Raw genomic sequence first — 115,343 nt, 5'->3', positions numbered from 1 at the left:
CGACGGCCTCGCCTACGGGATCTCGGAATCCGATCCGGATGTCGTGGTGGATGTCGCCACGCTGACCGGGGCGATGAAGGTCGCGCTGGGAATGCGCACGGGAGCCGTGATGGCAACGGATGACGACCTCGCCGAGCGCATCGCCGACGCCGGCGCGGGGGCGGGGGAGCGGTGGTGGCGGCTGCCGCTGCCGGACGATCTGCGCCCGGCGGTCCGCTCGGAGATCGCCGACCGTCGCCAGGCGCCCAGGGGGCCGGGCGCGATCACCGCGGCGCTGTTCCTCGAGGGATTCGTGGACGGGCGACCCTGGGTGCACCTGGACATCGCCGGCCCCGCGCGGTCCCCGGAGGAGATCGACGAGGTCGGGCCGGTCGCGACGGGGTTCGCCACCCGGACGTTGATCGGCTTCCTGCGGGATCTCGCGGACCGGCCACGCGCGTGAGCCCGGCGTCTCGGGCGCTCCGGCGAGCGATCCCGCTGTTGCGGTGCCCGCTGTGCGGGGAGCCGCTCACGGCGGTCGAGGTTGAGTCGGCCGGTCCCGGGACGCCCGGCCCGGTCACCGGGGTGCGCTGCGATTCCGGGCATGCGTTCGATCGGGCCCGCCAGGGCCAGCTCACGCTCTTCGGCCTCCGCGGAAGACGGTTCGTCGGGGACACCGCCGATCAGGTCCTGTCCCGCGAGCGGGTGCTGGTTTCCGGTGTCCTCGATCCGCTGGCCACGCTGCTCGGCCGGGTCGCAGGCGAGGCGATCGGCCGGGCGGATCGAGAGGACCGCGGCGCCGGGCCCGTGGTCCTCGAGGCCGGCGCGGGGACCGGCTTCTACCTCGAGCGGGTCCTGTCGACGCTCCGCGGCGATCGCGGTGGCGATGACAGCGGGGGCGATCACAGCGGTGGCGCTGGCCGTGGCGGGGAGGGCGACGCCGCCGCACCATTGGGCATCGGCACCGAGATCTCCGTCGCCGCCGCGCGACGGCTCGCCAGAGCCGACGCGGACATCGCCGCCCTGGTCGCGGACACATGGGACGGGCTGCCCGTGGCCGACGATTCCGTGGACGTGGTGCAGGTCGTGTTCGCGCCGAGGAACGCCGCGGAGTTCGCGCGGGTGCTCGCCCCCGGCGGGGTCCTGGTCGTGGCGGGCCCCGGCCCGGGGCACCTGGAGCCGCTTCGTTCGCACGCCGGGATGCTCACGCCGGAGGCGGGCAAGGCGGACCGGCTCGAAGCCGGACTGGCCGGCTATTTCGCACCCGGTGCGGCTCATGTCGTGGACTTCACCGCGCAGGTGCCCGGCTCCGTGGCCGTGGATCTCGCGCTCATGGGGCCCAGCGGCGTGCACCTGGACCGCGGCGGACTCGAGCAACGCCTCGGCGGTGGCGACCGCGAGGTGCGTGTGCACGTCGAGGTCAGGACCTTCCACCCGGTGCGATCAGCGCAGTAGAGACGCGTAGAGCTGGTGCGTCTGTTCCGCGATCGCCTGCCAGGAGAATCTGGTGCGGGCGCGCTCCTGCCCCGCCAGTCCGAAGCGGGTCGCCTTGTCCCGGTCCGCTATCAGGTCGTTGACGGCTGCGGCGAACCCGGCTTCGAACGCCTCGGGCTCGGTGTCGTCGTAGTGCACGAGGGTGCCGGTCTCACCGTCCACCACGACCTCGGGGATCCCGCCGACGTCGGACGCCACGACCGCGGCCCGGCAGGCCATCGCCTCCAGGTTGACGATGCCCAGCGGTTCGTACACGGACGGGCAGGCGAAGACCGTCGCCGCCGAGAGGATCTCGATCACCTCGTTCCGCGGCAGCATGTCCCGCAGCCAGAAGATCCCGTCGCGGCCGGACTGGAGCTCGGCGACCAGACTTTCCATCTCGGCGGCGATCTCCGGGGTGTCCGGCGCGCCGGCGCACAGCACCAACTGGGCATCCGGGTGGAAGTCCCGGGCGGCCCGCACCAGGTGGGGCACGCCCTTCTGGCGGGTGATGCGGCCGACGAACGCGACGATCGGGCGGTCCGGGTCCACCCCATGGCGGCGCAGCACCGAATCGGGGCCGGTGAAGGGCTCGACCGGGGCCCATTCCGTGGTGTCGATGCCGTTGAGGATCACGTGGATACGATCCGGGTCGATCTCAGGGTAGACGCGGAGGATCTCGTCCTTCATCCGGGCGCTCACGGCCACCACCGCGTCCGCGCCTGCGAAGGCGGTGCGCTCGGACCACGACGACACCCGGTATCCGCCACCCAGCTGCTCCGCCTTCCAGGGGCGGCTGGGCTCGAGCGAATGTGCCGAGACCACGTGGGGGATCCCGTACAGCTCACCGGCCAGGTGCCCGGCCAGGCCGGTGTACCACGTGTGGGAGTGCACGATGTCCGCGCCCTCGGCGCCGACGCACATCCGCAGTCCCGCGGACAGGGTCCGGATCGCGGGGTTGGCGTCCGGACCGAGCTCGGGGTCCGGCCGGAACGCGCGCGCCGTGGCCCGGTCCGCGCCCATGCACAGCACGTCGACCTCGCAGAGAGGCCGCAGCGTGGACACCAGCTCGGTCACATGGACGCCGGCTCCACCGTAGACCTCCGGCGGATATTCCCTCGTCATCATCGCTACTCGCACAGACGCCAACCTAGCCGCTGGGGAGCCTTCCCGTCCCGGCCCCGGTGAACACCGTCCGACACCGCGGTGGCCAGCCGGTGCGAGGAGGGGGCAATGCCCTCGATGCCCCGCGTTGATCCGCCCGACACGGTTACGGTAGAGGCGTGAGGAACCAGCCGCACGTCCTAGCAATCGTCCTCGCCGGCGGCGAGGGCAAGCGCCTCTTCCCGCTCACCGCGGACCGGGCGAAGCCAGCCGTGCCGTTCGGTGGGTCGTACCGACTGATCGATTTCGTGCTGAGCAACCTCGTCAACGCCGGATTCATGCGGATCTGCGTGCTGACCCAGTACAAGTCGCATTCACTCGATCGCCACATCTCGCAGGTGTGGCACATGAGCGGTATGGGTGGCGAGTACATCACCCCGGTCCCCGCGCAGCAGCGACTCGGGCCCCGGTGGTACACGGGCTCGGCCGACGCGATCCTGCAGTCCCTGAACCTCGTGTATGACGAGCGGCCGGATCACATCATGGTTTTCGGCGCCGATCACGTGTACCGGATGGACCCACGCCAGATGCTCGATCAGCACGTCGCCACCGGCGCCGCGGTGACCGTGGCGGGGATCCGGGTACCGCGCAGCGAGGCCTTCGCGTTCGGCTGCATCGACGCGGGCGAGGACGACCTGATCCGGGGCTGGGTGGAGAAGCCCGCCGATCCGCCGGGGACCCCGGACGACCCGGACGCGACGTTCGCGTCGATGGGCAACTACATCTTCACCACCGAGGCGCTCATCGAGGCGCTCAGGGCGGACGCGGAGAAGCCGGATTCCTCGCACGACATGGGCGGCGACATCATCCCCGCGCTCGTCGAGCAGGAGCGGGCCTACGTGTACGACTTCGCCAGGAACCGGGTCCCGGGGGAGACCGACAGGGACCGCGGCTACTGGCGGGACGTGGGAACGATCGACGCGTTCTACGACGCGCACAGGGACCTGGTGTCCGTCCATCCGGTCTTCAATCTCTACAACTACCTGTGGCCCATCCGTACCCAGCAGGACAATCTCCCGCCGGCGAAGTTCGTCAACGGGGGGATGTCCCAGGAATCGATGGTGGGTTCGGGCACCATCATCTCGGCCGCGACGGTGCGGAACTCGGTGGTGTCGAACAACGTCATCGTCGAGGACGGCGCGGTGGTCGAGGGGAGCGTCCTGCTGCCGGGGGCGAGGATCGGCCGCGGCGCCGTGGTCCGCAAGGCGATCGTCGACAAGAACTGTCACATCGGTGACGGCGACCTCATCGGTGTGGACCGCGAGCGCGATCGTCGCCGCTTCCCGGTCAGCGCGGGCGGCGTCGTGAGCGTCGCCAAGAACACCACCACGTCGCTGGAGGACTAGCTGTACCGGCCATGGGCGCTGTGCCGCCCCGCGGGTCGGATCAGAGAGTGACGACGGTCAGCCCGGTGCCCACCGGCAGGACCGTCACGTGGGCGTGCTCCGGCAGCTCGGCGTCCTCGGGAAGTGGCGCGTGCTCACCGATCAACACCAGCGCCCCGCCCGCGCGTAGGAGCTGATGGGAGCGCGAGACCACGCGCGACACCGAGTGCTGGGGGACATCCGCGACGACCAGGTCGTAGGCGCCGTCGGCCAGTTTGTCGGCGACCTCGAGCGGGCGGGCCGCGATATACCTCGCCGCGGACGACGGGTGGCCCGCCGAACGTACCGCCGACCGGGCGGCGTCGAGGTGATGGGGGTCGTCGGTGATGCACGTGACCACCGTGCCGCCGCGGGGGCCCGCCGCGGCGAGGATCGCCAGTGCGGGTACGCCGGGCGCGGGGGAGAGGCACACCGCGGCGCGGGCGCCGGTCAGACGGGCCACGAGCCGGATGGCCTCCGCCGTCAACGCGTCCGGTGACACGGCGCCCAGCTCGTCCGCCTCGGCGCGGGCGGGGGCGTAGAGGGAGTCGTCGACGAGATCGGCGCCGCGGCGCGCGATTCCGTCGAGTCCGGAACGGTCGGCGGCGGGGACATCAGCTGAATCGGACACGTGAGCAGCGTATCCGGCGAGCAGTGACGAGCGGCGTGCAACGCGCGGTGATCGGATCGGTATGAGACTCTCAGCCACATCTCAGTGCGGGTATACCGTCAGGACAGCTCTATGAGGGAGGGTGGGCACCGTCGCACCACGAGGGTGCGTCGAACACCGCGCAGGATGCACCGGGTCTGCGCCGGAAGGTGGCCGAATGTACTCACGAACCGTCCACGGGACAGCGATCGCCCCCGAGGCGGATCGAGACGCGATCGTGGGTACGGCACGGTTCGACAGCACCGGCGACGCGGCAGATATGCCGTCCTGGTCCGAGCTCGTGGCGCAGCACGGTGACCGCGTGTACCGCCTCGCCTTCCGTCTGTGTGGCAACGCGCACGACGCCGAGGACATCACCCAGGAGGCGTTCATCCGGGTCTTCCGGTCGCTGGACAAGTACAAGCCCGGCACGTTCGAGGGCTGGATGCACCGGATCGTCACCAACCTGTTCCTGGACCTCGCGCGGCGGCGCGGTCGGATCCGTTTCGAGGCGCTGCCCGAGGACGCGGAGCGGGTGCCGGGCCGGGAACGCAGTCCGGAGCAGGTCCTGTCGGAGGAGTCGTTCGATCCGGTCCTGCAGACGGCGTTGGCGAATCTGTCGCCCGAGTTCCGCGCCGCGGTCGTCCTCAGCGACATCGAGGATCTCAGCTACGAGGAGGTCGGCAGGATCCTCGGCGTGAAGATGGGGACCGTGCGCAGCCGGATCCACCGTGGTCGAGCCGCGCTCCGCGCCGAACTCGAGGCGGCCGGGGTCACCGGAGTACACAGCCGGATCGACTGAGGTCGCGGCCGCGGCCGGGACGCCGGCGAAGCGGGCTGTCCGGGGAACCCCGAGGGGACCCCGGACGTTGGTCTTTCCGACGGGGTCACGGCGGCCCCGGAGTGACCACGTGGCAGGAGGGTGACCGGTGGACGAACGGCATTCCGGACGCAAGCCCGCTCCCGAGTTCACGCTCTCCCAGGAGGCAGCCCGGCGGGTGGCCGACCGCACCGGCCCGCCGCGGCCCCGCCGGACCTTCCTGTCCACCGACCATCTGTCCACGGAAGCCGCCGCCGCGTACGTCGACGGCCGGCTGCCGCAGGCCGGCCAGAACCGTGCCGACGCCCACCTCGCGTTGTGTGACCAGTGCCGTCGCGAGGTCGACGATCAGCGCGAGGCCCGTCGCGCCCTACGCGGATCCGGGCCCATCCGCATGCCCAGCGACCTCCGTGACCGCCTGAGGTCCCTGGAGGACGAGGGCCGCCGGGCGGAGGCCGACCGCCGGGGCGAGATGACACCGCAGCGGGCGCCGGGGCACCCGGCGGCGTCAGTCGAGCCCGATCGCGGCGGGCCGTGGTCGAGGCTGCTGCGCCGACTCCGCCGCCCCGGCCACTAGGGTGGGCCGGGTGGAGGATCTGACTGGCGTGCCCGCGAGCGCGGGACGAGGCGAGGACCCCGACCGTCCCCTGCGCGAGCCCGCCCCTATCGATCGTCCGAGAGTCGACGAGGACGTCGCCGCGCGTTTCTCCCGCCCCGTCGGCGTCACCGGGGGGTTCGCCCCCGGACGCCCGGGCGGCGGGGCGACCGGATCCGGCGGTGGTTCCGGCGCGGAGGTGCCGACAGAGGCCGCCGCACCGCGCGTGGAGGACCCGGCGCTGGCCCAGGCTTTCGGTCCGACGCCCGGGGCCGGGCGGGGCATCGAGCGCCACCCGTCCTGGCAGGACGAGGTCGCCACGCCGCCGCCCCCGCAGCCGGACCCGTGGAGGGATCCGAACGCACCGGTGGGCTTCGGCGCGTCGGCCGTGCAGGAGGAACGGGACCCCGCGCCCGTGGACCTCACGCGCACGGATACCGCCCCGGCTCCCCGTCTCACCCTGTCCGAGGCGCTTTTCGAACGTCGACTGAGCCGGCAGGCACTGGCCGGTGCGGCTGCCCTCGTCGCCGTCGTCGCCCTTGTCGGCGGTGCCATCGGCGCCGTCGTCGCGGATTCCGCGCGCGTCCTCACCACCTCGACGGTGCGCATCGCCGACGCCCCGGACACCGTGGCGGGGCCCGGCAACACCGTCGGCGAGGTGGCCCAGCGGGTTCAGCCGGCGGTGGTGAACATCCAGGTCTCCTCCCCGTCCGCGCGCGGCGAGGGGTCCGGCATCGTGATCGACCCGCAGGGCTACATCGTCACCAACAACCACGTCGTCACCATGGACGGGGCGACCGACCGCGCGGACATCGACGTCGTGTTCTCCGACGGCTCCCGCGCCCCCGCCGAGATGGTGGGACGCGACCCCGCCACCGACCTGGCCGTTCTCAAGGTCGAGGGGGTGGAGAACCTCACCGTCGCCGCACTGGGCGACTCGGACAGCGTCGAGGTGGGCGAACAGGTGATCGCGATCGGCTCCCCGCTCGGATTGGTGCGGACGGTCACCGAGGGCATCGTCTCGGCCACCCAGCGACCGATCGCTCTCGGCGAGTCCACCTCGGACGGCGACGTGGTGATCGACGCCATCCAGACCGACGCGGCCATCAACCCGGGCAACTCCGGCGGTCCGCTCATCGACGGCACCGGCGCCGTCATCGGCATCAACACCTCGATCTTCACGCAATCGGGCGGATCCATCGGGCTCGGCTTCGCCATTCCCGTCAACGACGTCCGTGACATCGCGACCTCCTTGATGACGGAGGGCGCCGTCCAGCACGCCACGATCGGGGTCAACGCGCGTAAGGCCGACAACGGATCGGTCGAGGGCGCCGAGATCGTGAACGTCCGCGACGGCTCGGCCGCCCAGGAGGGCGGACTCAGGGAGGGCGACGTGGTGACCAAGGTCGGTGACCGCCCGGTGCGATCGTCCGACGAGCTGGTGGTCGCGGTGCGGCGCGCCGGGGCGGACGACGACGTCCCGGTCGAGGTCGTCCGTGACGGGAGCCGCGTCGAACTGACCGTCCGTCCGGTGCTGGGCTGACCGCCGCCCCCGTGGGCGACGTCTCACTCCCGTGGACGCGCCGGACGACGTATCCTCGACAGCGATATGTTCACGAACGTGGGGTGGTCCGAGCTACTGGTGCTCGGCGTTGTCGCGCTGGTGGTCCTGGGGCCTGAACGGTTGCCGGAGGCCGCCCGGTGGCTCGCCTCCGCGATCCGCAAGGTCAAGGAGTTCGCGGGAAATGCCCAGCAGCAGCTCAAGGACGACTACGGAGCGGATTTCGACGAGTTCAAGGAGCCACTCCAGCAGCTCAACGAACTGCGTGGACTGAGCCCGCGGGCGATGGTCACCAAGCATCTGCTCGATGGCGACGATTCGTTGTTCTCCGGCAACTTCGACGCCGCGGCGCCCGCCGGGGGCGCGGTGGCGGCCGGCCCCGCGGTCACCGGCCCGGCCACCACCGGCCCTTCGGCCACCGGCTCGACCTCGGGAACCGCGCCGCGGCCCACCAAGCCGCAGTCGGCTTCCGGTACGAGTTCCACGGCGGCACCCGCTCCGTCATCGCCGAGCGGCGCGACGAACTGGGACGACGCGACCTGAACCCAGGTGTCGCACTGACTCTGCTGCGGTCCGCCCGGGGCGGGCCGCTCTCGGCGGCCCGCCCCGGCCTCGGATGTCAGAGGTGGCGGGTGGTGTCGATCCCGAGGTTCATGCCGGCGAGGCCGCGGGGGCGCACCGCGAGGCCGTCGGCGATCTCCAGGTAGGCCTTGCCGGCGGGGGAGTCCGGCGCGGCGAGAACGATCGGGGTGCCCTCGTCGCCGTGCTCGCGCACGGCCTGTTCCAGGGGGACCTGGCCGAGCAGCTTGACCGTCGCGCCGACGGAGCGGGACAGATTGGCCGCCACCTCCGCTCCGCCACCACTGCCGAAGACGTCCATCCGGGTCCCGTCCGGGAGTTCGAGCCAGGACATGTTCTCGATGACGCCGGCGATTCGCTGACGGGTCTGCAGCGCGATCGACCCGGCCCGCTCGGCGACCTCGGCGGCCGCCTGCTGCGGGGTCGTCACGACGAGGATCTCCGCGGACGGGATGAGCTGCGCGATTGAGATCGCCACGTCACCGGTGCCGGGCGGCAGGTCCATGAGCAGGACGTCCAGGTCTCCCCAGTAGACGTCGGCCAGGAACTGCTGGAGCGCGCGGTGGAGCATGGGGCCGCGCCAGACCACCGGGGTGTTGCCCTTGGTGAACTGGGCGATCGAGATCACCTTCACGTCGTGCGCGACCGGCGGCAGGATCATCTGCTCGACCTGGGTCGGGCGGGCGTCCGTCCCCAGCATCCGGGGGATCGAGTGGCCGTAGATGTCCGCGTCGAGGACGCCGACCGACAGTCCACGCTCGGCGAGGGCCGTGGCGAGGTTGACCGTCGCGGTGGACTTGCCCACGCCGCCCTTGCCGGAGGCGACCGCGTAGACGCGGGTGAGGTTGCCGGGCTGGGCGAACGGGATGACGGGCTCGGCGGCGTCACCGCGAAGGTGCTTACGCAGCTCCGTTCGCTGTTCGTCGCTCATCACGTCGAGCTCGACGCCCACTTCGCCCACACCGGGGACGTCGGACACCGCGGCCCGGACGCGGTCGGTGATGGTGTCCCGCATGGGACACGTCGCGACGGTCAGGTAGATCCCGACGTCGACTCTGCCGGTGGCGGGATCCACCTCCACGCCCTTGACCATGCCGAGCTCGGTGAGCGGCTTACGGATCTCCGGATCATCGACCTTGGCCAGCGCGGCGCGGATCGATTCTTCGCTGGGTGCACTCATGATGACCCGAGTCTAGGCGTCATGGCACGCCGTGACGATTCAGGCCGGGGGAGGAGGGCAGAACGGTGCGATACAGGGCAACTCGATCTCGGGAAGTGCGAACGGCGCGGGCGGTGCCGGGGGAGCCGGCACCTCGACGACGGGCGGAGCAGACGGCTCCGGGGTCGACGGCGGCGGCTCCGGCGGCGGAGGAGTGGACGACCCCGGCACCTCGGTGCATCCGGGGACCGGACCCTCCGGCTGGCCCGGCTCGGCCGGCTCGGGGGCTGCGGTCGGGGTGCCTTCCCAGCCCTCGGGGCACTTCTCCGGGGGTTTGGGCTCCTCGTGCGTCGGCTTGGGCTGGTGGATCGGCGGTAGGTCGGACGGGAGCGGGTACGCGTTGACGGCGTAGCCGTGGGCCCAGGCGTTGACGTTGGCGACGTAGGCCAGCGAGTTGTTGTAGGCCAGGATGGCCCGGGTCCGTGCTGCCGGGTCCGCCATGGAGCCGCCCTGATTGCACAGCAGGGTGGCCGCGGCCAGGGCCCCGTCATAGATGTTGTTGGGGTCGGCCACCCCGTCGTTGTTCCCATCTCGGCCCAGGAGCGCCCAGGTCGACGGGATGAACTGCACCGGACCGACAGCCCGATCGAAGTCGGCGTCGCCGTCGAAACGGCCGCCGTCGGTGTCCGTGATGACGGCGGTGCCCGGAATGGAACCGTCGAGGCGGGGCCCGACGATGCGGCCGATCGTGTTCCCGTGAACGTCGAACTTTCCGCGGCCCTGGTTGGACTCGACCTGGCCGATGCCGGCGAGGACCGTCCAGTCCATCTCGCACGCGGGCTGCTCGGCGTTCAGCCGGTCGGTTGCGCGGTGGTAGGCGTCGAGCGCGATCCCCGGGATGCCGAGAGGACCGTCCGGAATCGTTGCCGGCTCGATGTGGGCGGCGCCCGGGTCCTCCGGGGCGGGAGTTGGCTCTCCGGTCGGGTCGGGCTCGCTCTCCGCGGTGACAGGGCCGTCGGTGACGGTGGGGGTGTGCGGGGCGGACTCCGCGAGGGGGGTGATGTCCGGGGCCTCCGGTGGGCTGTTGTCCATCGACAGTCCGACGGACGCCAGGACCGCGATCGCCGTCGCGGTCACCGCGGCACTGGTCAGTACCTTGCGATCAGCGTTCTGCGCGACTTTGCGCAAGACTTCCCCCTACTGCTCAGCGGATGCGGCAAGCGACTTGTACGCCCCACGATTCTCGCCCCCTCGGGCGCATCCGGCCGGGCCGACGTTACTCCCGGCCCCTGGTGTCAGGATCGTTTTTACCGTCAACAGTGTTACCTGCGCCACTGTTTAGTCCGGCGAGCAGAGTCTCGATCCTCTCGACCGAATCGCGCAGATCGTCGAGTTCGCGGCGGAGATAGTCGCGGGTCACGTTCTCGCCGACCGACAATCGGACCGACGCCAGCTCGCGGGCGAGGAATTCCGTATCGGCCTTCGTCTGGGTGGCCCGGAGCCGGTCCTCCTTGAGTGCCGACTTGTCCCGGTCCTCCTGACGGTTCTGCGCGAGCAGGATGAGCGGGGCGGCGTACGCGGCCTGCGTCGAGAACGCCAGGTTGAGCAGGATGAACGGGTAGGGGTCGAAACGAAGCGCCACCACGGCGACGTTGATGATGATCCACACGATCACCACCACGGTCTGGATGAGCAGGTACGTGCCGGTGCCGAAGAACCGGGCGACGGCCTCGCTGTAGCGCCCCACCGCATCGGAATCGAAGCTGATGCGGGGGCGGCGGGAGGTGACCGGCGTGGACAGCGGAGAGCGCGATGATGGTTCGGTCACTTCTGATCCTTCTCCCCGTCGTCGTGGAGGTCCATATCGCGCCAGTCCTCGGGCAGGAGGTGATCCAGCAGGTCGTCCACTGCCACGGCGCCGAGGAGATGCCCCTCGTCGTCCACGACGGGCCCGCACACGAGGTTGTAGGTGGCGAAGAAGCGGGTCACCGCGTCCACCGAATCCGTGGGGCGCAGCGAGGACAGGCTCGTGTCGACGGTTTCCGCGACCATCGTCGACGGCAGTTCCCGCAGCAGCGCCTGGATGTGCACACAGCCCAGGTACTTTCCCGTCGGCGTGGCGGTGGGTGGTCGGACGACAAAGACGAGACTGGCCACCGCCGGACTGAGATCGGGATTGCGGCAGTGTGCGAGTGCCTCGGCCACGGTCGTTTGCGGCGTGAGGACGATCGGCTCCGGCGTCATCAGGCCACCGGCCGTGTCGGCGTCGTACGTCAACAGCATCCGGACCGGTGCGGAGTCCTCGGGGTTCATCCGTTCGAGGAAGGATTCCGCGTCCTTCTCGGGGAGCTCGCCGAGGAGGTCCGCGGCGTCCTCCGGATCCATGGCCTCGAGAACGTCCGCCGCGCGCTCGAGTTCGAGACGGGTCACGATCTCGGTCTGCTCGTCGTGGGGCAGCTCCTGGAGGATGTCGGCCAGCCGCTCGTCATCGAGTGTGCGGGCGACCTCGAGCCGTCGGACCTCCGGCAGTTCGCGTAGTGCGTTGGCCACGTCGGCCGGACGCATGTCGGCGAACTGCTCGACCAGGCTCTCGGCGCCATGGCCGGGAGCACCGATTGCCGTGTCGTCCATCCCGCTGATCCGGTTCCACGGATAGATCGACACGGGGCCCCGACGGCTCAGTGGTGTGCGACCTCGGCGGACCCGGGCGGCCACCCGGGAGACCAGCCAGTCCCTCGAGCGTTGACGCTCGATCTCCACATCGACGACCTGGTGCCGTACGGACCCTGCGGAACCGTCGGCCGACCCCGGACCCGCCTGGTCGGTCTCCACGTTGATGATCGAGTCGACGAGGGAACCCAGTACGACGTTCTCGCCCGGGCGGGACTGGAAGCGGTGCAGGTTGATGGTTCCGGACACCAGCGACACGGACCGGGGATCGATGGAGGCGACCCGGAGCATGGGGACGAAGATCCTGCGCCGGGTCGGCAGCTCGACCACGAGTCCGATGACCCTGGGAGGTCTGGGCCCGGATCGCATCGTCACCACGACGTCACGAATGCGTCCGATGTCATCCCCGTCAGGTCCGATCACCGGAAGCCCGGCTAGCCTGGCGACGAAGGCCTTGTTGAGGTTCGCCATGCGGACCAGGCTAGTCATCGAACGGCGGCAGCCGTACGCCGAACCTGACCTGAGGGAGAGCCACCCACGATGAGAGACGCCTCGCACAGGACGCCAGTTCCCTCTGATCCGGCGGCCGAGATCGCCGACCTCCGCTCGCGGCCGCGACGGACCGTCCTGGCCGTCCCGGGTAGCAGCGTCAAGATGATCGGCAAGGCCAGGGGTCTGCAGGTGGACGAGGTGTTCTTGGATCTCGAGGACGCCGTCGCCGGGCCAGCCAAGGAGGAGGCCCGCGGCAACGTCGTGGAGGCGCTGCTGGCGGGAGGGTTCGCGGCACCCACCGTCGTGGTCCGGGTGAACGCCTGGGACACCGAGTACACGGTGCGCGATGTCACCGAGGTGGTGGGGCGGGCCGGCGCGCACGTCGATGCGCTCCTGCTGCCGAAGGTCCGTACCGCGTCAGAGGTGGTCGCCCTCGACCTGGTGCTCTCGCAGGTGGAGAAGGCGGCGGGCCTGCCGGTCGGTCACATCGGGATCGAGCCCCAGATCGAGGACGCACTGGGTCTGACCAACATCAACGAGATCGCCACGGCCAGCCCTCGGGTGCTGACGTTGGTGTTCGGCCCGGCGGACTTCATGGCGTCGGTCGGGATGCGGACCCTGACGGTCGGCGAGCAGCCGGACGGCTATGCCCCGGGCGACGCCTACCACCATGTATTGATGTCGATTCTCGTCGCGGCGCGGGCACACGGGCTGCAGGCGATCGACGGCCCGTTCCTCAAGGTGCGCGACGAGGAGGGATTCCGTCGCGCGGCCGCCCGGACCGCGGCCCTGGGTTTCGACGGCAAGTGGGTGCTCCACCCGGCACAGGTGGACGCGGGCAACGAGGTCTTCAGCCCGCGCCAGGCGGAGTTCGACAAGGCCGAGGGGATCCTCGCGGCCTATGCGCATTCGACGTCCGAAGAGGGGGGCGCCCGCGGCGCGGTGATGTTCGGCGACGAGATGCTCGATGAGGCCAGCCGTAAGATGGCACTGGTGGTCTCCGCGCGCGGCCGCGCGGCCGGGATGACCGTCTCGGACGAGGCCACCTCGAACGGGCGACCCCCGGAAGGACAGATTCCATGACCTCTCGCGTGAACATGACGACCGGCGGTACGCGGGGCGGGCGGACCCCGGGGCTGCCCACCCCGCCGACCGGCTGGGTTGTCGCCTCGTACTCGACCTACGAGCAGGCCCAGGCCGCCGTCGACCATCTGGCGGACGAGGAGTTCCCGGTCCACGAGGTCACCATCGTCGGTGTCGATCTGATGCAGGTCGAGCGGGTGACCGGTCGTCTGACGTGGCCCAAGGTCCTGCTGGGCGGCCTGGCCACCGGTGCCTGGCTCGGACTCTTCGTGGGCCTGCTGCTCGGGATATTCACCCAGCCGATGTGGGGGGTCGTGCTGACCGGTCTCGTGGGCGGGTCGGTGTTCGGTGTCGTCTCGGCCTCCCTGTCGTATGCGGCGACCAGGGGTAAGCGGGATTTCGCGTCGACGCAGCAACTGGTCGCCGGCCGGTACGACGTCCTGTGTGAACCCGCCAACGCGGAGCGGGTGCGCGATGAACTCGCGCGGTTCGGGATGAAGTGATGACGGGTGGTTTCCCGCCCGGTTCCCCGGGCGTACTGGAGTCGGTCCGCGCGCATCTCGAGAAGCACTACGGCCCACAGCCGCAGGAGGCGTCGGTGACGTTCCTCGGCGCGCCCCCGATCCGCGTCCTGCGGTTCGTGGAGGTGGAGACCGGGCTGGTCCGCTACGTCTCGCTCGGGTGCTCCGCCGAGCCGATGGGTGACCCCTCGGCGCTGGTGCCGGACCCGACCGCGCCCCGCGCGGAACTGAGTCTGGTCCTGCAGGGCGGCGTCGACGGGCTGGTCCGGGCGCTGTCCGTGCTCGCAGCGGCGCCCGCGGTCGAGGGGCTGGTGCTGTCGGAGGGCGCGCTCATCGATCTCGGGGAGCCCCTCTGGCCGGGAGCCGCATTCACGGCGGTGATCCTCCGTGCCCCCGAGATCCCGGATGTCGAGCTGCCCGGTGAGACGGCGTCGGTCTCCGTGTTCCGCGCGGTCCCCGTCACCCATACGGAGGCTGCCTGGGTCCGGATGAAGGGCGCGGCCGAACTGGAGGAGGCCTGGGCGGAGGCCGGGATCGACGTCACCGATCCGGCACGCGCGGCGGTGAACCCGGGGATGTCCCGCTGACCCTCCGGCGCGGGATCAGAGCCAGTCGTTCTTCCGGAATATCCAGAACAGTCCGACGCAAATCCCGGCCATGATCGCCAGGACCAGGAAATAGGCGTAGCTGATGTTCAGCTCCGGCATGTTCTCGAAGTTCATGCCATAGACGCCGGCGATCATGGTGGGCACGGCGGCGATCGCCACCCACGCCGAGATCCGGCGCATATCGGTGTTCTGGCGTACCCCGACCATGGCCACCGCGGCACCCACCAGCGAGGTCATCTGCTCGTCGAGGACCGCCACCTCGGCCACCGCCCGTGCGTGGTGGTCCTGCACATCGCGGAAGTAGTGCCGGATGTCCCGCGGGACGAGGTCCAGATGATCCAGCGAGAGCCTCTGCAGCGGGCGCGTCAGCGGGGAGATGTTGTGCTTGAGCTCCAGTAGCTCGCGTTTGAGTAGATAGATCTGTTCGATGTCGACGTCGGCCCGGGGTTGGAAGAGCGCGGTCTCGAGCTCGTCGACATCCTGTCGGATCTCGTCCGCGACCTCGAGGTAGCTGTCGATCATCCGGTCGGCGACGGCATGCATGACGCTCGCGGGTCCCTGGGCGAGCCTGTCCGGCGACTTCTCCAGTTCGCTCCGGATCCCGGCCAGCTCCGCGAACTCGCCGTGTCGGACGGTCACCACGAAATCGCGGCCCAGGATCACCATCGCCTCGCCGGTGGAGACGATGGCACTGACGTCGTTCAGCGTGTCGTGCGCCAGGTACTTCACAGCCGCGAGATTGAGGACGAGAGTGTCCTCGTAGGCCTCCAGTTTCGGGCGTTGCGCACCGTTGGTGGCGTCTTCGGTGATGAGCTCGTGAATTCCGAACTCGCTCGCCAGGGAGGCCATCTGGTGGGCGTCCGGCGCGAGCAGACCGAGCCAGACGAACCCCCGGCCCTCGGACCGGACCCGGCGGATCGCATCCAGGTAGGTGACCTCGCCGGGAGTGCGGGCCCCGTCCACGTAGACCCCGCAGTCGACAACGGCGTGATCGGTGCGAGTGTGGAGCTGTGATGACGCCACGCGGGAAACGGACGCGCGACGGCGACGACGGGGGAGTGCGGGCACCGGCCCTCCTTCTGCTGGTCGACCTCGACATTATCGGCACGCCGGGGACTCGGCGTGACGTGGCCGAGTTTGGGCTGGGAGACTGGACTGTCGAAGGCGCCCCGCACCGACGCGGGGGCGGCGCGAGGAAGGGCGTGGTCGGATGCGGCGGACGTGGGGACGAGCCGGGTGGCGGACGGCTGCGCTGGCGGTTGTCGCGGGTGTCGCGGTGTCCGGATGCCAGGCGCAGTCGTCGATCGTCCCGGCGCACGAGGACGCCCCGGTGGTGGTGATCGAGACCGCGTCGTTCGCCGAGGCCGAGGTCATCGGATACATCTACGGCAACGCGCTCATTCGCGAGGGCTGGCGTGTGCAGCCCCGCCCGCAATCCGGCACCGGGGCTGAGGTCGTGGAGTCCGTGGCGAACGGCGAGGCCACGTTCACGGTGGGGTTCACCGGGAGTCTGCTGCGTCAGTTCGCCCCCGGCTCGCCGGCGGTGGCGGCCGATGAGGTCTACCCGGCGATGATGGCGGCCCTCCCGGAGGGCGTCACCGCGGGCGATCCGGCGCCGGCGGAGGACAAGCCCGCTCTGGTGGTCTCGCGCAACACCTCCGAGACGCACGGGCTCAGCACGATGTCGGATCTGGCGGGGCGGTGCGGTGAGTTCACGATGGGGGCCCGGGCGGAGATGCTCGCCGACCGCGAGCTGTTCACGGAGATCTCGCAGATCTACGATTGCGTGTTCGCCCGCCAGGTGGCGCTCGGTCCGAACCCGCGGGTCGTGCTCGATGCCCTGCGCTCCGGTCAGATCGGGGTCGGTGGGATGCGCTCGTCGGATCCGGTCCTCCACGAGGGGGACATGGTGATGTTGGACGACGACGACAACGCCATCACCGCGCAACATCTGGTTCCGGTGTTCCGCAAGGGCTCGCTCACGGAGGACCAACTCGCTCTGGTGAACCGGATCAGCGGTGAGCTGACGACAGACGATGTGCGTGAACTCCTACTGGGGATCGAGTTCGGGTCGGCTTCGGCGGTCGCGCTGGCCGACTTCTGGCTGAACGAACACGGCTACTGACCCGGGTCGATTCCGGGTGAGCCGGCCGGGGCCGGCTCCGCCGTCCCGCTCACCCCGCGAGACCACAAAGGGCCCGTCCGCACCGGACGGGCCCTTCGTGGTGTTCAGCGACGGGTCACTCGAATGCTTCGTCGACCAGAGCCTTCTGCTCGACGGCGTGGACCTTGCTCAGTCCGGTCGAGGTGGCGGCCATGGGTCGACGCGAGACCCGCTTGAGGCGCGGGAAGTTCTCGATCCGCTCCGGCAGCTCGAGGGCGAGGAAGCTCCAGGCACCCTGGTTGGCCGGCTCCTCTTGGACCCACCGGACCTCGGAGAGGTTCGGGTAGCGGTCCAGAGCCTCCCGCAGGCGACGGTGCGGGATCGGGTGGAGCTGCTCGAGGCGAACGATCGCGACGTCGTCACGCTCGTCCTTGTCGCGACGCGCGGCCAGCTCGTAGTAGAGCTTTCCGGACACCAGCAGCATCGTGGTGACCTTGCTCGCGTCGGCGTTGCCGTCGATGAACGCGGGGTCGTCCAGCACCGAGCGGAACTTGCCCGTGGTGAAGTCCTCGACCGCGCTGACGGCCTTCTTGTTGCGCAGCATCGACTTGGGCGTGAACACGACCTGCGGGCGCTTGATGCCGGTGGCATGGCGGCGCATGAGGTGGAAGTAGTTCGCCGGGGTCGAGGGCTGTGCCACCGTCATGGAGCCCTCAGCACACAGCTGCAGGAACCGCTCGATGCGTCCGGACGTGTGGTCCGGGCCCATGCCCTCGTGGCCGTGCGGCAGCAGCAGCGTGACCGAGGACTTCTGGCCCCACTTGGCCTCGCCCGAGGAGATGTACTCGTCGATGATGGTCTGGGCGCCGTTGACGAAGTCGCCGAACTGGGCCTCCCACATGACGAGCGCCTCGGGGTCACCCACCGAGTAGCCGTACTCGAATCCGAGACCCGCGTACTCGGTGAGGGCGGAGTTCCACACCTCGAAGCGGCCCTCGGCCCCGTCCAGATGCTGGAGGGGGGAGTACGTCTCGGCGGTCGTCTTGTCGACGATCATGACGTGCCGCTGGGTGAAGGTACCGCGCTGCGAGTCCTGGCCGGCGAGACGGACCGTGCGGCCCTCCAGCGTGAGGGAGCCGATGGCGAGCAGCTCCGCGAACGCCCAGTCGATGTTGCCGTTGTAGGCCATCTTCTGGCGGGCTTCGTAGACGGGCTTGACGCGCGGATGGATGTGGAAGCCCTCCGGCAGGTTGCCGAAGGAGTCACCGATGGCGTGCACGACGGACTCGTCGATCGCGGTGACCACGCGCGGGAGCGGCTGGTCGGGCTCGATGGACTGCGACGCCGTCACGGGGTGCTTCTCGAGCTCGCGGACCTCGTTGAAGACCCGCTCGAGCTGTCCCTGGAAGTCGCGGAGAGCGTTCTCCGCCTCCTTCTCGGTGATGTCACCACGTCCGACGAGATCCTCGGTGTACGACTGACGGACGCTCTTCTTGCCGTCGATCACCTCGTACATCCGCGGCTGCGTCATCGACGGGTCGTCGGCCTCGTTGTGGCCGCGACGGCGGTAGCAGACGAGGTCGATGACGACGTCCTTCTTGAACTCCTGACGGAAGTCCATCGCCAGGCGGGCGACGCGGACACACGCCTCCGGATCGTCACCGTTGACGTGGAAGATCGGCGCGCCGACCATCTTGGCCACGTCGGTGCAGTACTGGCTGGAGCGACCGGCCCCGGGGGCGGTCGTGAAGCCGATTTGGTTGTTCACCACGATGTGGATCGTGCCGCCGGTCCGGTACCCCTCGATGAGCGAGAGGTTGAGGGTCTCGGCGACCACACCCTGGCCGGCGAACGCGGCATCGCCGTGCAGCATCAGCGGCACGACGGGGTACTCGGCACGCCACTCGGCGTCCTCGATGAGGTCGTGCTTGGCGCGGACGATGCCCTCGAGGACCGGGTCGACGGCCTCGAGATGGGACGGGTTGGCGGTCAGCGAGACCTTGATCTCGTTGTCGCCGAACATCTGGTACTGGATGCCCTCGGCGCCGAGGTGGTACTTCACGTCGCCCGAGCCGTGGGCGGCCGAGGGGTCCATGTTGCCCTCGAACTCGGTGAAGATCTGCCGGTACGGCTTGCCCACGATGTTGGCCAGCACGTTGAGACGACCGCGGTGCGGCATGCCGACGACGACCTCGTCCAGACCGAACTCGGCGGCCTCGTCGATGACCGCGTCCATCATCGGGATGACGGACTCGGCGCCCTCGAGGGAGAAGCGCTTCTGGCCGACGTACTTGGTCTGCAGGAAGGTCTCGAACGCCTCGGCGGCGTTGACCTTGGACAGGATGTACTTCTGCTCGGCGACCGTCGGCTTGTCGTCGACACCCTCGATGCGGTCCTGGAGCCAGCCGCGCTGTTCGTTCTCCAGGATGTGGGTGTACTCGATACCGATCTTGCGGCAGTAGGCGGCCCGGAGCGCGGACAGCACGTCGCGCAGCCGCATCCGGTCCTTGCCGACGAACCCGCCGACCGAGAACTTGCGGTCCAGGTCCCACAGGGTGAGCTCGTGCGAGTTCACGTCCAGGTCGGGGTGGAACGTGCGACGACGCTGGGCGTGCATGCCGTCCAGCGGGTCGATGTCCGCCATGAGGTGACCGCGGTTGCGGTAGGCGGCGATCAGCTCGAGGACGCGGGCGTCCTTGTCCACGCGCGGATCGGTGATGTCCTTGCGCCAGCGGACCGGCTCGTAGGGGATGCCGAGGGCGCCGAAGATCTCGTCGTAGAAACCGTCGTCGATGAGCAGGCGGTGGATCTCACGGAGGAACTCGCCCGATTCGGCGCCCTGGATGACGCGGTGGTCGTAGGTCGAGGTGAGCGTGGTGATCTTGCCGATCGCGGAGTTCGCGAGCTGCTCCTCGCTGGCGCCCTGGAACTCGGCCGGGTACTCCATCGCACCCACGCCGAGGATGGCGCCCTGACCGACGGTCAGACGCGGCACCGAGTGCACGGTGCCGATGCCTCCCGGGTTGGTCAGCGAGATGGTGACACCGGAGAAGTCGTCCATCGTCAGCTTGCCGACGCGGGCCCGCGAGACGATGTCCTCGTAGGCGTCGAGGAATTCACGGAAGTCGAGCTTCTCGCAGTTCTTGATCGCGGCCACGACGAGGCTGCGGCCGTTCTTGGTCTTCATGTCGATCGCCAGACCGAGGTTGATCCCGGTCGGGGTGACGGTGTTCGGCTTACCGTCGATCTCCTCGAAATGGTTGTTCATGTTCGGGTAGGCCTTGATGGCCTGCACCATGGCGTACCCGATGAGGTGGGTGAAGGAGATCTTGCCGCCGCGGGTTCGCTTGAGGTGGTTGTTGATGACCACCCGGTTGTCGATCATCAGCTTGGCCGGCACGGCGCGGACAGATGTCGCCGTGGGCAGCGTCAGCGAGGCGTTCATGTTCTTGACGATCGCGCCCGCCGGACCGCGCAGCACCTTGGTCTCGGGCTCCTCCGGCGGCGAATACTCGGGGGTCATCGACTTGGTGGGGGCCGGGACGTCGGGCTTGTTCCGTGTCTCCGGGGTGCGTACCGGCGCCGGTACGCCCTCGCCGCGGGCCTTGCGGGCCGGAGCGGCGTCGGAATCGGGCTTGGCGGCCACGTCCCTGGCGGAGGCGGTCGGGGTGACATCGTCGACTGTCAGGTCCGAGCTCTTCTCAGCCGCCTTCTTGGCGTCGCCCCCGGGGGGCGACGCGGCGGTGCCGTTGGACGAGTTCCTGCCGGAGGCGGAGGCGGCCTGCGGGTTGGCCTTGAAGAACTCGTGCCAGGACTCATCCACAGAGGAGGGGTCCTTGGCGAAGCGCTCGTACATCTCGTCTACGAGCCACTGATTCTGTCCGAATTGTGAGACGGTGTTGCTCACGATCTTGTGGTGCCTCTCTGGTTCTGTGGTGGGTTTCACACGTCGATGACACCCAGGCTAGACGTTCTGCCCGCAGGGGGCCTTCCGATCTCACCTGACAGGGGGATGCCACGCCTCGGTCACGCGGGGTTCACCCGGCCGACCAGGAAAGCGGGGGAGCTCCGAACGTGGCGTCGGCGGTGTCCACCACGGTCCGTCCGAGCTTGCGGTTGCCCCAGCCGCCGATGGCCGCGCCCAGGCCGGCCGGGGCGAGTTTGCCCAATGCCAACCCCGCCCGCTTCACCGCGAACTTGCGGACGAAACGATGCATCATCCTCGAGTTGATCTCCTTGAGGCCGGGTACGCGCAGCACCCTGCTCGCCAGCGACGCCCGGGAGGCCGAGCCCGCCCCGGAGCCGACGGCGTTGGCCAGGACGGCGGTGCCGGAGGCGCCGAGCATGACGGTCATGACCAGCAGTTCCTCGTGCTCGCCTTCGCGGACGTCCACGCCATGCACCTCGGCGACGGCAAGGGTGTAGAACGCGGCCGCCTCGAGGAAGACGAGCGATTCGGCACCGATCGCGCCGAAGGCGATGATGGTGCCGATCCCGGGGACGGCGGCGGTTCCGCCCACGGCCGCGCCCGAGGCGGTGACGGCGCCGAGGAACAACGAATCAAGCCGCGAACGGATCTGTGCCGGACTCTCGTCCGGGTGGTCCTGGCGTAGCTTGTGCACGTACCGGCGTGCGGCGCCGGACTGGAGTCTGATCGCTCGTCGGAGCGCTGCGGTGACCACCCCCGCGGCGGGGCCGGAGACGTCGGGCCGGGAAGTGTCGTCGTCGGACACGGGCTCACCTTCTTCTCTCGAGGTGCGAGCTGGCGAGTGGCGCCGCGGGTCCCGGGTTCGGGTCCCGCTACGGAAACCAGGCTACGTACCCGCACGATAATCGTGCGGGCAGGTGGTCAGGGCAGGACGCGCTCGGTGTAGGTGTTGCCGAACACGCGGTCCGGGTCGAGGCGGTCACGCACGGCGACGAAATCGTCGAAGTGTTCGACCATCGAGGAGAGGTCGTCGGCGCCGCGGGTGTGCATCTTCCCCCAGTGCGGGCGGCCGTCCGCGGCGAGGAAGATCTCCTCGGCGAGCCGGAACAGTTCCGTGTGGTCCATCCGGTGGTACTGATGCACCGCGATGTAGCAGACCTCGCGGCCGTGGGCAGTCGAGAGCCACACGTCGTCGGCGGCGGCGAAGCGCACCTCCATCGGGAACGGGGTCAGCACGCCCGAGCGGTCGATCATGTCGCGGATGTCGCCGAGCACCGCGCCGGCCGCGGCGATCGGCACCGCGTACTCCATCTCGCGGAAGCGCACGCGACGCGGCGAGGTGAACACACGGTAGCTGCGATCCGTGTAGGTGCGTGCGGAGAGTGCGCGCGCGGTGAAGCGGTTCAGTCGCGGGGTGATCGAGGGACGCCGCGTCGCCGCCCGGCAGACCGCCTCGAAACCCTCGTTGGAGAGGAACTCGTCGCTGATCGCCGACTGCAGCCGGCCCACCGGTCTGAGGTCCGCGTCCCCCGGCAGGCGGGTGTTGCGTTTGACGTTGATCGCGTCGGTGTGGGGGAACCAGTAGAACTCGGCGTGGTCGGCCGAGCGTGCGAACCCCTCCATGTCCTGCAGGACGGCGGAGAGCGTCCACGGACGTTCGTCGGCGTGCAGGGCAAACGCCGGCACACACCGGATCGTCATCTTGGTGATGATCCCCAGGGCGCCGATCCCGAGCCGGGCCGCCGCGAACACGTCGGGGTGGGAATCGCGCGAGCAGGACATCACGGTCCCGTCGGCGGTGACGAGTTGGAGCCCCACCACGGTGGCCGGGAGGCCGGGGGCCCGGCACCCGGTGCCGTGGGTCCCGGTCGAGACCGCGCCCGCGAGGGACTGCTCGGCGAAGTCTCCGAGATTGGGCTGTGCGAGCCCGAGGTCCCACAGCAGCGGGCCGAGGCGATGCAGCCGCGTCCCGGCCCAGACGGTGACGTCCGCGCCGTTCACCCGGCCGTCGGCGCCCCGGGTGGGGACGATGGACTCGATCCCGGTGAGGTCGTCGAGGGAGATGAGGACCCCGTCCGTCGCCGCGGCCGGGGTGAACGAGTGTCCGGCTCCGACACACTTGACGCGGGTTCCCGATTCCGCCGCGGAGATCACCGCGGCGGTGACCTCGGCGACGGTCGTGGGGGCGGTGCGCCGAATCGGGTCGGCCACCACGTTGCCGGTCCAGTTCGTCCAAGGGGCTGCCGGGGTCGTCATGGATGCTGAGGTTACCCGCCGGTGGGCGGCCGTAGGTGATACCGAACGTCGGACCTGACCCGCGGCTATACGGTGGTGACGGAAAGGTCCGACGTCCCGGTTAACACTGTCAGCGTCGTCGTCGGCGTCGTACGATGAACGGGTGACCAGACGACTTCCTGCCGATCAGCGCCGTGCGCAACTTCTCCGGGCCGCCCTGGAGATCGCCGAACACGACGGGCTGGGGGCTGTGACCGTCCGGGGCGTCGCCGAGCGCGCAGGCGTGTCGCTCGGCGTGGTCCACTACTGCTACACCGATAAGGAAGAACTTCTCCGCGAACTGATCGGGGCGGTGAACTCCGAAGTCCACCAGGCGGCCACCGCGTTCGTCAGCGTGGACTTCGATTCCGGGGTCAGCGGCGTGAACGGGCTGCGGCAGCGTCTGTACGAGGCCATCGACCTGGTCTGGGCGGTCATCACCGCCTCGCCGGACCGGCAGCTCCTCACCTACGAGATCGTGTCCTATTCCCTGCGTACCTACGGGTTGCCCGAGGTGGGGCTGGCGCGTGATCAGCAGGAATCCAACGAGGCGATCGTCCGTTCGGTGCTCGAACGCACTGCCGCCTCCGCGGGCATGCGGTGGGGGATGGGCCTGGACGAGATCACCCGGGTGGTGCTGGCGATCGTCGTCGGTATCGGTCAGAGGTGGCAGATCTATCGCGACGACGACGAGGCGAACACCCTCCTGCACCATGCCGTCGACCTGGTCGTGCGCGACGCGCAGGCCCTGGACGCCGCGTGATCCGGGGATGACGCCGGTGTCGGACGTGACGGTCGCGCTCGAGGCGGCCACCTCGGAGCTCGACGCGCCGCTGGCGGCACTACATCTGCCGAGCCTGCGGGCGAACCTCGAGGATCTCCGTCGACGGGCCGCAGGGACCCGAATCCGGATCGCGAGCAAGTCGGTGCGGTCGCGGGGGGTGTTGCGAGAGGCGCTCGGACAGGGCCTCCGGGGCGACGGCGCGGTGAGCGGGATCATGGCCTATTCGCTGTCCGAGGCGTTGTGGCTGGTCGAATCCGGCTGTGACGACGTCCTTCTGGGCTATCCGACGGTGGACCGCGCGGCGCTCACCGCGTTGGCGGGCGACGAGGGGGCGCTGGCGGCGGTCACGCTGATGGTGGACGACGTCCGACAACTCGATATCGCCCGTGACGCCGGCGCGACCGGTGCTCGCGTGTGCGTTGACGTGGACTGTTCGCTCCGCCTGGGCCCCGTCCACCTCGGCGTGCGCCGGTCGCCGTTGCGGGACTCCACGGAAGTAGAGTCATTGGTCCGGCAGGCTGTGGGCATGGGCTTCCGCGTCGTGGGCGCGATGTTCTACGAGGCGCAGGTCGCCGGGGTGCCGGACAACGTTCGTGGGATCGGCCCGGTCAAGCGGCTGTCGATGCGCCGCCTGGTGGCGATCCGCGAGGCCGTGGCGGAGACGATCGAGAGACTCACCGGCTCGACGCCCGAGATCATCAACTCCGGGGGCTCCGGTTCCGTCGCGCAGAGCGCCGCGGCCCCCGCGGTCACCGAGGTCACGGCGGGTTCCGGTCTGTACGTCCCGGGTCTGTTCGACCACTACCGGACCTTCACGCCCCGCCCCTCGCTGTTCTTCGCGCTGCCGGCGGTGCGGACCCCGGCGCGGGGGCTCACCACCTTCCTCTACGGCGGATACGTGGCCTCCGGGGTGCCCGGGTGGGATCGACTCCCGGTGCCCGCGGCGCCGACCGGGCTCCGTTTCCTCGGTCGCGAGGGGGCCGGCGAGGTCCAGACCCCGATGCGGGGCGAGGTGGCCATCGGCGAGCGGGCGTGGTGGCGGCACGCGAAGGCGGGTGAACTGTGCGAGCGGTTCGACACACTGCACGTCGTGGACGACACTGCTGAGGGGCCAGCCGTGGTGGAGAGCTGGCCCACCTACCGTGGCGAAGGGAAGTGTTTCGGATGAGCGTCGGCCAGTCGATGTCCGAGGAGGCCCGCGAGCGGCTGTACTCCGAGGCGGTGTCCATCACCGCGGACCTGGTCTCGATCGATTCGACGAACACCGGCGATCCCGCCACGATCGGCGACGGTGAGACGCGCGTGTGCCGTCGGATCGCCGAATACCTCGACGAGGTCGGGATCACCAGTGAGCTGGTGGAATCCGTGCCCGGCCGCGGAAGTCTGTTCGCACGGGTCGAGGGCTCCGACCCGGAAGCCGGGGGCCTGGTCGTGCACGGACACGTCGACGTCGTTCCCGCGGTCGCCGAGGACTGGACCGTACCGCCGTTCGCCGGTGAGATCCGGGACGGCTGGCTCTACGGCCGGGGGACCGTCGACATGAAGAACATGCTCGGTATGACCCTCGCCGTGATCCGGCACTACCGTCGTGAGGGCATAGTCCCCCGACGGACGTTGCTGCTGGCCTTCTTCGCCGACGAGGAGGCCGCCGGGATCATGGGGGCCAAATGGGTCGTCCGGGAACGTCCGGAGATCTTCGACGGCATGACCGAGGCCCTGAGTGAGGTCGGCGGTTGGTCTGTTCCGGTCCAGGGGCGCCGGCTGTACCCGATCGCCGTCGCCGAGAAGGGCGTCGCGTGGGCCAGGGTCACCGCACACGGGACCGCCGCACATGCCTCCCGTCCGACGGCCGATAACGCCGTCGCCGCGGTCGCCGGCGCGGTGAGCCGCGTCGCCTCCCGCGAGTTCCCGGTCGAGCCGACCGAAGCCAATACCGCGCTCGCCGCGGCCGTCGGACAGTTGGCCGGAGGCAGCGGAGAGGTCGCGGAGCTCCCGGAGCGGCTCGACGTACTCGGGCACTTCGGTCCCCTCGTCGCGGCCTCGCTCGCGCACACCGCGTCGCCGACGGTGTTGTCCGCGGGCTACAAGACCAACGTCATCCCCACCGAGGCGTATGCGGAGATCGACTGCCGCGTGTTGCCGGGTGGCGAGGACACGTTCCGCGACGAGATCGAGACCGAACTCGGGCCGGACGTCGAGGTCGAGTGGATCTGGGAGCCGCCGATCGCCGCGCCCGCGGACGCCGGGATCGTCGAGGTGATCCGTGAGGCAGTCCGCGGGGCGGATCCGGAGGCCCTGGTGGTGCCGTATCTCCTGCCGGCGAGTACGGACAACAAGCATCTCGCGCGGCTGGGAATCTCCGGGTACGGCTTCGTCCCGTTGCGCGTACCGGACGATTTCGACGTGTTCGGACACTTCCACGCCGTCGACGAGCGGGTGCCGGTCGACGCGTTGCACTTCGGGGCGGATGTGCTGGCCACCGTCCTCCGATCGGCGTGAGGGGCACTCCCGGCAGCGATTCGGACCAGGCTCAGCGCACGAGGCTGCCGGCGGACGTCTGGGTCCTCGTGGCCGCCGCGTTCGCGGTGGCACTCGGATACGGCCTCGTCGCTCCGGTTCTCCCGCAGTTCGCGACGAGCTTCAACGTCTCGGTGACCGCCGCGTCGGTCGTGGTGAGCGCCTTCGCCTTCTTCCGTCTCGTCTTCGCCCCCGCCGGCGGCCTCCTCGTGGACCGGCTGGGGGAACGCCGCGTGTACATGACGGGCCTGCTCATCGTGGCGGTATCGACCCTCGCTACCGGGCTCGCCCAGTCGTACGTGCAGCTCCTGGTGTTCCGCGGCCTGGGCGGGCTCGGTTCGACGATGTTCACGATCTCGGCCATGGCGCTGCTGACCCGTCTCGCCCCGCCGGGCGCACGGGGCCGGATCATGGGGCTCTACGCCACCGCCTTCCTGATCGGCAATATCGGCGGCCCCGTCCTCGGTGGTCTGCTGGCGGAGTTCGGCATGCGCGTCCCGTTCTTCGTCTACGCCGCCTCTCTGCTCGTGGCCACGGGCGTGGTGGCGGTCTTCCTCCGGGGTGGGCGGCGGCGTTCCGCTGACGACCAGACCCCGGAACAGAAGCCGTTGCCGGTCAGGGAAGCTCTGACGGACGCTCGCTACCGTGCCGCGCTCATCTCGAGCTTCGTGAACGGATGGGCGTCGTTCGGTGTGCGCGTCGCGATCGTCCCGCTGTTCGCGGCGGCGAACTTCGACGCGGGCCCGGGCATCGCGGGAACCGCACTGGCGTCGTTCGCCGTCGGCACCGCGTCGGTGATCTCCGTGGCGGGCTGGCTGTCGGACCGCTACGGCCGTCGGCCGCTGGTGATCGCCGGCCTGGTGATCTCCGGCGGCTCGACCGCGGTGATGGGGTGGTGCGACACGGTGCCCCTCCTGGTGGCGGCGTCGGTGATCGCCGGGATCGGCGCGGGCATCCTCAACCCCTCGCAGCAGGCCTCTGTCGCCGACGTGATCGGCTCGGACCGGGCAGGCGGCAAGGTTCTGGCCACGTTCCAGATGGCCAGCGACTCCGGAGCGATCCTCGGACCGATCGTGGTGGGGCTCGTGGTCGACGCTCTGGGGTACACGACCGGTTTCGCCGTATCAGGCGCCCTGTTGTTGGCCGCGGTCATACCCTGGCTGTTCGCGAGAGGGGCGCCCCGAGCCCCGGCCACTGCCGCGACGGGGGAGTGACCTGCGCTGTCGTCTCGCTTATCGGACCACCGACGCCGTAGCATGGAAGGCCTCATGAACAACAACGACGAGGACCGTACCGCCACTGCCGGCGACGAGGTCGACACCGACGCCAGCACGCCCGAATCTTCCGAGTCAGCCCCGGCCGGGTCCCCCGAGGCCGAGTCTACCGAAGCAAGCCCAGCCGGTGGCGACGACGCCCCCGGCGTCACCTTCGCCGACATGGGCCTCGCGCCCGCCGTGGCCAAGGCTGTCCAGGATGTGGGGTACGAGGTTCCCTCGGCCATCCAGGAAGCGACGATTCCACTGGTCCTCGAGGGGCGGGACGTCGTCGGACTGGCCCAGACCGGCACGGGCAAGACCGCGGCCTTCGCGCTGCCGATCCTCTCGCTCATCGACCCGGCGGTGAAGAGCCCGCAGGCACTCGTCCTCGCCCCGACGCGTGAGCTGGCCCTGCAGGTCGCCGAGGCCTGTGTCACCTATTCGGCGAACATGCCGCAGGTCAACGTGCTGCCGATCTACGGTGGGCAGGCGTACGGCATCCAGCTCTCGGGGCTGCGGCGAGGCGCGCAGATCATCGTCGGCACCCCCGGCCGTGTCATCGATCACCTCAAGAAGGGCACGCTCGATCTGTCGGGCCTGCGTCACCTCGTCCTGGACGAGGCGGACGAGATGCTCGCGATGGGCTTCCAGGAGGACGTCGAGCGGATCCTCTCCGATACGCCTGAGTCGACGCAGGTCGCGCTCTTCTCCGCCACCATGCCGGCCGCGATCCGACGGATCTCGCAGCGCTACCTCACCAACCCGGCCGAGGTGAAGGTCGCGTCCAAGACCTCGACCGCGCCGAACATCCAGCAGCGCTATGTGCTGGTCCACCACCGCGACAAGCTCGATGCGCTGACCCGGATCCTCGAGGTCGAGGACTTCGACGCGATGATCATGTTCGTGCGCACCAAGTCCGCCACCGAGGAGCTCGCCGAGCGACTGCGGGCGCGTGGCTTCTCCGCCGCCCCGATCAACGGCGACATCCCCCAGAACCTGCGTGAGCGGACGATCGAGGCGCTCAAGGACGGCCGCACGGACATCCTCGTGGCCACCGACGTCGCCGCTCGCGGCCTCGACGTGCCGCGGATCAGCCACGTCGTCAACTACGACATCCCGCACGACACCGAGTCGTACGTCCACCGGATCGGCCGGACCGGCCGCGCGGGCCGCAGCGGTCACGCGTTGCTGTTCGTCACCCCGCGCGAACGGCGTCTGCTCTCGCAGATCGAGCGCGCGACCCGCCAGCCGTTGACCGAGATCCAGCTGCCGAGCGTGGACGACGTCAACGAGATGCGGATGGCCAAGTTCGCCCAGTCGATCACCGAGAGCCTGGACGACTCCAATCTCGCGCTCTTCCGTCGACTCGTCGAGGACTACGCGTCCGAGCATTCGGTGTCGATGGCGGATATCGCGGCGGCGCTCGCCACCCAGTCCCGCAACTCCGACGAGTTCCTCATGCGTGAGCCCGAGCGGCCGCAGCGCCGTGAGCGTCACGATGATCACCGGGACGGACGTCGCGATGATCGTCGGGATCGTCCGGCGCGGGACTTCTCCGACGGCCCGCGTCCGTCGCGGTCGGGCAAGGACATGGCGCAGTACCGGATCGCCGTGGGCAAGCGGAACAACGTCAAGCCCGGTTCGATCATGGGTGCGCTCGCGAACGAGGCGGGACTCCGCGGCGGTGACATCGGTCGCATCTCCATCCGTTTCGATCACTCCGTCGTCGAACTCCCGGCGGATCTGCCGGCCGATCAGATCGAGTCGATGAAGGGGATCGTCGTCGGCGGTGCCGAGATCGACATCCGTCCGGACTCCGGTCCGCCGTCGGGCCGACCGGGCTCGTACCGGGATGACCGGGGCGGTAAGCCGCGTGGTGGTGGCGGATACCGCGGCCAGCGTGGGGACCGCGACGACCGGGGCGGTGACCGCCGTGGCGGCAGGTTCGATGACCGACGCGACGACCGTGGTGGATACCGGGGTGGCGATGACCGCCGCGGGGGCGGTCCGCGCCGGGACGACGACCGCCGTGGTGGTGGCGGCGGATTCCGCGGCCGCTCTGGTGGCAGCCGCGACCGCTACTGACAGCTCCGACCCCCGGTGACGCCCCGGCCCGTTCACGGGCCGGGGCGTCGGCGTTACCCCGGGCATCTGCTGACCGCGCGCGAGAGCGCGTCATGGTCTGCATCGGTCACGGGCAGCTCGTAGGCGATCGCGGCCGTGAGGTAGCGGGCGGCGTAGAAGCAATGTCGCGCGGGATCGGGTGGCAGCCAGTCGGCGGGGGTGGAGTCGCTCTTGCGGGTGTTGACGTCCCCGGTGACGGCCACGAGGTTGTGGTCGATGTCGTTCGCGAACTCCGCGCGGCGTCGTGCGGTCCATTCCCACGCGCCGAGGTCCCAGGCGGCCGATAGCGGGAAGACGTGGTCGATATGGATTCCCCTCACGCCTGACCCGCCCACGTCGACCGTGCGACCGGTGTACGGGTCGACCAACACCCCGGAGGGGGCCGCGCACGCGCCCGTCGTGGCGCCGGCGCCGGTGTGGATGTCACGGGCGAGGACGTCCTGCCTGGTGGGACACCCGTTGCCGCCGCCGGGCGCCCCGGTCACGTCGCTCCAGGCGGGCCCGAACACGCAGGCGGAGTCGCCGGAACAGTCCCGTTCGTACCCGGGTATCGCGGGACGTTCAGGGACCACGGAGACCGCATCGAGGAGCGGGGCGACACGGTCCCGCGCCGGGCTCCCGGGAGCGGATCCGCGGGGCTGACCGAGCACCACGACGAGCGCGAGCACAGCTGCCGTGAGCACGAACAACGCCAGTGCTCGTCGGGGGATCGGAGGGAGCTTTCCTGCCACGGGATGAGTATCCGTGCGCGGTCGCGCCCGACCTGCGCGTCGAGGGGCGGAGAGGGCGGGACCTGTGGAGGTGGCCGGGCCTGTGGAAAGGAGGACTACGAGGGGTCGCCGGGGTCCTCGCCGACCCGATGTCGGACCTGCGTGCTTACATGTGGGCGTGACCCAGACACCCGAACCGCGCCTGCACGCCGTATGGCAGTCGGGGGCCGTCGGTCTGTGGTGTGAGACGGGATTGCGGCGGCCGGGGTCCGTTGCGCCGGCCGGATCGGTGACGGCGGTGGGACGGGCCGGGGCGCCCGCGGCGGTCGTCGAGTTCCTCGAGCGGTATTCGCTCACCCACAAGCTCGCCGTGCGCGTTCCCGTCGAGGGCAGGGTCCGCGAGGCGCGGGTCCCGGGCATCCGCATCTCGGTCGGCGCCGCCATCGATCTGTGTCGGCTCCTCGAGGCCGGTGAACCCCCCGTGGGCGCCGGGCGTCCCGGTGGTGCCGGGGTCGGAGAGGGCGGAGCGCTCTGGGCGGGCGCGGCGCTACGGGCCCTGGCCGCGTTGTCGGCCGGTGTCGGCGCCTTCGTCCGGTCGGGGCATCTCGTTCCGGAACTCAGTCGTTTCGAGGGGGGCTGGGTGGCCGGGTGGTCTCTGGCGGCGTCACCGGTCGTGAGTGCGTGGGCCGCGGAGAGCCTGTCCCGGTGTCATGGACTGGTCACGAGCCGCGAAGAGCTGGATCGTCTGCTCGACGCGCTCACGGACCAGCATGCGCGCACGGCGCTCGCGCCACTTGCCAGGGATCGCCGCAGTGCGCTGGGCACGGCACTGATTATCGGAGCGGATGTGCCCTCCGGCGGCCAGGCGCTGGCCGGCGCCGTGGCGGAGTTCGGTCGGGCGGCCGCGGCCCGGGACGTGGAAGTGGTGTTCCGCATCGTCGAGCCCCAGTTCGGCGACGATGCGGGGGAGACCTCCGACGATTCGTCCACGGGCGAGGGCGGGGGTGAGGTCCTGTGGCGCCTCGAGGTCCTCGTGCGGACCGGCACCGATTCGCTCCGCCCCTACGCCGAGCTGCCGGATCCCTCGGTGGTCACGGATGCGGTGGGCGACGTCGCCGAGAGGGCCGTCCGGTCGTGGCCCCCGCTGGGACGGGCGATCCCCGCGCGGGGCGGACCGGATCTGCTCCTTCCCACCGAGCTCGTGGTGGAGCTGGTCGACGAGGGGGTGGAGGCCCTGCGAGGCCGGGGCGTCGAGGTTCTGCTCCCGCGGGCATGGACGCGGGTCCGCACCGCGGTGCGTGTCGTGGTGTCGGAGCCGGGGACGGAGACCGTCGACTCGGGTAGGCGGCTCGGTGTGGACCAGCTCAGCGATGTCAACTGGGAGATGATCGTCGACGACGAGCCGCTGGACGCCACCGAGGTGCAGATGCTCCTGGACAACGCGTCGGATCTGGTCAGACTTCGCGGGCAGTGGGTCCGGGCGGATTCCGGAGCACTGCGTCGTGCGGCCCGTTTCCTCGCCGCGCGCAGGGGCGGCCGGGTGACCGCCCCCGCGCTCGCGGCGGCGCTGATGTCCGAGGAGGCCGAGGGCGTCGAGGTGAACGCGCCCCCGACCCTGGACTGGATCCCCTCGTCGTCGTCGATCGTGGTCGATCTTCCCGACTGGTTCCGGGCGACTCTACGCCCGTACCAACTCGAGGGGTTGCGCTGGCTCACCGCGCTCTCGCGCGCCGATACCGGCGCGGTCCTCGCGGACGACATGGGGTTGGGCAAGACGATGCAGGTGCTCGCCCTCACCGCCTCCGAGGTCGGCGCCGTGGGCCCGACCGGCGAGCCGATCGGTCGGGTCGGCCCGACCCTGGTCGTCGCGCCACTGACCCTGCTGTCCACCTGGGCCAGAGAGGCGTCGACGTTCGCGCCGGAGTTGTCGGTGATGACCCATCACGGACCCGAGCGGGATCGTGACGAGGGGGCGGCCGAGCGGCTCGCAGCAGCCGATCTGGTGCTGACCTCGTACGGCACCGCTGCCCGGGATGTCGACATGCTGTCCGAGGTACCGTGGCGCCGACTCGTGGCGGACGAGGCGCAGACCATCAAGAATCCGTCGACCGGCGTGTCACGGGCGCTCATGGCGATCCCCGCCGAGCACCGGATCGCGCTCACCGGCACGCCGGTCGAGAACCGACTCGATGAGCTCCGCGCGGTCCTGGAGTTCGCCAACCCCGGGGCCCTGGTATCGGCGAGTACCTTCCGCGCGCGGTTCGCGGTGCCGATCGAGTCCCATCGCGACGAGGCCGCGGCGTCCCGGCTCCGGGCGCTCGCGGGGCCGTTCGTCCTACGCAGGCTCAAATCGGATCCGCGGGTGGTCTCCGATCTGCCGGAGAAGCAGCACATCCGGGTGGACGCTCCTCTGACGCGCGAGCAGGCGACCCTGTACCGCGCGGTGGTCGAGGACATGCTGGAACAGGTCAAGGAGTCGGAGGGCGCCGCTCGGAAGGGTGCCATCCTGTCCGGGCTCACGGCACTCAAGCAGGTCTGCAATCACCCCGCCCACTATCTCGGCGACGGTTCGGCCCTCCTTCGCGGAGGGCGCCACAGGTCGGGCAAACTCGCCGCGCTCGACGAGGTGCTGACCGAGATCCTCGCCAGCGACGAGAAGGTCCTGCTCTTCACCCAGTACCGGGCTTTCGGGGACCTCATCCTCCCGATGCTGGAGCGTCGGGCCGCCGCGGCGGTGCCGTTTCTGCACGGCGGCGTCACCGCCGCGGCCCGGACCGAGATGGTCCGCGGGTTCCAGAGTCCTGGTGGCCCCCCGGTGATGCTCGCGTCCCTGCGCGCCGGCGGCACAGGTCTGACCCTGACCGAGGCCAACCACGTCGTGCACCTGGACCGGTGGTGGAACCCGGCGGTGGAGAACCAGGCCACGGACCGGGTCCACCGCATCGGCCAGTCCCGGGTGGTCCAGGTACGGACGTTGGTCGCCCCCGGCACGGTGGAGGATCGCATCGACGAACTCCTGGAGGCCAAGCGGGATCTGGCGGAGCTGACCCTGGGGCCGATGGCCGGAGCGTTGACCGAGCTGGACGACGCGGAGCTGGGCGCGCTGGTCGCCCTGACCGATGAGGGGGTGGAAGAACCGTGAAGAGCGGACGGGGAATCGAGGCACGCTCCCGTGCCGGGCCGTTCGGCGCGCACATGTGGGCCAGGCGGTGGGTCAGCGATCTCGAATCCGGGGTCTCCCGCGGGGCAGCGCACCTGGCCCGGACCGACGCGCGCAATGACAAGGTCCTGTCCCTGGGACACTCGGGCCGGACGGTCCGCTGCGACGTCGAGAGCACCAGACCCCGGCCCTTCACGGTCGAGTTCACGTTCGCGCCACTGGACGAGACGGACTCGGACGCACTCCGCACGGCCCTTCGGCAGGAGGAGAACGGGGTGCTCGGCGCGTTGGCCGGGGATTTCTCGGACACGATCGGCTTCCTGCTGCTGCCCGCGGTCCACGGCGCGACCTCCTACTCGTGCCACTGCCCTGTGCAGACCGGGCCCTGTCGTCACGTCCTGGCGGCGGCGTACGTCATGGTCGAGTGGTGGGATGCCTCGCCTCAGGTGATGTTCGAGTTGCGTGGCCTGGGCGCCGACCAGTTGGGCGCTGTACTGAGGGGCCCCGGCGGCGAGGGCGACACGGTGGGTGTCGATGTGGAGGAGAGTCTGTGGGGCAGTGACCCGCTACTGCCGACGGTGCCCTCGCCCGCACCGGCCGGGCTCGAGGATCTGCTGGACGCCCCGGTCACCAGAAGGATGGCGGCCGCCGCGACCAACGACCCGCTCGAGCAGTTGCGCGTGGTCGCCGATCTCGAGGACTTCCTCGACGCGTTCGGCGACTACCGATCGCGCTGACGGCAGAGCCGTCCGGGACCGCTGTCGTACCCGCGACCTACGATGCGACCATGACCACCCCACGGGACGGCGACACCGTTCGATTCCTCCACTCGGCCGACTGGCAGCTCGGCATGACCAGGAGGTTCCTGGGTGACGAGTCGCAGGCCGTCTACACCGCGGACCGGCTGGCCGCGGTGGAATCGCTCGGTGATCTCGCCACGGAGCACGGTGCGCAGTTCATCGTCGTGGCCGGTGACGCGTTCGAGGACAACGCGGTCCCCAGGTCCGTGGTGCTCCGCGCGGCCGAGGTGTTGGCGTCGTTCCCCGTCCCCGTCCTCGTGCTGCCGGGTAATCACGACCCGCTGGATGTGTCGTCGGTTCTGCGGTGTCGGGACTTCTCGTCGGCGGTCGAGAGCGGCGCCGTCGTCGTTCTCGACGGATCCGGCCCGGTCGAGGTTCTCCCCGGAGTCGAGGTGGTCGGCATCCCGTGGACCTCCAAGCGGCCTGACCCCTCCCGCCTGCCCACGTTGCTGGAATCCCTCGAGCCGTCCGCGGCGCTGCGCGTCCTGGTGGCACACGGTGGAACCGACGAGGTCTTCGGCGGGCACTCGCCCTCGGTGGAGGCGATCGCCGTCTCCGCGCTCGAGCAGGCCGTCGACTCCGGGCGGCTCGACTATGTGGCTCTCGGTGATCGCCATTCGGTCACCCGCGTGGGCTCGGGGGAGCGGGTCTGGTTCTCGGGAAGCCCCGAGACGACGGACTTCGACGATGTGGAGAAGGATTCCGGTCACGCCCTGCTCGTCGAGCTCGAGCGCGCGCTCCCCGGTGGCCGGCGCGGGGGATCCACGGTGACACCCCTGCGGACCGGTCGTTGGTCATTCCTCGCGCTCAATGCACAGATCGACACGGACGCGGACCTGGATGCGCTCGCCACGCGGATCGAGGCGATCGAGGACAAGCCCCGCACGGTGTTGAAGCTGGGGCTGACCGGAACCGTCGGGGTCGCCCTGCGTGCGCGGATCGACGAGGAGGTGGACCGGTGGTCGGCGCTGTTCGCGTGCGCCTATCTGCGCGAGACGCGCACCCATCTGGTCGTGCGTGCGGACGACACCGATCTCACCGACCTCGTCGACGGGTACGCGGGGCGGGCGGTGGCGGACCTGATGGAGATGGCCTCGGCCGGTGGTCCGGAGGCCGAGGACGCCGGACATGCACTCAGTCTGCTGTACCGATTCGTGGACGGGGGGACACGATGATCCTGCACCGATTGATGCTCGAGGACTTCCGGGGCGTGACCCGTGAGGAGGTCGAGGTCCCGCACCGTGGGGTCCTCGTGGTCGAGGGGCCCAACGAGTCGGGCAAGACCAGCCTCATGGATGCGCTCGACATGCTCCTCGAGCACAAAGCGTCGTCCGGTCGCGCGGACGTCAAGGCGTCCAGTCCGGTGGGCAGGGATGTCCCGGTGGTGGTCGAGGCCGAGTTCACGATCGACGACCAACGGATGCTGTACCGCAAGGAGTTCGTCCGGGGTAAGCGGACGTCCCTGGAGTTCCCCGGGTCGGCCCGGCAGGCGATGTCCGGGGACGACGCGCACGATCACGTACGTGACCTGCTGGAACGACGAGTCGACCGCTCGCTCTGGCGGGCGCTGCGCATCGCTCAGGACGAGCCGATCGGGCAGGTCGACGCGGCCAAGGGAATGGACTCCTTGCGTCGGGCTCTCGATGCGGCGGCCGGTGGTGAGGACCCGACGGGGGACGACAACCTGATCTCGCGGGTCGCGGAGGAACGCAATCGCTATCTCACCACGCGGCGAGGCGAGCCGACCGGCGAGCTGGCCAGGTCGGAGGCCCGGCTGGTTGAGGCACGCACAGCGCTGTCCGCCGCCCGGGCCGGCCATGCCGAGCTGGACGCCGCTGTTGACGATCATGCCGCGCAGGCGGCGGTGCACCGGGCCCACACCGAGTCCTTGAGGACCGTGGAGGCGGAGGTGGCACGGCTGGAGGCAGCCGGGCTGGTGGTGGCCGATCGGAGGCAGATCAGTTCCGCCGCGGACACCGAGGTCGATCGGGCGGCCGCCGAACACGATGCGGCCGTGCGCGGCACCCGGGAACGAGCGACGCTTGTGGAGGATGTCGAGCGGGAACGCCGCAGGGCCGCAGATGCTCGCGCCGCCGTCGACACCGAGGGCGAGCGCCTGGCACCGGCCGAGGAGCGTGCCAAGGCGGCACGGTCGGCATTGGAGGCGGCCGAGGCGGATCTCACACGAGCGCGGGCGCACCTCGACGAGGCCCGCGAGGCCCGGGACCGCGAGCACCGCCGTAGCGAGCTCACGCGACTCGAGCAGCTCATCGAGACCGCCACGTCCGTCGGCGACGACCTGGCGGTCACCGGGACGCAGCTTTCCGAGGTGGAGATCTCGACCGACGCGGTCGACGAGATCCGGTCTGCTGATGAGACGCTGCGAGAAGCCGTCGTGCGCAGCAATGCAAGTGCTCCGACTGTCGAAGTCGCGGGCAGTGGCGAGGTCGTCGTCTCCGGCGAGGCGCGGGACGCCGATCCCGGATGGTCCCAACGCATCGTCGAGGACACCGTGTTCGAGGTGGGAGATGTCTCGCTGACCGTGGTGCCGGCCGGCGATACGGACACCGTGCGCCGCGACGAGACCTCGGCGCGAGCGCGTCTGGCCGCGCTACTCGGGAAGCTCGGGGTGGCGGATCGGGAGGAGGCGGAGGACCGCGCTCGACGCGCCAACGCACTCCGCGCCCAGGTCGAGGCACTGCGCCGGAGGCGGGCGGACCTGCTCAGCGGGGAGACTCTCGACGATCTCTGTGCCCGCAGGGACGCTCTACGAGAACGGCTCGGCGCGGACGAGGCCGCGGAAGACCCCGAAGGGGTGGAGGACCGGGCGGCGGAGGGGACGTCGCCGGACATCGGATCCGGCGCGTCTGCGGACGAAGGCCCGGAGTCCGACCCCGTGGTCGTGGCGGCTCAGGCGGAAGAGACCCTGTCCTCGCGGCGGGCGGAGGATCGCGCAGCGGCGACCGAGGCGGAGACCATCCGCACGGTGTACGCCACGCGAACCGCGCTGGCCGAGGAGGGGGAGTCGCGGCTCGAGGAACGGGCCCGGGTCCTCGACGCGGCCCGCGCGGTCACGGCGGACGCGGAGCTAGCCGGAGCCGAGGAGCTGACCCGCGCCAGGCTCGAGGAGGCCCGGGAATCCGCGCGGGCGGCTCGCGCATCTCTCGATGAGGCGCTGTCCGACGCTCCTCCGGAGTTGCTGGAGAACGCCCGGGCGTCGCTTGCGACACTGCGGAACGAGGAGCGCGAGTCCGCCGGCGCGGTGGCCACCGCGCTGGGGCGGGTGAACGCGATCGGTGATCAGGGACGTCTGGGCGATGTGTCGGCCGCCGAGAGGGAGCTGGACGAGGCGGAGCGGGAGAATGGCGCCCTGTGGCGTCGCGCCCGCGCAGCAGATCTGCTGCACCGCACCCTGACCGCGCGCCGTTCCGAGGCGTTGCGCGCCTACCAGGATCCCTTTCATCGAGCGGTCGTAGAGCTCGGTGCTCTGGTGTACGGCCGGGAGTTCGACGTGCGGCTCGGCGACGATCTGACGATCCTCTCGCGCAGGATCGGCGGCGTCACCGTGAACTACGACTCGCTGTCCGGCGGCGCCAGGGAACAGTTGGCGGTCATCGTCCGGATCGCCTGTGCCCGCCTCGTCGGCACGGACGGGGTTCCGGTGTTCCTGGACGACACGATGGGTTACACCGACCCCACACGCAGGCTGACCATGGGGGCCGTCATCGCCGCGGCTGCGACGACCTCCCAGGTCATCGTGCTCACCTGTGACCGGGCGAGGTTCGCAGGGATCGGTGGCGCGCGTACCCATGTGATGCGTCGATCCGGTCAGAGTACGGAGTGAACACCGCTATCTGACCCCGTCCGCGCGGCGGTGCCTGACGCCGGTACCGGCCCCTGCCCGTGCTTGAATGGTCGTATGAGCGAGACACGCTGGTTGAACGATGAAGAGCAGCGCATGTGGCGTAGGTACCGAGACATGAATCAGCTGCTCGACCTCGCAGTCGAGCGCCAGCTACAGCGGGATGCTGCGATGTCGCAGTCGGATTACGCCGTGCTGGTGAGCCTCAGCGAGTCCGAACGCGGTGGACTCCGCGCCCGTGACCTGGGCGCGGCCCTCGGCTGGGACCGTAGCCGCGTGTCCCATCAGGTCCGGCGCATGGAGGGTCGCGGACTGGTCGCCAAGAACGAGTGCGCCGAGGACGGGCGCGGAACCATCGTCACGCTGACCGAACAGGGGGCCGAGGCGATCGGTTCCGTCGCGCCCAAGCACGTGGAGAAGGTCCGGGAACTGTTCGTCGACGTGATCAGCGACGACGAGGTGCGGATGCTGACCGACATCTATGAGCGGGTCGTCGCGCGTATCGACCAGGTCGACGGGATCACGCTGCCCGGCTGATACCACCCGAGTGGACCCGATGGGCCCGGCGGTGGACAGCGGAAGGGCCCGGGCATCTGCCCGGGCCCTTCCGCTATTTCGGTTGTGCCCCCGAAGGGAATCGAACCCCTGACCTTTGGTACCGGAAACCAACGCTCTATCCCCTGAGCTACGAGGGCGGGATACCGGCCGTGGAGACCGGAGGCGGCTCTCGGGCCCACCGCGTGGGTGGCACCTCTCGAACAGCGAGACTGATCGTAGCACCGGTCCCGGAGAGCGGCCGCATCGGGCCCGCCCGGCAGGACCCGGGAGCGGTGACCGTGACGCCGATTCCCCCGACGACGTGCTGACACCTAGGATATGAAGACGTGACTCCCGCTGATCTCGCCGCCGTCATCCGTGCCGCCCTCATCACCGTCCTCACCGATCGCGGGGCCGATATCTCGCTCGTTCCGGAGACGGTGACGGTCGAGCGACCGCGCAATCCGGAACACGGTGACTACGCGACCAACATCGCGCTGCAGCTGGGCAAGAAGGTCGGCGTCGCGCCGCGTGACCTCGCAGGTGATCTCGCGACCGCGCTGGTCGCGGACGCGGGAATCGAATCGGCTGAGATCGCCGGGCCGGGTTTCCTCAATATCCGCCTCGACTCCGGTGCGCAGGGATCCCTGGTGTCCACCGTGCTCGCCAAGGGCGTCGACTACGGGGCGGGGGATGCGCTGTCCGGCCGCCGGGTGAACCTCGAGTTCGTCTCGGCCAACCCGACCGGGCCCATCCACCTCGGCGGAACCCGGTGGGCTGCTGTCGGTGACGCGCTGGGCCGGGTCCTCGAGGCATCCGGTGCCGAGGTCACCCGCGAGTACTACTTCAACGACCACGGCGCCCAGATCGATCGGTTCAGCACGTCGCTCGCCGCGGCGGCCAAGGGGGAGCCCACCCCCGAGGACGGCTACGCCGGTGCCTACATCGAGGACATCGCGGCCCGGATCGTCGCCGAGCACCCGGACGTGCTGGACAAGCCCGAAGCGGAGTCGTTGGAGATCTTCCGTTCCGTGGGGGTCGACATGATGTTCAGCCACATCAAGTCCTCGCTCGCGGACTTCGGCACGGTGTTCGATGTCTACACGCACGAGAACTCGATGTTCACCTCCGGCGCGGTCGATCGCGCCGTCGAGACCCTCAAGGGAAACGGCAACCTCTACGAGTCGGACGGGGCCTGGTGGCTGCGGTCCACCTCGTTCGGGGACGACAAGGACCGGGTGGTCCTGAAGTCCGACGGGAATGCCGCGTACATCGCCGGTGACATCGCGTACTTCCTCGACAAGCGGGAGCGCGGCTTCGACCTCTGCATCTACATGCTGGGGGCGGACCACCACGGCTACATCGCCCGCCTCAAGGCCGCCGCCGCCGCCCTCGGCGACGATCCGGCCACGATCGAGGTCCTCATCGGACAGATGGTCAACCTCGTCCGTGACGGCGCCCCGGTCAAGATGAGCAAGCGTGCCGGCACCGTCATCACCCTGGACGATCTCGTCGACGCCATCGGTGTGGACGCCGCCCGATACGCGCTCATCCGGTCCTCGGTCGACCAGACGATGGACATCGACCTGCAGCTGTGGGCCTCGGCCACGAACGACAACCCGGTGTTCTACGTCCAGTACGCGCACGCGCGCCTGTGCTCGCTGGCCCGTAACGCCGCCGACCTCGGCGTCACCGTCGAGGGTGCCGACATGGCGTTGCTGGTCGAGGACCGCGAGGGCGCGCTCATCCGCACCATCGGCGAGTTCCCGCGCGTGGTGGCCAGTGCCGCGGACCTCCGCGAGCCCCACCGTGTGGCGCGGTACCTCGAGGAGTTGGCAGCCGCCTACCACCGGTTCTACGACACCTGCCGGGTGCTGCCGATGGGGGACGAGGAACCCGGACCGTTGCACGCCGCCCGCCTGGCCCTGAGTGCGGCCACACGACAGACGTTGGCCAACGGCCTGCGCCTGATCGGTGTCAACGCACCGGAGAAGATGTGAGCGCGCACCCCGCGGGCTCGCGGCACGAGTACCCGCACGCACCGGCCATCGGCGAGCGGCCCGGCGACGCCGACGCGCTCATGAACCTCGCCCCGGCGGTCTGGCCCCGGGGCGCCCGGCGTCGCGAGGACGGGGTCGTGGAGTTCGCCGGAGTCGCGGCATCGGAGCTCGCGGCCGAGTACGGCTCACCGCTGTTCGTGATCGATGAGGACGATTTCCGGTCCCGCTGTCGGGAGATGGCCGCGGCGTTCGGGGGAGCGGACCGCGTGCACTACGCCTCCAAGGCGTTCCTGTGCACCGAGGTCGCCCGCTGGGTCGCCGAGGAGGGCCTGAGTCTGGACGTGGCCTCGGGCGGCGAGCTCGCCATCGCACTTCGCGCCGGCTTCCCGGCCGAGCGGATCACGGTCCACGGCAACAACAAATCCGGTGACGAACTCCGCATGTCCGTGCGCAACGGTGTCGGCCATGTCGTGATCGATGCGATGTCAGAGATCGCGCTCCTCGACCGTATCGCGGCCGAGGAGGGGATCGTCCAGGATGTCTTCATCCGCGTGACCGTCGGAGTCGAGGCACACACCCACGAGTTCATCGCGACCGCCCACGAGGATCAGAAGTTCGGCTTCTCCCTCTCCGGCGGCGCCGCGATGGAGGCCGTCCGGGCCGTGTTCGCGGCACAGAACATCCGGTTGACCGGGCTGCACAGCCACATCGGCTCGCAGATCTTCGAGATCGACGGATTCGAACTCGCCGCCCGCCGCGTGATCGGGCTGCTCCGGGACATCGTCGACGAGTTCGGCGCCGAGCGGACCAGGCAGCTCGATCACCTCGATCTCGGAGGCGGCCTGGGGATCAGCTATGTCCCGTCGGACGATCCTCCGCCCGTCGCCCAGCTGGCCGCGTCGCTGACCGAGATCGTCGAGTCGTTCGCCCGGGAGGCAGACCTGACCCCGCCGACGCTGGTCGTCGAGCCGGGGCGAGCGATCGCCGGCCCGGGCACGGTCACGCTGTACGAGGTCGGCGTGACCAAGGACGTCCAACTCGCCGGCGGCGAGAGTCGGCGCTACGTCAGCGTCGACGGGGGGATGAGCGACAACATCCGCACCGCCCTGTACGACGCCGAGTACGACGCCCGGCTCGTGGGTCGGAAGTCGACCGCGACACCGGTGGTCTCCCGCCTGGTGGGCAAGCACTGCGAGAGCGGTGACGTGGTGGTTCGCGACCTGTGGATGCCCGAGGACGTCGGGGCCGGCGACCTCGTCGCCGTCGCGGCGACCGGGGCCTATTGCTATTCCATGTCGAGCCGGTACAACCTCATCGGACGCCCCGCGGTGGTGGCGGTTCGCGACGGGCGGGCACGACTCGTGCTGCGCCGTGAGACCCTTGACGATCTGACGAGCCTGGAGGTGGGACAGTGAGCGACGCAACAGCGTCAGGCGTGCGACCCGTAGGAGTGGCGGTGCTCGGGATGGGCACCGTCGGCAGCGAGGTCATCCGCTTCATGACCGAGAACGCGGAGGCACTCGCCGCGCGGATCGGTGCGCCGCTGGAGCTTCGGGGGGTCGCTGTCCGTGACCTGACGAAGGATCGCGGGGTGGACCCCGAGCTGCTCACCGCGGACCCGTCCACGCTCGTGTCGAGGGGCGACGTCGACGTCGTCGTCGAACTCATGGGTGGCATCGACGTCCCACGTCCACTCCTCCTCGAGGCATTGCGCCACGGCAAGTCCGTCGTCACCGCCAACAAGGCGCTGCTCGCCGAGTACACCGACGAGCTGGCCGAGGTGGTCGACGCCACCGGCACCGACCTGTACTTCGAGGCGGCCGTGGCCGGCGCGATCCCCGTGATCGGCCCGCTCCGCCGTTCGATGGCGGGTGACCAGGTCGAGCGCGTCGTCGGCATCGTCAACGGGACGACGAACTACATCCTGTCCGAGATGGGCTCCACCGGCGCCGACTACTCCGAGACGCTGGCCGAGGCCTCGCGCCTGGGATACGCCGAGGCCGACCCCACCGCGGACGTCGAGGGCTACGACGCGGCCGCCAAGGCGGCCATCCTCGCCTCGATCGCCTTCCACAGCCGGGTGACCGCCGGGGACGTCTACCGCGAGGGGATCTCCCGGATCTCCCCGGACGACTTCGAGTCGGCCCGCGACATGGACTGCACCATCAAGCTGCTCGCCATCTGTGAGAAGCTGCGCCGCGCCGACGGCACCGAGGCGGTCTCCGCTCGCGTCTATCCCGCCCTGCTGCCCAACAGCCACCCGCTCGCCGCGGTGAACGGCGCGTTCAACGCCGTCGTCGTCGAGGCGGAGGCGGCTGGTCGGCTCATGTTCTACGGCCAGGGTGCCGGTGGCGCGCCGACCGCGTCGGCGGTGCTCGGCGACATGGTCGCGGCCGCGCGTAACAAGGTCGGCGCGGGCCGTGCCCCCGGCGAGTCCACGTACGCCGCCCTCCCGGTGGCCTCGATGGACGAGATCCTCACGCGCTACCACGTGCGCATGCGTGTGGCGGACAAGCCCGGTGTGCTCGCGCTCGTGGCCGCGGAGTTCTCGAACCACGGGGTCTCGATCGCCCAGTGCCGCCAGACCGAGGTCCAGGCCGCCGTGGGAGAAGGCGACGACGCGCCGGCCAGCGCCGAACTGACGGTGCTGACTCATCGCGCCTCCGAGCGCGCGCTCGCCGACACGGTGGCCGCGCTCTCCGACCAGGACGCCGTCACGGACATCACCAGCGTCATCCGTCTCGAGGGAGTGGACACCGAATGAGCAACACCCACCAGCCCGTGCACAGCCGCTGGCCCGGCCTGATCGAGGCCTACCGAGACCGCCTCCCTATCGGTGAGAACTGGGAGCCGGTGACTCTCTACGAGGGCGGCACGCCGCTCATCCGGGCGACTCATCTCTCGGCGGTCACCGGGTGTGAGGTCTACCTCAAGGTGGAGGGCCTCAACCCCACCGGGTCGTTCAAGGACCGCGGTATGACGATGGCCGTCACCGACGCGAAGGCCCGCGGCCAGCGCGCCGTGTTGTGCGCGTCCACCGGCAACACCTCGGCCTCGGCAGCCGCGTACGCCACGCGCGCCGGTATGGAGTGCGCGGTTCTCATCCCGCAGGGCAAGATCGCCGCAGGCAAGCTCGCGCAGGCCGTGATGATGGGTGCGACCATCATCCAGGTCGACGGCAACTTCGACGACTGCCTCGAGCTGGCACGCAAGACCACGGCGACCTACGCGGAGATCGGTCTGGTCAACTCGGTCAACCCGGTCCGCATCGAGGGTCAGAAGACCGCCGCGTTCGAGATCGTGGATGTTCTCGGGCGTGCCCCGGACCTCCACTTCCTGCCCGTCGGCAACGCGGGCAACATCACCGCGTACTGGCGTGGCTACTCCGAGTACCACACGGACGGGATCATCTCGAACCGTCCGCGCATGATGGGTGTTCAGGCCGCCGGCGCAGCCCCGCTCGTCGACGGCGCGCCGGTGAAGAACCCGGAGACCATCGCCACCGCGATCCGCATCGGCGCCCCGGCGTCGTGGGATGGCGCGGTGAACGCCCGCGAAGAGTCCGGCGGCACCTTCCGCAAGCGCACCGACGAGCAGATCCTCGAGGCGTACCGCATGGTTGCGGGCAAGGACGGCGTCTACGTCGAGCCCGCCTCGGCGGCGTCGGTGGCCGGTCTGCTCGACGCCCACGCGGGCGGCGAGCTCGAGGCCGGTCAGACGATCGTGTGCACGGTCACCGGCAACGGGCTCAAGGACCCGGATACGGCACTGCTGGGCATGCCCGAGGTCGAGCCGGTCCCGGTCGACCCCTCGGCGGTCGCCGGCGCTCTCGGTCTGGAATGAGCGACATGAACGGTCCGGGCCCGGAGGTCTTCGGCAGCTCGGGCGGTCGCATCCTGCCGGTCGGCCGGTCCGTCACCGTCGAGGTGCCGGCGTCGAGTGCCAATCTCGGCCCCGGCTTCGACGCGCTCGGTGTGGCCCTGGGGCTCTACGACACGATCACGGTCACCACGATCGAGTCGGGCCTGGAGCTCGAGGTCACCGGCGAGGGGGCCGGGGAGGTTCCCGAGGACGCGTCTCATCTGGTCGCCAAGGCGGTCGAGGCGGGACTGCGGGCCGGGGGCGTGGGGGTGCCGGGCGTGCGGATCTCGTGCCACAACGCCATCCCGCATTCCCGGGGGCTGGGGTCGTCGGCGTCCGCCGCGGTCGGTGGCCTGGTCGCCGCCAACGGCCTCATGGACGGCGCCCTCACGGCCGAGCACCTGGTCCAGTTGTCCAGCGAGTTCGAGGGACATCCGGACAACGCCGCGGCCAGCGTGCTCGGCGGCGTCGTGGTCTCGTGGACCGAGCGTTCGGCCACCGCGGTGACCTATCGTGCGGTTCGCATGGAGGTCGATCCGTCGATCGTCGCGACGGTGCTGGTGCCGTCAGAGACGTCGTCGACCGCCCAGACCCGGGGACTGCTCCCGGCGACGGTGCCGCACGAGGACGCGGCGTTCAACGCCAGCCGCGCCGCGCTGATGTCCGTGGCGCTCGCGTCCCACCCCGAGTTCCTCGTGGCGGCGACCGAGGACCGACTTCACCAGTCGTACCGCGCGCCGGCACTGGTCGCGACCATGGAGTGGGTGACGCGGCTTCGCGAACGGGGATTCGCCGCGACGGTGTCCGGCGCAGGCCCTACCGTGCTGATTCTCGGCACGTCCGGCCTCCCTTCGGATCTACGCGACCTCGCCGAGGCGCAGGGGTGGCGGGTACTCGATCTGCGGATCGCCGACGGCGCCCGGGTGGTCGCCGCCGAGTGAGAGCGCCGGGTCGGAACGACGAGACGGCCCGGGTGCTTCGGCACCGAGGACAGTGATGGGCGTACGTCCCGCCGGGTGATCCCGGCCGGGCGTCGTCCTCACTGCGTGGACCCGGGCGTGATCCTGGTGATCTCGTAATTGCCGGACGCGTGCCGCGCGCGGATCCGGATCTTGTCGTATTTTCCGACCGTGGTCCTGGGGATGTCGTCGACGAACGCCCACCGATCCGGCCGCTTCCACATCTCGAGCACGCCCTCGAGCCCCTCCCAGAGCGAGCGCGCGCGAGCCGTCACCCCGGGTTTGAGACGCACTAGAACTAGGGGCCGGCTGCCCCAGCGTTCGTCGGGCACACCGATCACCGCGGCGTCCGCCACCCGTTCGTCTCGGAGCACCGCGTGCTCGAGTTCGATGCTGGAGATCAGCTCCCCGCCCGAGGCGATCGTGTCGTCGACCCTGTCCACCACGGCGAGGTACCCCTTGGGCGAGATGCTGGCCATGTCGCCGGTCCGCAGCCACCCGTCGACGAAGCGCTCCGGGGCCGCGTCCCCGAGATAACAGGCGGTCACCCACGGGCCGCGGAGTTGGAGTTCGCCGACGGACCACCCGTCGTTGGGTTGTACCCGGCCGCCGTCGACCACGCGGGCCTGCACTCCCGCGGAGAAGCGGCCCTGCCCGAGAATCTGGGCGCGCCGGTGGGTGGCGGAGGAGTGGGGGTCGGGCCGGGCGAAGGCGGCGATGGGGCTGGTCTCGGTGAGCCCGTAGGCCTGGATCAGGGGGACACCGTGACGCTCGACGAAGGCATCGATCAACGCCTCCGGTACGCCGGATCCGCCCACGACGATCTCGGTCAGGTGGGAGAGCGATTGCGGATGAGTCTCCAGCCTGCCGAGAAGTTGCTGGAGCGCGGCCGGGGTGGTGACGACCTTGTTGGGGCGATGCGTGCCCAGGAGGTTGGCGAGGTCGGCACCCGTGTGCAGCGCCTCGCCGGGTCGCGGGCGAGCGGTGATCAGGCTGGCACCGGACATGAATGCGGCGTACGGCATCCCCCATGACATGACGTGATGCATGGGGACCGTGCTCAGCACGGTGTCGCCGCTGCGGAGCGCGGCGCTCTCGGCCATGCAGATCTGCATGGAGTGGAGCCAGATCGACCGGTGCGTGTACGCGACACCCTTGGAGCTGCCGGTGGTGCCGGAGGTGTACGCGATGGCCGCCGCGGTTCGCTCGTCGAGATCAGGCCACGGGTAGGCCGTGGGTCGCCCGTCGAGGAGGGCTTCGAGTGCGTGTACCTCGAGGTGCGTGCCGGGAAGTTCGGAAGGCACGTGACTGTCCATGACGACGACGTGGCGCAGGCTCGCCACACCCGACACGATCTCGAGGACAGGGGAGAGGATCTCCGGGTCCACGAGGATCACCGACACCCTGTTCTCCCCGAGCGCGGAGATCTTGAAGTCCGCCGAGCGGAGGGTGTTGACCGGCATCGCCACCGCGCCCATCGCGGGGAGCGCGAAGACGGCTTCGACGTACTCCGTACGGCTCTCCGAGAGGATCCCCACCACGTCACCGATCCCGACCCCGAGGGCGGACAGTGCGTGTGCGGTGGCGGCGGCGCGGGCAGCCACCACATCGAACCTGACAGGGTGGGGTTCCAGCCGGCTCCCGAACCCCGTGATGGTGGAGCCGCCGTGGCGTTCCGCCGCGTGCTCGAGGATCCGTGAGACGAGAAGTGGGGTGTCGAGCATCGTTCCGAACACGGGCCACCTCCTGCTGATCGGTTCCTGCCGGACGCGTTATCGGTGTGCTGTACGTTACCGCCCGGCTCCGACTCGAGGGGGTGACGGTCGTGACGCGCGGAGGGGGACATGTACGTGTGTGCCCGCAGGTAGTATGCTTCCTGTCAGCCACGGACGCTCGGTCGTTCCCGCGTCCCGGGATCCTGCACAGTCGCCCGTCTTCGCTCGGGTGTCACAGGGTGGCTCCCGGTAGGCAACGGCCGAATGGCGATATGGCGATCAGGGATCCTCCCGCGTGGGCGGCTCGTCCCCCACGAGGATCCCCCTCAGACGAACACTCCGTATGTGGCTCTGCCGCAAGTGCGGAGAGGCCCACGCGGCCACCCGGGACGCCGACTCCGGATCCCGGACACCTGCTCGATGCGAGGCGGTCCACACCGCCCCGGCTCCGGGCCCAGAAAGGATCCCCGTGACCTCGACGGAAACCACCTCCACACCGCCTCAGGGCGCCTCGCTGTCCGCAATGCGCCTCGCTGACCTCAAGGGACTCGCGCAGCAGATGGGCCTCAAGGGCCTGTCGGGCAAGCGCAAGGGCGAACTCGTCGCCATGATCGAGGGCGCACGTAGGCCCGGCCCGGCCAAGGCTCAGGCCGCGGCCCCCGCCAAGGCGTCGACCGGGACGTCCGGCACAGCCGAATCCTCCGGTGGCGGCGCCGACTCCCGCGGCGGGGACACGACCGAGGCGACCCGGCCCGCCGCGTCGTCGCTGACGTCAGACCCGCAGCAGCAGCGGTCCGCTGAAGGCGACGGGGACCGCCGGTCGGCCGAGGCGTCGACCCACGGCGACTCGGGACAGGACTCCGATCGTTCGCGCAGCGAGGACGGTAACCACGGCGGCCATCGCCAGGGGCGCGACCAGGGCGGACGTCAGCGTCGCGGCGGTCAGGGCCGTGACGACCAGGATCCGGGCCAGCAGAATCGCGATCAGCAGGGCGGTCGCAACCGGGATCAGCAGGGCGGCGACCAGCAGGGCGGCCGCAACCGTGACCAGCAGGGCGGCGACCAGCAGGGTGGCCGCAACCGGGATCAGCAGGGCGGTCGCAACCGGGATCAGCAGGGCGGCGACCATCAGGGCGGCCGCAACCGTGACCAGCAGGGCGGCCGTAACCGGGACAACGACGACCGCGAGCAGCAGGGTTCGAACAGCCAGGGCTCGGGTAACCAGGGCGACGGCAACGGCCCCCGGGGAGACGGCAACAACCGCGACGACGACGGTGGTGGCCGCGGGCGTCGTAGCCGGCGCCGGCGCGAGCGAAACCGCGGCGGGAACCGGCAGAACGACGGCGACACCGAGGTGCGGGAGGACGACGTCCTCCAGCCGGTCGCGGGCATCCTGGACGTGCTGGACAACTACGCGTTCGTCCGCACGTCCGGTTACCTCGCCGGAACGAACGACGTCTACGTCTCCATGAACATGATCCGTCGGCACGGTCTGCGCCGTGGCGATGCGATCACCGGCGCGGTCAAGATGCCGCGCGACGGCCAGAACGACGGCCAGGGTGGAAACCAGGGAGGCGGGCAGGGAGGCGGCAAGAACCGCCAGAAGTTCAATCCGTTGGTCCGGATCGACACCGTCAACGGTGGTCCGATCGATCAGGCCCGCAACCGCGTGGACTTCTCCAAGCTCACGCCGCTGTACCCCAACCAGCGGCTGCGCCTGGAGACCGAGAAGAACATCATCTCCACCCGCGTGATCGACCTGATCATGCCGATCGGTAAGGGGCAGCGCGCACTGATCGTGTCCCCGCCGAAGGCCGGCAAGACCACGATCCTGCAGAACATCGCGAACGCCATCGCGACCAACAACCCGGAATGCCACCTCATGGTGGTGCTCGTCGACGAGCGTCCGGAGGAGGTCACCGACATGCAGCGTTCGGTGAAGGGTGAGGTCATCGCCTCGACCTTCGACCGCCCGCCGTCGGACCACACGCAGGTCGCCGAGTTGGCGATCGAACGCGCCAAGCGTCTGGTCGAGCTGGGGCAGGACGTCGTCGTCCTCCTCGACTCCATCACGCGCCTCGGCCGCGCCTACAACAACTCCTCGCCCGCCTCGGGCCGGATCCTGTCCGGTGGTGTCGACTCCACCGCGCTGTACCCGCCCAAGCGGTTCCTCGGCGCGGCCCGGAACATCGAGAACGGTGGCTCGCTCACGATCATCGCCACCGCGATGGTCGAGACCGGCTCCGCCGGCGACACGGTGATCTTCGAGGAGTTCAAGGGCACCGGTAACGCCGAGCTCAAGCTCGACCGTCGGATCGCCGAGCGGCGCGTCTTCCCGGCCGTCGACGTGGGCCCCTCGGGCACCCGCAAGGAGGAGCTGCTGATGAGCCCGGAGGAAGCGGGCATCATGCACAAGCTCCGCCGCGTCCTGTCGGGGTTGGACACGCACCAGGCCATCGACCTGCTCATGTCGCAGCTGCGTAAGACCAACACGAACTACGAGTTCCTCCTCCAGGTGGCCAAGACCACGCCGACGTTGCCCCAGGACGAGGAGTGAGCGATGGCGCGGGACGTGCGCCGTCATCGATCGACGACGTCCTCTCCGAGTACGGCGGCCTCGAGGCGCAGCTGTCGGATCCGACACTGCACGAGGACGCCGCGGCCGCCCGCCGTGTCGGTAAGCGGTTCGCCGAGCTGACCCCTGTCGTCCAGTGCTACCGGGCGTTGGTCTCGACGCGCGACGACGCCGCCGCGGCCCGGGAGCTGGCCGACGACGACTCCTCGTTCGCCGACGAGGCCGACCGGCTGGACGCAGAGGCCTCGGAACTGGAGATCCGGCTCGCGGATCTGCTGGCGCCGCGCGACCCCCACGACGCCGACGACGTGCTCATGGAGATCAAGTCGGGGGAGGGCGGCGAGGAGTCCGCGCTGTTCGCCGCGGACCTGGCCCGCATGTACACGCGCTACGCGGAGAAGCACGGGTGGACCGTTCAGGTGCTGGGCGTGACCGAGTCCGATCTCGGGGGCTACAAGGATGCCTCGTTCTCCATCCGCGCCAAGCAGCCGTCACGTGACGGCGTGTGGTCGCGGATGAAGTTCGAGGGTGGCGTGCACCGTGTCCAACGTGTTCCGGTGACCGAGTCCCAGGGGCGGGTCCACACGTCGGCCGCCGGCGTGCTGGTGTTCCCCGAGCCGGAGGATGTAGGTCCGGTCGAGATCGACGAGTCGGAACTGCGGATCGACGTCTACCGTTCGTCCGGCAAGGGCGGGCAGGGCGTCAACACGACCGACTCGGCGGTTCGCATCACGCACCTGCCCACCGGCACCGTCGTCACGTGTCAGAACGAACGCAGCCAGTTGCAGAACAAGCAGCGCGCCATGCAGGTGTTGGCCGCGCGGCTCCAGGCCGCTGCCGAGGAGGCCGCCGAGGCCGAGGCCGCCGAAGGGCGCGCGACGCAGGTGCGCACCGTCGACCGCTCCGAGCGCATCCGCACCTACAACTTCCCGGAGAACCGGATCGCCGACCATCGGGTCGGATTCAAGGCGCACAACCTCGATTCGGTCCTCGACGGGGACATGGACGCGGTGCTCGACGCGCTCGCCGACGAAGAGCGTCGACGTCGGATGGACGAGGCCTGACCACCGTGGACCCGCGGCCGGTCCCCGTGGCCGGTGTCGTGCGCGGCGCGGCGGCGGCGCTGGCCGGAGCGGGAATCGACTCCGCCGGGGTGGAGGCCCGCCTCATCTGTGCACACGTACTCGGCGTCGACAGGTCGCGGCTCATGCTCGCTGATGGGCTCGACGAGGCCGCCATCGCAGAAGTCGATCGGATCGTCGCCGCGCGCGCGGGCCGGGGCGTCCCGCTCCAGTATCTGCTCGGCACCGCCCCGTCGGGACGCCTCGAGCTTTCCGTCGGGCCGGGTGTGTTCATCCCGCGCCCGGAAACCGAACTCCTCGTGGAATGGATCCTCGCCCGCCTCCCGGCGCCGACCGGGGGAGTGGGGCCGGTGGTCGTGGATCTGTGCGCGGGTAGCGGCACGATCGCCCTCGAGATCGCCCACGCCCGCCCCGACGCCCGGGTGCACGCGGTGGAGTTGCACGAGGCGGCGCTGGACTGGCTACGCCGCAACGCCGCCGCCCGCGCGGACGCGGGCGACACCCCGATCGAGATCCATCACGGCGACGCCACGGATCCCCACCTGCTGCCACGGCTTCGCGGCCGCGTGGCCGCCGTGGTCTCCAATCCGCCGTACATCCCGCTGACCGACGACCTGCCCGCCGAGGTCCTGGGCCACGAGCCGGCGACGGCGCTGTTCGGGGGGACGGACGGCCTCGTCGTCGTCGTGCCTCTCGTGGACCTCGCGGCGAGCCTGCTCGCCCCGGGCGGCCACCTGGCCGTCGAGCACGACGACACGACCGGCGCCGAGGTCGCGGCGGTCGTCGGGCGCCGGGGCGGCTTCGGTACCGTGGAACAGCACACCGACCTCGCCGGACGGCCGCGGTTCGTCACCGCGACGCGCCACGACGGAGCCGACGACGACGACCCGACAGCCCAGAAGGGGATCACCCGGTGACCATCACCTACGACTGCACCGAGGAGACCGGCCGAGAGGTCGGCCTGAGCTCCGCGTCCGGGGCCCTGCGGGCGGGCCGGCTCGTCGTGACCCCCACGGACACGCTCTACGGTATCGCCGCCGACGCCTTCGACCCGGACGCGGTCAACCTGCTGCTGTCGGCCAAGCGCCGCGGGCCGGACATGCCGGTGCCGGTGTTGGTCGGATCATGGGAGACCATCGACGGGCTCGTGGTGAGCACCCCGGCCGCCGCGCGTGATCTCATCCGTGCGTTCTGGCCCGGAGGGCTGAGCCTCATCGTCCACCAGGCCCCGTCTCTGGGTTGGAACCTCGGGCACACCCAGGGCACCGTCATGCTGCGGATGCCCCTGCACCCCGTGGCGATCGAATTGTTGCGTGAGGTCGGACCGCTGGCGGTGTCCAGCGCCAACGTCTCCGGGCAGCCTCCCGCCACCACCGTCGTCGAGGCACGCGAGCAGCTCGGCGACTCGGTCGCGGTGTACCTCGACGGCGGGCCGTGCTCGATCGGCCGGCCGTCGACCATCGTCGACCTGACCGGACCCGGCCCCAGGATCGTGCGTGAGGGCGCCGTGACCGCCGAGCGCGTCGGCGAGGTCCTCGACATCGACCCGGCGCAGCTGCGCGGCTAGCCGTGGGCGTCGGGATCCCGTTCCGGGAGCTCCTGCTCATCGGGGTCACCGCCGGCCTCGTCACCTTCGTCGTCACCGGCCTGGTGCGGGGGGTGGCGCCCGCGATCGGTGGGCTCGCCTACCCGCGTGAGCGCGATGTGCACCTGGTGCCCACACCGCGGCTCGGTGGCGTGGGGATCTTCACCGGAATGCTGGTCGCGGTCTATCTCGCCGCGCAGTTACCCGCCCTCAACCGCGCGTTCCCGCCGTTCGCGCCGGACGTGGAGGCGACCATCCTCGCCGGCGGGGTGATCGTCCTGCTCGGCATCGTCGACGACATCCTCGGCCTCGGCGCGGTCACCAAACTCGCCGGGCAGGCTGCTGCCGCCGGGGTGCTCGTGGCGATGGGCGTGTCGTGGACGCTGGTGTATCTGCCCTTCGGAGACGGCAACATCCTCGTGCTCGACCAGCTCCAGGCCGGGCTGCTCACGGTCGTGTTCACGCTGGCGATCGTCAACGCGATGAACTTCGTCGACGGCCTCGACGGTCTCGCCGCCGGACTCGGCACGATCGCCGCGCTCGCGATCTGCGTGTTCTCGGTCGGGATCATGCTCGACCAGGGCGGCACCGTCGGCGCGTATCCGCCCGCTCTCGTCACCGCCGTCCTGGCCGGTGCCCTGCTGGGCTTCCTGCCGCACAATTTCCAGCCCGCCCGGATCTTCATGGGGGACTCGGGCTCGATGCTCATCGGGCTCGTGCTGGCCGCCGCGTCCACGAGCGCCTCGGGCAAGATCTCACAGAGCCTGTACGGGCCGCAGGAGATGATCGTGCTGCTCTCTCCGATGATCGTCGTGGCCGCCGCGATGTTCGTGCCGATGCTCGATCTCGTGATGGCGATCATCCGCCGGGTCGGAGCGGGGCGTAGCCCGTTCGCGCCCGACAAGATGCACCTGCACCACCGGCTGTTGGCGCTGGGCCACTCGCACCGCCGGGTCGCGCTCGTCATCTACGCCTGGGTCTCCCTGATCGCCTTCGGCGCGGTCGGCGCGACCATGCTCCCGACGGAGGTGATCGTGCCGCTCGTGGCGGCCGGCCTCCTCATGGTGCTCGTCGCCACGCTCGTGCCGCGGCTGCGGAGTGCGCGGGTCGAGGACAACTCGGGTGGTGACGGGGCGTCCCGCTAGGCTGCTCGTCATGAGCGACACTCTTGCGACGCCCGATCAGCCCGGACCCGGCCCCCAGAACGCCGGCCTACGCACCGCCGTCCGACTCGGCGGGCTCGCACTCGTCGTACTCACGGTGATCAGCGTCATCGCGTGGACCCTGGTCGACGGTGTACCGGGCCTGTGGGGCGCGGTGATGGGTGCGGGCATCGGTGGGGCCTTCGTTCTCACCACCGCGGTGGTGGTCATGGCCACCGCGCGGACGGCACCGCAGACCACCGCGGCTATTCTTCTCGGCACCTGGCTGCTCAAGCTCGTCGTCGCCATCGGTGTGGTGGCGGTGATCGAGCGGTTCGATTTCTACTCACGCCCGGCGTTCGCGGTCACCATCATCGCCGCTCTGGTCGTCGTCCTGGCGGCCGAGACGTGGGGCATCCTCAAGACCCGGACGCCCTACATCGAGCCCGCCGACCCGACCGTCACCTGACCGGGTCCCCCTGACATGCGGCTTTCGAGACCGGGATGTTATTCTCTTCGACGGTGAGACGAGCACGTCGCCGGGCCACTTCACGGCCGGCAGACGTTCGCGCGCTGACCCGAATCGGCCGCGAGCACCGGGCCGCTCGTACTGCACGCGCTCGGGCGCCAGCCGCCCTACACGACCAGGGGAGAACACACTGAGTACCACGCTTCTGGCCTTCAAGGGCGAGTTCCACGCCCCTGACATCGACAAAGAGTTCTTCCCTGTCGACCAGTGGTTCACTGGCTTCGCCGCGGACGCCTTCGTCATGGACCGCCTGATGTTCGTCCGTATCCTCATGGCAGTCGTTCTCATGGCGTTCTTCATGTTCGCCATGCGCAATCCGCGGCTCATCCCGAGCGGTGTGCAGAACTTCGCCGAGATCTGCCTGGACTTCGTCCGCGTCCACGTGGCCGAGGAGATCCTGGGCAAGGAGCAGGGACGTCGCTTCCTGCCGGTCATCGCCACCATCTTCTTCGCGGTGCTCGCGATGAACCTTCCGACGGTGCTGCCAGGACTCAACGTCTCGCCGAACGCTCGTATCGGCTTCCCGATGGTTCTGGCGGCTCTGGGCTATATCACCTTCATCTACGCCGGTGCCAAGAAGTACGGGTTCCTCCGTTACATCAAGGCCAGCGTGGTCATCCCCAACGTGCCGCCGGCGCTGCACATCCTGCTGATCCCGATCGAGATCCTCTCGACGTTCATCCTGCGTCCGGTCACGCTGACCATCCGTCTCATGGCCAACATGCTGGCGGGTCACCTCATCATCGTGCTGCTCTTCAGCGCTACGAACTTCTTCTTCTGGCAGCTCAACGGCTGGACCCTCCTGTCCGCCGGTATCTCGGTGCTGTCCGTCGCGTTCACGCTGTTCGAGCTCCTCGTGATCTTCCTTCAGGCGTACATCTTCGCCCTGCTGGTCGCGGTCTACATCGACAGCTCGCTGCACGCTGATAACCACTAGAACCCGGGCCGCGAGGCCTGACACGACCACCTGTCAACCCGACACATCACGTCCGACCGGTTCGGAACACCCCGGACCGGCCATCTGAAAGGGAAACCCCATGGACATCGTCACTCTCGCCCAGGCCGCCGAGCAGACCGTCACCAACCAGGGCTACGGCGCCATCGGCTACGGCCTCGCCGCGATCGGCCCCGGCATCGGCATCGGCATCCTCGTCGGCAAGACCGTCGAGGGCATGGCCCGCCAGCCGGAGATGGCCGGCACCCTCCGCACCACGATGTTCCTCGGCATCGCCTTCACCGAGGCGCTCGCCCTGATCGGTATCGTCGCCGGCTTCCTGTTCTGATCGACGACACACCGACCTCTAGGGACGCACCATGAACAACGTCATCGCCATCTTGGCGGCCGAAGGGGAGACTCTCCCCCTGGAGGAGAGCGTCAACCCGCTCATTCCTCCGCTGTATGACATCGTCTGGTCGCTCATCCCGCTCGCGGTCATCCTCTGGCTCTTCTGGAAGTTCATCCTCCCGAAGTTCCAGCAGGTAATGGACGAGCGTGAGGAGCGCATCGAGGGCGGTCTGCGTCGTGCCGAGCAGACCCAGGCCGAGGCCAAGGAAGAGCTGGCCAAGTACAAGGCCCAGCTCGCGGAGGCGCGCAGCGAAGCGGCCAAGATCCGCGACGACGCGCGTGCGCAGGGCCAGCAGATCCTCTCGGATATGAAGACAGAGGCCGAGGCCGAGCGCGAGCGCATCGTCGCCGCGGGTGAGCAGCAGCTCACTGCCCAGCGCCAGCAGATCATCACCGAGTTGCGCTCTGACCTCGGGCGTCAGTCCGTCGACCTCGCTGAGCGACTCATGGGTGAGCAGCTGTCTGATTCGGTCCGCCGCTCCGGCACCATCGACCGCTTTCTGGCAGACCTCGACCGGGTCCCCGGCGCGGGCAAGAACTAAGGGAAGTGGAGTCCATGCACGCAGCGAGCCGTGAGGCGCTCGACAGCACGCGCGACGCCCTGAAATCCGCTCTGGCCGCCAACCCGGCCGGGGGTGTGACGGGCGCCAAGGTGGGCCAGGAACTCTTCCAGGTCGTCGACGTCCTCGAGGACAACCGGTCCCTGCGGGTCGCGGTGGCCGACACCTCGGCGTCGGTCGAGGCCCGGCAGGACCTCGTTCGCGGGGTCTTCGGGTGGAAGATCGACCAGGCCACGCTCGATCTGCTGCTCGCTGCGGTCTCTCAGGACTGGTCCAACCCGCGCGAGTTGCGGGAAGGCCTGATCACGCTCGGCCGCGAGGCGCTCATGCGCTCCGCTGACGAGCAGGGCCAGCTCCAGACGGTCGAGGACGAGCTGTTCCGGCTCGGCCGCATCGTCGCGGGCGACGCCGAGTTCGAACAGGCACTTGCCGATCGCACCGCCGAGGCCTCCGCCAAGCGAGCCCTGCTCGCGCAGGTGCTGTACGGCAAGGTCACCGCGGTGACCGAGGCCCTGGCGTCCCAGGCCATTGCCCGGCCCACGGGAATGCCGGCGGACGATCTCATGGAGATCTCCGGTCAGGCCGCGGAACTCCGTGGCCGCACCGTTGCCGTGGTCACCAGTGCCGAGGCACTCTCGGAACAGCAGACGACAGACCTCGGTGGTCGGCTCCGGTCGATCTACGGTCGCGAGATCGCGGTCCACAATGAGATCGACCCGACCCTGATGGGTGGAGTGGTCGTCCGGGTGGGTGACGAGATCATCGACGGCAGCGTGGCGGGCCGGCTCGACGCACTCCGGCGAAGCCTCCGCTGACCGGCTCGCCGGTCACACGACGAGCTGCGACTCGGCCGTGATCCCGCGGTAAGTGGCTCACGCACAACCTATAAAGCACATCCCGACTTTGAGAGCAGGAATGACATGGCGGAGTTGACGATCTCCTCCGACGAGATCCGCAGCGCGATTGCGAACTACACCTCAACTGTTTCGACCGACGCGACCAAGGAAGAGGTCGGCATTGTCGTCGATACCAGTGACGGTATCGCGCACATCAGCGGCCTTCCCTCGGCGATGGCCAACGAGCTGCTGGAGTTCCCCGGCGGGATCCTCGGCGTCGCGCTGAACCTGGAGGACCGCGAGATCGGTGCGGTCATCCTCGGTAACTTCGACGAGATCGCCCAGGGCCAGGAGGTTCGTCGTACCGGAGACGTTCTCTCCGTGCCCGTCGGGGACGGCTTCCTCGGCCGTGTCGTCAACCCGCTCGGTCAGCCGATCGACGGCCTGGGCGAGATCGAGGCCGAGGGCACCCGCGCCCTCGAGCTCCAGGCGCCCTCGGTGCTCGAGCGTCAGCCCGTCGAGGAGCCGATGCAGACCGGCATCAAGGCCATCGACGCCATGACCCCCATCGGCCGCGGCCAGCGTCAGCTGATCATCGGCGACCGCAAGACCGGGAAGACCGCGGTCTGCATCGACGCCATCCTCAACCAGAAGGCCAACTGGGAGTCCGGCGACAAGACCAAGCAGCTGCGGTGCATCTACGTGGCGATCGGTCAGAAGGGCTCCACCATCGCGGGCGTCAAGGCGACCCTCGAGGAGCACGGCGCGATGGACTACACCACCATCGTGGCCGCCCCGGCCTCCGATTCCGCTGGTTTCAAGTGGCTCGCCCCCTTCACCGGCTCCGCGATCGGGCAGCACTGGATGTACGGCGGCGCCCACGTTCTGGTGGTGTTCGACGACCTGTCCAAGCAGGCCGACGCCTACCGCGCGATCTCGCTGCTGCTGCGCCGCCCGCCGGGTCGTGAGGCCTACCCGGGTGACGTCTTCTACCTGCACTCCCGGCTGCTGGAGCGGTGCGCCAAGCTGTCCGACGAGATGGGTGGCGGGTCGATGACCGGTCTGCCGATCATCGAGACCAAGGCGAACGACGTCTCGGCGTTCATCCCGACCAACGTCATCTCGATCACGGACGGTCAGGTCTTCCTCGAGTCGGATCTGTTCAACCGCGGTGTCCGCCCCGCGGTCAACGTCGGTATCTCCGTCTCGCGAGTCGGTGGCGCCGCGCAGACCAAGGGTATGAAGAAGGTCTCCGGCTCGCTGCGTCTCGACCTCGCCGCGTTCCGTGACCTCGAGTCCTTCGCGACCTTCGCGTCCGATCTCGACGCGGCCTCCAAGGCCCAGCTCGAGCGCGGTCAGCGTCTGGTCGAGATCCTGAAGCAGGACCAGAACTCCCCGGTCTCCGTCGAGGACCAGATCGTCTCGATCTACCTCGCCGGCGAGGGCTTCTACGACAGCGTCCCGGTCGCCGACATCCGTCGCTTCGAGGCCGAGCTGCTGGAGCAGCTGCACCACGGAGCTGCCGACGTGTTCACCCAGATCGACGGCGGGGCGGCTCTGTCCGACGAGTCCAAGGCGACGCTCGAGGCCAAGACGAATGAGTTCAAGGAGGGCTTCGTGGCCTCCGACGGCTCCCGCGTGGTCAACGAGCCCGAGGCCGAGGCACTCTCCGAGGACGAGATCGACCGCGAGACCCTCACGGTCACCAAGAAGAAGGCCTGAGGCCTCGAGATGACAGCCATCCGATTCAAGGGCGAGAGGAGTGTGATCTGAAACCATGGCGAATATGCGTGAACTGCGCGACCGGATCAAGTCCGTCAACTCGACCAAGAAGATCACCAAGGCCCAGGAGCTGATCGCCACGTCGCAGATCTCCAAGGCCCAGGCCCGGGTCGCCGAGGCCCAGCCGTTCGCGGATCAGATCACCGCGATCCTGACCGACCTCGCCAGCGCGTCGTCGGTGCAGCACCGGATGCTCAACGAGCCCGAGGACGCCAAGCGTTCCGCGATCCTCGTCGTGACCTCCGACCGCGGTATGTGCGGTGGTTACAACCACAACGTGCTCAAGGAGGCCTCCGAGCTCATCGCCTTCCTGGAGGGCGAGGGCCGCGAGGTCGATATCTACGTCCTGGGTAACAAGGGCATCGTGTACTACACGTTCCGTGAGATCGCGATCGCGGGCGCGTGGCACGGCCACTCGCAGAAGCCCGACTACCAGGAGGCCCGGCCGGCCTTCCAGCTGCTGTCGACCGCGTTCGCGGCCGGTGGCGAGGGCACCTTCGACGCGTCGGAGTTCCTCGGCGAGGACTACACGGGCGACACCACCCGCAAGGGCGTCGACGAGGTCCATATCGTCTACACCCAGTTCAAGTCGATGCTCACCCAGACGCCGAGGGCTCGTCGTCTGGCCCCGATCGAGACCCAGGTCGAGATCGAGGAGTTGGATCTCGGCGATGACATGCTGGATACGTCCAGGACCGAGTTCAAGCCCGAGGTCACCTTCGAGCCCGACGCCGACACCCTGCTTGACAACATCCTCCCGAGGTATATGTCGACCCGGGCGTTCGCGTCGCTGCTGGAGTCGGCGGCGTCGGAGTCGGCGGCTCGTCGTACCGCGATGAAGTCCGCCACGGACAACGCGACAGAACTGGTCGAGGGCCTCAGCCGTGAGGCGAACCAGGCCCGCCAGGCACAGATCACCCAGGAAATCAGCGAGATTGTCGGTGGCGCTGGCGCGCTCGCCGCGAGCGCAGGAAGTGACTAAGTAATGACCACAGCTGTTACCGATCAGAGCACGACGGGCACGGCCGGTCTCACCGGCCGGGTCGCCCGCGTCCTGGGTGCGGTCGTCGACGTGGAGTTCCCGCGCGGCGCCCTCCCGGCCCTCTTCAACGCCCTCACCGCGGAGATCACGCTCGAGGCCGTCGCCAAGACCGTCACGTTCGAGGTCGCCCAGCACCTCGGCGACAACATGGTTCGCTGCATCTCGATGCAGTCCACCGATGGTCTCGTCCGTGGCGCCGAGGTCGTGGACTCCGGCAAGCCGATCTCCGTGCCCGTCGGAGACGTCGTCAAGGGCCATGTCTTCAATGCCCTCGGCGACTGCCTCGACGCTCCCGGCACCGGCCGGGACGGCGAGCAGTGGGGCATCCACCGTGAGCCGCCGGCCTTCGACCAGCTCGAGGGTAAGACCGAAATCCTCGAGACCGGTGTGAAGGTCATCGACCTGCTGACCCCGTACGTCAAGGGCGGCAAGATCGGTCTGTTCGGTGGCGCCGGCGTCGGCAAGACCGTTCTGATCCAGGAGATGATCACCCGTATCGCGCGTGAGTTCTCCGGCACGTCGGTGTTCGCCGGCGTCGGTGAGCGTACTCGTGAGGGCACCGATCTCTTCCTCGAGATGGAAGAGATGGGCGTGCTCCAGGACACGGCCCTGGTGTTCGGCCAGATGGACGAGCCGCCGGGGACCCGTATGCGCGTCGCCCTCTCGGCCCTGACGATGGCCGAGTACTTCCGTGACGTGCAGGGCCAGGACGTTCTGCTCTTCGTCGACAACATCTTCCGCTTCACGCAGGCCGGTTCCGAGGTCTCGACCCTTCTCGGTCGCATGCCGTCGGCTGTCGGTTACCAGCCGACCCTGGCGGACGAGATGGGCCAGCTGCAGGAGCGGATCACCTCGACCCGTGGTCGTTCGATCACGTCGCTGCAGGCGATCTACGTCCCCGCGGACGACTACACCGACCCGGCGCCGGCGACCACGTTCGCCCACCTCGACGCGACCACGGAGCTCTCCCGCTCCATCGCCTCGAAGGGCATCTACCCGGCCGTGGATCCGCTGACCTCGACGTCGCGGATCCTGGAGCCCGGCATCGTGGGTGAGAACCACTACCGCGTCGCGCAGGAAGTCATCCGGATCCTCCAGAAGTACAAGGAGCTCCAGGACATCATCGCGATCCTCGGTATGGACGAGCTCTCCGAGGAGGACAAGGTCACCGTCCAGCGTGCCCGCCGCCTCGAGCGCTTCCTGGGTCAGAACTTCCTCGTCGCCGAGAAGTTCACCGGTCAGGTCGGCTCCGTCGTTCCGCTGTCCGAGACCATCGAGGCCTTTGACAAGCTGTGCAAGGGCGAGCTCGATCACCTGCCCGAGCAGGCGTTCAACGGCATCGGCGGTCTCGACGACGTCGAGGCCGCCGCGAAGAAGCTCGCGGGGAAGTGACCGTAGAACATGGCTGCTGACATCGAAGTCGAGTTCGTCACTGTCGAGCGTCGTTTCTGGTCGGGGACCGCGAGCATGGTGGTCGCCAAGACCACCGAGGGCGAGATCGGTATCCAGGCCGGTCACGAGCCGCTGCTCGGCGAGCTGGACACCGGTGGCACCGTGACCGTGTACACCGACGAGGGCAAGAAGGTCGCCGCCGTCGAGGGTGGGTTCCTCTCGGTGACCGCCAACAAGGTGAGTATCCTCGGAGAAGCAGCGGCCTGGTCGGAGTCGATCGACCGTTCGGCCGCGGAGCAGGCGCTTGCGGATGCGGGCGACGACGCCGCCGCCGCAGCCGCTGCTCGGGGCCGTCTTCGCGCCATCGAGAAGGCGGGCGCCTAGCCCCACCAGGTCTCGACCGTCACAACGGCCGCGACCACCGGAAGGAGTTGAACAGATTGACGGCTCCCATCGAGGTTGTCCTCGGTGTCGTCGTCCTGCTCATACTCGCGCCGGTGGTCGCGGCCGTCGTGTATCGGCTGGTGTTCATCCGGCACAACTCCACTTCGGTGCTGACCCGGCAGACGGGTGAGGACACGTGGACCTACGGAGCCGTGCGGTACACGGACGCCGACGTGGCTTTCTATCGCCTGTTCAGCATCCGCTTCACACCGGATGTCCGACTGGACAGGCGCACGCTCGTTCTCGGGCGGCGCCGTCATCCGACGGGCTCGGAACTGGACGTGGCGGAGGCCGGCGAGATGATCGTCCCGTTCTCCGGTCGTGATCGCCGCGACCAGTTGGTCGAGGGCGACATCTGCCTGGGTCCGTCAGCGCTCACCGGGCTCCTGGCGTGGGTCGAGGCCTGCTCGACCGACCAGATACGTCCCAGGCGTCGCAGGCGCTGAATCCCGCTCGTCTCCGGCCACCCGTGCCGAACTCAGGAGGTTTTGTTGCGACTCGTCGTCGCCACCTGCCAGGTCGACTACGTCGGTCGGCTCACCGCCCATCTCCCCATGGCTCCGCGGCTGCTGTTGGTGAAGGCCGACGGATCGGTGAGTGTGCACGCCGATGACCGCGCATACAAGCCGCTCAACTGGATGACCCCGCCGTGCACCCTGAGTGAGCAGGATCATCCCGAGAACGAGGATCACCGCTTGTGGGTGATCGAGAACAAGGCCGGCGAGCAGCTACGCATCACCGTCGCGGAGATCCACCATGAGTCCCAGCACGAACTCGGGGTGGATCCCGGCCTGGTGAAGGACGGTGTCGAGGCTCATCTGCAGGAGCTGCTCGCGGAGCACATCGACACTCTGGGCCGTGGCTACAGCCTGATCCGCCGCGAGTACATGACCGCGATCGGCCCCGTGGACATCCTCGGACGCGACTCCGAGGGCACGACGGTCGCAGTGGAGATCAAGCGCCGCGGCGAGATCGACGGCGTCGAGCAGCTGACGCGCTATCTCGAGCTACTCAATCGTGATCCGCTGCTCGCGCCGGTCAACGGGATCTTCGCCGCGCAGGTGATCAAGCCCCAGGCGCGAACGCTGGCCGAGGATCGAGGTATCCGCTGCGTGACCCTTGATTACGACCGGCTACGCGGAACAGACTCCAACGACCTGCGCCTCTTCTGAGCGGGGTGTGCGGTGCCGAGACGACATCGACGCGCAGCCCGGGATCTACCCGCGCCGAGGCGTGAGGGGCTGGGTGGGGGAGCGATGGAGCCCGGGCCGGCGGGAGATCCGGACGGGTATCACGTACGGAGGATCCCCGGCGCCAGGGCGAGCAAGGACTATCGCTGCCCGGGATGCGACCAGCTGGTGATGTCGGGAACGGCACACGTCGTGGCCTGGCCGGACCGGCCTGGTGGCGACGATGAGCGGCGCCACTGGCATTCGGGATGCTGGAACGGTCGGTCCAGCCGGGGGCTCACCCGTCGCTGGAGTTGAAGCGAGGGGTCTCCGGCAGGGGCTCCTCGTTCGCGACGCCGGCCGGCAGCGGCTCCAGTCGTGCCCGTACAGAGGCCAGCTCGGCCAGGACGTCCTCACGTAGAGCACGGAGGCGCTCGGTGTGTGTCCGGGCGCGGCCCATGATGTCGTTCGCGCGCTGTTCCGCGTCACGCACGATCTCGTCCGCGCGGTCGCGGGCTTCAGACCGGAGCGCCTGGACTGCGCTCCTGGTCGCGGCACGCTGGGCGCGATCCTCGTCGAGGGATTCCTTTCGACGCAGGTTCGACGCTAGTCGGTGGTCCTCGTCGATCTGGTCGCGTCGCCGTGCGGCGACATCGTCCAGTCGCTTCGCCTCGCTCTCGGCCGAGCGGACGATCTCCGCAGCCCGGGCTCGCGCCGCGTCCAACGCCGCGTCGTGCTCGGCGCGGACAGCGTCGTTACGGGTGCGGACGGCGGAGAGCTCGGCTGCCGCCGACTCACGCATCCGCCACGCGTCCTCTTCAGCCTCGTTGAGAATCCGGTCGGCGTCGGAGTGTGCGTTGTCGCGCATCGATGCGGCCTCGGCCGTCGCGAGGGCGAGCATCGTGGACAGACGGTCGGACATCTGCTCGTTCGTCACCGGTGCGCGGCCCAACTCGGCGATCCGCGACTCCAGCTCGTCGACCTTGTCGCGGTGACGCTCGAGTTCCGCGGTGGCACGTTCGGCACGCTCCACCGCGGCGTCACGGTCGGCCCGCAGCAGCTCGGCTTCGGCTTCCAGTCGGGCGAGCGCCGCGGACACCTGTTCGCGGTCGAAGCCCTTCCGGACCACCGCGAAGGGCTGCACGGCCGATTCGGGAGTGTGCGTGCTCGGCATGTCACCACCCTAGCCGCGCAGCCCTCGTCGGCGCTCAGTGCTGATCGGCGGCCGGCTCCACGAGCTCGAGGAGGACACCGCCGGCGTCCTTGGGGTGGACGAAGTTGATGCGGGAGCCGGCGGTTCCGGTCTTCGGGGCCGGGTAGAGCACGCGCACTCCGCGTCCGGTCAGGTGGGCGGTGATCGCGTCGATGTCGGTGACCCGGACGGCCATCTGCTGGATCCCGGGGCCGTTGCGATCCAGGTATTTGGCGATGGTCGAGCTGTCGTCGAGAGGCGCCAGAACCTGGAGCAGGGCGCTGCCCGCGGGGCGGCCGGGGGAGCCGAGCATGGCCTCGCGGACGCCCTGCTCCTCGTTGACCTCCTCGTGGAGGTTCTCCATACCCAGGTTGTCCCGGTACCAGGCCACGGCCGCGTCGAAATCCGGGACCGCGACACCGACGTGATCGATGGCCACGACCAGTTCGGAAGGAAGAAGGGGCTGGCCTGCTGGGGTAGTAGTCATACCTTCCACGCTAGCCGGTCCGGGTCCACGGTAGTTTGGCGTGGATAACCATCACCCCTCGATCGGAAGGTGTCCCATGACCGCCGAGCCCACCCGCACCGTCATCGTCGCCGGTGCACGCACTCCGTTCGGTCGCCTGCAGGGCGGCCTGTCCTCCTTGTCCGCGGCCGAACTCGGCGGCATCGCGATCAACGCCGCCCTCGAGCGTGGCGGCGTCTCCGGTGAGGCCGTCGACCAGGTGATCATGGGGCAGGTGCTCTCCGCCGGAAACGGCCAGATGCCCGCGCGCCAGGCCTCGCTCGCCGCCGGACTCCCGAAGAGCATCGACGCGCTGAGCATCAACAAGATGTGCCTGTCCGGCCTGACGGCGATCGCGTTGGCCGACCAGGCCATCCGGTCCGGTTACTCCGAGGTGGTCGTCGCGGGTGGTCAGGAGTCGATGTCGCAAGCGCCGCACCTCCTGCCCAAGAGCCGGAACGGTTACAAGTACGGCTCGGTAGAGGTCCTCGACCACATGGCGTACGACGGGCTGCACGACGTCCCGACCGACCAGCCTATGGGGGCCCTCACCGAGGCCCGGAATGTCGAGCTGGAGATCACGCGTGAGCACCAGGACGAGTTCGCCGCGATCTCGCACCAGCGCGCCGCCGCCGCCTGGGCCGAGGGACGCTTCGCGGACGAGGTCGTCCCGGTGACCATCAAGGGGCGTAAGGGCGACACGGTCGTGGAGACGGACGAGGGCGTCCGGGCGGATTCCACCGCCGAGTCGATGTCGAAGCTCCGTCCCGCATTCGCCAAGGACGGCACCATCACCGCCGGTTCGTCGTCCCAGATCTCCGACGGCGCGTCGGCTGTGATCGTCACCTCCGCCGCCCGCGCCGAGGCGGAGGGCTGGCCGGTCCTAGCCGAGATCGTCGGCTACGGCACGGTCGCCGGGCCTGATTCGACCCTCCAGCACCAGCCCGCCGACGCGGTGCTGGACGCGTGCGAGCGCGCCGGTGTTGCGGTGTCGGACATCGATCTGTTCGAGTTCAACGAGGCCTTCGCCTCGGTGGGACTGCACTCGACCCGCATGCTGGACCTGGACGCGGACAAGGTGAACGTCAACGGTGGCGCCATCGCCCTTGGCCACCCGATCGGCGTGTCCGGTAACCGCGTCGTCCTCACCCTCGCCATGGAGCTCGCCCGCCGGGGCGGGGGTCTCGGAGCCGCGGCACTCTGCGGCGGCGGCGGCCAGGGAGACGCGCTCCTGATCCGGGTGCCCGCGGCCGGCTGACACCCTGAAGGCGGCGGCGTGGCAGGATCGGAGCCGTGACCAGACCAGGTAACCGTCCCCCGTCCGCCGCCGAGCAGAAGCTCGCGGCGTCGCTCGCCGGCGCCGTCGACCTCTCTGGGCTGAAGAGTCGCGCCGAGGCCCAGCGGGGCGCGGCCGCCGCCGGCCGTGCCCCAGGGCAGCCGGGCGGGGGTGGCGCCGACAGGGCCGGGGCGTCACGGGTGGAGGTGGACGAGGCGACCTTCGAGCAGGAGGTCCTCGTCCGCTCCACCCAGGTCCCGGTCATCATCGAGCTGGTCTCGCAGCGCGCGCCCACGGCGCTGACGGCGCTGCTGGCGGCCCTGGCGGATGAGGCGAACGGGGCCTGGGTCCATGCGACCGTGGACGTGGATGTGGCCCCCGGGATCGCCCAGGCGTTGCAGGCTCGTGCGGTGCCGTCGGTGTTCGCCATCGCGGGCGGCCGTCCGATCGCCGACTTCGAGGGGGAGCAGCCCGAGGAGGCGCTCCGCCAGTGGCTCGACGCCGTTCTGCGTGCCACGGAGGGAAAATTGAGCGGGCCGGTGCCGGACGCCGATGATCCCGAGGCGGAGGATGAGACGGACCCCGAGCTGGACGCGGCCGAAGAGGCGCTGTCCGAGGGGGACCTGGTCACGGCCGAGGAGCGGTTCTCGGCGCTGGTCGAGGCACGACCCGCGGACCACACGATCGTCGAGGCGCTGAGGTACGTCCAGGCCGGCAGGCGCGTGTCGGAGGAGACGGACACCGCGGAGGGGTCGGTTCCCGCCGCACTGCGGTCGGCGGACCTCATGCTGGTCGCGGCGGAGTACGACTCGGCGTTCTCGGTTCTGACAGATGCGATCAAGGTGCACTTCGGAGATGAGCGCCAGATCCTCCGGACCCGGCTGCTCGAGATCCTCGAGGCACTACCCGCGGACGACCCCCGGGTGCTCGTCGCCCGGCGGGAACTCGCGAGCGCCCTGTACTGACCGAGCCCGGAGCGGTGACCGCCGCCGGGAACCGCCACGCCCCCGAAATCTGGCGTGGTGCGCCCGGGGTCGTGCCGCGATCTAGCCGCTGTGGCGCAGCCACACCGTGGCCCGGGGCCCCACCGCCACGGTCGCCGAGTACGGACGCCCGTGGTGCCCCTGCTCGTACGAGCGCACCCCGCCCAGGTTCCCCACACCGGAGCCCTCGTAGAGCTCGGCGTCGGTGTTGAGGATCTCCTCCCACATACCGGCGGAGGGGAGCCCGATGCGGTAGTCGCGTAGCGGGCTTCCCGAGAAGTTCACGATGCAGGCCAGCGTGTTGCCGGCGTGATCGGTGCGTAGGAACGACAACGTGCTGTTGTCGGCGTCGTTGGCGTCGATCCAGGAGAATCCGGCCGGCTCGTCGTCGAGCACCCACAACCCCGGGTTGTCGGCGTATTCGGCGTTGAGATCGCGTACGCACGCGAGGATGCCGCGGTGGAACTCGCCCTCCCAGCCGTCCAGGTCATCCCAGACGACACCGCGGTCGGCGTCCCATTCGGTGGTCTGGCCGAACTCGAGGCCCTGGAACAGGAGTTTCTTTCCGGGGTGAGCCCACATGTAGGCGTACAGCCCGCGGATACCGGCGGCACGGTCCCATGCGGCACCCGGCATCCGCTCCCACATCGAGCCCTTTCCGTGGACCACCTCGTCGTGGCTCAGCGGCAGGACGAATCGTTCGCTCCAGGCGTACATCATCGAGAAGGTGATCTCGCCGTGGTGGTGCGTCCGGTAGAGGGGGTCCAGCGCCAGGTAGCGCAGGGTGTCGTTCATCCAGCCCATGTTCCACTTCATGGAGAAGCCGAGCCCGCCGGTCCCGGTGGGGGCGGTGACGCCTCCCCACGAGGTCGATTCCTCCGCGATGGTGAGGACCCCGGGATGTGCACGGTGCAGGGTCGCATTGACCTCCTGCAGCAGAGCGATCGCCTCGAGGTTCTCCCGGCCACCGTGCAGATTGGGCTCCCACTGGCCTTCGTCGCGCGAGTAGTCCAGGTAGAGCATCGAGGCGACGGCATCCACGCGCAGCCCGTCGACATGGAACTCCTCGGCCCAGAACAGGGCGTTGGCGACGAGGAAGTTCCGAACCTCGTGTCGGCCGAAGTCGAACACGTACGTGCCCCAGTCCGGTTGCTCGCCCCTCCGTGGATCCGGGTGTTCGTACAGTGGGGTGCCGTCGAAGCGGCCGAGTGACCACTCGTCCTTGGGGAAGTGAGCGGGAACCCAGTCCACCAGCACGCCTATCCCACGCGAGTGGAGGTGGTCGATGACGTAGCGCAGGTCGTCCGGCGATCCGAACCGGCTGGTGGGTGCGTAGTAGGACGACACCTGATAGCCCCACGAGCCACCGAACGGGTGCTCGGCGACGGGCATCAGCTCCACGTGTGTGAAGCCGGTCTCCGCCACGTGGTCGGCCAACTGGTGTGCGAACTCCCTGTAGCCGAGTCCGGGACGCCATGAACCGATGTGCACCTCGAGCACGGCCATCGGCGACCGCGAGTGGTCGCGGGTCGCGCGGGCGGCGATCCACTCGGCGTCGTTCCATTCGTACTCGGAGGTGAACACCCTGGAGGCCGTGGCCGGGGGCACCTCGGTCGCGGAGGCCATCGGATCGGCGTGGTCGACGGTTCCCCCGTCGGCGCCCCGCACGCAGTACTTGTAGTGGGCGCCGTCCCGGACGCCGGGGACGAACAGTTCCCACACCCCGGATGAGCCGATCGACCGCATGGGCAACGCGGCGGGATTCCACGCACAGAAGTCGCCCACCACGCTCACACCGCGCGCATTGGGTGCCCACACCGCGAACGAGGTTCCCGTGACGGCCCCGCCGGGGGTGTCGTAGGTGCGGACGTGCGCGCCCAGGACGGTCCACAGCCGCTCGTGCCTGCCCTCACCGATCAGGTGTAGGTCCACGTCGCCGAGCGTCGGCAGGAACCGGTACGCGTCGGCGACGATCCGACTGTGGCCGTCCGGGTACGACACCCGGTAGCGATAGTCGGGGAGGTCGGCATCCGGAAGCGATGCCCCGAACATCCCGTGTCCGAGCGGGGACATGGGCACAGTGCGGCCGTCGACGAGGATCTCCACCGCCACCGCTCCGGGCTGCATCGTGCGGATGACGCTACCGCTGCCGTCCCGGTGCGCGCCGAACACGGAGTGCGGATCGTGATGGGTGCCCGAGCGGAGTCGAGCTAAGGCCTCGTCGGGGAACGGGGCCGGCGCGGGAGTGCCTGCTCCGGCGGCCATGTCGGGCTGAGAGGGTTGCGTCTCGTGGTGCTGTGCCATCGGTGTGCCTCTAATCCACGATGTGCGTGCGGTAGGACAACTCGACCCTACGTGCCGGGTCGCAGGGCGGGACCACGACGATGTGGGCGACCGCCGACCAGGGCTCGAGCCGGACGAAGTTGCTAGATCCCCAGTGGAACTCGGATCCGGTGACCTCGTCGCGGACGCTGAAGCGCGCGTCGGCCGGGTAGCCCATCGCCTCCATGTCGAGCGTCAGCGTGCCCTCCTGCGCGCCCTGCGAGTCGAGGGAGACCACCGTGAGGACGCAGTCCCCGGTGGCCGGGTCCAGCTTGGAGTAGGCGACGATCTGATCGTTGTCCACGGCGTGGAAGCGGAGGGTCCGCAACTGCTGTAGAGCCGGATGGTCGCGGCGGATGCGGTTGAGTGTCCGGATCCATGGCGCGAGCGACTGGCCGGCGTTCTCGGCAGCGGCGAAGTCCCGGGGCCGGAGCTCGTACTTCTCGGAGTCCATGTACTCCTCGCTGCCCGCGGCGACGGGCTGCCACTCATAGAGTTCGAAGCCGGAGTAGACACCCCACGCGGGGGAGAGGGTGGCCGCGAGTGCCGCCCGGATGGCGAACATCGCCGGGCCGCCCCGCTGCAGGGATTCGTGGAGGATGTCCGGGGTGTTGGTGAACATGTTGGGGCGCGCCTCGTCGACATGCTCGAGAAGCTGTTCGCAGAACTCCACGAGCTCGGCCTTGGTGGTCTTCCAGGTGAAGTAGGTGTACGACTGCGAGAAGCCGCGCCGGGCCAGGCCGAAGAGGCGGGCCGGCCGGGTGAAGGCCTCGGACAGGAACAGCACGTCCGGCTCGGTCCGCTTGACCTCGCTGATGAGCCGGTGCCAGAAGTCGCCCGGCTTAGTGTGGGGGTTGTCCACGCGGAAGATGCGGACCCCGAGTGCGGTCCAGTGACGGACGACCCGCAGGACCTCGGCGAAGATGCCCTCGGGATCGAGGTCGAAGTTGATCGGGTAGATGTCCTGGTACTTCTTAGGTGGGTTCTCGGCGTAGGCGATGTGTCCGTCCGGCAGGACCGTGAACCACTCCGGGTGGGCCTGCGCCCACGGATGGTCGGGCGCGCACTGCAGCGCCAGGTCGAGGGCTATCTCGACCCCGCGTTCAGCCGAGTACTCGACGAGGTCACGGAAGTCGTCGATCGTGCCGAGGTCGGGAAGGACGCGATCGTGACCCCCCTCGGAGGAGCCGATCGCCCACGGGGAACCGACATCGTCAGCCTCCGGGGTGAGCGTGTTGTTGCGGCCCTTCCGGTTGACCCTCCCGATCGGATGTATCGGGGGCAGGTACGCCACATCGAAGCCGAGGTCGGCGGCGTGGTCGATGGCCGAACGCGAGGTGCGGAACGTCCCGTGCACGGGACGACCATCCGAGTCGCGACCGCCGGTCGACCGGGGGAAGAACTCGTACCACGAACTGAACTGGGCCGCGCGCCGGTCGACCCACACGCGATGGGTCCGCCCGACCGTGACGAGCTCGCGGACCGGGTCGGTGGCCAGGGCTTCTGCGACCGGCCCGGAGAGAGCGGTCGCGGTGCGGGCGCCCGCGTCTCCGCGGCCCCGCAGATCGGCCGCAGCGCGGGTCAGTAGTCCGGAGTGGTCGGAACGGCCGGCTGCCGTGGCGCGCCCGATCGCGGTGTCGAGGACGCGGGCGCCGACTTCCAGCTCGTTGCCGAGCTCGTCCGCGTCCTGCCCGGCCGCCATCTTCTTGACGATGCCGCTGCGCCAGGTGGCGAAGGGATCGGACCACGCCTCGACGCGGAACGACCACATCCCGGGCGAGTCGGTCAGCAGGAGTGCGTGCATGGTGTCGGGCTCGGTACCGGGCACCATCGTGGTGCGGGTGGCGGCACCGCCCGGACGACGGACGACCACCGTGGCCGACAGCGCGTCGTGGCCCTCGCGCCACACCACGGCCGAGATCGGCAGCACCTCGCCCACAACGGACTTGGAGGGGAACCTCCCGCATGCGACGAGGGGGAGGACCTCGTCGATGGCCAGACGGTCGTTCACGTCGGTGCTCCTCTCGGCTGCTGAACCGCCATGGCGGGCGGCGTTACCCCCTCGACGCTAGCGAAGGCGGGGCGTTCCGGGAGCCGGGTCACCTCCGGTTCATCTGTCGGGGCCGTGTTCCTCGCCACCCCGCTCCCCGATACGGGGTTAGATGGGCGCCGTGAGCACCGTGATCGACATCGACCCAGACCTCGTCCTCGACCTCAGGGACGTCTCGCTACGCCGCGACGGCACGAACCTCGTCGGGCCACTGACCTGGCAGGTGGAGTTGGACGAACGATGGGTGGTGCTGGGGCCCAATGGTGCGGGCAAGACGTCGCTGCTCAAGATCGCCGCCGCGCTCGAGTACCCGAGCACCGGGACCGCCGTGATCCTCGGCGAGCAGCTCGGCCGGACCGAGGTGACCGAGCTCCGTAGCCGCCTGGGGCTGTCCTCGGTCGCGGTCGCCGGCCGCATCCCGGGTGACGAGGTAGTGCAGGATCTGGTGGTCTCCGCCGGTTACGCGGTCCTGGGCCGGTGGCGTGAGCAGTACGACCGTCAGGATTTCGACCGTGCCGCGGACACCCTCGAGTCGATCGGCGCGGAGCACCTCGCGGAGCGGACCTGGGGCACCCTGTCGGAGGGTGAGCGCAAGCGGGTGCTCATCGCCCGCGCGCTGATGACCGACCCGGAACTGCTGCTCCTGGACGAGCCGGGCGCGGGGCTGGACCTGGGCGGCCGCGAGGATCTCGTCGCGCGGCTCGGGGACATGGCGATGGATCCGGACGCGCCCGCGACGGTCCTGGTGACCCATCACGTCGAGGAGATCCCCCCGGGCTTCACCCACGCGATGTTGCTGTCGGAGGGCGAGGTCACGGCGATGGGGCTGATCGACGACGTGATCACCTCGGAGAATCTCAGCCGGGCCTTCTCTCAGTCGATCGTCGTGGACGAGATCGACGGCCGTTATTTCGCGCGCCGCTCCCGCCGTGCCGGCCGGCATCGACGGGCATGACGACCCCGCCCGCGCCGTTCGACCCCGCGGCCGTCCCGATCCGTGAGGCCGCGACGGTCGCCCTGATCAGAGATTCGAGGGTCGGGGGCGGAGTGGAGGTATTCCTGCAGCATCGCGTGCCCACGATGCAGTTCGCCGCGGGTATGTCGGTGTTCCCCGGCGGCGGTGTGGAGCCGCGGGACTACCGCGGTACCCGCGCGTGGCGCGGCCCGGAGGCGCGGTGGTGGGCGAGCCGCTTCGCCATCGGCGAGGAGCGCGCGGCCGCCGCGGTGCGGGGTGTCGCGCGGGAACTGTTCGAGGAGACGGGGGTCCTGCTCGCCGAGACCGAAACCGAACCCGAGCCCACACCGTCCGATCAGCCGGGCCACGCCGAGCGTCGCGCGCTCGACGCCGGCGAGGGGGACCTGGACGGTCTGCTGGCGCAGCACGGGCTGGTCCTGTCGGCGCATCTGTTGCGCCCGTGGGACCGGTGGACCACGCCGCTCGGCCCACCGCGCCGTTACGACACGCTGTTCTTCGTGGCGGCCCTGCCCGAGGGCGCCGAGCCGGACGCGGTCACGAGCGAGGCGCGGGCCGCCGAGTGGATCCGGGCGGAGGACGCGGCACTGGCGGGCACCCTGGGCCACCTGGGAATGCTCCGTCCGACGCTGCACGTGGTCTCGGACCTGGCCACGGCAGCGAATGTGGCCGAGGTCCTGGAGTGGGCGCGGACGATCGCGCCGGGCGGGAACTAGAGTGCGCTCGTGACCCCGGAGGATCTGGATTTTCTGCGCACCGACGCCGGACGGGCCCTGCTCGACCTCGCCGCCGGGCTCGACTTCTCCCGCGCTCACACGGTCGCCTCGACGGCGGCCGTCCGGCGCGCGGATCCCGAGCACGCGGCCGCGGCGATCGACGTGGTGACCGCGCGGTCGCGCGCCGTCGGCCGCATCCGGGGCGCGGAAAGGATGCTGCTCACTGACGAGGCGGTCCAACAGGCCACCGCCTGGCCCGTGGCGGCGCTGCGTGCGCGCCGCCTCGCCGGTCGCGACGTCCACGACGTGACCTGTTCGGTCGGGGCCGAGCTCGCGGAGTTGGTGCGTACCGCCGGGCGGGTGGTGGGCTCGGATCTGGATCCGGTGCGTGCGCGGATGGCCGCACACAACGTGCCGGACGCGCTGGTCTGTGTGGCCGACGCACTGTGCCCGCCGACGCGGGATGCCGTGGTGGTGGCGGACCCCGCGCGTCGGTCGGGCGGGCGGCGGATCCACGACCCGGCGCAGCTCAGCCCTTCGCTGCCGGCGCTGTTGGTGGCCGTCGCCGAGCGTGATCACGTGATCAAGTGCGCGCCCGGCCTCGACGTCTCGACGCTGGGGCACCGCGGAGCGGTGGAGGTGGTGTCGCTGGACGGGTCCGTGCGCGAGGCGTGTCTGTGGTCGCCGGGTCTGTCCGGCGGGGTGGGCCGTAGGGCCACGGTGGTGCGCACGTCGCCGGTCGACGCGCCGGGTCCGTGGGGTGCGCCGTGGATGAACGCGGACGGGGTCGCGGTCCACGTGGAGGAGGTGACCGATGGGGACGACGACGACGTCGACGCCTCCGGGGAACCGGACCGGTTCATCGTGGATCCGGACGGGGCCGTGGTCCGGGCGGGGCTGGTGCGGCACTGGGCCCGCCGACACGGGCTCCGGCAGTTGGACGCCCGGATCGCGCATCTGACCGGTCCGCGGATCCCGGGCGGGTACTCGGGCTTCGAGGTTCTCGACCGCTGCCGACTCGACCGCAAGGAGCTGCGCCGCGTCCTGCGCGAACGGGACTGCGGGTCGCTGGAGATCCTCGTCCGGGGAGTCGACGTGGACCCCGACACGCTGCGCCGCTCGCTCGCGCTGAAGGGGTCCCGGCCGCTGGCGCTCGTGGTGACACGCATCGAGCGGTCGGCGGTGGTCTTCGTGTGCGGACCGCGCACCCGCGCCGCGGACTAGTCGAAGACGTAGACCGCGCCGAGCCCGGTGGTCAGCATGATGCGGCCGTCGGAATCGATGCTCAGCCCGGACACCGGGCCGCCGGCCGCCGGCACCTCGATGCGGTGCAGGGTCTCGCCGCTGCCACCGTCGAGGAGGTGCACGGCGATTCCGGGCACGCCGTCGGCCCCGTCGGTGCGCACCGCGACCAGCACCCTGCCGTCCTCGGTCGCCGCCGGGTTGGTCAGCTGCTGCAGATCGTCGCGCCGCCAGAGTTCGCGGCCGGAGCCGTCTTCCCCGTGGATGGCCACGACGGGTGACGGGCCGGCGTCGTCGTCGTGGTCGTCGTCGGTTCCCTTCCACATCGTCGTCGTGCGGCCTCCGGTGACCAGGGTCCCGTCCGGCAGCAGGGCCGGGGGCAGGTCCGGGCGGTAACCCACCGGTACCGACCACAACCGCGAGCCGTCGACGGCGGAGTAGGCGGCGAGGTCACCGTCGCGCGAGTGCACGTAGACCTCGCTCCGATCGTTCGACAGCACCGTCGGCACACCGAGGCGGCCGTCCGTCAGCGGCGCGCGCCAGAGCACCTCGAGGGCGCCGTCGACCGCGGCGGAGTCATCCGCGTTGTAGCGGAAGGCCACCAGTTCCGGTTCGTCGGCGGCGGGGGTCCACACGGTGACGTACGCGGTGGCCGACGAGGTGTCCACGGCGGCAGGGCCCGGCACGGGGCAGCCACGTTCGCCGATGCCGCACCACGGCAGTCCGTAGCCGCGATCATCGGTGCCGATCCGGCCCGCCAACCGCAGGTCGGGCGAGGCGTCCAGTCCCGTGTGTGCGTTGACGACCTTCGTGGCCCCCTGATGGGTGATCACCAGCAGGTGACGGTTGTCCAGCAACGTCACGGTGGTCGGCGTACCCCGGGTGGGCAGGAACCAGCGGTTCTCACCCTCCGACGCGACCGCGCCCACCCCGCCGAACATGGGCACGAACAACGACCCGCGGCCGTCGACGGTCGCCGTGATCCGCGGCCCGTCGGTGGGCAACCGCGTGCACCACCGCTTGCGGCCGTCGTCGGCGGAGAGGGAGAACAGATTACAGCCGCGCTCGGAGATCGTGGCCTGGAACGACGAGCCGATGCCGTCGGAGGAGGCGACGCCGATCGCCGGGGCGCCCAACGTGCGGGACCACAGCAACTCCGGGGCCTGCGACACGGAGGCGTGGGCCCGGCCCGAGTTGGGCGGGCCGCCTGTCACCGACGACCAGCTGGCGGCCTGCGGCAGGCGCGCATCGCCGCTCTCGGTGTGGGAGGTGCAGCCGGCGAGAAACGCCACCGCGAGAGCGGCGACGCCCAGTGCCCGCGCGACGCGCGGTGTCGTTGCCGGTCCCACAGATCCCCCCTCGTCCGCACTCCCGTGGTGAGAGTCACCGAATGAGACTAGTCGGCACCCCGGCACCCGCTGTGACGGACGCTCCGACGGAGGTGCCGACCGCGGGGGGAATCGGCGCGATCGGACCGCAGCCGGGCGGGCCCGCCATTACGGTGGCCGACATCACGACCGTCCCGACGAGAGGCTAACCACCCGCGATGACTGCTGATTCCGGACTTGATACCGCTCTGAGCCCGCTGGGTTTCCTCGAGAAGGCGGCCAGGGTGGTGCCCCACGCGATCGCGGTGGTGGACGGCCCCCGGCGCCAGACGTACGCCGAGTTCGCGGAACGGGCCACACGGATGGCCTCGTTGTTGAAGATGCGCGGCGTCGCGCGGGGCGACCGGGTCGGTGTGCTCGCGCCGAACTCGGCGGAGGCGCTGCTGGCGCAGTTCGGTGTCCCGCTCGCCGGTGGCGCGGTGGTCGCGCTCAACACCCGGCTCGCGCCCGCGGAGATCGCCTACATCGTCGACCACGCGGGCATCGAGGTCCTGATCGCCGACGCCGAACTGCTCGCGGGGCTCGGGGACGAGGTGCCCGAGCAGTTGCGCCTCATCCTCATCGCGCCCGACGCCGACGGTACCCAGCCCGACCCGGCCCGCTTCGGGCCCGTGTCCGAGGCGCTCGAGGAGGCGTTGGAGCTGGCCTCGCCGCGGGCCGTGCCCTGGACCGTCGACGACGAGGACTCGGTCATCGCCGTCAACTACACGTCCGGGACCACGGGCCGCCCCAAGGGCGTCATGTACACCCACCGCGGTGCCTACCTCAACGCACTGGGCGAGATCGTCACCCAGAAGCTCGACGCCGAGTCGCGCTACCTGTGGACACTGCCGATGTTCCACTGCAACGGGTGGTGCACCACGTGGGCGCTCACGGGCGCGCTCGGCACCCATGTGTGCCTGCGGGCGGTCCGCGGCGAGGACATCTGGCGGCTGTTCGACTCCGAGGGCGTCAACAGGCTCGCCGGCGCCCCGGCGGTGCTGTCCACGATCGCCGACGACCCGGCGGCCCGGCCCGTGGAGGGCATCAGCATGGTGACCGCCGGCGCCCCGCCGTCACCGACCATCCTGCGGCGGTTCGAGGACCTGGGTATCGACGTGACGCAGGTCTACGGCCTCACCGAGACCTACGGGCCGTTCACGGTGTGCACCCCCCAGCCCGACTGGGCTGACCTCGAGCCGGATGCGCGGGCTGCGCTCAAGTCCCGCCAGGGCGTGGCGATGATCCACGCCGACACCGTGCGCGTGGTCGAACGGACCTCCCCGGGTGAGACGACCCTGGTCGACGTGCCCGCGGACGGAGTCACGATGGGCGAGGTGGTCATGACCGGCAACGGCGTCATGAAGGGGTATTTCCAGGACCCCGACGCCACCGCCACCGCGTTCGCCGGCGGATGGTTCCACTCCGGGGACCTCGGCGTGATGCACCCGGACGGCTACGTCCAGCTCCTCGACCGGGCCAAGGACGTCGTGGTCTCCGGCGGCGAGAACATCTCGACGATCGAGGTCGAACAGGCGATCGCCTCACACCCGGACGTCGTGGATTGTGCGGTCGTCTCGATGCCCGACGAGAAGTGGGGGGAGCGGCCCAAGGCGTACGTCGTGGTGCGGCCCGGTTCCGAGCTCGACGAGGCGGGTCTGATCGAGCACTGCCGGACCAGGATCGCGCGGTACAAGGTGCCCGGGGCGGTGGAGCTCACCGAGGCGTTGCCGCGGACCTCGACGGGCAAGGTCCGAAAGAACGAACTGCGAGACGCCGCCTGGTCGGGCTGGGAGAAGCGCATCAACTGACGGCCCCGACACACCCTCTGCGGGCAGGGTGACGTTATTCTGTGTCGCAGGACCATAATCCGGTGTATTCCGCCGCACCTGACGGACCACACCCAGCCCCGACTCGCAGGAGGTCGACGCAGGCCCATGACGAACATCGTCGTACTGATCAAGCAGGTTCCCGATACGTACTCCGAGCGCAAGCTCTCCGATGGGGACTTCACCCTGGACCGCGAGGCCGCCGACGCGGTTCTGGACGAGATCAACGAGAAGGCCGTCGAGCAGGCTCTCCAGATCAAGGAGGCCGACGGTGGCGAGGTCACCGTCCTGTGTGCCGGTCCGGACCGCGCCACCGAGGCGATCCGCAAGGCGCTGTCGATGGGTGCCGACAAGGCCGTCCACCTCAACGACGAGGCGCTGCACGGCTCCGACGTCGTCCAGACCTCGTGGGCTCTCGCCAACGTCCTGGGCACCATCGAGGGCACCGAACTGGTGGTCTGCGGTAACGAGGCCACCGACGGCCGTATGGGCGCGCTCCCGGCCATCCTCGCCGAGTACCTCGGACTGCCGCACCTGACCCACATGCGGACCCTCGAGGTCTCCGGTGGCGTCGCCAAGGGCGAGCGCGAGACCGATGAGGGCGTCTTCGAGGTCGAGGCACAGCTGCCCTGCGTCGTGTCCGTCGGCGAGAAGATCAACGAGCCGCGCTTCCCGTCGTTCAAGGGGATCATGGCGGCCAAGAAGAAGCCGGTCGAGACCCTGACCCTGGCCGACACCAACGTCGAGGCCGGGCAGGTCGGCAAGGACAACGCCGCCTCCACCGTCACCGCTTCGACCCCCAAGCCGCCGCGCACCGCGGGCGAGAAGGTCACCGACGAGGGCGAGGGCGGCAACGACGTCGCCAAGTACCTCGTCGCGCAGAAGCTCATCTGACCCGAGCTCAACCGACCGACTCATCCCAGACTTTTCAAGGAGAATCCACCATGGCTGAAGTCCTCGTCGCGGTCGAGCATGTCGACGGCGAACTCAAGAAGGTCACCCTCGAGCTGCTGACCGCCGCCCGCGCGCTCGGCGAGCCGTCCGCTGTCGTGTTCGGTGAGTCCGGCTCCGCTGCCGCTCTCACCGACGCCCTCAAGGAGGCCGGCGCGGAGAAGATCTACGTCGCCGAGGGCGATGCGGTCCAGAACTTCCTCGTCACCCCGAAGGTCGACGTCCTGGCCGGTCTTGCCGAACAGGGCGCCGCCGCAGTGCTGCTCGCCGCCACGTTCGAGGGCAAGGAGGTCGCCGGACGACTGGCGGCCCGTACCGGCTCCGGCATCCTCGGCGACGTCGTCGAGATCCGTGAGGACGGCTCCGCCGTCCACTCGATCTTCGGTGGCGCGTACACCGTCGAGGCGACCGTCTCCGGCGACACCCCCGTCTACACCGTGCGCCCGGGCTCCGTCGAGGCCACCCCGGCCGCCGGGGCCGGCGAGGTCGTCGAGGTCCAGGTCCCGGAGCCCGAGAACGCCGCCAAGGTGATCTCGAGCAACCCGATCGTCGGCGGCGACCGCCCCGAGCTCACCGAGGCCACCGTCGTGGTCGCCGGTGGCCGTGGCGTCGGTTCGGCAGAGAAGTTCGAAGAGGTCGTCGAGCCGCTCGCCGATTCTCTCAAGGGTGCCGTCGGCGCGTCGCGTGCCGCGGTCGACTCGGGCTACTACCCGGGCCAGTTCCAGGTCGGTCAGACCGGTAAGACGGTCTCGCCGCAGCTGTACATCGCCCTGGGCATCTCCGGCGCCATCCAGCACCGCGCCGGTATGCAGACCTCCAAGACGATCGTCGCCGTCAACAAGGACGAAGAGGCCCCGATCTTCGAGATCGCGGACTACGGCATCGTGGGCGACCTGTTCAACGTCGCCCCGCAGCTCACCGAGGCCATCAACGCCCGCAAGTGAGCCGCGTCTGAGCACTGACGCCCCGGCGTCGACGTGCTCCCACTGAACCCCGACACCCCTGCGGTGCCGGGGTTCAGTGCGTTCGGGCGTATCCTTGCCTGCGATATGCGCACCACCCGTCCCGTCCACTATCTGGACCACGCCGCGACCACTCCGATGCGACCGGCGGCCGTCGCCGCCTACACTGAGGCCGCCTCGACCGTGGGCAACGCCTCGTCGCTCCACGGTTCCGGTCGGCGCGCGCGACGGCGCGTCGAGGAAGCCCGGGAACTGCTTGCGCACCACCTGGGTTGCCGACCCTCTGAGGTGGTGTTCACCTCCGGCGGGACCGAGGCCGACAACCTGGCCGTCATCGGTCTGGCGACAGCCTCGTCCGGTGACGTGGTGGCCGTCGGCGCCGCCGAGCACCACTCGGTCCTCGATGCCGCGGAACACCTGACCACCGGGCGCGGCGGGCGCAAAGACGTCCGTGTCCTGCCCGTCGACTCGCGCGGTGTGGTGCTGGCGGGGACCGTGCGCGACCTCGCGGGCGAGGTCGGGCCCCGGCTCGCACTGGTCGCGACGATGCTGGCCAACAACGAGATCGGCAGCATCACCGACGTGGCGGCGGTCGCCGGGCCCGCGCGCGCCGTGGGCGCGTCGGTCCACACCGACGCGGTGCAGGCGGTCGGACACGTTCCCGTGGACTTCGAGGCGCTCGGAGTGACCTCGATGAGCCTGTCCGCGCACAAGTTCGGCGGCCCGCTGGGCGTCGGCGCACTGTTGCTCGACCGCGGCGCGGAGATCGAGCCCATCGGATTCGGCGGGGGACAGGAACGGGACCTGCGTTCCGGCTCCGTCGATGTGCCCGGGGTCGTGGCCATGGCGGCGGCGCTCGACGAGGCGGCCCGGGAGATGGAATCCGAGGCCCGGCGACTGTCCGGCCTACGTGACCGGCTCATGGAGGGCGTCCGCGCCACCGTCCCCGGGGTCATCGCCAACGGCGGGGGAGACCGACTCCCGGGGATCGCGAATCTCACCTTCCCCGGATGCTCCGGGGAGTCGCTGATCCTGCTGCTGGATGCCGCCGGGATCGAGTGCTCGACGGGCTCGGCCTGCACGGCCGGTGTCGCCGAGCCCAGTCACGTCCTGCTGGCCGCCGGGGCCGACGAGGCGGCAGCGCGCAGCAGCCTACGGCTGAGCTTGGGATACACCACCACGGAGGCTGACGTGGACGCCACGATCGCCGCCCTCGGGCCGGCGGCCGAGCGGGCCCGCGTCGCCGGACTCGGGCTGTCCCGCGCAGGGGCGGGGGCGTCATGAGGGTTCTCGCCGCGATGAGCGGCGGAGTGGACTCCGCGGTGGCGGCCGCGAGAGCGGTCGCCGCCGGACACGACGTGGTGGGCGTGCACCTGGCGCTCAGCGCCGACCCGGCCACCCTGCGGACCGGTTCCCGCGGCTGCTGTTCCCGGGAGGACGCCGGTGACGCCCGACGCGTAGCCGACCTGCTGGGCATCCCGTTCTACGTCTGGGACTTCGCCGAGCGATTCCGCGCGGACGTGATCGACGACTTCGTCGACTCCTACGCCAGAGGGGAGACCCCCAACCCGTGCCTGCGCTGCAACGAGCGCATCAAGTTCGAAGCCCTGCTGGAGCGGGGAATGGCGCTGGGCTTCGACGCGGTGGCCACCGGCCACTACGCGCGGCTCTCGCACGAGGAACTCGCGGACGGTTCGACCCGGCCGGTCCTGCGTCGCGCGATCGACGAGGCGAAGGACCAGTCCTACGTTCTGGGCGTCCTCACGCCACGACAGCTGGCCCACTCGATGTTCCCCCTCGGGGACACCCACAAGTCCGAGATCCGGGCGGAGGCGGACGCGGCCGGCCTGCCGGTGGCGTCCAAGCCGGACAGTCACGACATCTGCTTCATCCCCTCCGGGGACACGCAGGCCTTCCTCGGCGCCCACATCGGACTGCGGCCGGGCGCCGTGGTGGACGCGGACTCCGGCGATGAACTCGGCCGGCACGACGGCGTCCACGGCTTCACCATCGGCCAGCGCAAGGGACTCGGACTGCCGGGCCCCGCGCCGGACGGACGCCCCCGGTACGTGACGGCGATCGACGCGGACAGCGGGACCGTCACCGTCGGCGGAGCCGATCATCTGCTCTCGGCAGCGATGACCGCCACCTCGCCGTACTGGTTGGTCGACGACGATATCCGGGAGACCGACTGTCGGATCCAGATCCGGGCACACGGTGAGGCGACCCCGGGCCACGTCCGGCGCGTCGGCGAAGGTCCGGACGCCCGCCTCGAGATCACCCTCGACGAGCCGGTGCGTGGCGTGGCGCCCGGCCAGGCCGCCGTGCTCTACCGCCCCGAGCCGGAGGGCGACCGCGTCCTGGGTAGCGGGACGATCTCGGTCGCGCGCCCGGCGGCGGGGGCTCCGTGAGCACGGTGGCCCCGGTGGCCCCGGCCCACACCGGCCCCGGCCCGATGCCGGGCAGCGACCCCCGGGAAGCCGCCCGGATCGTGATGGGCGAATGTCCCGGCCTGCCCTTCCTGCCCGAGTTGCCCGGGCGCGGGCCGGGCGCCGACCTGGCCGGCCGCTCACTCGCGATGCTGGCGGACCTGCCGGTCGACATCTCGCCGCGTGGCTGGCGGCTGGCGCAGTCACGGGGACGGCTGGCGCGCGTTGCCGCGGACCTGGTGGATCGTGACGGCGACGCCCTCGAGGAAGCCGACGAGCTGGCCCGCGACCCTGAATCCGAGCCCCTTGCCGCAGAACGGCGGCTCCAGGTCCGGGTGGTGGGTCCCTGGACGCTCGCGGCGGGCCTCGAGTTACCGGGCGGTCTACCGGTGTTGACCGACCGCGGGGCGAGGCGGGACCTGGCGGCCTCGCTCGCGGAGGGCTCCGCGGCGTGGGCGGCTCGACTCGCGGGACGGATGCGCGCGGGGGCCCGAATCGTGCTGGACGAACCGATGCTCTGGCGGGTCGCGGCAGGGACGGTTCCCGCCCCGAGCCACTTCGATCCGATTCCGCCCGTGCCCGTCGAGCAACTCGCGCTGGCGTTGTGTCGATTCGCGGACGCGCTGAGGGCCGCCGGGGCGGACGAGGTCCTGTTGCGGGTACCCACCACGTCCGGGCCCGAGGCGCCGGCCCTGTTCACCGCCTTCGCCGAGACACCTCGCGGCGAGACCCCGCTCGACGGTCTGTGTCTCGATGCTGCGCCCCTCTATGCGGCGCGTTCACACGACGCCCTCGACGCGGCGGGGACGGTGCTCGGCGACGGACGCATCCTGCAACTGGAGGGCGCCGCGGGAGTCGGTCGGCCGATCGCCGACCGGGCCGCGGCCGAACAGGCGGCGAACGCTCTTCTCGGTCTGCTCGACCGACTGGCCGCGCCCCGGTACGAGAGCCTGGCGAGGCTCGTGCTCACACCGACCGAAGGCCAGGTGGCCCGGGATTCGAGCGCCACCACCCGTGCCCTGGCCGGCGTCCGTCAGATGGCCGAGATCGCTCCGCACATCGCCGAGTAGCGTCCGAGGGCGGGCACGGCCGCGATATCAGACCGCGGCCAGCGGCCATGCGATGTTGACTCCCGAGGCGTCCTTGCCGGTTCGCTCGAGGTAGGCGGCGAAGTCCCGCTGCCGTTCCTCGTGCCATCGGGCCTGCTGCTCGTTGACCTCTCGCCAGTCCGTACCGGCGAGATCCGGGAGTGCGCCGAGCAGTTTCCACGCGAGCCTTGCTGCGGCCAGCGCGTCGGCGGACGCCTCATGCGCGTTCTCCAGGCGTACACCGTGGATCTCGCAGACCGCTTCCAGCGTGCGCTTGCCCTTGCGATACGGGTCGGTCGCCCGGTCCACCACGAACGGGTCGAGGACAGGCCCGAGGATCTCGAAGGTGGGGTCCCAGCGGCGCAGGATGGTCAGATCGAAACACGCGTTGAAGGCCACCAGGGTCCGGCCCTCGCGCCAGCCGCGGCGGATGCCGGCCACCGTCTCGGCGATCACGTCGGCATGCAGGCGGCCGTTTGCCCGCGCGTGTTCGGTGGTGATCCCGTGGACCGCCGTGGCACCCTCGGGAATCTCCACACCCGGGTCCGCGAGCCAGGTGCGTTCGTGTTTACGGGCACCGTCGATGGCCAGTAATGCCGACGTGACCACATGTGCTGTCCGGGGGTCGGGACCGGTGGTCTCGAGGTCGAACGCCAGCAGACGGGTGCGGTCGATGGTGCCGGGGGCCTGGATATCGTTTGTCATGGTCATACCGTAGGGCAGCACTCCGACAATCCGGTTGCGGGCAGGACTAACCTGTCCACGTGAGCGAACCCGTCGATATCAGTGAGCCCGCCGGCACCGGGGACATCCCGCCCGAGGTGCGGCATTCGTGGAACGAGCTTGCAGAAACCGTCCGCGATCATCAGTTCCGGTACTACGTCAAGGACGCGCCGATCGTCTCCGATGCGGAGTTCGACAAGCTGTTCGTGCGACTGCAGGAGCTCGAGGAGCGCCACCCGGGACTGCGGGGTGCGGACTCGCCCACGCAGCTCGTCGGTGGTGGCTTCTCCACGGACTTCGCACCGGTCGAGCACCTCGAGCGGATGACGAGTCTGGACAACGTGTTCTCCGAGGACGAGCTCCGTGACTGGATCGCCTCCGCAGTTGAGCAGGCCAACGTCGCCGAGGACGCGTTGCCGTTCCTCTGCGAGGTCAAGATCGACGGCGTCGCGCTGGACCTCGTCTACCGCGAGGGCAAGCTCGTCAGCGCCGCCACCAGAGGGGACGGCCGCACCGGCGAGGACGTAACGCTCAACGCGCGGACGATCGACGACATCCCGGTGGCCCTGACCGCGACTCAGGACCGGCCGGTGCCCGCCCTGCTCGAGGTCAGGGGGGAGGTGTTCTTCCGCCTGGAGGACTTCTCCGACCTCAATGCCGGGCTCGTCGCGGAGGGCAAGGCCCCGTTCGCCAACCCCCGGAACAGCGCAGCGGGATCGCTGCGGCAGAAGAACCCGGCGATCACGGCCCGGCGCCGCCTCCGGATGTACTGCCACGGGCTGGGCGCGGTGGAGGGCGCGACCTTCGACAGCCTTCACGATGTCTATCTCGCCCTCGCCGACTGGGGACTGCCCGTCTCGCCCTACACCGCGCCGGCCACCGGAACAGATGCCGTCCTCGAGCGGGTCCGGTACTGGGGAGAGCACCGCGGCGATCCAGAGCACGAGATCGACGGACTCGTGGTGAAGATCGACGACAGGGCGGTCCAGCGGCGCCTCGGCCAGACCTCACGTGCGCCGAGATGGGCGATCGCGTTCAAGTACCCGCCGGAAGAGGTCATGACCCGACTGCTCGACATCCGGGTCTCGGTGGGGCGGACCGGGCGCGTGACCCCGTTCGCGTACATGGAGCCGGTGCTCGTCGCCGGGTCGACGGTGTCGCTGGCCACTCTGCACAACCAGACCGAGGTGATCCGGAAGGGCGTCCTCATCGGGGACACGGTGGTCATACGCAAGGCGGGCGACGTGATTCCGGAGGTGCTGGGGCCCGTCGTGGATCGACGGGACGGGAGTGAGCGCGAGTTCGTCTTCCCCGAACGGTGCCCCGAATGCGATACCGTGCTGGCGCCGGCCAGGGAAGGCGATGCCGACTGGAGGTGTCCTAACCAGCGATCTTGTCCTGCGCAATTGCGCGAGCGACTGTTCTACCTGGCCTCCCGCAACGCCCTGGACATCGAAGCGCTCGGGTACGAGGGTGCATCGGATCTTCTCTCCAGTGGGGTGCTGGAGAACGAGGCCACACTCTTCGACCTCACCGAGGCGGACCTGCTCCGGACTGATCTCTACACCCGTACCGACAAGGCAACCAAGAAGCAGATCGAGGGTGGTGCCGAACCCCAACGGACAGTCCTCACCGAGAACGGCCGCAAGTTGCTGGCCAACCTCGCCACCGCCAAGCAGCGCCCACTGTGGCGCGTGCTTGTCGCGTTGTCGATCCGGCACGTCGGCCCGACCGCGGCCAGGGCGCTCGCGACGCGTTTCGGCACCATGGAGGCCATCCGCGCGGCGAGCCAGGAGGAGTTGGCGGAGACGGACGGGGTAGGCGGCACCATCGCCACATCGGTGGTCGAGTGGTTCGACGTCGACTGGCACAGGGAGATCGTCGACCGGTGGGCGGCAGCCGGGGTCTCGATGGCGGACGAACGGGACGAGTCGATCCCGCGCACGCTGGAGGGGCTGACGATCGTCGCGACCGGATCGCTCGAGGGCTTCACCCGGGACGGGATCAAGGAGGCGATCATCTCCCGCGGAGGCAAGGCGTCGGGCTCGGTGTCCAGGAAGACCGACTATGTGGTGGTGGGGGACAACCCCGGATCGAAGGCCGCAAAGGCGGAGGAACTCGGACTGACGATCCTCGACGAGGCCGGGTTCGTCGAGCTTCTCGCAAGCGGCCCCGCCCCCGACGGCGCCGCGGAGGATTCGGCCGGGTGACGCCGGCGACGCCCCTGCTCCAGTTTCCCTGGCCGCTCGTGTTCGGGGCCGCGGTTGGTCTGGTGTTCGCGGTCGGCATCAGTTTCTGGAGTCTCCGGAGCAGGGGAGCGCCGGGCATCGTCGCGCTCGTAGCCACAGCACTGACGGGTGCGTCGGCCGGTGCGTTCCTTACGCTGCTGTGGCTCTGGATGGTCCCTATGTCCAGACCCGCGGCCTGCCTCTATTCGTGCGCGGAGATGCAGTTCCTGTCGAACGAGCAGTTCCGGCAGATGATGATCATGATCGATCTGGCGTGGATCCTGCCGGTGGCAGCCCTGTTTTTCGCGGCGATCGCCGCCTGGGCGAGGAAACTGGGCTGACAGTTCTCGTCAGCCCGCCAGGAGGGTCCGCAGGATCCCGGTGAGGTACCCCAGCCTGGCGATCTCGGACGGCCGGAACGAGGGACCGCCCGGCCGGCCCACCACCAGCACCTGACCCGCCGGGAGCGGGGCCGCCGCGAGCGCGGTGTCCATGGCCACCCAGCTCGCCGGCGTGTCGTCGTCGTCTTCCAGTGCGACGGCTCGCTCCAGGCCGCACAGCGCCGCGACCCTGCCGCCCTCCCACATGGGGGCGGATTCGCCGCGCGCGACCAGCTGGCAGGCCTCGCCCGTGACGTCCACCACCAGCGCCCACCCGACCCGCAATGCCGCCGGCAACTCGTCGGCGAGCAACTGTGCGGCGCCCGCACCCGCGCCGGCGACCGCGTCGACCAGTTCGAGCTCTCGGTGCGCGTCGAGGATCCCGCCGAACGGACGTAGGGAGTCGACCAGCACGCCGTCGAGCCGTTCGGCCGCGGTGATGAGTGTGTCCGGGAAGGTCCCGTGGGGTACGTGCACCACGATGTCGTCCACCGCCACCCCGTCGAATCGGTCCACGACGTCCAGGCTGATGATGTCCGCGCCCGCGGTTCCCAGTGCCACGGCGAGCGATCCGAGGCTCCCCGGTCGGTCGGGAAGCAGGACGCGGAGCAGATAAGACATGACGCCATTGTGCCGCACCGATCCGGGCTGACTAGGCTGGGCCGGTACCGACCACGTCACGGAAAGGGGCAGGCACGTGACCTCGATCTCACGCGGAGACGTCGCGCATCTGGCCAGGCTCTCCCGCCTGGATCTGAGCGACGCCGAGCTGGACTCGTACGCGCAGCAGCTCACCGACATCCTCGTCCACGTGCAGACGGTGTCCGAGGTCGCCGCGGACGACGTCCCGGCGATGAGCCATCCCACCGCGATCAGCAATGTGTACCGCGAGGACGTCGTCGCGCCCGGATTGACCCCGGAACAGGCGCTCGACCAGGCCCCCGAATCCGACCAGCAGCGCTTCGAGGTTCCGCAGATCCTGGGAGAGGACGCATGACCGACCTGACCACCGCCACGGCCGCCGAGCTCGCCGGGCGGATCGCCGCCCGCGAGGTCTCCTCGGAAGAGGTCACCCGGGCACACCTGGACCGGATCGCCGAGGTCGACGGCGAGATCAACGCCTACCTCCATGTGGGCGCCGACGCGGCACTCGAGGCCGCGCGCGCCGTCGACGCCAGGCTGGCGTCCGGCGAGGAGCTCGGACCGCTGGCCGGCGTTCCCGTCGCCCTCAAGGACGTGTTCACCACCACCGACGCGCCGACCACGTGCGCCTCGAAGATGCTCGAGGGCTACATGTCGCCCTACGACGCGACGGTGACCACCCGACTGCGCGCCGCTGGTATCCCGATCCTCGGCAAGACCAACCTCGACGAGTTCGCGATGGGGTCCTCCACCGAGAACTCGGCGTACGGGCCGACCCGCAACCCGTGGGACCACACCCGTACGCCCGGCGGTTCCGGCGGCGGCTCGGCGGCGGCCCTGTCCTCCAACCAGGCACCGCTGGCCGTGGGCACCGACACCGGCGGCTCCATCCGTCAGCCTGCCGCGCTCACGGCGACCGTCGGGGTCAAGCCCACGTACGGCACGGTCTCGCGGCACGGCCTGGTGGCATCGGCCTCGTCGCTCGACCAGGGCGGGCCCTGCGCCCGGACCGTCGAGGACGCGGCCCTGCTGCACCAGGTGATCGCCGGCCACGACCCCGGCGATTCGACGAGCCTGGACGTGGCCATCCCGGACATGGTGGCGGCCGCCCGTGAAGGCGCGCGCGGTGACCTGAAGGGTGTCCGCGTGGGCGTGGTCCGCGAACTCTCCGGCGACGGCTACCAGGCCGGTGTGGAGGCGTCCTTCCAGGCCGCGGTCGAGACCCTCCGAGGTCTGGGCGCCGAGGTCGTGGAGGTCTCGTGCCCGAACTTCCAGTACGCCCTGCCGGCGTACTACCTCATCCTCCCGTCCGAGGTGTCGAGCAACCTGGCCCGCTTCGACGCCATGCGTTACGGCCTGCGTACCGGTGAGGGATCCGCCGATCAGGTGATGGCGGCGAGCCGCGCCGCCGGGCTGGGCCCCGAAGTCAAACGCCGGATCATGCTGGGCACCTACGCCCTGTCGGCCGGTTACTACGACGCCTTCTACGGCCAGGCGCAGAAGATCCGCACGCTCATCGCGCGCGATTTCGACGGCGCCTACGAGAAGGTCGACGTCCTGGTCTCGCCCACCACGCCCACCACTGCGTTCCCGCTGGGGGACAAGGTGGAGGACCCGGTCGCGATGTACCAGTTCGACCTGTGCACGCTTCCGCTCAACCTCGCCGGCCACTGTGGGATGTCCGTGCCGAGCGGCCTCGTCGACGGGCTGCCGGTGGGTATGCAGATCATGGCCCCGGCCCTGGCCGACGAGCGCCTGTACCGGGTCGGCGCGGCGTTCGAGGCCGCGAGGGGCGCGATCGCGTGACCGTGGTCCCCGAGCGGGACGCGTGGAAGGCTCTCGCGGCCCTGGTCATCGGGTTCTTCATGATCCTGGTGGACCAGACGATCGTCGCGGTGGCCACCGAGGCGTTTGTCACCCAGCTGGGTGCCACCACCAACCAGGTCATCTGGGTCACCAGCGCCTACCTGCTGGCCTACGTGGTACCGCTGCTTTTCACCGGACGGCTCGGCGACCAGATCGGGCCCCGCACGGTGGCGATCGCCGGCCTGGTGGTCTTCACCGGTGCCTCGCTGTGGTGCGGGCTCGCACCGAACATAGAGACCCTCATCGTGGCCAGGGTGTTCCAGGGCGTCGGGGCCGCGTTGCTGACGCCGCAGTCGTTGAGTGTCATCACGCGCGTGTTCGCGCCGTCGCGGCGCGGCGCCGCGATGGGCGCCTGGGGCGCCGTGGCCGGCATCGCCTCGGTGGTCGGGCCTGTCGCCGGTGGCGTGCTCATCGACGCCCTCGACTGGCGATGGATCTTCTTCGTCAACATCCCCTTCGGGATCATCGCCGTGGTGTTGGTCTGGCTGTGGGTGCCCGAGATGGAGACCCGCGGCCACTCCTATGACATCCCGGGCATCCTGCTGTCGGCCGTCGGGATGTTCTGGCTCGTGTACGGCATCCAGCAGGGCGAGTCTCACGGCTGGGGTGCCACCACCATCTCGCTCGTCGTGGCGGGGGTGCTCGCTGTCGCCGCGTTCCTGTGGTGGCAATCGCGCGTCCGGACCGAACCCCTGGTCCCGCTGCGGCTGTTCCGCGACCGCAACTTCTCGATCGGGAATTTCGGCGTATCGACGATCGGGTTCGTCACCGCCGGCACCATGGTCCCGCTGATGTTCTATCTGCAGGGGGTCAAGGGGCTCAGCCCGACGAGCGCCGGACTCATGCTGCTGCCCATGGCGATCATCGCCGGCATCCTGGCTCCGCTGGTTGGCCGCCTCGCGGACCGACTCGACCCCAGGATCTTCACCGGCATCGGCTACTTCTCGTACGCGGTGTCGCTGTTCTGGCTGGCGCTCGTCATGGATTCCCACACGTCGATCCCGGTGCTGCTCGGCCCGATCGCACTGATGGGGGTGGCCAACGGGTGTGTGTGGGCGCCCACCTCGTCGACCGCGATGCGCCAGTTGGAACTGGCGTCGGCGGGCGCAGGGTCGGGTGTGTACAACACCACGCGCCAGGTGGGCGCGGTCCTCGGCTCCGCGGCGATCGGTGCGTTGATGCAAGCGCGTCTCGTGGCGCACGGGGATGTCGGTCAGGCCGTGGCGGACGCGATGTTCCTCCCCGCTGTGGTGGTCCTGCTCGGCGGCCTGGCCACGATGGCGTTCCGTACCGGTGAACAGCCGGTGAGCACGGCGCGCTGACCTCGTCTCGCACCTAGACTGCGGGAGAACCGAGAGGAGCTCCACGTGCGTATAGGCGTGCTGACCGCCGGTGGCGACTGCCCCGGACTCAACGCGGTCATCCGGGCGCTGGTCCGGACCGCCCATTCCGAATACGACTCGCCGGTCCTGGGCTTCCAGGACGGGTGGTCCGGGTTGGTGCACGACCGTGCGGTACCGCTGTTCGACGACGAGGGGATCGACCGCATCCTGCTTCGCGGCGGCACCATCCTCGGCACAGGCCGTCTCAATCCGGACACCCTCAGGTCCAGCCTGCCGGAGATCCGGCAGACGCTGGACAGGCACGCGATCGACGCACTGGTCGCGATCGGCGGCGACGGGACGCTCAAGGCCGCCCGGTGGCTGACGGAGAACGGCATCCCGGTGGTGGGTGTGCCCAAGACGATCGACAACGACGTGGGCGGGACCGACTACACCTTCGGGTTCGACACCGCGGTCTCGATCGCCTCGGATGCCATCGACCGGCTGCACACCACGGCGGAGTCCCATGAGCGGGTGATGCTGGTGGAGGTGATGGGACGGCACGCGGGGTGGATCGCGCTCCACGCCGGCCTGGCCTCGGGCGCGCACATGATCGTCATCCCGGAGGTCCCGTTCGACATCGATTACGTGTGCAAGGTGATGAGTCGTCGGTTCCAGATGGGTGAGGCCTACGGGATCTGCGTCGTCGCGGAGGGGGCCACCCCCGTCGAGGGTTCCGGCATGACCCTCCGCGAGGGCGGCACCGACCAGTTCGGTCACGAGGTGTTCACGGGGGTGGCGGACCAGATGGCCGCCGCGATCTCCGCGCGGATGAATCGCGACGTCCGCACGACCGTGCTCGGGCACATCCAGCGTGGTGGTACGCCCACGGCCTACGATCGCGTGCTCGCGACCCGGTTCGGGGTGCACGCGGCGCGCGCGGTGCACCGTGGAGATTTCGGCCAGATCGTCGCCCTGCGGGGCGAGTCGATCGAGATGGTGCCGGTAGAGGACGCGGTGGCCGTGCTCAAGACCGTTCCAGAGGACCGCTACCGCGAGGCCGCCTGCCTCTTCGGCTAGATTGTTCCGCATGGAGTTCACCGAGGTCGTGTCACGTTTCGATCCCGTCATGGGTATGGAGGTGCACGTCGAGCTGCACACCGCCACCAAGATGTTCTGCGGTTGTCCGACCGCCTTCGGGGCCGAGCCCAACACCCAGGTCTGTCCGGTGTGCATCGGACTGCCCGGCGCGCTGCCCGTCGCCAACCGCCAGGCCGTGGAGTGGGCGATCAAGATCGGTCTCGCGCTGAACTGCTCGATCGCCCCGAACAGTCGCTTCGCCCGGAAGAACTACTTCTATCCGGATCAGCCGAAGAACTACCAGATCTCGCAGTACGACGAGCCGATCGCCTTCGACGGTTACCTCGACGTCCAGCTCGAGGACGGCAGCACCTGGCGCGTGGACGTCGAGCGGGCCCACATGGAGGAGGACACCGGTAAGTCGACCCATGTCGGCTCGGCATCCGGTCGGATCCACGGGGCCACCCACTCGCTGCTCGACTTCAACCGGGCGGGGGTGCCGCTGATCGAGATCGTCTCCAAGCCCATCGTCGGAGCAGGGGAGCGGGCACCGGAGATCGCGCGCGCCTACGTCTCGGCGCTCCGGGATCTACTCAAGAGTCTCGACGTCTCCGATGTCCGTATGGATCAGGGATCGATGCGTTGCGACGCCAACGTGTCCCTGATGGAGAAGGGCGCCGCTGAGTTCGGCACGCGGACGGAGACCAAGAACGTCAACTCGCTCCGCAGCGTCGAGACGGCCGTGCGGTTCGAGATGTGTCGACAGGCCGACGTCCTCGCCGAGGGCGGCGAGGTGGTCCTCGAGACCCGCCACTTCCAGGAGGGGGACGGCACCACCACGGCCGGCCGTCCCAAGGAGTCGGCTGAGGACTACCGCTACTTCCCCGAGCCCGACCTGGCGCCGGTCGAGCCCTCGGCGGACCTCGTCGAGGAGATCCGCGCGACCCTGCCGGAGCTGCCGTGGGTGCGTCGCGCCCGCGTGCAGGAGCAGTGGGGCGTCTCCGACGAGGAGATGCGTGACCTCGTCAACGCCGGTGCGCTCGACCTGATCCTCGCCACCGTGGACGCCGGAGCGACCCCGGCGGAGGCCCGGTCGTGGTGGGTCTCCTACCTGACCCAGCAGGCCAACAAGCGGGAAGTGGAACTCGACGCGTTGTCCATCACGCCGGCCCAGGTCGCCCGCGTGATCGAGCTCGTCGCCGAGGGCAAGCTCACCAACAAGCTCGGCCGACAGGTCGTCGACGCCGTGCTCGACGGTGAGGGGGAGCCCGACCAGGTCGTGGCGGACAAGAGTCTCGAGGTCGTCCGTGATGACTCGGCACTGCAGAAGGCGGTCGACGACGCACTCGCGGCCCAGCCCGACATCGCCGAGAAGATCCGCTCGGGCAAGGTGCAGGCCGCCGGCGCGATCGTCGGCGCCGTCATGAAGGCGACCCGCGGGCAGGCCGACCCGGCCCGTGTGAAGGAACTGGTCATCACCGCCTGCAGCTAGGGACCCGGAGTCCCGGCGGGCCCCGCCCGCCGGGGCCTATGTCCGGGCGTCTCCGCCGCCACCGGACTGTGGCAGGATCACCGCACGGTCATCGGTCGGCACGGGTGCGCCGCCCGCCTTGTTGGCGGTGCCGGCCAGCAGCACGCCATCGGCGATCGTGGTGAGTCCGCTCAGCCGCCCGTAGCGGCCTTCGGCGATCGCCTTCGGCTGGCCCCTGGCGGCGCCCCCGGCGGTCTCGACGGTGTCGACCCGCTCGGCGTCGGGTAGCGCGATGGACAGGGAGCCCTCAGCGGCCGCGCACCCACCCGCCGAACGCTGATCCGGCCACGTCCACACCACACGATCGGCAGTGCGCAGCGCTGCGCCACGGTCCGAGATCGTGGAGACGAACAGGTCGTTGTCGAAGGTACAGAGGGCCATGATCCGACCCAGGCCGCCGGCGACCACCTCGGGGCCCTCGGCCCGGCCGATACCCGTGAACCCCGGGAACCGGACCAGTTGGTCCCCGACGCCCACCGTGAGCACATTGTCGACGAAAGCCATGCCCCCGGTCTCCGCGGGCTGGAGCTCGGCGACCGTGCGGGGGGTGTCGCCGCGGGCGAGACGCTCGACCCGGGTGGGGCCGTCGCCCACCACGAGGAGGTAGACCAACCTGTCCTGGTCGAAGTCCGGCGACGGCGCCACCGCCGCGACCCTGCCTCCGCGGGGGTCGACCCGCCCGAAATTCTCGGGCGAGGTGTCCGGTCCGACGATCTTCACCCCTCCGGTCGACTCGGCGACCAGGGCCCTGTCGCCGAGCGCGGCGACCGCGACCGCGGGTTCCAGGCAGGTCGCGATCACGGCGGGATCGGGATCGACGCACGGGCCGGTCTCCGGCTCGGGGGCCGGCGGCCCGCCGGTGGACGTGGTCGGGGGCGGCGGCGACCCCGGTGGCCCCGAGGGGGGCGGGGCACCCATCCCCGGGCCCGGGGCGGGCGTGAACGGATCGTCCAGCCGGTCGTCGAATCTCGCGCACCCGGACACCACCACCGTCATGGCCAGGAGCAGCGCGAGCGATCTCATGCCGACTAGAGTACGGCCCGCCGTGTCCTCGGGGCGCAGCCGCCGCGCGAGGCCTACAGTCGATGAGTGACTTCCTCAAAGCCCGGAGACGACGCCCGTACCGAGATCATCCACGACGTCGACTATCCGCTGGACGTCCCCTCCACCTCGGGGGCGACCACCGGTGACGCCGCCACCACGGCATTCCCGGCGGCCGGCGTGACGGACTACTCGCAGTTCGCCGAGTCCGGCGGCTACGACGTCTCGGCGCCGCTGCCGTTCGGCGAGCAGCCCACCACCATCGCCCCGGAGGGGCGCGGTGAGGTCGGCAGGCGCGGGACGACGGATCTCGGGCTGTTCATCCTCCGCCTCACCGTGGGTGTACTGCTGACGCTGCGGGGCCTGCAGAAGCTGTTCGGGCTGTTCAACGGCCCCGGCATCGACGGTATGGCGGCGACGCTCACGGAGGCGGGGTTCGAGCAGGCACGGATACTGGCGATCGCCGGCGGCGCGATCGAGCTGGTAGCGGGAGTGATGCTCGTGATCGGACTGGCGACCCCGATCGCCGTGGCCGGCCTGTTCGGTCTCGTCGGACTCGGCATGGCGATCACACTCACCGGGGACCAGACCGTCCCGTTGCTGGGGGAGACGACCCGCGGCCTGGAGGCGTCGGTCCTCTACGCGGCCAGCCTGCTCGCGCTGCTGTTCACCGGCCCCGGCCGGTGGGCGGTCGACCGCAAGTGGGGATGGTCGCACCGCCCGCGGTTCAGCGGCATCATCTGGCTGCTCATCGCGGCCGTGATCGCCGGACTGGTCTGGTACTTCCTCAACGGCACCAACCCGCTCACGTCCAGCGGGAACAGCGCCCCGGTCACCGCGGGCTGATCTGCCCGGGCACCGGGGCGCTGCGAGGGACTCGGATGGCGCGGGCCCGGCCGGCGGCCGGGCCCGCGTAGGTTCCCGACCTCAGTCCGGCAGGATGCGGACCGCGCCCTTGTCCGCCGACGATGCCATCGACGCGTACGCGCGGAGCGCGGTCGAGACCTTCCGGTCACGCTTGAACGGGCGCCAGGGCAGCGGGCCCTTCTCCTGACGACGACGATCCAGCTCGGCCTCGTCGACATCCACCGAGATGGAGCGCGTGGCCACGTCGATCGTGACGATGTCGCCGTCACGCACGAGCCCGATCGGGCCGCCCGCCGCCGCCTCCGGGGCGATGTGGCCGATCGACAGCCCCGAGGACCCGCCCGAGAACCGGCCATCGGTGATCAGCGCGCACTTGGTGCCGAGCCCTGCGCCCTTGATGAACGCGGTCGGGTGGAGCATCTCCTGCATACCGGGGCCGCCGGCCGGCCCCTCGTAGAGCACGACAAGGACCTCGCCCGCCCGGAGTTGCTTGCCCAGGATGACGGACACGGCCTCCTCCTGGGATTCGACCACCCGGGCCGGTCCGGAGAAGTGGAAGTTGTCCTCGGACACGCCCGCGGTCTTGAAGACCGAGCCGTTGGGGGCGATGTTCCCGCGCAGGACGGCCAGGCCGCCCTCCTCGGTGGCGGGGTGCTCGACCGAGTGGATGCAGCCGTTCTGTGCATCCGTATCGAGTGACTCCCAGCGGTTGTCGGTCGAGAACGGCTCGATGGTGCGCACCCCGCCCGGGGCGGCGTGGAACAACTCGACGGCCTTCTCCGTCGCAGTGCCGCTCCGGATGTCCCAGTCCGCGATGTACTGCTCCAGGGAGGGGGAGTGGACCGAGTGGACGTCGGTGTCGAGCACGCCACCCCGGTACAGCTCGCCGAGGATCGCCGGAATGCCGCCGGCGCGGTGGACGTGCTCCATGTAGTAATCGGAATTCGGCGCCACCTTGGCCAGGCAGGGCACGCGACGGGAGATCTCCTCGATGTCGTGGAGGTCGAAGTCGACCTCTCCCTCCTGGGCGGCCGCGAGGATGTGCAGAACCGTGTTGGTCGAACCGCCCATGGCCACGTCCAGGGCCATCGCGTTGGTGAACGCGGACCTGGTGGCCACCGACCTGGGCAGGACCGAGCTGTCGTCCTCGCGGTAGTACCGCGTGCACAGGTCGACGATCAGGCGGCCCGCCTCCGCGAACAGTTCACGCCGCGCGCTGTGGGTGGCCAGGGTCGAACCGTTGCCGGGCAGTGAGAGACCCAGTGCCTCGGTCAGGCAGTTCATGGAGTTGGCGGTGAACATGCCCGAGCACGAGCCGCACGTCGGACATGCCGAACGTTCGATCGCGTCGAGGTTGTCGTCGTCGATCGCCGAGTTGGCCGAGGCGGAGATGGCGGTGATGAGATCGGAGCCGGCCTTGACCACCCCGTCGACGACGACGGAGAAACCCGACTCCATCGGCCCACCGGAGACGAACACGGTGGGGATGTTCAGACGCATCGCCGCGTTGAGCATTCCCGGCGTGATCTTGTCGCAGTTGGAGATGCAGACCAGTGCGTCCGCGGTGTGCGCGTTGACCATGTACTCCACGGAATCGGCGATGATCTCGCGGCTCGGCAGCGAGTAGAGCATTCCCGCGTGGCCCATCGCGATGCCGTCATCCACGGCGATCGTGTGGAACTCGCGGGCCACCCCACCGGCCTCGGCGATCTGCGAGGCCACGATCTCGCCCACGTTCTTCAGGTGCACGTGGCCCGGAACGAACTGGGTGTAGGAGTTCGCGATCGCGATGATCGGCTTGCCGAAGTCCGAGTCCGTCATCCCGGTGGCACGCCAGAGGGCCCGGGCCCCTGCGGCATTGCGTCCGGCGGTGCTGGTTCGTGACCTCAGGGGCGGCATGGGACCTCGATCCGATTCGGTGACTGTGTGGTCGTCAACAGGAAGGCTGCGCGGCGGGTCCCGGTTGAGGGGCATACGCGCCGTGACCTCCCCACGATACGCCCCGGTACGGGGTTACCCTTCTCTCGGTCGGCCGTTCGGTCGGCACGTCAGACGTGAATGAGGACCCGCATGACCGATTCCGGACACACTGGTGGCTTCCGCGAGTTCGCCTCGCACTCCGCGGGGGCGATCGCTGTCGTCTGCGGACTGTTCTTCCTGCTGGCGTTCATGTACCTGGGGGGCACCGCGGATCCGCAGGCCCACGCGCGGCATGTTCCCGTCGCCGTCGTCAACGAGGACGCGGGCGCGACGCTCGAGACGCCGATCGGGCCCCGGACCCTCGACGTGGGTACCCAGATCACCGCCGGCCTGCTGCAGAACAATGACTGGGAGAAGTTGCGCCTGCACATCGTGGACGCCGCGGAGGCGGAGGAGGGGCTGCGGGACGGTTCGTACTTCGGCGCGGTACGGATCCCGCCCGAGTTGAGCCAGCAGGTCGTGGACCTGGTGAACGCGGCGGCGACGGAAGCGGGCGAGTCCGGCGGGTCCCCCGAACGGGCGTCGGTCACGTTGCAGTACTCGCCCAGGGTCTCGATCGTGTCGGGCCAGGTCATGAACACGGTCGCCGAACGGATGCGGACATCGCTCCACGAGAGCATGGGGGCCACACTGCTGTCCGATTCCACGATGCTCGCCGATGCGGATGGTCGACAGATCGGTGCCGCCGCGGCCCTGGCACTGCAGTATCCGGTCGAGGTCGATGTGACCGAGTGGAATCCGCTGCCGGACGGGGTGACCAATGCCTCGCTGCCGATGTTCTATGCGCTCATCGTGATCCTGGCCGGGTTCACCGGGGCCATGATCATCTCGAATCTCCTCGATGCCCGGCTGGGCTTCATCCCGCTCGAGATCGGCCCGCTCGCGCTCCACGTGCACGTCGCGCCGTTCGGGCGTCTGCAGACGATGTTCCGGAAGTGGGCGGTCACGGTGGTCACGGCACCGCTGGTGTCGGCGCTGTGCCTGTGGGTCGCGGACATCATCGGTGTGACGGGGTACGACGCGTGGGACATGTTCTGGTTCTCGAACCTGGTGATCGTCGCGGTCGGGGTGTGCGCCCACGCGATACTCGCGGCGATCGGTAACGCGGGGTTGCTCGTCAACCTGGTGCTGTTCGTCGTGTTGGGTATCCCGACGTCAGGAGGGGCGACACCCACTCAGATGCTGCCGCAGATCTTCGTCGCGATCGGCTCCCTCCAGCCGATGCACCAGGCGTACCTGGGGCTGCGGTCGATCATGTTCTTCGACTCGAGCTGGGGCGCGGGCCTCGGTCACGCGGTCTGGGTGCTCAGCGGGTGGTGTGTCGCCGGCGTGGTCCTCGGGGTGGCCGTCACGCTGTTGTACGAGCGGATGGGGCTACGACGACAGGCCGTCGCGGACCGGGTGCCCGCGGGCAGGGGTGTGGCCAGTGGGCTGCCGATCCGGAACGGCGTCAGCCGGACACGCTCATCAGGGACCGGTGAGGCAGAGGCGCGGGACTCAGTCGTCGCCGGGGCTGGTGGCGCTGTAGGGGTCGCGGATCCGGCCCCCGCTGGCCCGGGAGAGCCGGGGCAGGTCGTGGAAGGAGACGCCGCCCATCGGCAGTGACGCCTCCTCGGTCGTGACCAGGCGCGCGAACCCGTTCTTGGGGAACATCACGCCCTTGACCTCGTCCCACGGCACGGACCGGCGGCTACGCCAGGTCGACAGGTGGACGCCCTCGTCGTCGAGTCTGGTCGAGGTGCGGGCCACCCACCAGGCGAAGGCGATCGGAAGCAGCACGAGCCAGCCGAGCGCGAGCGGATAGGCCGTCGCGGGCCAGGCGATCGCCAGCAGGAAGATCGCGATGACGATGTACGACATGGGATTGACCCGGAAAAGTGACCGGTCGCGGGGAGTGGATTCCGGGAGGGGGGCTGAAAATTGCGCGCTCATGATGCTTGACAGTGTCTCACGGTCCACATGGTGGGATCGGGGTTCCACGAGTTGACGCTGTGGTCGGCGCCCACCTAGTCTGGGTGCCATGAACACACGGAACGGTCTCGTACTCGGCCGGCGCGTCGGCGCCTGAGCCGTCACCTGGCTTCTCGACGACGCGCACCCTCGCCGGCCCCGTGGCCGTCGGGGGTTTTTTGTTGCCGGGTACCCGCGGGCCGACCGGGCCGCGGAGGGCGACAATCCACTGCTCCACGACCAGCATGAAGGATAGTTGAAGTGAGCGCACCAACGGCACAGCCCGGGCCTCGTCCGGGTACAGAGCACAAGGCCCGGTCCACGGCCCCTGAGCGGATGACCGGAGCCCAGGCCGTGGTCCGGTCTCTCGAGGAGATCGGCACCGAGGTCGTCTTCGGAATCCCCGGCGGGGCCATCCTGCCGGTCTACGACCCGCTGTACGACTCGGCCAGGGTCCGGCACGTTCTCGTGCGTCACGAACAGGGCGCCGGCCACGCGGCGACCGGGTACGCGCAGGTCACCGGCAAGGTCGGCGTCTGCATGGCGACCTCCGGCCCCGGTGCCACCAACCTGGTGACCCCGCTCGCCGACGCGCAGATGGACTCGGTCCCCGTCGTGGCCATCACTGGCCAGGTCGGTACCGCCCTCATCGGCACGGACGGCTTCCAGGAGGCCGACATCTCCGGCATCACGATGCCGATCACCAAGCACAACTTCCTGGTCTCGCATGGTGACGACATCCCGCGGATGATCGCCGAGGCCTTCCACATCGCGCAGTCCGGCCGCCCGGGCGCGGTGCTCGTGGACATCCCCAAGGACGTCCTGCAGAACGAGATGACCTTCTCCTGGCCGCCCGAGATGAAGCTGCCCGGCTACCGTCCGGTCACGAAGCCGCACGGCAAGCAGATCCGCGAGGCCGCCCGGATGATCGCCCGGGCCAAGCGGCCCGTGCTCTACGTCGGTGGCGGCGTCATCAAGGCGGACGCCTCGGCGGAGCTCATGGAGCTCGCCGAGTTGACCGGGATCCCGGTCGTCACCACCCTGATGGCGCGGGGCGCGTTCCCGGACTCCCACCGGCTGCACTACGGCATGCCGGGCATGCACGGCACCGTCGCCGCGGTGGCCGCCCTGCAGCGCTCGGACCTGCTCATCACCCTGGGCGCGCGGTTCGACGACCGGGTCACCGGCCGTCTCGACACCTTCGCACCGGACGCCAAGGTCATCCACGCGGACATCGATCCGGCCGAGATCGGCAAGAACCGTGCCGTGGACGTCCCGATCGTCGGCGACATCAAGGAGGTGCTCGCCGAGCTCGTCCAGACCCTTCGAGGCGAGCGGGACTCGGGGTCGATGAAGGCCCCCGCCACCTGGGTCGAGCAGCTCGACGAGATCCGCAGCGAGTACCCGCTCGGGTACGCCCCGCAGTCCGACGGTTCGCTGTCGCCCGAGTACGTCATCGAGCGGCTCAGTGCGGCTGCCGGTCCCGACGCCATCTACTGCGCGGGCGTCGGTCAGCACCAGATGTGGGCCGCGCAGTTCGTGCGGTACGAGAAGCCGCGCACGTGGCTCAACTCGGGCGGGCTCGGGACCATGGGGTACTCGGTCCCCGCCGCGATGGGCGCGAAGTTCGGCCGTCCTGATGCCGAGGTGTGGTCCATCGACGGCGACGGCTGCTTCCAGATGACCAATCAGGAGCTCGCCACCTGTGCGATCGAGGGCGCACCGATCAAGGTCGCGCTGATCAACAACGGAAACCTGGGCATGGTCCGACAGTGGCAGACGCTGTTCTACGACCAGCGTTACTCGCAGACCGATCTGTCGACCCACTCGATGCACATCCCCGACTTCGTCAAGCTCGGCGAGGCGCTCGGTTGCGTGGCGCTGCGCTGTGAGCGTGCGGAGGATGTCGACGAGGTGATCGCCCAGGCCCGGGAGATCAACGACCGGCCGGTGCTCATCGACTTCATCGTGGGCAAGGACGCCCAGGTGTGGCCCATGGTCGCGGCCGGAACGTCCAACGACGAGATCATGGCGGCCCGGGACATCCGGCCGCTGTTCGACGACAGCGACTCCGCGGCGGACGAGCCCGCGGAGATCCACGAGGCGACCGAGCGGATCGACGCCGCGGTGATCGCCGCCCAGGAGGAGGACCAGTGACCGCTCGCTCCCACACCCTGAGCGTTCTGGTGGAGGACAAGCCGGGCGTGCTCGCACGCGTGGCCTCGCTCTTCTCCCGGCGCGGGTTCAACATCGAGTCGCTCGCCGTCGGCCCGACCGAAACGGATGGTCTGTCGCGGATGACGATCGTCGTCAACGTCGAGGACTTCCCGCTCGAGCAGGTGACCAAGCAGCTCAACAAACTGGTCAACGTGATCAAGATCGTCGAGCAGGACCCGGCCGGCTCGGTCTCCCGCGAACTCACCCTGGTCAAGGTCCGCGCCGACGCGACGAACCGTGGCCAGATCGTGGAGATCGCCAGCCTGTTCCGTGCCCATGTCGTGGACGTCGCCCCGGAGTCGGTGACCCTCGAGGCGACCGGCACCCCGGATAAGCTCGACGCACTCCTGCGGATGCTCGACGGTTACGGCATCCGCGAGATCGTGCAGTCCGGCATGGTCGCGCTGGGACGCGGCCCCAAGTCCATCACCACCACTCGATAGTCTCGACTTCTATCACCAACCTTAAGAAGGGAATCCATCACCATGGCAGTGGAGATGTTCTACGACGACGCGGCTGACCTGTCGCTCATCCAGGGGCGCAAGGTCGCCGTCATCGGCTACGGCTCGCAGGGCCACGCGCATTCGCTGAGCCTGCGCGACTCGGGTGTCGAGGTCGTCATCGGCCTGCGCGAGGGCTCCAAGTCGCGCGCCAAGGCCGAAGAGGCCGGGCTGACGGTCATGACCGCCGCGGAGGCCGCCAAGTGGGCCGACGTCGTCATGCTGCTGGCCCCGGACACCTCGCAGGCCGCGATCTTCACCGAGGACATCGAGCCCAACCTGAACGACGGCGACGCCCTGTTCTTCGGGCACGGCCTGAACGTCCACTTCGGTCTGATCAAGCCCGCTGACAACATCACCATCGCGATGGTCGCCCCCAAGGGCCCCGGCCACCTCGTGCGTCGTCAGTTCGTCGACGGCAAGGGTGTCCCGGCGCTCATCGCCGTCGAGCAGGACCCGAAGGGTGAGGGAGAGGCGCTCGCGCTCTCCTACGCCAAGGCCATCGGCGGCACCCGCGCCGGCGTTATCAAGACCACCTTCAAGGACGAGACCGAGACCGACCTGTTCGGTGAGCAGGCCGTGCTCTGCGGTGGCACCGAGGAGCTCGTCAAGACGGGCTTCGAGGTGATGGTCGAGGCCGGCTACGAGCCCGAGCTCGCCTACTTCGAGGTGCTCCACGAGCTCAAGCTCATCGTCGACCTCATGTACGAGGGCGGCATCGCCCGCATGAACTACTCGGTGTCCGACACCGCGGAGTTCGGCGGCTACCTCTCCGGCCCCCGGGTGATCGACGCCGGCACCAAGGAGCGCATGAAGGAGATCCTCGCCGACATCCAGAACGGCGAGTTCACCAAGCGTCTCGTTGCCAACGTCGAGGGCGGGAACTCCGAGCTCGAGCAGCTCCGCAAGGAGAACGCCGAGCACCCGATCGAGGTCACCGGCCAGAAGCTGCGCGACCTCATGAGCTGGGTCGACCGTCCGATCACGGAGACCGCCTGAGTGTTGCGGGGGAGTTCCCGGTGAGATGCCTGTAGGGTCCACCGGGATCTGATCCCGAGTGCTTGGAGGACCGTCGTGCGTCACATCAAACGAGGTGTGGGTGCGGCGGTCCTCGCCCTTTGCCTGGCCTCGTCCACGGTCGCCTGTACCTCCGGCTCGTCAGGCGAGGGGCCGGGTGCCCGGGCAGCCGATGAGCAGGGAACGCGGGTGGCCGTGGACACGGACGGCTCGGGCGTGGAGGCGACCGCCCTTCTGTTGGACACCGCTCCCGTGGTCGTCGTGGCCGCCCCGGACGCGGCCGCACAGGCTCGTGCGGCGTCGGTGGCGGTGGGACTCCGGGCGCCCATGTTGACCTCGGTGCCGGGCGGGGACGCGGAGCTGGCCGAGGAGATCGCGAGACTCGGCGCCGAGCGGGTGCTCCGGGTCGGAGACGTCTCGTTCGAACCCGACGACGCCGACGTGGTCGACGCCCCCGGGGACCGCGCCGGGCTCGAGGAACTGACCGGGGTCTCCTTCGAGGCCGAGGTGGATGTTCCCGAGACCCGCATTGACGACACCACCGTCCATCTGAGCCCCGGTGCACCGGCGCTGATGACCTCGGGCACGCCCCTGTCGCGGGACACGGGTGCGGGCTCGGCCGGGGTGGCTGATGCCGAACCGTTCGAGACCGGATCGCCGGCGTGGGCAGGCGACGAGGCTCCCACGGTTCTCGTGCACGACGGAACCCCTGTCGCCGCGATCGCCACCGCCGTGGCCACCGGAGGCGCGGTGTCGCATCTACGCGCGCCGGACCCGCGGGTCGACGGCGGATCGGTGGAGGCCGTGCGGGACGCCGAGGTCATCTACGCGCTCGGGCCGGACTGGGGGAGTGAGGAGGAGGTCGCGGACCGGGTCGAGAAGGCCCGCGCCGTTCCCGAGCTTCCCGGCGGTGGCCAGCTGGTGTTCCCGGGCCGGCGCTTCGTCGCGGCGTACGGTTCGCCGATCACCCCGGCTCTCGGGATCCTCGGTGAGCAGGGACCGGAGGAGAGCGTGGCCCGGGTGCAGAGGTTGGTCGAGCAGTACCAGCCGTACTCCCCCGAACAGGTCGTGCCCGCCTTCGAGATCATCGGCACCGTCGCTTCCGGCGCGCCGGGTGACGACGGGAACTTCACCAACGAGTGGGGCCCGGAAGAGTTCGAACCGCTGGTCGACGCGATCACGGCCGCCGGCGGCTACGCGGTGATCGATCTGCAGCCCGGAATGGCCGACATGGTCGACCAGGCCAGGATCTTCGAGGACCTGCTGAAGCGACCGGACGTGGGGCTCGCGCTGGATCCGGAGTGGAAGCTGAAGCCGGGGCAGCAGCCCGGGGCCCAGATCGGGTCGGTGGATGCCGAGGAGATCAATCGCGTCGTGGACTGGCTGGCTGATCTGACCAGGGAGTCGGGCGGACCCCAGAAGCTCCTGATCCTCCATCAGTTCAGCACGGCGATGATCTCGAACCGCGAACAGATCGACACCTCGCGGCCCGAGTTGGCCATCGCGCTGCACGCCGACGGCCACGGCACCCCGGACCTCAAACTGGGGACGTGGGACGCCCTGCGTTCAGGCCTGTCGCCCGACATCCGGTTGGCGTGGAAGAACTTCTACGACGAGGACACCCCCACCTTCACGCCGGAGCAGACGATGGCGGTCGAGCCCAGGCCGTGGTTCGTCTCCTTCCAGTGACCGGCTGAGCCGGGTGGGTCAGGCGCGGAGGATCCGCCGCGCCACGTGCTGCCCGGCCATGCCGTGGACGCCGGGGCCGGGCGGGGTCGAGCCGGAGGCGTGCCAGACGCCGGGGATCCCGGTGGCGAACGGATCCACGCGCGGGACGGGGCGGGCGATCAGCCCGCGTAGGTCCACCCGGCCACCGGCGATATCCCCGCCGAGGTGGTTCGCATTGTGCTCGGACATCCGGGAGGCCGGAGTGCAGTGCGTTGCCACCACCACGTCGCGCACGCCCGGGGCGACGGCCTCAAGCGCGTCCAGGACCTGCTCGGTCTGGTCCCGCTCCGAGAACGCCGGGACGTGGGCGTAGGTCCAGAGTGGCCGGCGGCCGTCGTCGGCGATGCGGCCGGGGTCCGTGACCCACGGCTGGGAGATCAGGATCATCGGCTTGTCGGCATGGCGGCCGGCCGACACCTCACGTTCGGCGAGCCGGATGGCGTCGGTATCGCCACCGAGATGCACGGTGCCCGCCTCGCGGAGCCGGGCATCTCGCCACGGCACCGGCCCGGAGAGAACGAGATCAACCTTGGCCGCCGCGCCGCCCATGGGGACGCGGTTGAGACGGCGAGCGCGTCGGGCCGTGGCGGGCGAGGGCGAGGACGCCAGCAGGATCGAGCCCAGTCCGCGCGGCGAGGTGGTGAACACGACGTGCGGGGCGTCGAGTTCTGCCAGGCCACCGATGCGGACGCCTGTTCGGATCACCCCGCCGGCAGCGTGCAGTGCGTCGGCGAGTGCGGCCGTGAGCGCGCCGCTCCCACCCGCCGGAAGGGCCCAGCCCAGGGGGGCGTGGAGAAGTGATCCGAGAACGAGGCCGGCCGCCGTGGCGGCCGGTGAGCCGAGCGGGGTGATGGCGTGGGCGGCGATCCCGGACATCAGCGTCCGCCCGTCGGTGCCCAGTGAGTCCGGCAGCGCACCCCGGGGGTGTGCGCGGACGAAGGCGCCGGCGAGTGCTGCGGTGGCGGCCGGGGACGGGACGGAACGCTGGTCCGACAGCGCTGCGGCGGCCACCTCGACGGGTCGACGGGCGAGCGCGCCCATCAGAGACCACCACGCGGCTGCTTCCCGCACTGAGCCGAACCCGGCCGCGAGGGCACCCGGAGCGGGGTCGGTTGGCACGACGATCGCATCCCGGCCGGGCAGCGCGTGCCCCAGCTGCACCGGGGGAGTGACCATCTCGACACCGTGCGCGGCGAGGTCGAACTCGCGGAAGAACGGCGACGCACCGGCCATCGGATGGACGGCCGAGCACGGATCGACGACCAGCCCGTCCCAGTGACCGGACGACAGTGCCCGTTCCCGGTCGGCGCCGGAGAGCAGGTCGGGCAGAGGGACGGTTCGACAACCGCCGCCGATGCTCTCCTGCTCCTCCAGCACGACGACCCGGCGACCGGATCGCGCGCACAGCAGCGCCGCGGCGAGACCGTTCGGGCCGGAGCCCACCACGGCGACGTCCGCGCGTATCCGGCCGGCCGCGCTCACCCGAACAGTTCCAGGCCGTAGCCACGGCGTAGCTCCTCCAGCAGGTTCTCCTGTGACCGGGCCTGGTCCGCGAGCGCGAGCAGGAGGCTCCGGACGTCGCCGGGGAGCATCGTGTCGTCGTCGTCGGGCCCGGGGGCGCGGGCGTCGACGACGGCGGCGTCATCGCCGTCAGCCACCCACGACTCGGCGAGCAACTCCCACATCGACTTCTTCGCCACGACCAGGGTGCGCAGGCTCTCGAGCAGGCCGAGTCTGGTCAGCGGATCGCGCACGATCGGCCCCGCCGGGAGCGCGGCGAGGGCGATCGTCGCCGACGCCCGCACCATGCGGCGGCCCGGCGCACCCACCGGCGAGATCCCCGTCAGCAGGCGCCGCGTTGTGGCGATCTCCCCCTCGAACTGGGGGCGAAGTGGCGCGAGCCGCGCCCTGTCCGCGGGATCGACCGCGCTGATGCACCGATCGAGGATCGTGCGTCCCACCGCGGCGCCGTAGAGGTGCGCACGGAGGTACATCGCCGTCGCCGACCGACCGCGGGTGGGGCGTAGGGCGGCGGCCCGCGACCCGGGGAACCGGTCGGGCCCGGACATCGAACGGTGTGAGCGGGCCATGGGGGCGACCTTCCGATCATCAGGAGAACACCGAGGCTACGGGTGAGGCGTTCGTCACGATAGGCCGTCGAGGTCTCTGTAGGCCACCGGCGGCCACTGGTGAGCGGCGGGGATGGGTGGCCTAGACTGACCGTGCCCGAATTGACACTGAGGAGTTCCCACTGTGACAGCATCCGGACGTCCCGTCGTCCTCATCGCCGACAAGCTCGCCCAGTCGACCGTCGATGCGCTCGGCGACGCCGTCGAGGTCCGATGGGTCGATGGCCCGGATCGCCCGAAGCTCCTCGAGGCGGTCAAGGACGCCGACGCGCTTCTCGTGCGCTCGGCCACGACCGTCGACGCCGAGGTGCTCGCGGCAGCGCCCGGTCTCAAGATCATCGGCCGTGCCGGCGTCGGCCTGGACAACGTCGAGATCCCCGCGGCCACCGAGCGCGGCGTCATGGTCGTCAACGCCCCCACGTCGAACATCCACTCCGCCGCCGAGCACGCGGTGGCGCTGCTGATGTCCGCCTGCCGCCAGATCCCCGCGGCCGACGCGACGCTGCGCGAGCACACCTGGAAGCGCAGCTCGTTCAACGGTGTCGAGTTGCTCGGCAAGACCGTCGGCGTGGTCGGACTGGGCCGGATCGGACAGCTCGTCGCGCAGCGGCTGGCGGCGTTCGAGACCAACCTCATCGCCTACGACCCGTACCTCCCGGCCGCACGCGCCGCACAGCTGGGTATCGAGCTCGTCGACATCGACGAGCTGGTCGCGCGTGCGGACATCATCACGATGCACCTGCCCAAGACCAAGGAGACCGCCGGCCTCTTCGACGCGGACCGTCTGGCCCGTGCGAAGGACGGCGTCGTGATCGTCAACGCCGCACGTGGTGGCCTGATCGTCGAGTCCGCGCTGGTCGACGCACTCAAGTCCGGCAAGGTCCGCGCCGCCGCGCTCGACGTGTTCGACACCGAGCCCTGCACCGATTCGCCGCTGTTCGAGCTCTCCAACACCGTCGTCACCCCGCACCTGGGCGCCTCCACCAGCGAAGCCCAGGACCGCGCCGGCACCGACGTCGCCCGCAGCGTCCTCCTCGCCCTCCGCGGGGAGTTCGTCCCGGATGCGGTCAACGTCTCCGGCGGTCCCGTCGGCGATGAGGTCGCCCCCTGGCTCGATCTCGTCCGCAAGGTCGGCCTCGTCTCAGGGCACCTGTGCCCCGGCGTCCCCACCACCGTCAAGGTCGAGGTCTCCGGCGAGCTCGCCGCCGAGTCGGTCGACGTGCTCGGCCTGGCCGCGCTGCGCGGCATGTTCTCCGCCATCACCGACGAGCCGGCCACGTTCGTCAACGTCGGCCAGATGGCCGAGCAGCGCGGCGTCACCCACTCGGTGGAGACCCGCAGCGAGTCCAAGTCCTACCGCAGTACCGTCTCCGTCACGGCCGTGACCGCGGACGGCGCGAGCGCGAGCGTCACCGGCACGCTCTCGGGCCTGGAGAAGGTCCAGAAAATCGTGCGGATCAACGAGCGCGGCTTCGACATGCGTGCCGAGGGGCAGAACCTGTTCGTCCACTACGCCGACCGCCCCGGCGTGCTCGGCCGCGTCGGCTCCATCCTCGGCGGCGAGGGCGTCGACATCCAGGCCGCGGCCCTGAGCCAGGACGCCAGCGGCGAGGGGGCTTCGCTGATCCTGCGGGTGGACCGCGCCGTGGCCGAGCCCACCGTCGACCGGATCGTCTCGGAGCTCAGCGCCACCGCCACCCAGATCAACCTGGACTAGAAGCGAAAAGGAACCGACCACCCTCATGAAGCTGGCAGTCATACCCGGAGACGGCATCGGTGTCGAGGTCACGGCTGAGGCGCTCAAGGTGCTCGACGCACTCGTGCCCGGAGTCGAGAAGACCGAGTACGACCTCGGTGCGCGCCGTTACCTCCGCAACGGGGAGACCCTCACCGACGAGGACATCGCGAGCCTCAAGGAGCACGACGTGATCCTGCTCGGCGCGATCGGCGATCCCCGATCCGTGCCGGCCGGCGTTCTCGAGCGGGGCATGCTGCTCCCGCTGCGGTTCGCCCTGGATCACCACGTCAACCTGCGGCCGTCCAAGCTGTACCCGGGCTCGGCCACGCCGCTGAAGGCGCCCGGCGAGATCGACTTCGTCGTCGTCCGCGAGGGCACCGAGGGCCTCTACACCGGTAACGGTGGCGCCATCCGTGTCGGAACGCCGCACGAGATGGGTACCGAGACCTCGGTCAACACCCGCTACGGCGTGGAGCGCGTCGTGCGCGACGCGTTCGCCCGGGCGACGTCGCGGCGCGGCAAGCTCACGCTGGTCCACAAGACCAACGTGTTGGTCAACGCCGGCGGACTGTGGCAGCGCACCGTCGACGAGGTGGCGCCGGAGTTCCCCGAGGTCGAGGTGGACTACTGCCACATCGACGCGGCGACCATCTACATGGTCACCGACCCGTCGCGCTTCGACGTGATCGTCACCGACAACCTGTTCGGCGACATCATCACGGACCTGGCGGCGGCGGTCACCGGCGGCATCGGGACGGCGGCGTCGGGCAACATCGACGCCTCGGGCACCAACCCGTCCATGTTCGAGCCGGTCCACGGCTCGGCGCCGGACATCGCCGGACAGGGCAAGGCCGACCCGACGGCCGCGATCCTGTCTGTGGCGCTGCTGCTGCGCCACGTCGGCAAGGACGCCGAGGCCGATCGTGTCGAGGCCGCCGTCGAGGCCGATCTCGCGTCGCGAGGCGACACCGAGATCGTCACCGCCGAGGTGGGCGACCGGATCGTGGCGGCGGTCAGCGCCTAGATCCCCCGGTACGGCGCCGGGTGTCCGGGCCGGGTGCCGACGGCCCGCGGGTGTGATTCGCGTGAAGAGGATCACACCGCGGGCCGTCGGCGTTCACAGTGGAGTCATGGACGTCGAACTGGTCGAGGTGCGGGACTTTCTCGCGCGGTGCGCGCCGTTCGATGAGCTGCCCGGGACCGTACTCGATCGACTGCCCGCCAGACTGACCCAGCGCTACCACCGGCGCGGCAGCGTGATCGTCGGGGCGGGGGAGACCAACGACACCCTGCACATCATCCGGTCCGGCGCCGTCGAGATCTGCGACCCGGAGGGCACGCTGCTCGACACCCGCGACGAGGGTGACTGCTTCGGATACTCGACCCTCGCCCACGCCGGACCGTCCCGGTACCGGATGGACGCGGTCGCCGACACACTGCTGCTCGAGATGTCAAGGGAGGTGTTCGACGAGGTCGCGGCCGAGCACCCGGTCCTGAAGGACTTCTTCGGCGAACGCAGCGACAGGATCCGTGAGGACCTCGCCTCCGCGCGGGTGGCGGCCTCCGGGGGCGATGTACTGGGAACGCCGGTCGGGGAGCTGCTGACGCGGGACGCGGTGACCATCGGGCCGGAGGCCAGTATCCGGGAGGCCGCACGGATCATGACCGAGCGCCGGGTCTCGTCGCTGCTGGTGGTCGAGTCCGCCGCGGTGATCGGGATCTTCACCGACCGTGACCTGCGGTCGAAGGTGGTGGCCGTCGACGCCGACACGAGCGCGCCGGTGTCGGCCATCATGAGCCCCGACCCGGTCTCCGTCGACGTCCACACCCGCGCGTTCGATGCCACGCTCCTGCAGATCGATCGCGGGGTCCACCACCTGCCGGTGGTCGACGGCGGGGTGCCGCTGGGGGTGGTGACGTCCGGGGACCTACTGCGCATGGTCCAGGCGGACCCGGTGTATCTGGCGGCGCGGATCGCGCGCGCTCCGGATGCCGCGGCGGTCGCCGGGCTGGCAGAGAGGCTGCCGCCGCTGGTGGGTGAGTTCGTCCGCAGGGGGACGACGCCTCAGGATATCGGCCGCGTGGTCACGGCGACCGCGGACGCCGCCACGCGTCGGCTGTTGGCATTGGCGGAGGAGGAGCTCGGACCCGCGCCGGTCCCGTACTGCTGGGTGGGGCTCGGGTCGCAGGCCCGCGACGAGCTCGGGGTGGCCAGCGACCAGGACAACGCCCTGGTGCTGGCGGACGACGCCGCCACGGTCGCGGGCGCCGACGACTACTTCGCGGCCCTGGCCGATCGGGTCTGCCACGGCCTGGACCGCGCGGGATTCCCTCTGTGCCCCGGAGACGTGATGGCCGCCAACCCCGCGTGGCGTCGTACGACGACGGAGTGGATCAACCAGGTCGCGGACTGGGTCGGCGCCCCGGATCCCGATGCGATGCTCCATGCGCAGGTGTTCTTCGATATCCGGGCCATCCGCGGCCCGGCGGCGCTTCTCGCGCCGATTCGCCGGGATATGCTCGCGCGCGCCAGCGCCAGCCCCCGATTCCAGGCTCACCTGGCGAGGATCGCGTGCGAGTGGCAACCCCCGCTGGGGTTCTTCCGTGGACTGGTGGTGGCCCGCCGGGGCGAGTACCGCAACACGCTCGAGATCAAGGCGGGCGGGATCGCCCCGGTCGTACAGATCGCGCGTCTTCATGCCGTGGCGGCCGGGGTGGAGGAGGTGGCGACGCTGGACCGGCTCGACGCCGCGGCGAGCGCCGGGGGGATCGCGCGTGGCGACGCCGAGAATCTGGCCGAGGCCTTCCGCTTCCTGCGCCGGCTCGCCTACCGACATCACGCCCTCCAGATCGCGGAGGGCAGGCCACAGGACAACAACGTCGACCCGAGGAGCCTGGGTAGCAAAGACCGACACCGACTGCGGGCGGCGTTCCGGATCATCGCCGCGGCGCAGGACGCACTGGCGCTCAAGTACCCGGTCGGACGGATGTGATGGCGTTCGGCCGGCGGGACGGTGAGCGCGGCAGGCGCAGAGCCGCGGCGAAGTTACCGGATGGTGGGCTGCGCCGCTATCTCGAGAGCCCTGTGCCCGACCGGGCGACGCCGGTGGACGAGCTGGCGCTGCTCGCCGTCGATGTCGAGACCACGGGGTTGGACCCGCGGCGCGACAGGGTCCTCGCGGTGGGGTTCGTGCCCGTGGACGGGACGCGGATCGCCCTCGGGGGCGCCGGGGCGGTGTTGGTGCGGGCGGACGCCCGGGGCGACGACGACGGGGTGGGCCAGAGCGCGATCGTGCACGGCATCACGGACGACAGGATCGCCGAGGGCTCGGAGGTGTGCGAGGTGGTTGACCTGCTCTTCGATGCCATGGTCGGTCGCGTGCTGCTCGCCCACTACAGCCCGATCGAGATCGACTTCCTCGGCGCGATGTGTCGCCGTGTGTACGGCGTGCGTCCGCCGCTCGTGGCCGTCGACACCCTCGAGCTGCAGAGGCGGGTGACTCGGCCGGGCATCGACATGGGGTTCACGGCCGACCCCCACCCGGACGACCTCCGTTTGTGGGGAGCGCGCGAGAGATACGGACTGCCGCGGTACCGGGCCCACGACGCGCTCGTCGACGCGGTGGCCTGCGCCGAGCTGTACCTCGCCCAGATCGCCGAGCTCGGGGAGCGCGGGGCGCGCACTCTCCGGGATCTGCGAACGGCCTAGGATCGGGGGCATGCGTCTCGCCCGAATTGCCCACCCGCAGGGGTTCGCCTTCGTTGAGGTCCGTGGTGACGTCTCCGACCCGTCGTCGCTGACCTGCGCGGAGATCTCCGAACATCCCTTCGGCACCCCCGAGTTCACCGGCCGTGAGTGGCCGCTGGCCGATGTACGTCTCCTGGCCCCGATCCTGGCCTCCAAGGTGGTGTGCATCGGCAAGAACTATGCGGAGCACGCGGCGGAGATGGGGGGCGAGGCTCCTGCGGAGCCGTTGATCTTCCTCAAGCCCAACACGTCGGTCGTGGGGCCCGAGGCCGCGATCGCGTACCCGCCGAGCTCGGAGCGGGTCGATTACGAGGGCGAGCTGGCCGTGGTGATCGGTCAGCCCTGTCGCGATGTCTCCGCCGCGCGCGCCCACGAGGTGATCCTCGGCTACACCTGTGCGAACGACGTGACCGCGCGTGATCAGCAGAAATCGGACGGGCAGTGGACCCGGGGCAAGGGCTACGACACGTTCTGCCCGCTCGGCCCGTGGATCGTCACGGATCTCGACCCCAACGGCCTGGATGTGCGCACCACGCTGACGAGCGAGGGCGGCGGCCCGGAGCTGAAGCAGGACGGCAACACCTCGCAGTTCATGCACACCGTCGGGGAGATCATCGAGTACATCAGCCGGGTCATGACGCTGCTGCCGGGCGATGTGGTGCTCACCGGCACGCCCGCCGGTGTCGGTCCGATGCTGCCGGGGGACCGGGTCACGGTCGAGATCGAGGGGATCGGCTCGCTGAGCAATCCGGTCGTCGACCGCTAGTCACATCCGGCAGTCGGTTCTTCCGGCCACCGACACGGCCTCGGCGGCCGGTTCTGCCGGCTCAGGAGACGTTGAACGCCTTGAGTACGGTCCGCAGCTTGGCCCCGGTCTCGGCCACCTCGTCGTCGGGGTCGGAGTCGGCCACGATCCCCCCGCCGGCCCAGGCGACGGCCCCGGTCCGTCCGGCGTCGATCTCCGCACAGCGGATGGAGACCATCCAGTCGCCGTCACCGGAGGCATCGGCCCATCCGACGGTCCCGGCGTAGAAACCGCGTGGGCCCTCGATGCCGGCGATCAGCCGTCTCGCCTCGTCCGTCGGTGTCCCGCACACCGCCGGGGTGGGATGGACCGCGAGTGCCAGATCCAGCGCGGTGGTCCGACGGTCGGCGATGCGGCCGCGGATCCGCGTGCCGAGGTGCCACATCTCGCGGGTGGAGGTGAGCGAGGGACGCGCGGGGATCTCCAGTTCCCCGCAGAGCGGGCCCAGTGCCTCGGCGATCGAATTCACGACGAAGGCGTGCTCGAACGCGTCCTTTCCGGAGTCGCGCAGTGCGCGGGCGGAGGCCTGGTCGACGGTGGGGTCCGCGTCGCGCGGCGCCGAGCCGGCCAGCGGGTGGCACTCGACGACGTCCCCGCGGCGCCGCACGAGCAGTTCGGGACTCGAGCCCACCAGGACTCGCCCGGCGCAGTGGTCGCCGGCGGGGGAGAGGTCCACGAGAAAACCGTCCGCGTGCGAGCTGGAGTCGATCAGCGTGGCACACACGGCATGGGGGTCGATCGGCTCGTCGGATTCCAGCCGGACCGCACGGGCCAGCACGACTTTGCCCACCCCACCGGCGTTGATCGCGGTCAGCGCGGTCGACACCCGTGCCCGGTGCTCGGCGGGGGACGGGATCTCCTCGACGACGCGGGCGCGGGTGCGGATGCCCCGGAAGTAGGCCGGGGGTTCCAGCGGACCGTCGGTGCGGACCACCAGCTCCGGTTCCGTGAGCGCAGCGGGCGTATCGGGCTCGAACCCGATCGCGCCCACGACGAGACCACAGGCGCCGGATCTCAGGGCGAGGGCGGCGTCGGCGGGGTCGGTGAAGGTCTGGAGGACGCCCTGGGTCCGCAGTGAACCGGTAGGCCGGGAGAGCAGGAAGTCCGGCGCGGTCACGGGACGGCCGACGTCGGGGGTGTTCCCTGACGCCACGGCTGGCCTCCCTCGACTCGGGCACCCCGTGGATCCACGCCCCGGCGGCGCCCACGAGTACTCGGTTGATCCTAGGCCGGTCCTCGCCGGGGGTGGGAGGCGGGATCGTCACTAGGATGGTCGCCATGACCGCCTCGAACGTTCGCGTCCGCTTCTGTCCGTCTCCCACCGGGACCCCCCACGTGGGTCTCGTCCGAACCGCCTTGTTCAACTGGGCCCATGCCCGGCACACGGGAGGGACGTTCGTCTTCCGGATCGAGGACACCGACGCCGCGCGCGACTCGGAGGAGTCCTATGAGGCGCTGCTCGACGCGCTGCGGTGGCTCGGGTTGGACTGGGACGAGGGCCCGGAGGTCGGAGGGCCGTACGCGCCGTACCGCCAGTCCGAGCGTCGCGACCTCCACCTGGATGTCGTGCGCAGACTGGTCGAGTCCGGGGAGGCCTACGAGTCGTTCTCCACGGCGGAGGAGGTCGAGGACCGCCACCGTGCGGCCGGACGTGATCCGAAGCTGGGATATGACGGTTTCGATCGTGACCTCACCGAAGAGCAGAAGCAGGCGTACCGCGATGAGGGACGTGGCGCGGTGGTCCGTCTCCGGATGCCGGACGAGGACTTGGGGTGGGACGACCTCGTCCGGGGCGAGACGGTGTTCAAGGCGGGCACCGTCCCGGACTTCGCGCTGACGCGTGGGAACGGCATCCCGCTCTACACCCTGGTCAACCCGGTGGATGACGCCCTGATGAAGATCACGCACGTCCTGCGCGGTGAGGATCTGCTCAGCTCCACACCGCGCCAGATCGCCCTCTACCGGGCGCTGGAGCGCATCGGCGTGGCGGACGGCGTGCCCGCGTTCGGGCATCTGCCGTTCGTGATGGGTGACGGGAACAAGAAGCTGTCCAAACGCGATCCGCAGTCGGACCTGTTTCTGCACCGCGACCGCGGCATGTTGCCCGAGGGACTCCTCAACTACCTCGCGCTGCTGGGCTGGGGTCTGTCGGAGGATCGGGACGTGTTCTCGCTCGGGGAGATGGTGCACGCGTTCGACATCCGCCAGGTCAACGCCAACCCGGCCCGTTTCGACCAGAAGAAGGCCGACGCGATCAACGCCGAGCACATCCGGCAGCTGCCGGCCGAGGAGTTCGCGCGCCGGTTGCGTGAGTTCCTCGTGGCGCACCCCGCAGAGGACGGGTCGACCCTCCCGGAGAGCCTTGACGGCGATCGTTGGTCGACCGTCGCGGAACTCCTGCAGACCCGCATCGTGGTGCTGTCCGACGCGTGGGACCTGATCCGGTTCCTCGTCGTGCCGGAAGCGGAGTTCGCGGTCGACCCGCAGTCGGCGGCCAAGAACCTCAAGGCCGAGGCGCGGGAGGTCGTGGACGCGGCCGTGGCGGCGCTGGAGGGGCTCGGGGAGTGGACCACGTCGGCCATCGAGGCCGCGCTGTCCGCCGCGCTCGTGGAGGAGCTGGGGATCAAGCCGCGCAAGGCCTACGGCCCGGTGCGCGTGGCGGTGACGGGATCGCACATCTCGCCGCCGCTGTTCGAGTCCCTCGAACTGCTCGGTCGCGAGGCCACGATCGCTCGCCTGAAGGCGGCGCCGATCGCGGATTGACCAGCCGATTTGCATTCACCCCACAGGGGTTTGATAGTCTCTTCGAGGTTGCTTCGGAAGGGGCAGCCGAGTGAATTCAGTGGCCTATGGTGTAATTGGCAACACAGCGGTTTCTGGTACCGTCGTTCTAGGTTCGAGTCCTGGTAGGCCAGCTGAGCGCGTCTGACGCGTTCCGCAGCGAGATCCGTAACGGATCCGCGTCCTAAGCCCCCGTCGTCTAGCGGCCTAGGACGCCGCCCTCTCACGGCGGTAGCGTGGGTTCGAATCCCATCGGGGGTACAACGCAGAAGGCGCCCGGAGCACATGCTCCGGGCGCCTTTCTCGTCTCGTCGGGTGTCGCGGGCTAATGGGGGCTAGTGGCCAAAATGTGTGTATAGCGCTGGGCGTGTCGGGGTTGGTTAGTGGCTGGTTC

At 69.9% G+C, this 115,343-nt stretch carries 98 protein-coding genes and 3 tRNA genes (1 of these 101 running past the window's edge); 75 read left to right on the top strand and 26 right to left on the bottom strand.

Annotation, left to right across the window (positions count from 1 at the left end; all coding sequences use genetic code 11):
* Window positions 1-442 carry the final stretch of a leucyl aminopeptidase family protein gene (locus tag ACWGLC_RS11425; RefSeq protein ID WP_452100014.1) on the top strand. The gene continues 1,142 nt to the left of window position 1, outside the view, so the window shows 442 of its 1,584 coding nt (coding positions 1,143-1,584); its start codon lies beyond the left edge, outside the window; it ends in the stop codon at window positions 440-442.
* Window positions 439-1,434 (top strand): methyltransferase type 11, encoded by a 996-nt coding sequence (locus ACWGLC_RS11420; RefSeq protein WP_452100013.1) that lies wholly within the window; start codon window positions 439-441, stop codon window positions 1,432-1,434. Before ACWGLC_RS11425 ends, ACWGLC_RS11420 begins: the two co-directional genes overlap by 4 nt.
* Here ACWGLC_RS11420 and glgA read toward each other — a convergent pair.
* Entirely contained in the window at window positions 1,423-2,592 is a 1,170-nt protein-coding gene (gene glgA, locus ACWGLC_RS11415; protein ID WP_452100012.1) for a glycogen synthase, read from the bottom strand. The genes ACWGLC_RS11420 and glgA overlap by 12 nt on opposite strands.
* A gap of 143 nt (window positions 2,593-2,735) precedes the next feature.
* Here glgA and glgC point away from each other — a divergent pair, with 143 nt between their 5' ends.
* Window positions 2,736-3,962 carry a glucose-1-phosphate adenylyltransferase gene (glgC, locus tag ACWGLC_RS11410; RefSeq protein ID WP_452100011.1) on the top strand — a complete coding sequence of 409 codons (1,227 nt, stop codon included), beginning with the start codon at window positions 2,736-2,738 and terminating at the stop codon, window positions 3,960-3,962.
* Window positions 3,963-4,002: 40 nt separating this feature from the next.
* Here the strand turns inward: glgC and ACWGLC_RS11405 are convergent, their stop codons facing one another.
* The gene (locus tag ACWGLC_RS11405; protein WP_344993355.1) at window positions 4,003-4,611 is read right to left on the bottom strand and encodes an O-methyltransferase; all 609 of its coding nucleotides are present in this window, start codon (window positions 4,609-4,611) and stop codon (window positions 4,003-4,005) included.
* A gap of 196 nt (window positions 4,612-4,807) precedes the next feature.
* Between ACWGLC_RS11405 and sigE the strand changes: the two genes are divergently transcribed.
* The 4 genes from sigE (at window position 4,808) to tatB (ending at window position 8,148) form a co-directional block, all read left to right on the top strand.
* Window positions 4,808-5,431, top strand: a complete 624-nt coding sequence (sigE, locus tag ACWGLC_RS11400; RefSeq protein WP_344993352.1) for an RNA polymerase sigma factor SigE — start codon at window positions 4,808-4,810, stop codon at window positions 5,429-5,431.
* A 127-nt stretch (window positions 5,432-5,558) separates the two neighbouring features.
* Window positions 5,559-6,026 (top strand): anti-sigma factor family protein, encoded by a 468-nt coding sequence (locus ACWGLC_RS11395; protein WP_452100010.1) that lies wholly within the window; start codon window positions 5,559-5,561, stop codon window positions 6,024-6,026.
* 10 nt (window positions 6,027-6,036) lie between these two features.
* Window positions 6,037-7,587, top strand: a complete 1,551-nt coding sequence (locus ACWGLC_RS11390; RefSeq protein WP_452100009.1) for a S1C family serine protease — start codon at window positions 6,037-6,039, stop codon at window positions 7,585-7,587.
* Window positions 7,588-7,653: 66 nt separating this feature from the next.
* Window positions 7,654-8,148, top strand: a complete 495-nt coding sequence (tatB, locus tag ACWGLC_RS11385) for a Sec-independent protein translocase protein TatB (RefSeq protein ID WP_452100008.1) — start codon at window positions 7,654-7,656, stop codon at window positions 8,146-8,148.
* Between the two features lie 76 nt (window positions 8,149-8,224).
* On the opposite strand, the gene ACWGLC_RS11380 is transcribed toward tatB, so the two are convergent.
* From ACWGLC_RS11380 to ACWGLC_RS11365, 4 genes are all read right to left on the bottom strand, one after another.
* The gene (locus ACWGLC_RS11380; protein ID WP_230930408.1) at window positions 8,225-9,364 is read right to left on the bottom strand and encodes an Mrp/NBP35 family ATP-binding protein; all 1,140 of its coding nucleotides are present in this window, start codon (window positions 9,362-9,364) and stop codon (window positions 8,225-8,227) included.
* 39 nt (window positions 9,365-9,403) lie between these two features.
* Window positions 9,404-10,531 (bottom strand): lytic transglycosylase domain-containing protein, encoded by a 1,128-nt coding sequence (locus tag ACWGLC_RS11375; protein WP_452100007.1) that lies wholly within the window; start codon window positions 10,529-10,531, stop codon window positions 9,404-9,406.
* 88 nt (window positions 10,532-10,619) lie between these two features.
* Window positions 10,620-11,171: a DUF1003 domain-containing protein gene (locus ACWGLC_RS11370; RefSeq protein ID WP_452100006.1), complete on the bottom strand. Its 552-nt coding sequence runs from the start codon at window positions 11,169-11,171 to the stop codon at window positions 10,620-10,622.
* Window positions 11,168-12,484 carry a magnesium transporter MgtE N-terminal domain-containing protein gene (locus ACWGLC_RS11365; RefSeq protein WP_344993332.1) on the bottom strand — a complete coding sequence of 439 codons (1,317 nt, stop codon included), beginning with the start codon at window positions 12,482-12,484 and terminating at the stop codon, window positions 11,168-11,170. Before ACWGLC_RS11365 ends, ACWGLC_RS11370 begins: the two co-directional genes overlap by 4 nt.
* Before the next feature lie 69 nt (window positions 12,485-12,553).
* Between ACWGLC_RS11365 and ACWGLC_RS11360 the strand changes: the two genes are divergently transcribed.
* From ACWGLC_RS11360 to ACWGLC_RS11350, 3 genes are read left to right on the top strand one after another with little or no spacing between them, the layout of a single operon-like run.
* The gene (locus ACWGLC_RS11360; RefSeq protein ID WP_452100005.1) at window positions 12,554-13,588 is read left to right on the top strand and encodes an HpcH/HpaI aldolase/citrate lyase family protein; all 1,035 of its coding nucleotides are present in this window, start codon (window positions 12,554-12,556) and stop codon (window positions 13,586-13,588) included.
* Window positions 13,585-14,091, top strand: a complete 507-nt coding sequence (locus tag ACWGLC_RS11355; protein ID WP_452100004.1) for a general stress protein — start codon at window positions 13,585-13,587, stop codon at window positions 14,089-14,091. Before ACWGLC_RS11360 ends, ACWGLC_RS11355 begins: the two co-directional genes overlap by 4 nt.
* Window positions 14,091-14,696 carry a suppressor of fused domain protein gene (locus ACWGLC_RS11350; RefSeq protein WP_452100003.1) on the top strand — a complete coding sequence of 202 codons (606 nt, stop codon included), beginning with the start codon at window positions 14,091-14,093 and terminating at the stop codon, window positions 14,694-14,696. Before ACWGLC_RS11355 ends, ACWGLC_RS11350 begins: the two co-directional genes overlap by 1 nt.
* 15 nt (window positions 14,697-14,711) lie before the next feature.
* Here the strand turns inward: ACWGLC_RS11350 and ACWGLC_RS11345 are convergent, their stop codons facing one another.
* Window positions 14,712-15,785, bottom strand: a complete 1,074-nt coding sequence (locus tag ACWGLC_RS11345) for a magnesium and cobalt transport protein CorA (RefSeq protein ID WP_452100002.1) — start codon at window positions 15,783-15,785, stop codon at window positions 14,712-14,714.
* A gap of 208 nt (window positions 15,786-15,993) precedes the next feature.
* On the opposite strand from ACWGLC_RS11345, the gene ACWGLC_RS11340 reads away from it, so the two are divergent.
* A complete protein-coding gene (locus ACWGLC_RS11340; protein ID WP_452100001.1) occupies window positions 15,994-16,842 on the top strand; it encodes a glycine betaine ABC transporter substrate-binding protein in 849 nt (282 codons plus the stop codon).
* A gap of 115 nt (window positions 16,843-16,957) precedes the next feature.
* Here the strand turns inward: ACWGLC_RS11340 and ACWGLC_RS11335 are convergent, their stop codons facing one another.
* From ACWGLC_RS11335 to ACWGLC_RS11325, 3 genes are all read right to left on the bottom strand, one after another.
* Window positions 16,958-20,731 (bottom strand): multifunctional oxoglutarate decarboxylase/oxoglutarate dehydrogenase thiamine pyrophosphate-binding subunit/dihydrolipoyllysine-residue succinyltransferase subunit, encoded by a 3,774-nt coding sequence (locus ACWGLC_RS11335; RefSeq protein WP_452100023.1) that lies wholly within the window; start codon window positions 20,729-20,731, stop codon window positions 16,958-16,960.
* A 127-nt stretch (window positions 20,732-20,858) separates the two neighbouring features.
* Window positions 20,859-21,554, bottom strand: a complete 696-nt coding sequence (locus ACWGLC_RS11330) for a hypothetical protein (RefSeq protein ID WP_452100000.1) — start codon at window positions 21,552-21,554, stop codon at window positions 20,859-20,861.
* Window positions 21,555-21,670: 116 nt separating this feature from the next.
* Window positions 21,671-23,005 (bottom strand): D-arabinono-1,4-lactone oxidase, encoded by a 1,335-nt coding sequence (locus ACWGLC_RS11325; protein ID WP_452099999.1) that lies wholly within the window; start codon window positions 23,003-23,005, stop codon window positions 21,671-21,673.
* 142 nt (window positions 23,006-23,147) lie between these two features.
* Here ACWGLC_RS11325 and ACWGLC_RS11320 point away from each other — a divergent pair, with 142 nt between their 5' ends.
* From ACWGLC_RS11320 to ACWGLC_RS11300, 5 genes are read left to right on the top strand one after another with little or no spacing between them, the layout of a single operon-like run.
* Window positions 23,148-23,786: a TetR/AcrR family transcriptional regulator gene (locus ACWGLC_RS11320; protein ID WP_452099998.1), complete on the top strand. Its 639-nt coding sequence runs from the start codon at window positions 23,148-23,150 to the stop codon at window positions 23,784-23,786.
* A 7-nt stretch (window positions 23,787-23,793) separates the two neighbouring features.
* Window positions 23,794-24,975 (top strand): amino acid deaminase/aldolase, encoded by a 1,182-nt coding sequence (locus ACWGLC_RS11315; protein ID WP_452100022.1) that lies wholly within the window; start codon window positions 23,794-23,796, stop codon window positions 24,973-24,975.
* Complete coding sequence (locus ACWGLC_RS11310; protein WP_452099997.1) at window positions 24,972-26,306, top strand: M20/M25/M40 family metallo-hydrolase; 1,335 nt, start codon at window positions 24,972-24,974, stop codon at window positions 26,304-26,306. Before ACWGLC_RS11315 ends, ACWGLC_RS11310 begins: the two co-directional genes overlap by 4 nt.
* Window positions 26,303-27,538: an MFS transporter gene (locus ACWGLC_RS11305; protein ID WP_452099996.1), complete on the top strand. Its 1,236-nt coding sequence runs from the start codon at window positions 26,303-26,305 to the stop codon at window positions 27,536-27,538. Before ACWGLC_RS11310 ends, ACWGLC_RS11305 begins: the two co-directional genes overlap by 4 nt.
* 54 nt (window positions 27,539-27,592) lie before the next feature.
* On the top strand, window positions 27,593-29,665 hold the full coding sequence (locus ACWGLC_RS11300; RefSeq protein ID WP_452099995.1) for a DEAD/DEAH box helicase: 2,073 nt from the start codon (window positions 27,593-27,595) through the stop codon (window positions 29,663-29,665).
* A gap of 53 nt (window positions 29,666-29,718) precedes the next feature.
* Here the strand turns inward: ACWGLC_RS11300 and ACWGLC_RS11295 are convergent, their stop codons facing one another.
* Window positions 29,719-30,435, bottom strand: a complete 717-nt coding sequence (locus ACWGLC_RS11295; RefSeq protein ID WP_452099994.1) for an HNH endonuclease family protein — start codon at window positions 30,433-30,435, stop codon at window positions 29,719-29,721.
* A 157-nt stretch (window positions 30,436-30,592) separates the two neighbouring features.
* Between ACWGLC_RS11295 and ACWGLC_RS11290 the strand changes: the two genes are divergently transcribed.
* The 5 genes from ACWGLC_RS11290 (at window position 30,593) to ACWGLC_RS11270 (ending at window position 38,773) form a co-directional block, all read left to right on the top strand.
* The gene (locus ACWGLC_RS11290) at window positions 30,593-33,556 is read left to right on the top strand and encodes a DEAD/DEAH box helicase (protein WP_452099993.1); all 2,964 of its coding nucleotides are present in this window, start codon (window positions 30,593-30,595) and stop codon (window positions 33,554-33,556) included.
* A complete protein-coding gene (locus tag ACWGLC_RS11285; protein WP_452099992.1) occupies window positions 33,553-34,311 on the top strand; it encodes a hypothetical protein in 759 nt (252 codons plus the stop codon). The genes ACWGLC_RS11290 and ACWGLC_RS11285 overlap by 4 nt, the downstream gene beginning before the upstream one ends.
* Before the next feature lie 50 nt (window positions 34,312-34,361).
* Entirely contained in the window at window positions 34,362-35,549 is a 1,188-nt protein-coding gene (locus tag ACWGLC_RS11280) for a metallophosphoesterase family protein (RefSeq protein ID WP_452099991.1), read from the top strand.
* A complete protein-coding gene (locus ACWGLC_RS11275; protein ID WP_452099990.1) occupies window positions 35,546-38,218 on the top strand; it encodes an AAA family ATPase in 2,673 nt (890 codons plus the stop codon). The genes ACWGLC_RS11280 and ACWGLC_RS11275 overlap by 4 nt, the downstream gene beginning before the upstream one ends.
* Before the next feature lie 75 nt (window positions 38,219-38,293).
* The gene (locus ACWGLC_RS11270) at window positions 38,294-38,773 is read left to right on the top strand and encodes a MarR family winged helix-turn-helix transcriptional regulator (RefSeq protein ID WP_452099989.1); all 480 of its coding nucleotides are present in this window, start codon (window positions 38,294-38,296) and stop codon (window positions 38,771-38,773) included.
* 85 nt (window positions 38,774-38,858) lie between these two features.
* Here ACWGLC_RS11270 and ACWGLC_RS11265 read toward each other — a convergent pair.
* Window positions 38,859-38,931: transfer RNA gene (locus tag ACWGLC_RS11265), tRNA-Arg, on the bottom strand.
* Window positions 38,932-39,120: 189 nt separating this feature from the next.
* Here ACWGLC_RS11265 and argS point away from each other — a divergent pair.
* Genes argS through thrB form a run of 5 tightly spaced genes read left to right on the top strand, consistent with a single transcriptional unit; the run spans window position 39,121 to window position 45,575 of the window.
* A complete protein-coding gene (gene argS / locus ACWGLC_RS11260) occupies window positions 39,121-40,773 on the top strand; it encodes an arginine--tRNA ligase (protein ID WP_452099988.1) in 1,653 nt (550 codons plus the stop codon).
* A complete protein-coding gene (gene lysA / locus ACWGLC_RS11255) occupies window positions 40,770-42,188 on the top strand; it encodes a diaminopimelate decarboxylase (RefSeq protein WP_452099987.1) in 1,419 nt (472 codons plus the stop codon). The genes argS and lysA overlap by 4 nt, the downstream gene beginning before the upstream one ends.
* The gene (locus ACWGLC_RS11250; RefSeq protein WP_452099986.1) at window positions 42,185-43,537 is read left to right on the top strand and encodes a homoserine dehydrogenase; all 1,353 of its coding nucleotides are present in this window, start codon (window positions 42,185-42,187) and stop codon (window positions 43,535-43,537) included. The genes lysA and ACWGLC_RS11250 overlap by 4 nt, the downstream gene beginning before the upstream one ends.
* Window positions 43,534-44,616, top strand: a complete 1,083-nt coding sequence (gene thrC, locus ACWGLC_RS11245; RefSeq protein ID WP_452099985.1) for a threonine synthase — start codon at window positions 43,534-43,536, stop codon at window positions 44,614-44,616. The genes ACWGLC_RS11250 and thrC overlap by 4 nt, the downstream gene beginning before the upstream one ends.
* Window positions 44,613-45,575 (top strand): homoserine kinase, encoded by a 963-nt coding sequence (thrB, locus tag ACWGLC_RS11240; protein ID WP_452099984.1) that lies wholly within the window; start codon window positions 44,613-44,615, stop codon window positions 45,573-45,575. The genes thrC and thrB overlap by 4 nt, the downstream gene beginning before the upstream one ends.
* A gap of 98 nt (window positions 45,576-45,673) precedes the next feature.
* Here thrB and ACWGLC_RS11235 read toward each other — a convergent pair whose 3' ends face one another.
* Window positions 45,674-47,329: an AMP-binding protein gene (locus ACWGLC_RS11235; RefSeq protein ID WP_452099983.1), complete on the bottom strand. Its 1,656-nt coding sequence runs from the start codon at window positions 47,327-47,329 to the stop codon at window positions 45,674-45,676.
* Window positions 47,330-47,831: 502 nt separating this feature from the next.
* Between ACWGLC_RS11235 and rho the strand changes: the two genes are divergently transcribed.
* The 17 genes from rho to ACWGLC_RS11150 all read left to right on the top strand — a co-directional run bounded on the left by rho (window position 47,832) and on the right by ACWGLC_RS11150 (window position 63,109).
* The gene (gene rho, locus ACWGLC_RS11230) at window positions 47,832-49,865 is read left to right on the top strand and encodes a transcription termination factor Rho (protein WP_452100021.1); all 2,034 of its coding nucleotides are present in this window, start codon (window positions 47,832-47,834) and stop codon (window positions 49,863-49,865) included.
* Window positions 49,862-50,947 (top strand): peptide chain release factor 1, encoded by a 1,086-nt coding sequence (gene prfA / locus ACWGLC_RS11225; RefSeq protein WP_452099982.1) that lies wholly within the window; start codon window positions 49,862-49,864, stop codon window positions 50,945-50,947. Before rho ends, prfA begins: the two co-directional genes overlap by 4 nt.
* Before the next feature lie 5 nt (window positions 50,948-50,952).
* Entirely contained in the window at window positions 50,953-51,882 is a 930-nt protein-coding gene (prmC, locus tag ACWGLC_RS11220) for a peptide chain release factor N(5)-glutamine methyltransferase (protein WP_452099981.1), read from the top strand.
* The gene (locus ACWGLC_RS11215; RefSeq protein WP_452099980.1) at window positions 51,879-52,532 is read left to right on the top strand and encodes an L-threonylcarbamoyladenylate synthase; all 654 of its coding nucleotides are present in this window, start codon (window positions 51,879-51,881) and stop codon (window positions 52,530-52,532) included. The genes prmC and ACWGLC_RS11215 overlap by 4 nt, the downstream gene beginning before the upstream one ends.
* 2 nt (window positions 52,533-52,534) lie before the next feature.
* Window positions 52,535-53,695, top strand: a complete 1,161-nt coding sequence (locus tag ACWGLC_RS11210; protein ID WP_344993248.1) for a glycosyltransferase family 4 protein — start codon at window positions 52,535-52,537, stop codon at window positions 53,693-53,695.
* A gap of 10 nt (window positions 53,696-53,705) precedes the next feature.
* Window positions 53,706-54,161 (top strand): hypothetical protein, encoded by a 456-nt coding sequence (locus ACWGLC_RS11205; RefSeq protein ID WP_452099979.1) that lies wholly within the window; start codon window positions 53,706-53,708, stop codon window positions 54,159-54,161.
* 205 nt (window positions 54,162-54,366) lie between these two features.
* Entirely contained in the window at window positions 54,367-55,158 is a 792-nt protein-coding gene (atpB, locus tag ACWGLC_RS11200) for a F0F1 ATP synthase subunit A (protein ID WP_344993554.1), read from the top strand.
* 100 nt (window positions 55,159-55,258) lie between these two features.
* Window positions 55,259-55,504: an ATP synthase F0 subunit C gene (locus ACWGLC_RS11195; protein ID WP_182631968.1), complete on the top strand. Its 246-nt coding sequence runs from the start codon at window positions 55,259-55,261 to the stop codon at window positions 55,502-55,504.
* A gap of 31 nt (window positions 55,505-55,535) precedes the next feature.
* On the top strand, window positions 55,536-56,108 hold the full coding sequence (locus tag ACWGLC_RS11190; RefSeq protein ID WP_295649488.1) for a F0F1 ATP synthase subunit B: 573 nt from the start codon (window positions 55,536-55,538) through the stop codon (window positions 56,106-56,108).
* 14 nt (window positions 56,109-56,122) lie between these two features.
* Window positions 56,123-56,941, top strand: coding sequence for a F0F1 ATP synthase subunit delta (locus ACWGLC_RS11185; RefSeq protein ID WP_452099978.1), 819 nt, complete (start codon window positions 56,123-56,125; stop codon window positions 56,939-56,941).
* Between the two features lie 105 nt (window positions 56,942-57,046).
* Entirely contained in the window at window positions 57,047-58,684 is a 1,638-nt protein-coding gene (atpA, locus tag ACWGLC_RS11180; RefSeq protein WP_452099977.1) for a F0F1 ATP synthase subunit alpha, read from the top strand.
* A gap of 55 nt (window positions 58,685-58,739) precedes the next feature.
* On the top strand, window positions 58,740-59,726 hold the full coding sequence (locus ACWGLC_RS11175) for a F0F1 ATP synthase subunit gamma (RefSeq protein ID WP_452099976.1): 987 nt from the start codon (window positions 58,740-58,742) through the stop codon (window positions 59,724-59,726).
* A gap of 3 nt (window positions 59,727-59,729) precedes the next feature.
* Complete coding sequence (gene atpD, locus ACWGLC_RS11170) at window positions 59,730-61,178, top strand: F0F1 ATP synthase subunit beta (RefSeq protein WP_452099975.1); 1,449 nt, start codon at window positions 59,730-59,732, stop codon at window positions 61,176-61,178.
* Between the two features lie 9 nt (window positions 61,179-61,187).
* A complete protein-coding gene (locus ACWGLC_RS11165) occupies window positions 61,188-61,562 on the top strand; it encodes a F0F1 ATP synthase subunit epsilon (RefSeq protein WP_230930371.1) in 375 nt (124 codons plus the stop codon).
* Window positions 61,563-61,618: 56 nt separating this feature from the next.
* Window positions 61,619-62,068, top strand: a complete 450-nt coding sequence (locus tag ACWGLC_RS11160) for a DUF2550 family protein (protein ID WP_452099974.1) — start codon at window positions 61,619-61,621, stop codon at window positions 62,066-62,068.
* 45 nt (window positions 62,069-62,113) lie between these two features.
* Window positions 62,114-62,794, top strand: a complete 681-nt coding sequence (gene nucS, locus ACWGLC_RS11155; RefSeq protein ID WP_295649474.1) for an endonuclease NucS — start codon at window positions 62,114-62,116, stop codon at window positions 62,792-62,794.
* Between the two features lie 12 nt (window positions 62,795-62,806).
* Window positions 62,807-63,109, top strand: a complete 303-nt coding sequence (locus ACWGLC_RS11150; protein WP_452099973.1) for an ATP/GTP-binding protein — start codon at window positions 62,807-62,809, stop codon at window positions 63,107-63,109.
* Here ACWGLC_RS11150 and ACWGLC_RS11145 read toward each other — a convergent pair.
* Together ACWGLC_RS11145 and mce are read right to left on the bottom strand one after the other, a co-directional pair.
* Window positions 63,090-63,965 (bottom strand): hypothetical protein, encoded by an 876-nt coding sequence (locus ACWGLC_RS11145; protein ID WP_452099972.1) that lies wholly within the window; start codon window positions 63,963-63,965, stop codon window positions 63,090-63,092. The genes ACWGLC_RS11150 and ACWGLC_RS11145 overlap by 20 nt on opposite strands.
* Window positions 63,966-63,999: 34 nt before the next feature.
* Complete coding sequence (gene mce, locus ACWGLC_RS11140; RefSeq protein WP_452099971.1) at window positions 64,000-64,470, bottom strand: methylmalonyl-CoA epimerase; 471 nt, start codon at window positions 64,468-64,470, stop codon at window positions 64,000-64,002.
* 76 nt (window positions 64,471-64,546) lie between these two features.
* On the opposite strand from mce, the gene ACWGLC_RS11135 reads away from it, so the two are divergent.
* Both ACWGLC_RS11135 and ACWGLC_RS11130 read left to right on the top strand, forming a co-directional pair.
* Window positions 64,547-65,746, top strand: coding sequence for an acetyl-CoA C-acetyltransferase (locus ACWGLC_RS11135; protein WP_230928683.1), 1,200 nt, complete (start codon window positions 64,547-64,549; stop codon window positions 65,744-65,746).
* A gap of 35 nt (window positions 65,747-65,781) precedes the next feature.
* On the top strand, window positions 65,782-66,729 hold the full coding sequence (locus ACWGLC_RS11130; RefSeq protein WP_452099970.1) for a tetratricopeptide repeat protein: 948 nt from the start codon (window positions 65,782-65,784) through the stop codon (window positions 66,727-66,729).
* 81 nt (window positions 66,730-66,810) lie between these two features.
* Here the strand turns inward: ACWGLC_RS11130 and glgB are convergent, their stop codons facing one another.
* Window positions 66,811-69,012 (bottom strand): 1,4-alpha-glucan branching protein GlgB, encoded by a 2,202-nt coding sequence (gene glgB / locus ACWGLC_RS11125; protein WP_452100020.1) that lies wholly within the window; start codon window positions 69,010-69,012, stop codon window positions 66,811-66,813.
* 49 nt (window positions 69,013-69,061) lie between these two features.
* Complete coding sequence (locus ACWGLC_RS11120; RefSeq protein ID WP_452099969.1) at window positions 69,062-71,080, bottom strand: maltotransferase domain-containing protein; 2,019 nt, start codon at window positions 71,078-71,080, stop codon at window positions 69,062-69,064.
* A 151-nt stretch (window positions 71,081-71,231) separates the two neighbouring features.
* On the opposite strand from ACWGLC_RS11120, the gene ACWGLC_RS11115 reads away from it, so the two are divergent.
* From ACWGLC_RS11115 to ACWGLC_RS11105, 3 genes are read left to right on the top strand one after another with little or no spacing between them, the layout of a single operon-like run.
* Complete coding sequence (locus ACWGLC_RS11115) at window positions 71,232-72,074, top strand: ABC transporter ATP-binding protein (RefSeq protein WP_344993195.1); 843 nt, start codon at window positions 71,232-71,234, stop codon at window positions 72,072-72,074.
* Window positions 72,071-72,808, top strand: coding sequence for an NUDIX hydrolase (locus ACWGLC_RS11110; RefSeq protein WP_452099968.1), 738 nt, complete (start codon window positions 72,071-72,073; stop codon window positions 72,806-72,808). The genes ACWGLC_RS11115 and ACWGLC_RS11110 overlap by 4 nt, the downstream gene beginning before the upstream one ends.
* A gap of 9 nt (window positions 72,809-72,817) precedes the next feature.
* Window positions 72,818-74,032 (top strand): THUMP-like domain-containing protein, encoded by a 1,215-nt coding sequence (locus tag ACWGLC_RS11105; RefSeq protein WP_452099967.1) that lies wholly within the window; start codon window positions 72,818-72,820, stop codon window positions 74,030-74,032.
* On the opposite strand, the gene ACWGLC_RS11100 is transcribed toward ACWGLC_RS11105, so the two are convergent.
* Entirely contained in the window at window positions 74,029-75,399 is a 1,371-nt protein-coding gene (locus tag ACWGLC_RS11100; protein WP_452099966.1) for an outer membrane protein assembly factor BamB family protein, read from the bottom strand. The genes ACWGLC_RS11105 and ACWGLC_RS11100 overlap by 4 nt on opposite strands.
* A 197-nt stretch (window positions 75,400-75,596) precedes the next feature.
* Here ACWGLC_RS11100 and ACWGLC_RS11095 point away from each other — a divergent pair, with 197 nt between their 5' ends.
* The 6 genes from ACWGLC_RS11095 (at window position 75,597) to ACWGLC_RS11070 (ending at window position 82,658) form a co-directional block, all read left to right on the top strand.
* On the top strand, window positions 75,597-77,228 hold the full coding sequence (locus tag ACWGLC_RS11095; protein ID WP_452099965.1) for an AMP-binding protein: 1,632 nt from the start codon (window positions 75,597-75,599) through the stop codon (window positions 77,226-77,228).
* Between the two features lie 126 nt (window positions 77,229-77,354).
* Window positions 77,355-78,140, top strand: coding sequence for an electron transfer flavoprotein subunit beta/FixA family protein (locus ACWGLC_RS11090; RefSeq protein WP_230928691.1), 786 nt, complete (start codon window positions 77,355-77,357; stop codon window positions 78,138-78,140).
* A 50-nt stretch (window positions 78,141-78,190) separates the two neighbouring features.
* Window positions 78,191-79,141 (top strand): electron transfer flavoprotein subunit alpha/FixB family protein, encoded by a 951-nt coding sequence (locus ACWGLC_RS11085; protein ID WP_230928692.1) that lies wholly within the window; start codon window positions 78,191-78,193, stop codon window positions 79,139-79,141.
* A 105-nt stretch (window positions 79,142-79,246) separates the two neighbouring features.
* Window positions 79,247-80,443, top strand: coding sequence for a cysteine desulfurase family protein (locus tag ACWGLC_RS11080; RefSeq protein WP_452099964.1), 1,197 nt, complete (start codon window positions 79,247-79,249; stop codon window positions 80,441-80,443).
* Window positions 80,440-81,570, top strand: a complete 1,131-nt coding sequence (mnmA, locus tag ACWGLC_RS11075; RefSeq protein ID WP_452099963.1) for a tRNA 2-thiouridine(34) synthase MnmA — start codon at window positions 80,440-80,442, stop codon at window positions 81,568-81,570. Before ACWGLC_RS11080 ends, mnmA begins: the two co-directional genes overlap by 4 nt.
* Window positions 81,567-82,658, top strand: coding sequence for a cobalamin-independent methionine synthase (locus ACWGLC_RS11070; protein ID WP_452099962.1), 1,092 nt, complete (start codon window positions 81,567-81,569; stop codon window positions 82,656-82,658). Before mnmA ends, ACWGLC_RS11070 begins: the two co-directional genes overlap by 4 nt.
* Window positions 82,659-82,685: 27 nt before the next feature.
* On the opposite strand, the gene ACWGLC_RS11065 is transcribed toward ACWGLC_RS11070, so the two are convergent.
* Window positions 82,686-83,381, bottom strand: a complete 696-nt coding sequence (locus ACWGLC_RS11065) for an exonuclease domain-containing protein (protein ID WP_452099961.1) — start codon at window positions 83,379-83,381, stop codon at window positions 82,686-82,688.
* Window positions 83,382-83,440: 59 nt separating this feature from the next.
* Between ACWGLC_RS11065 and ligA the strand changes: the two genes are divergently transcribed.
* Together ligA and ACWGLC_RS11055 are read left to right on the top strand one after the other, a co-directional pair.
* Entirely contained in the window at window positions 83,441-85,609 is a 2,169-nt protein-coding gene (gene ligA / locus ACWGLC_RS11060) for an NAD-dependent DNA ligase LigA (protein ID WP_452099960.1), read from the top strand.
* Window positions 85,606-85,968, top strand: a complete 363-nt coding sequence (locus tag ACWGLC_RS11055; protein WP_452099959.1) for a hypothetical protein — start codon at window positions 85,606-85,608, stop codon at window positions 85,966-85,968. The genes ligA and ACWGLC_RS11055 overlap by 4 nt, the downstream gene beginning before the upstream one ends.
* Window positions 85,969-85,977: 9 nt before the next feature.
* Here the strand turns inward: ACWGLC_RS11055 and ACWGLC_RS11050 are convergent, their stop codons facing one another.
* A complete protein-coding gene (locus tag ACWGLC_RS11050) occupies window positions 85,978-86,628 on the bottom strand; it encodes an amino acid-binding protein (protein WP_452099958.1) in 651 nt (216 codons plus the stop codon).
* A gap of 76 nt (window positions 86,629-86,704) precedes the next feature.
* On the opposite strand from ACWGLC_RS11050, the gene gatC reads away from it, so the two are divergent.
* From gatC to gatB, 5 genes are read left to right on the top strand one after another with little or no spacing between them, the layout of a single operon-like run.
* Window positions 86,705-87,004: an Asp-tRNA(Asn)/Glu-tRNA(Gln) amidotransferase subunit GatC gene (gatC, locus tag ACWGLC_RS11045; RefSeq protein WP_230928699.1), complete on the top strand. Its 300-nt coding sequence runs from the start codon at window positions 86,705-86,707 to the stop codon at window positions 87,002-87,004.
* Window positions 87,001-88,455, top strand: coding sequence for an Asp-tRNA(Asn)/Glu-tRNA(Gln) amidotransferase subunit GatA (gene gatA / locus ACWGLC_RS11040; protein ID WP_452099957.1), 1,455 nt, complete (start codon window positions 87,001-87,003; stop codon window positions 88,453-88,455). The genes gatC and gatA overlap by 4 nt, the downstream gene beginning before the upstream one ends.
* The gene (locus ACWGLC_RS11035) at window positions 88,452-89,837 is read left to right on the top strand and encodes a DHA2 family efflux MFS transporter permease subunit (protein ID WP_452099956.1); all 1,386 of its coding nucleotides are present in this window, start codon (window positions 88,452-88,454) and stop codon (window positions 89,835-89,837) included. The genes gatA and ACWGLC_RS11035 overlap by 4 nt, the downstream gene beginning before the upstream one ends.
* Window positions 89,838-89,882: 45 nt before the next feature.
* Window positions 89,883-90,917 carry an ATP-dependent 6-phosphofructokinase gene (locus ACWGLC_RS11030; protein WP_452099955.1) on the top strand — a complete coding sequence of 345 codons (1,035 nt, stop codon included), beginning with the start codon at window positions 89,883-89,885 and terminating at the stop codon, window positions 90,915-90,917.
* Between the two features lie 10 nt (window positions 90,918-90,927).
* Window positions 90,928-92,409, top strand: a complete 1,482-nt coding sequence (gene gatB / locus ACWGLC_RS11025; protein ID WP_452099954.1) for an Asp-tRNA(Asn)/Glu-tRNA(Gln) amidotransferase subunit GatB — start codon at window positions 90,928-90,930, stop codon at window positions 92,407-92,409.
* Window positions 92,410-92,445: 36 nt separating this feature from the next.
* Here the strand turns inward: gatB and ACWGLC_RS11020 are convergent, their stop codons facing one another.
* Window positions 92,446-93,471 (bottom strand): oxidoreductase, encoded by a 1,026-nt coding sequence (locus tag ACWGLC_RS11020; protein ID WP_452099953.1) that lies wholly within the window; start codon window positions 93,469-93,471, stop codon window positions 92,446-92,448.
* 66 nt (window positions 93,472-93,537) lie between these two features.
* On the opposite strand from ACWGLC_RS11020, the gene ACWGLC_RS11015 reads away from it, so the two are divergent.
* The gene (locus ACWGLC_RS11015; protein WP_452099952.1) at window positions 93,538-94,335 is read left to right on the top strand and encodes a DoxX family protein; all 798 of its coding nucleotides are present in this window, start codon (window positions 93,538-93,540) and stop codon (window positions 94,333-94,335) included.
* A gap of 81 nt (window positions 94,336-94,416) precedes the next feature.
* Here ACWGLC_RS11015 and ilvD read toward each other — a convergent pair whose 3' ends face one another.
* Window positions 94,417-96,255, bottom strand: coding sequence for a dihydroxy-acid dehydratase (gene ilvD / locus ACWGLC_RS11010; protein ID WP_452099951.1), 1,839 nt, complete (start codon window positions 96,253-96,255; stop codon window positions 94,417-94,419).
* A gap of 171 nt (window positions 96,256-96,426) precedes the next feature.
* On the opposite strand from ilvD, the gene ACWGLC_RS11005 reads away from it, so the two are divergent.
* A complete protein-coding gene (locus ACWGLC_RS11005; RefSeq protein WP_452099950.1) occupies window positions 96,427-97,941 on the top strand; it encodes a YhgE/Pip domain-containing protein in 1,515 nt (504 codons plus the stop codon).
* Here ACWGLC_RS11005 and ACWGLC_RS11000 read toward each other — a convergent pair.
* Window positions 97,834-98,196 carry a PH domain-containing protein gene (locus tag ACWGLC_RS11000; protein ID WP_452099949.1) on the bottom strand — a complete coding sequence of 121 codons (363 nt, stop codon included), beginning with the start codon at window positions 98,194-98,196 and terminating at the stop codon, window positions 97,834-97,836. The two genes, ACWGLC_RS11005 and ACWGLC_RS11000, sit on opposite strands and share 108 nt — an antisense overlap.
* Window positions 98,197-98,547: 351 nt before the next feature.
* Between ACWGLC_RS11000 and ACWGLC_RS10995 the strand changes: the two genes are divergently transcribed.
* The 4 genes from ACWGLC_RS10995 (at window position 98,548) to ACWGLC_RS10980 (ending at window position 103,709) form a co-directional block, all read left to right on the top strand.
* Window positions 98,548-100,443 (top strand): acetolactate synthase large subunit, encoded by a 1,896-nt coding sequence (locus ACWGLC_RS10995; protein WP_452099948.1) that lies wholly within the window; start codon window positions 98,548-98,550, stop codon window positions 100,441-100,443.
* Window positions 100,440-100,946: an acetolactate synthase small subunit gene (gene ilvN, locus ACWGLC_RS10990; RefSeq protein ID WP_230928710.1), complete on the top strand. Its 507-nt coding sequence runs from the start codon at window positions 100,440-100,442 to the stop codon at window positions 100,944-100,946. The genes ACWGLC_RS10995 and ilvN overlap by 4 nt, the downstream gene beginning before the upstream one ends.
* 42 nt (window positions 100,947-100,988) lie before the next feature.
* On the top strand, window positions 100,989-102,002 hold the full coding sequence (ilvC, locus tag ACWGLC_RS10985) for a ketol-acid reductoisomerase (RefSeq protein WP_230928711.1): 1,014 nt from the start codon (window positions 100,989-100,991) through the stop codon (window positions 102,000-102,002).
* 75 nt (window positions 102,003-102,077) lie between these two features.
* A complete protein-coding gene (locus ACWGLC_RS10980) occupies window positions 102,078-103,709 on the top strand; it encodes a hypothetical protein (RefSeq protein ID WP_452099947.1) in 1,632 nt (543 codons plus the stop codon).
* Between the two features lie 18 nt (window positions 103,710-103,727).
* Here ACWGLC_RS10980 and ACWGLC_RS10975 read toward each other — a convergent pair whose 3' ends face one another.
* Both ACWGLC_RS10975 and ACWGLC_RS10970 read right to left on the bottom strand, forming a co-directional pair.
* Window positions 103,728-105,230, bottom strand: coding sequence for a phytoene desaturase family protein (locus ACWGLC_RS10975; protein WP_452099946.1), 1,503 nt, complete (start codon window positions 105,228-105,230; stop codon window positions 103,728-103,730).
* A complete protein-coding gene (locus ACWGLC_RS10970) occupies window positions 105,227-105,838 on the bottom strand; it encodes a hypothetical protein (RefSeq protein ID WP_452099945.1) in 612 nt (203 codons plus the stop codon). Before ACWGLC_RS10970 ends, ACWGLC_RS10975 begins: the two co-directional genes overlap by 4 nt.
* A 163-nt stretch (window positions 105,839-106,001) precedes the next feature.
* On the opposite strand from ACWGLC_RS10970, the gene serA reads away from it, so the two are divergent.
* The 5 genes from serA (at window position 106,002) to ACWGLC_RS10945 (ending at window position 112,129) form a co-directional block, all read left to right on the top strand.
* Entirely contained in the window at window positions 106,002-107,594 is a 1,593-nt protein-coding gene (serA, locus tag ACWGLC_RS10965) for a phosphoglycerate dehydrogenase (protein WP_452099944.1), read from the top strand.
* Between the two features lie 25 nt (window positions 107,595-107,619).
* A complete protein-coding gene (locus ACWGLC_RS10960; protein ID WP_452099943.1) occupies window positions 107,620-108,639 on the top strand; it encodes a 3-isopropylmalate dehydrogenase in 1,020 nt (339 codons plus the stop codon).
* A gap of 106 nt (window positions 108,640-108,745) precedes the next feature.
* Complete coding sequence (locus tag ACWGLC_RS10955) at window positions 108,746-110,608, top strand: DUF294 nucleotidyltransferase-like domain-containing protein (protein WP_452099942.1); 1,863 nt, start codon at window positions 108,746-108,748, stop codon at window positions 110,606-110,608.
* Window positions 110,608-111,324: an exonuclease domain-containing protein gene (locus ACWGLC_RS10950; protein ID WP_452099941.1), complete on the top strand. Its 717-nt coding sequence runs from the start codon at window positions 110,608-110,610 to the stop codon at window positions 111,322-111,324. Before ACWGLC_RS10955 ends, ACWGLC_RS10950 begins: the two co-directional genes overlap by 1 nt.
* Before the next feature lie 10 nt (window positions 111,325-111,334).
* Window positions 111,335-112,129 (top strand): fumarylacetoacetate hydrolase family protein, encoded by a 795-nt coding sequence (locus tag ACWGLC_RS10945; protein ID WP_452099940.1) that lies wholly within the window; start codon window positions 111,335-111,337, stop codon window positions 112,127-112,129.
* A 61-nt stretch (window positions 112,130-112,190) separates the two neighbouring features.
* Here ACWGLC_RS10945 and ACWGLC_RS10940 read toward each other — a convergent pair whose 3' ends face one another.
* Window positions 112,191-113,321, bottom strand: coding sequence for an isochorismate synthase (locus tag ACWGLC_RS10940; RefSeq protein WP_452099939.1), 1,131 nt, complete (start codon window positions 113,319-113,321; stop codon window positions 112,191-112,193).
* A 125-nt stretch (window positions 113,322-113,446) separates the two neighbouring features.
* Between ACWGLC_RS10940 and gltX the strand changes: the two genes are divergently transcribed.
* The 3 genes from gltX to ACWGLC_RS10925 all read left to right on the top strand — a co-directional run bounded on the left by gltX (window position 113,447) and on the right by ACWGLC_RS10925 (window position 115,210).
* The gene (gene gltX, locus ACWGLC_RS10935) at window positions 113,447-114,931 is read left to right on the top strand and encodes a glutamate--tRNA ligase (RefSeq protein WP_452099938.1); all 1,485 of its coding nucleotides are present in this window, start codon (window positions 113,447-113,449) and stop codon (window positions 114,929-114,931) included.
* Between the two features lie 80 nt (window positions 114,932-115,011).
* Window positions 115,012-115,083: transfer RNA gene (locus ACWGLC_RS10930), tRNA-Gln, on the top strand.
* Window positions 115,084-115,137: 54 nt separating this feature from the next.
* Window positions 115,138-115,210, top strand: a tRNA-Glu gene (locus ACWGLC_RS10925).
* Window positions 115,211-115,343: the final 133 nt, after the last annotated feature.

The organism is Dietzia sp. NPDC055877 (assembly GCF_053615975.1).
This window is presented reverse-complemented; position numbering and strand designations above follow the sequence as displayed.

Coding starts and splice junctions, on each gene's coding strand:
- sigE (WP_344993352.1), top strand. CDS start 4,808: ATGTACTCACGAACCGTCCACGGGACAGCGATCGCCCCCGAGGCGGAT.
- tatB (WP_452100008.1), top strand. CDS start 7,654: ATGTTCACGAACGTGGGGTGGTCCGAGCTACTGGTGCTCGGCGTTGTC.
- ACWGLC_RS11380 (WP_230930408.1), bottom strand. CDS start 9,364: ATGAGTGCACCCAGCGAAGAATCGATCCGCGCCGCGCTGGCCAAGGTC.
- ACWGLC_RS11365 (WP_344993332.1), bottom strand. CDS start 12,484: ATGGCGAACCTCAACAAGGCCTTCGTCGCCAGGCTAGCCGGGCTTCCG.
- ACWGLC_RS11360 (WP_452100005.1), top strand. CDS start 12,554: ATGAGAGACGCCTCGCACAGGACGCCAGTTCCCTCTGATCCGGCGGCC.
- ACWGLC_RS11355 (WP_452100004.1), top strand. CDS start 13,585: ATGACCTCTCGCGTGAACATGACGACCGGCGGTACGCGGGGCGGGCGG.
- ACWGLC_RS11350 (WP_452100003.1), top strand. CDS start 14,091: ATGACGGGTGGTTTCCCGCCCGGTTCCCCGGGCGTACTGGAGTCGGTC.
- ACWGLC_RS11325 (WP_452099999.1), bottom strand. CDS start 23,005: ATGACGACCCCGGCAGCCCCTTGGACGAACTGGACCGGCAACGTGGTG.
- ACWGLC_RS11315 (WP_452100022.1), top strand. CDS start 23,794: ATGACGCCGGTGTCGGACGTGACGGTCGCGCTCGAGGCGGCCACCTCG.
- ACWGLC_RS11310 (WP_452099997.1), top strand. CDS start 24,972: ATGAGCGTCGGCCAGTCGATGTCCGAGGAGGCCCGCGAGCGGCTGTAC.
- ACWGLC_RS11300 (WP_452099995.1), top strand. CDS start 27,593: ATGAACAACAACGACGAGGACCGTACCGCCACTGCCGGCGACGAGGTC.
- ACWGLC_RS11280 (WP_452099991.1), top strand. CDS start 34,362: ATGACCACCCCACGGGACGGCGACACCGTTCGATTCCTCCACTCGGCC.
- ACWGLC_RS11275 (WP_452099990.1), top strand. CDS start 35,546: ATGATCCTGCACCGATTGATGCTCGAGGACTTCCGGGGCGTGACCCGT.
- ACWGLC_RS11270 (WP_452099989.1), top strand. CDS start 38,294: ATGAGCGAGACACGCTGGTTGAACGATGAAGAGCAGCGCATGTGGCGT.
- thrC (WP_452099985.1), top strand. CDS start 43,534: ATGAGCAACACCCACCAGCCCGTGCACAGCCGCTGGCCCGGCCTGATC.
- thrB (WP_452099984.1), top strand. CDS start 44,613: ATGAGCGACATGAACGGTCCGGGCCCGGAGGTCTTCGGCAGCTCGGGC.
- rho (WP_452100021.1), top strand. CDS start 47,832: ATGCGCCTCGCTGACCTCAAGGGACTCGCGCAGCAGATGGGCCTCAAG.
- ACWGLC_RS11205 (WP_452099979.1), top strand. CDS start 53,706: ATGAGCGACACTCTTGCGACGCCCGATCAGCCCGGACCCGGCCCCCAG.
- ACWGLC_RS11195 (WP_182631968.1), top strand. CDS start 55,259: ATGGACATCGTCACTCTCGCCCAGGCCGCCGAGCAGACCGTCACCAAC.
- ACWGLC_RS11190 (WP_295649488.1), top strand. CDS start 55,536: ATGAACAACGTCATCGCCATCTTGGCGGCCGAAGGGGAGACTCTCCCC.
- ACWGLC_RS11185 (WP_452099978.1), top strand. CDS start 56,123: ATGCACGCAGCGAGCCGTGAGGCGCTCGACAGCACGCGCGACGCCCTG.
- atpA (WP_452099977.1), top strand. CDS start 57,047: ATGGCGGAGTTGACGATCTCCTCCGACGAGATCCGCAGCGCGATTGCG.
- ACWGLC_RS11175 (WP_452099976.1), top strand. CDS start 58,740: ATGGCGAATATGCGTGAACTGCGCGACCGGATCAAGTCCGTCAACTCG.
- atpD (WP_452099975.1), top strand. CDS start 59,730: ATGACCACAGCTGTTACCGATCAGAGCACGACGGGCACGGCCGGTCTC.
- ACWGLC_RS11165 (WP_230930371.1), top strand. CDS start 61,188: ATGGCTGCTGACATCGAAGTCGAGTTCGTCACTGTCGAGCGTCGTTTC.
- ACWGLC_RS11145 (WP_452099972.1), bottom strand. CDS start 63,965: ATGCCGAGCACGCACACTCCCGAATCGGCCGTGCAGCCCTTCGCGGTG.
- mce (WP_452099971.1), bottom strand. CDS start 64,470: ATGACTACTACCCCAGCAGGCCAGCCCCTTCTTCCTTCCGAACTGGTC.
- ACWGLC_RS11135 (WP_230928683.1), top strand. CDS start 64,547: ATGACCGCCGAGCCCACCCGCACCGTCATCGTCGCCGGTGCACGCACT.
- glgB (WP_452100020.1), bottom strand. CDS start 69,012: ATGGCCGCCGGAGCAGGCACTCCCGCGCCGGCCCCGTTCCCCGACGAG.
- ACWGLC_RS11115 (WP_344993195.1), top strand. CDS start 71,232: ATGGGCGCCGTGAGCACCGTGATCGACATCGACCCAGACCTCGTCCTC.
- ACWGLC_RS11110 (WP_452099968.1), top strand. CDS start 72,071: ATGACGACCCCGCCCGCGCCGTTCGACCCCGCGGCCGTCCCGATCCGT.
- ACWGLC_RS11095 (WP_452099965.1), top strand. CDS start 75,597: ATGACTGCTGATTCCGGACTTGATACCGCTCTGAGCCCGCTGGGTTTC.
- ACWGLC_RS11090 (WP_230928691.1), top strand. CDS start 77,355: ATGACGAACATCGTCGTACTGATCAAGCAGGTTCCCGATACGTACTCC.
- ACWGLC_RS11085 (WP_230928692.1), top strand. CDS start 78,191: ATGGCTGAAGTCCTCGTCGCGGTCGAGCATGTCGACGGCGAACTCAAG.
- ACWGLC_RS11080 (WP_452099964.1), top strand. CDS start 79,247: ATGCGCACCACCCGTCCCGTCCACTATCTGGACCACGCCGCGACCACT.
- mnmA (WP_452099963.1), top strand. CDS start 80,440: ATGAGGGTTCTCGCCGCGATGAGCGGCGGAGTGGACTCCGCGGTGGCG.
- ACWGLC_RS11065 (WP_452099961.1), bottom strand. CDS start 83,381: ATGACAAACGATATCCAGGCCCCCGGCACCATCGACCGCACCCGTCTG.
- ACWGLC_RS11050 (WP_452099958.1), bottom strand. CDS start 86,628: ATGTCTTATCTGCTCCGCGTCCTGCTTCCCGACCGACCGGGGAGCCTC.
- gatA (WP_452099957.1), top strand. CDS start 87,001: ATGACCGACCTGACCACCGCCACGGCCGCCGAGCTCGCCGGGCGGATC.
- gatB (WP_452099954.1), top strand. CDS start 90,928: ATGGAGTTCACCGAGGTCGTGTCACGTTTCGATCCCGTCATGGGTATG.
- ACWGLC_RS11020 (WP_452099953.1), bottom strand. CDS start 93,471: ATGAGATCGCTCGCGCTGCTCCTGGCCATGACGGTGGTGGTGTCCGGG.
- ilvD (WP_452099951.1), bottom strand. CDS start 96,255: ATGCCGCCCCTGAGGTCACGAACCAGCACCGCCGGACGCAATGCCGCA.
- ACWGLC_RS11005 (WP_452099950.1), top strand. CDS start 96,427: ATGACCGATTCCGGACACACTGGTGGCTTCCGCGAGTTCGCCTCGCAC.
- ACWGLC_RS11000 (WP_452099949.1), bottom strand. CDS start 98,196: ATGTCGTACATCGTCATCGCGATCTTCCTGCTGGCGATCGCCTGGCCC.
- ilvC (WP_230928711.1), top strand. CDS start 100,989: ATGGCAGTGGAGATGTTCTACGACGACGCGGCTGACCTGTCGCTCATC.
- ACWGLC_RS10970 (WP_452099945.1), bottom strand. CDS start 105,838: ATGGCCCGCTCACACCGTTCGATGTCCGGGCCCGACCGGTTCCCCGGG.
- ACWGLC_RS10960 (WP_452099943.1), top strand. CDS start 107,620: ATGAAGCTGGCAGTCATACCCGGAGACGGCATCGGTGTCGAGGTCACG.
- ACWGLC_RS10955 (WP_452099942.1), top strand. CDS start 108,746: ATGGACGTCGAACTGGTCGAGGTGCGGGACTTTCTCGCGCGGTGCGCG.
- ACWGLC_RS10950 (WP_452099941.1), top strand. CDS start 110,608: ATGGCGTTCGGCCGGCGGGACGGTGAGCGCGGCAGGCGCAGAGCCGCG.
- ACWGLC_RS10945 (WP_452099940.1), top strand. CDS start 111,335: ATGCGTCTCGCCCGAATTGCCCACCCGCAGGGGTTCGCCTTCGTTGAG.
- gltX (WP_452099938.1), top strand. CDS start 113,447: ATGACCGCCTCGAACGTTCGCGTCCGCTTCTGTCCGTCTCCCACCGGG.